106 protein-coding genes, 3 tRNA genes and 5 pseudogenes (2 of these 114 cut by a window edge) are annotated in these 114725 nt (G+C 68.0%); 66 read left to right on the top strand and 48 right to left on the bottom strand.

Annotated elements, in window-relative coordinates:
* On the bottom strand, window positions 1–123 hold the start of the coding sequence (locus tag QFZ67_RS19530; protein WP_307662369.1) for a cupin domain-containing protein. 195 nt of this gene lie to the left of the window's left edge; only the first 123 of its 318 coding nucleotides appear in the window; its start codon is at window positions 121–123; its stop codon lies off the left edge, out of view.
* A 51-nt stretch (window positions 124–174) separates the two neighbouring features.
* On the opposite strand from QFZ67_RS19530, the gene QFZ67_RS19525 reads away from it, so the two are divergent.
* From QFZ67_RS19525 to QFZ67_RS19510, 4 genes are all read left to right on the top strand, one after another.
* Window positions 175–552: a phage holin family protein gene (locus tag QFZ67_RS19525; RefSeq protein ID WP_307662368.1), complete on the top strand. Its 378-nt coding sequence runs from the start codon at window positions 175–177 to the stop codon at window positions 550–552.
* A gap of 116 nt (window positions 553–668) precedes the next feature.
* On the top strand, window positions 669–1814 hold the full coding sequence (locus QFZ67_RS19520; protein WP_307662367.1) for a cystathionine gamma-lyase: 1146 nt from the start codon (window positions 669–671) through the stop codon (window positions 1812–1814).
* 312 nt (window positions 1815–2126) lie between these two features.
* Window positions 2127–3017, top strand: coding sequence for a LysR family transcriptional regulator (locus QFZ67_RS19515; protein WP_307662366.1), 891 nt, complete (start codon window positions 2127–2129; stop codon window positions 3015–3017).
* Window positions 3018–3069: 52 nt separating this feature from the next.
* Window positions 3070–3549 (top strand): NUDIX domain-containing protein, encoded by a 480-nt coding sequence (locus tag QFZ67_RS19510; protein ID WP_307662365.1) that lies wholly within the window; start codon window positions 3070–3072, stop codon window positions 3547–3549.
* 109 nt (window positions 3550–3658) lie between these two features.
* Here the strand turns inward: QFZ67_RS19510 and QFZ67_RS19505 are convergent, their stop codons facing one another.
* Together QFZ67_RS19505 and QFZ67_RS19500 are read right to left on the bottom strand one after the other, a co-directional pair.
* A complete protein-coding gene (locus QFZ67_RS19505) occupies window positions 3659–4936 on the bottom strand; it encodes a globin domain-containing protein (RefSeq protein ID WP_373430233.1) in 1278 nt (425 codons plus the stop codon).
* A 954-nt stretch (window positions 4937–5890) separates the two neighbouring features.
* Complete coding sequence (locus QFZ67_RS19500) at window positions 5891–6541, bottom strand: HAD family phosphatase (protein WP_307662363.1); 651 nt, start codon at window positions 6539–6541, stop codon at window positions 5891–5893.
* Window positions 6542–6617: 76 nt separating this feature from the next.
* Here QFZ67_RS19500 and QFZ67_RS19495 point away from each other — a divergent pair, with 76 nt between their 5' ends.
* The 6 genes and pseudogenes from QFZ67_RS19495 (at window position 6618) to QFZ67_RS19470 (ending at window position 10913) form a co-directional block, all read left to right on the top strand.
* Complete coding sequence (locus tag QFZ67_RS19495) at window positions 6618–7163, top strand: DUF2269 domain-containing protein (protein WP_307662362.1); 546 nt, start codon at window positions 6618–6620, stop codon at window positions 7161–7163.
* A gap of 5 nt (window positions 7164–7168) precedes the next feature.
* A complete protein-coding gene (locus tag QFZ67_RS19490; RefSeq protein WP_307662361.1) occupies window positions 7169–8023 on the top strand; it encodes a GNAT family N-acetyltransferase in 855 nt (284 codons plus the stop codon).
* Between the two features lie 123 nt (window positions 8024–8146).
* Window positions 8147–8605 carry a MarR family winged helix-turn-helix transcriptional regulator gene (locus QFZ67_RS19485; protein WP_307662360.1) on the top strand — a complete coding sequence of 153 codons (459 nt, stop codon included), beginning with the start codon at window positions 8147–8149 and terminating at the stop codon, window positions 8603–8605.
* A 10-nt stretch (window positions 8606–8615) separates the two neighbouring features.
* A complete protein-coding gene (locus QFZ67_RS19480) occupies window positions 8616–9068 on the top strand; it encodes a GNAT family N-acetyltransferase (RefSeq protein ID WP_307662359.1) in 453 nt (150 codons plus the stop codon).
* A gap of 15 nt (window positions 9069–9083) precedes the next feature.
* Window positions 9084–9257: pseudogene (locus QFZ67_RS39130) on the top strand (winged helix DNA-binding domain-containing protein); the annotation flags it as partial.
* A gap of 444 nt (window positions 9258–9701) precedes the next feature.
* The gene (locus QFZ67_RS19470) at window positions 9702–10913 is read left to right on the top strand and encodes an IS110 family transposase (protein ID WP_307659163.1); all 1212 of its coding nucleotides are present in this window, start codon (window positions 9702–9704) and stop codon (window positions 10911–10913) included.
* 88 nt (window positions 10914–11001) lie between these two features.
* Here QFZ67_RS19470 and QFZ67_RS19465 read toward each other — a convergent pair.
* A pseudogene (locus QFZ67_RS19465) lies at window positions 11002–12383 on the bottom strand (serine hydrolase domain-containing protein).
* A 115-nt stretch (window positions 12384–12498) separates the two neighbouring features.
* Between QFZ67_RS19465 and QFZ67_RS19460 the strand changes: the two are divergent.
* Both QFZ67_RS19460 and QFZ67_RS19455 read left to right on the top strand, forming a co-directional pair.
* Complete coding sequence (locus QFZ67_RS19460) at window positions 12499–13107, top strand: TetR/AcrR family transcriptional regulator (protein WP_307662358.1); 609 nt, start codon at window positions 12499–12501, stop codon at window positions 13105–13107.
* A 13-nt stretch (window positions 13108–13120) separates the two neighbouring features.
* Window positions 13121–13483, top strand: coding sequence for a VOC family protein (locus QFZ67_RS19455; RefSeq protein ID WP_307662357.1), 363 nt, complete (start codon window positions 13121–13123; stop codon window positions 13481–13483).
* A gap of 23 nt (window positions 13484–13506) precedes the next feature.
* Here the strand turns inward: QFZ67_RS19455 and dnaB are convergent, their stop codons facing one another.
* Window positions 13507–14973, bottom strand: coding sequence for a replicative DNA helicase (dnaB, locus tag QFZ67_RS19450; protein ID WP_307665894.1), 1467 nt, complete (start codon window positions 14971–14973; stop codon window positions 13507–13509).
* A 444-nt stretch (window positions 14974–15417) separates the two neighbouring features.
* Between dnaB and QFZ67_RS19445 the strand changes: the two genes are divergently transcribed.
* The gene (locus QFZ67_RS19445; protein ID WP_307662356.1) at window positions 15418–16755 is read left to right on the top strand and encodes an MATE family efflux transporter; all 1338 of its coding nucleotides are present in this window, start codon (window positions 15418–15420) and stop codon (window positions 16753–16755) included.
* A 130-nt stretch (window positions 16756–16885) separates the two neighbouring features.
* On the opposite strand, the gene rplI is transcribed toward QFZ67_RS19445, so the two are convergent.
* The 4 genes from rplI to rpsF all read right to left on the bottom strand — a co-directional run bounded on the left by rplI (window position 16886) and on the right by rpsF (window position 18598).
* Window positions 16886–17332, bottom strand: coding sequence for a 50S ribosomal protein L9 (gene rplI / locus QFZ67_RS19440; protein WP_307662355.1), 447 nt, complete (start codon window positions 17330–17332; stop codon window positions 16886–16888).
* Between the two features lie 18 nt (window positions 17333–17350).
* Window positions 17351–17587 carry a 30S ribosomal protein S18 gene (gene rpsR / locus QFZ67_RS19435; protein ID WP_003956534.1) on the bottom strand — a complete coding sequence of 79 codons (237 nt, stop codon included), beginning with the start codon at window positions 17585–17587 and terminating at the stop codon, window positions 17351–17353.
* 43 nt (window positions 17588–17630) lie between these two features.
* Window positions 17631–18233, bottom strand: a complete 603-nt coding sequence (locus QFZ67_RS19430; protein WP_307662354.1) for a single-stranded DNA-binding protein — start codon at window positions 18231–18233, stop codon at window positions 17631–17633.
* Window positions 18234–18307: 74 nt separating this feature from the next.
* Window positions 18308–18598, bottom strand: coding sequence for a 30S ribosomal protein S6 (gene rpsF, locus QFZ67_RS19425; RefSeq protein ID WP_004950685.1), 291 nt, complete (start codon window positions 18596–18598; stop codon window positions 18308–18310).
* Between the two features lie 260 nt (window positions 18599–18858).
* On the opposite strand from rpsF, the gene QFZ67_RS19420 reads away from it, so the two are divergent.
* The 3 genes from QFZ67_RS19420 to QFZ67_RS19410 all read left to right on the top strand — a co-directional run bounded on the left by QFZ67_RS19420 (window position 18859) and on the right by QFZ67_RS19410 (window position 21529).
* On the top strand, window positions 18859–19173 hold the full coding sequence (locus tag QFZ67_RS19420) for a hypothetical protein (protein WP_307662353.1): 315 nt from the start codon (window positions 18859–18861) through the stop codon (window positions 19171–19173).
* A 120-nt stretch (window positions 19174–19293) separates the two neighbouring features.
* Window positions 19294–20412 (top strand): peptidoglycan bridge formation glycyltransferase FemA/FemB family protein, encoded by a 1119-nt coding sequence (locus QFZ67_RS19415; protein WP_307662352.1) that lies wholly within the window; start codon window positions 19294–19296, stop codon window positions 20410–20412.
* An 85-nt stretch (window positions 20413–20497) separates the two neighbouring features.
* A complete protein-coding gene (locus QFZ67_RS19410) occupies window positions 20498–21529 on the top strand; it encodes an alanine racemase (protein ID WP_307662351.1) in 1032 nt (343 codons plus the stop codon).
* A 119-nt stretch (window positions 21530–21648) separates the two neighbouring features.
* On the opposite strand, the gene QFZ67_RS19405 is transcribed toward QFZ67_RS19410, so the two are convergent.
* Entirely contained in the window at window positions 21649–23178 is a 1530-nt protein-coding gene (locus QFZ67_RS19405; RefSeq protein WP_307662350.1) for a glycosyltransferase family 87 protein, read from the bottom strand.
* Window positions 23179–23301: 123 nt separating this feature from the next.
* Complete coding sequence (locus QFZ67_RS19400; protein WP_307662349.1) at window positions 23302–26007, bottom strand: transglycosylase domain-containing protein; 2706 nt, start codon at window positions 26005–26007, stop codon at window positions 23302–23304.
* Window positions 26008–26366: 359 nt separating this feature from the next.
* Between QFZ67_RS19400 and QFZ67_RS19395 the strand changes: the two genes are divergently transcribed.
* The 4 genes from QFZ67_RS19395 (at window position 26367) to QFZ67_RS19380 (ending at window position 30139) form a co-directional block, all read left to right on the top strand.
* Window positions 26367–27083 (top strand): PadR family transcriptional regulator, encoded by a 717-nt coding sequence (locus QFZ67_RS19395; RefSeq protein WP_307662348.1) that lies wholly within the window; start codon window positions 26367–26369, stop codon window positions 27081–27083.
* A 59-nt stretch (window positions 27084–27142) separates the two neighbouring features.
* A complete protein-coding gene (locus QFZ67_RS19390) occupies window positions 27143–28225 on the top strand; it encodes an inositol-3-phosphate synthase (RefSeq protein WP_307662347.1) in 1083 nt (360 codons plus the stop codon).
* Window positions 28226–28301: 76 nt separating this feature from the next.
* A complete protein-coding gene (locus tag QFZ67_RS19385) occupies window positions 28302–29570 on the top strand; it encodes an MFS transporter (RefSeq protein ID WP_307662346.1) in 1269 nt (422 codons plus the stop codon).
* A gap of 50 nt (window positions 29571–29620) precedes the next feature.
* Window positions 29621–30139 carry a hypothetical protein gene (locus QFZ67_RS19380; RefSeq protein ID WP_307662345.1) on the top strand — a complete coding sequence of 173 codons (519 nt, stop codon included), beginning with the start codon at window positions 29621–29623 and terminating at the stop codon, window positions 30137–30139.
* 97 nt (window positions 30140–30236) lie between these two features.
* Here the strand turns inward: QFZ67_RS19380 and QFZ67_RS19375 are convergent, their stop codons facing one another.
* Window positions 30237–31679 (bottom strand): CCA tRNA nucleotidyltransferase, encoded by a 1443-nt coding sequence (locus tag QFZ67_RS19375; RefSeq protein ID WP_307662344.1) that lies wholly within the window; start codon window positions 31677–31679, stop codon window positions 30237–30239.
* A 167-nt stretch (window positions 31680–31846) separates the two neighbouring features.
* Here QFZ67_RS19375 and QFZ67_RS19370 point away from each other — a divergent pair, with 167 nt between their 5' ends.
* The 7 genes from QFZ67_RS19370 (at window position 31847) to trxA (ending at window position 41413) form a co-directional block, all read left to right on the top strand.
* Window positions 31847–34237 carry a DUF6049 family protein gene (locus QFZ67_RS19370; RefSeq protein ID WP_307665893.1) on the top strand — a complete coding sequence of 797 codons (2391 nt, stop codon included), beginning with the start codon at window positions 31847–31849 and terminating at the stop codon, window positions 34235–34237.
* A 45-nt stretch (window positions 34238–34282) separates the two neighbouring features.
* Window positions 34283–36466 (top strand): murein biosynthesis integral membrane protein MurJ, encoded by a 2184-nt coding sequence (gene murJ, locus QFZ67_RS19365; protein WP_307662343.1) that lies wholly within the window; start codon window positions 34283–34285, stop codon window positions 36464–36466.
* A 119-nt stretch (window positions 36467–36585) separates the two neighbouring features.
* Window positions 36586–38283 (top strand): protein kinase family protein, encoded by a 1698-nt coding sequence (locus QFZ67_RS19360; protein WP_307662342.1) that lies wholly within the window; start codon window positions 36586–36588, stop codon window positions 38281–38283.
* Window positions 38284–38308: 25 nt separating this feature from the next.
* Window positions 38309–39013 carry an RNA polymerase sigma factor SigM gene (gene sigM, locus QFZ67_RS19355; RefSeq protein ID WP_307662341.1) on the top strand — a complete coding sequence of 235 codons (705 nt, stop codon included), beginning with the start codon at window positions 38309–38311 and terminating at the stop codon, window positions 39011–39013.
* Window positions 39010–39915, top strand: coding sequence for a hypothetical protein (locus QFZ67_RS19350; protein ID WP_307662340.1), 906 nt, complete (start codon window positions 39010–39012; stop codon window positions 39913–39915). Before sigM ends, QFZ67_RS19350 begins: the two co-directional genes overlap by 4 nt.
* 125 nt (window positions 39916–40040) lie before the next feature.
* The gene (gene trxB, locus QFZ67_RS19345) at window positions 40041–41033 is read left to right on the top strand and encodes a thioredoxin-disulfide reductase (RefSeq protein WP_307662339.1); all 993 of its coding nucleotides are present in this window, start codon (window positions 40041–40043) and stop codon (window positions 41031–41033) included.
* 47 nt (window positions 41034–41080) lie between these two features.
* Window positions 41081–41413, top strand: a complete 333-nt coding sequence (trxA, locus tag QFZ67_RS19340) for a thioredoxin (protein WP_307662338.1) — start codon at window positions 41081–41083, stop codon at window positions 41411–41413.
* 82 nt (window positions 41414–41495) lie between these two features.
* Here trxA and QFZ67_RS19335 read toward each other — a convergent pair whose 3' ends face one another.
* The 9 genes from QFZ67_RS19335 to rpmH all read right to left on the bottom strand — a co-directional run bounded on the left by QFZ67_RS19335 (window position 41496) and on the right by rpmH (window position 48418).
* Window positions 41496–42113 (bottom strand): GNAT family N-acetyltransferase, encoded by a 618-nt coding sequence (locus QFZ67_RS19335; RefSeq protein ID WP_142214726.1) that lies wholly within the window; start codon window positions 42111–42113, stop codon window positions 41496–41498.
* 306 nt (window positions 42114–42419) lie between these two features.
* Window positions 42420–43517: a ParB/RepB/Spo0J family partition protein gene (locus tag QFZ67_RS19330; protein ID WP_307662337.1), complete on the bottom strand. Its 1098-nt coding sequence runs from the start codon at window positions 43515–43517 to the stop codon at window positions 42420–42422.
* Window positions 43514–44590, bottom strand: a complete 1077-nt coding sequence (locus QFZ67_RS19325; RefSeq protein WP_307665892.1) for a ParA family protein — start codon at window positions 44588–44590, stop codon at window positions 43514–43516. The genes QFZ67_RS19330 and QFZ67_RS19325 overlap by 4 nt, the downstream gene beginning before the upstream one ends.
* Window positions 44591–44856: 266 nt before the next feature.
* Window positions 44857–45573 (bottom strand): 16S rRNA (guanine(527)-N(7))-methyltransferase RsmG, encoded by a 717-nt coding sequence (gene rsmG / locus QFZ67_RS19320; RefSeq protein ID WP_307662336.1) that lies wholly within the window; start codon window positions 45571–45573, stop codon window positions 44857–44859.
* Window positions 45574–45702: 129 nt separating this feature from the next.
* The gene (locus QFZ67_RS19315; protein WP_307662335.1) at window positions 45703–46215 is read right to left on the bottom strand and encodes a R3H domain-containing nucleic acid-binding protein; all 513 of its coding nucleotides are present in this window, start codon (window positions 46213–46215) and stop codon (window positions 45703–45705) included.
* Between the two features lie 14 nt (window positions 46216–46229).
* A complete protein-coding gene (gene yidC / locus QFZ67_RS19310) occupies window positions 46230–47531 on the bottom strand; it encodes a membrane protein insertase YidC (RefSeq protein WP_307662334.1) in 1302 nt (433 codons plus the stop codon).
* A gap of 3 nt (window positions 47532–47534) precedes the next feature.
* Entirely contained in the window at window positions 47535–47894 is a 360-nt protein-coding gene (yidD, locus tag QFZ67_RS19305; RefSeq protein ID WP_307662333.1) for a membrane protein insertion efficiency factor YidD, read from the bottom strand.
* Window positions 47891–48262 carry a ribonuclease P protein component gene (rnpA, locus tag QFZ67_RS19300; protein ID WP_307662332.1) on the bottom strand — a complete coding sequence of 124 codons (372 nt, stop codon included), beginning with the start codon at window positions 48260–48262 and terminating at the stop codon, window positions 47891–47893. The genes yidD and rnpA overlap by 4 nt, the downstream gene beginning before the upstream one ends.
* Before the next feature lie 18 nt (window positions 48263–48280).
* Window positions 48281–48418 (bottom strand): 50S ribosomal protein L34, encoded by a 138-nt coding sequence (rpmH, locus tag QFZ67_RS19295; protein WP_006381191.1) that lies wholly within the window; start codon window positions 48416–48418, stop codon window positions 48281–48283.
* Between the two features lie 360 nt (window positions 48419–48778).
* Here rpmH and dnaA point away from each other — a divergent pair, with 360 nt between their 5' ends.
* The 9 genes from dnaA to QFZ67_RS19250 all read left to right on the top strand — a co-directional run bounded on the left by dnaA (window position 48779) and on the right by QFZ67_RS19250 (window position 61158).
* Window positions 48779–50533 (top strand): chromosomal replication initiator protein DnaA, encoded by a 1755-nt coding sequence (gene dnaA / locus QFZ67_RS19290; RefSeq protein ID WP_307662331.1) that lies wholly within the window; start codon window positions 48779–48781, stop codon window positions 50531–50533.
* 862 nt (window positions 50534–51395) lie between these two features.
* Window positions 51396–52526: a DNA polymerase III subunit beta gene (dnaN, locus tag QFZ67_RS19285; RefSeq protein WP_307662330.1), complete on the top strand. Its 1131-nt coding sequence runs from the start codon at window positions 51396–51398 to the stop codon at window positions 52524–52526.
* A gap of 134 nt (window positions 52527–52660) precedes the next feature.
* Window positions 52661–53539, top strand: a complete 879-nt coding sequence (gene gnd / locus QFZ67_RS19280) for a phosphogluconate dehydrogenase (NAD(+)-dependent, decarboxylating) (protein ID WP_307662329.1) — start codon at window positions 52661–52663, stop codon at window positions 53537–53539.
* A 30-nt stretch (window positions 53540–53569) separates the two neighbouring features.
* The gene (gene recF / locus QFZ67_RS19275; RefSeq protein WP_307662328.1) at window positions 53570–54742 is read left to right on the top strand and encodes a DNA replication/repair protein RecF; all 1173 of its coding nucleotides are present in this window, start codon (window positions 53570–53572) and stop codon (window positions 54740–54742) included.
* The gene (locus QFZ67_RS19270; protein WP_307662327.1) at window positions 54739–55305 is read left to right on the top strand and encodes a DUF721 domain-containing protein; all 567 of its coding nucleotides are present in this window, start codon (window positions 54739–54741) and stop codon (window positions 55303–55305) included. The genes recF and QFZ67_RS19270 overlap by 4 nt, the downstream gene beginning before the upstream one ends.
* A gap of 371 nt (window positions 55306–55676) precedes the next feature.
* The gene (gyrB, locus tag QFZ67_RS19265) at window positions 55677–57743 is read left to right on the top strand and encodes a DNA topoisomerase (ATP-hydrolyzing) subunit B (protein ID WP_307662326.1); all 2067 of its coding nucleotides are present in this window, start codon (window positions 55677–55679) and stop codon (window positions 57741–57743) included.
* Window positions 57744–57785: 42 nt separating this feature from the next.
* Window positions 57786–60377 carry a DNA gyrase subunit A gene (gyrA, locus tag QFZ67_RS19260; RefSeq protein ID WP_307662325.1) on the top strand — a complete coding sequence of 864 codons (2592 nt, stop codon included), beginning with the start codon at window positions 57786–57788 and terminating at the stop codon, window positions 60375–60377.
* A gap of 87 nt (window positions 60378–60464) precedes the next feature.
* Window positions 60465–61022 (top strand): DUF3566 domain-containing protein, encoded by a 558-nt coding sequence (locus tag QFZ67_RS19255; protein WP_307662324.1) that lies wholly within the window; start codon window positions 60465–60467, stop codon window positions 61020–61022.
* A gap of 59 nt (window positions 61023–61081) precedes the next feature.
* Window positions 61082–61158 (top strand) — tRNA-Ile (locus tag QFZ67_RS19250).
* 343 nt (window positions 61159–61501) lie between these two features.
* Here the strand turns inward: QFZ67_RS19250 and QFZ67_RS19245 are convergent.
* The 3 genes and pseudogenes from QFZ67_RS19245 to QFZ67_RS19235 form a co-directional block, all read right to left on the bottom strand.
* Window positions 61502–62371 (bottom strand): hypothetical protein, encoded by an 870-nt coding sequence (locus tag QFZ67_RS19245; protein ID WP_307662323.1) that lies wholly within the window; start codon window positions 62369–62371, stop codon window positions 61502–61504.
* A complete protein-coding gene (locus QFZ67_RS19240) occupies window positions 62371–62553 on the bottom strand; it encodes a helix-turn-helix domain-containing protein (RefSeq protein WP_307665891.1) in 183 nt (60 codons plus the stop codon). The genes QFZ67_RS19245 and QFZ67_RS19240 overlap by 1 nt, the downstream gene beginning before the upstream one ends.
* Before the next feature lie 24 nt (window positions 62554–62577).
* Window positions 62578–62763: pseudogene (locus QFZ67_RS19235) on the bottom strand (replication initiation protein); the annotation flags it as partial.
* A 406-nt stretch (window positions 62764–63169) separates the two neighbouring features.
* Between QFZ67_RS19235 and QFZ67_RS19230 the strand changes: the two are divergent.
* The 4 genes from QFZ67_RS19230 (at window position 63170) to QFZ67_RS19215 (ending at window position 68424) form a co-directional block, all read left to right on the top strand.
* Complete coding sequence (locus tag QFZ67_RS19230; protein ID WP_307662322.1) at window positions 63170–64102, top strand: hypothetical protein; 933 nt, start codon at window positions 63170–63172, stop codon at window positions 64100–64102.
* A gap of 627 nt (window positions 64103–64729) precedes the next feature.
* Entirely contained in the window at window positions 64730–64864 is a 135-nt protein-coding gene (locus QFZ67_RS19225) for a DLW-39 family protein (RefSeq protein WP_003958712.1), read from the top strand.
* Window positions 64865–65050: 186 nt separating this feature from the next.
* Window positions 65051–67054 carry a VWA domain-containing protein gene (locus tag QFZ67_RS19220; protein WP_307662321.1) on the top strand — a complete coding sequence of 668 codons (2004 nt, stop codon included), beginning with the start codon at window positions 65051–65053 and terminating at the stop codon, window positions 67052–67054.
* Window positions 67051–68424, top strand: coding sequence for a hypothetical protein (locus QFZ67_RS19215; RefSeq protein WP_307662320.1), 1374 nt, complete (start codon window positions 67051–67053; stop codon window positions 68422–68424). The genes QFZ67_RS19220 and QFZ67_RS19215 overlap by 4 nt, the downstream gene beginning before the upstream one ends.
* Window positions 68425–68439: 15 nt before the next feature.
* On the opposite strand, the gene QFZ67_RS19210 is transcribed toward QFZ67_RS19215, so the two are convergent.
* Both QFZ67_RS19210 and QFZ67_RS19205 read right to left on the bottom strand, forming a co-directional pair.
* Complete coding sequence (locus QFZ67_RS19210) at window positions 68440–69810, bottom strand: serine/threonine-protein kinase (RefSeq protein WP_307662319.1); 1371 nt, start codon at window positions 69808–69810, stop codon at window positions 68440–68442.
* A gap of 46 nt (window positions 69811–69856) precedes the next feature.
* Window positions 69857–70405: a DNA-binding protein gene (locus QFZ67_RS19205; protein ID WP_307662318.1), complete on the bottom strand. Its 549-nt coding sequence runs from the start codon at window positions 70403–70405 to the stop codon at window positions 69857–69859.
* 178 nt (window positions 70406–70583) lie between these two features.
* On the opposite strand from QFZ67_RS19205, the gene QFZ67_RS19200 reads away from it, so the two are divergent.
* Window positions 70584–70656: transfer RNA gene (locus QFZ67_RS19200), tRNA-Ala, on the top strand.
* A gap of 362 nt (window positions 70657–71018) precedes the next feature.
* Window positions 71019–71390 carry a DUF6344 domain-containing protein gene (locus QFZ67_RS19195; RefSeq protein ID WP_307662317.1) on the top strand — a complete coding sequence of 124 codons (372 nt, stop codon included), beginning with the start codon at window positions 71019–71021 and terminating at the stop codon, window positions 71388–71390.
* A 55-nt stretch (window positions 71391–71445) separates the two neighbouring features.
* Here the strand turns inward: QFZ67_RS19195 and QFZ67_RS19190 are convergent, their stop codons facing one another.
* Complete coding sequence (locus QFZ67_RS19190; protein ID WP_307662316.1) at window positions 71446–72126, bottom strand: DUF5324 family protein; 681 nt, start codon at window positions 72124–72126, stop codon at window positions 71446–71448.
* Window positions 72127–72398: 272 nt separating this feature from the next.
* On the opposite strand from QFZ67_RS19190, the gene QFZ67_RS19185 reads away from it, so the two are divergent.
* The gene (locus tag QFZ67_RS19185; RefSeq protein ID WP_307662315.1) at window positions 72399–72932 is read left to right on the top strand and encodes a peptidylprolyl isomerase; all 534 of its coding nucleotides are present in this window, start codon (window positions 72399–72401) and stop codon (window positions 72930–72932) included.
* 145 nt (window positions 72933–73077) lie between these two features.
* Entirely contained in the window at window positions 73078–73977 is a 900-nt protein-coding gene (locus tag QFZ67_RS19180; protein ID WP_307662314.1) for a rhomboid family intramembrane serine protease, read from the top strand.
* A 256-nt stretch (window positions 73978–74233) separates the two neighbouring features.
* On the opposite strand, the gene crgA is transcribed toward QFZ67_RS19180, so the two are convergent.
* A complete protein-coding gene (gene crgA / locus QFZ67_RS19175; RefSeq protein WP_142214706.1) occupies window positions 74234–74491 on the bottom strand; it encodes a cell division protein CrgA in 258 nt (85 codons plus the stop codon).
* 142 nt (window positions 74492–74633) lie between these two features.
* Here crgA and QFZ67_RS19170 point away from each other — a divergent pair, with 142 nt between their 5' ends.
* The 7 genes from QFZ67_RS19170 to QFZ67_RS19140 all read left to right on the top strand — a co-directional run bounded on the left by QFZ67_RS19170 (window position 74634) and on the right by QFZ67_RS19140 (window position 80233).
* On the top strand, window positions 74634–75449 hold the full coding sequence (locus QFZ67_RS19170; RefSeq protein WP_373430067.1) for a DUF881 domain-containing protein: 816 nt from the start codon (window positions 74634–74636) through the stop codon (window positions 75447–75449).
* Window positions 75450–75464: 15 nt separating this feature from the next.
* Window positions 75465–76151, top strand: a complete 687-nt coding sequence (locus QFZ67_RS19165; RefSeq protein WP_307662313.1) for a class E sortase — start codon at window positions 75465–75467, stop codon at window positions 76149–76151.
* A 56-nt stretch (window positions 76152–76207) separates the two neighbouring features.
* Entirely contained in the window at window positions 76208–76381 is a 174-nt protein-coding gene (locus QFZ67_RS19160; RefSeq protein ID WP_307662312.1) for a hypothetical protein, read from the top strand.
* Window positions 76378–77016, top strand: a complete 639-nt coding sequence (locus QFZ67_RS19155) for an aminodeoxychorismate/anthranilate synthase component II (RefSeq protein ID WP_307662311.1) — start codon at window positions 76378–76380, stop codon at window positions 77014–77016. The genes QFZ67_RS19160 and QFZ67_RS19155 overlap by 4 nt, the downstream gene beginning before the upstream one ends.
* The gene (locus QFZ67_RS19150) at window positions 77013–78209 is read left to right on the top strand and encodes a class E sortase (protein ID WP_307662310.1); all 1197 of its coding nucleotides are present in this window, start codon (window positions 77013–77015) and stop codon (window positions 78207–78209) included. The genes QFZ67_RS19155 and QFZ67_RS19150 overlap by 4 nt, the downstream gene beginning before the upstream one ends.
* Window positions 78210–78251: 42 nt before the next feature.
* Window positions 78252–78929: a class E sortase gene (locus tag QFZ67_RS19145; protein ID WP_307662309.1), complete on the top strand. Its 678-nt coding sequence runs from the start codon at window positions 78252–78254 to the stop codon at window positions 78927–78929.
* Between the two features lie 164 nt (window positions 78930–79093).
* The gene (locus tag QFZ67_RS19140; protein ID WP_307665834.1) at window positions 79094–80233 is read left to right on the top strand and encodes an IS30 family transposase; all 1140 of its coding nucleotides are present in this window, start codon (window positions 79094–79096) and stop codon (window positions 80231–80233) included.
* An 85-nt stretch (window positions 80234–80318) separates the two neighbouring features.
* Here the strand turns inward: QFZ67_RS19140 and pknB are convergent, their stop codons facing one another.
* The 6 genes from pknB to QFZ67_RS19110 all read right to left on the bottom strand — a co-directional run bounded on the left by pknB (window position 80319) and on the right by QFZ67_RS19110 (window position 88389).
* The gene (gene pknB, locus QFZ67_RS19135; protein WP_307662308.1) at window positions 80319–82316 is read right to left on the bottom strand and encodes a Stk1 family PASTA domain-containing Ser/Thr kinase; all 1998 of its coding nucleotides are present in this window, start codon (window positions 82314–82316) and stop codon (window positions 80319–80321) included.
* 168 nt (window positions 82317–82484) lie between these two features.
* On the bottom strand, window positions 82485–83948 hold the full coding sequence (locus QFZ67_RS19130; protein WP_307662307.1) for a penicillin-binding protein 2: 1464 nt from the start codon (window positions 83946–83948) through the stop codon (window positions 82485–82487).
* Window positions 83945–85354: an FtsW/RodA/SpoVE family cell cycle protein gene (locus QFZ67_RS19125; protein ID WP_307662306.1), complete on the bottom strand. Its 1410-nt coding sequence runs from the start codon at window positions 85352–85354 to the stop codon at window positions 83945–83947. The genes QFZ67_RS19130 and QFZ67_RS19125 overlap by 4 nt, the downstream gene beginning before the upstream one ends.
* 25 nt (window positions 85355–85379) lie before the next feature.
* A complete protein-coding gene (locus QFZ67_RS19120) occupies window positions 85380–86876 on the bottom strand; it encodes a PP2C family serine/threonine-protein phosphatase (protein WP_307662305.1) in 1497 nt (498 codons plus the stop codon).
* Window positions 86877–87005: 129 nt separating this feature from the next.
* Complete coding sequence (locus QFZ67_RS19115; RefSeq protein ID WP_307662304.1) at window positions 87006–87521, bottom strand: FHA domain-containing protein; 516 nt, start codon at window positions 87519–87521, stop codon at window positions 87006–87008.
* A gap of 10 nt (window positions 87522–87531) precedes the next feature.
* Window positions 87532–88389, bottom strand: coding sequence for a DUF3662 and FHA domain-containing protein (locus QFZ67_RS19110; RefSeq protein WP_307662303.1), 858 nt, complete (start codon window positions 88387–88389; stop codon window positions 87532–87534).
* Between the two features lie 318 nt (window positions 88390–88707).
* On the opposite strand from QFZ67_RS19110, the gene QFZ67_RS19105 reads away from it, so the two are divergent.
* The 3 genes from QFZ67_RS19105 (at window position 88708) to QFZ67_RS19095 (ending at window position 91442) form a co-directional block, all read left to right on the top strand.
* Window positions 88708–88791, top strand: a tRNA-Leu gene (locus tag QFZ67_RS19105).
* 179 nt (window positions 88792–88970) lie between these two features.
* Window positions 88971–90659, top strand: a complete 1689-nt coding sequence (locus QFZ67_RS19100; protein WP_307662302.1) for a sensor histidine kinase — start codon at window positions 88971–88973, stop codon at window positions 90657–90659.
* Window positions 90660–90734: 75 nt separating this feature from the next.
* A complete protein-coding gene (locus QFZ67_RS19095) occupies window positions 90735–91442 on the top strand; it encodes a response regulator (RefSeq protein ID WP_373430232.1) in 708 nt (235 codons plus the stop codon).
* Between the two features lie 204 nt (window positions 91443–91646).
* On the opposite strand, the gene QFZ67_RS19090 is transcribed toward QFZ67_RS19095, so the two are convergent.
* Window positions 91647–92258, bottom strand: coding sequence for an FMN-dependent NADH-azoreductase (locus QFZ67_RS19090; protein WP_307662301.1), 612 nt, complete (start codon window positions 92256–92258; stop codon window positions 91647–91649).
* Window positions 92259–92366: 108 nt separating this feature from the next.
* Between QFZ67_RS19090 and QFZ67_RS19085 the strand changes: the two genes are divergently transcribed.
* The 4 genes from QFZ67_RS19085 to QFZ67_RS19070 all read left to right on the top strand — a co-directional run bounded on the left by QFZ67_RS19085 (window position 92367) and on the right by QFZ67_RS19070 (window position 95665).
* Window positions 92367–92720 carry a helix-turn-helix domain-containing protein gene (locus tag QFZ67_RS19085; protein WP_307662300.1) on the top strand — a complete coding sequence of 118 codons (354 nt, stop codon included), beginning with the start codon at window positions 92367–92369 and terminating at the stop codon, window positions 92718–92720.
* Window positions 92721–92892: 172 nt separating this feature from the next.
* Entirely contained in the window at window positions 92893–94362 is a 1470-nt protein-coding gene (locus tag QFZ67_RS19080) for a DUF2252 domain-containing protein (protein ID WP_307662299.1), read from the top strand.
* A 33-nt stretch (window positions 94363–94395) separates the two neighbouring features.
* The gene (locus QFZ67_RS19075; protein WP_307662298.1) at window positions 94396–95229 is read left to right on the top strand and encodes a hypothetical protein; all 834 of its coding nucleotides are present in this window, start codon (window positions 94396–94398) and stop codon (window positions 95227–95229) included.
* Between the two features lie 91 nt (window positions 95230–95320).
* Complete coding sequence (locus QFZ67_RS19070) at window positions 95321–95665, top strand: rhodanese-like domain-containing protein (protein WP_307662297.1); 345 nt, start codon at window positions 95321–95323, stop codon at window positions 95663–95665.
* 51 nt (window positions 95666–95716) lie between these two features.
* Here the strand turns inward: QFZ67_RS19070 and QFZ67_RS19065 are convergent, their stop codons facing one another.
* From QFZ67_RS19065 to paaA, 6 genes are all read right to left on the bottom strand, one after another.
* The gene (locus tag QFZ67_RS19065) at window positions 95717–96880 is read right to left on the bottom strand and encodes an acyl-CoA dehydrogenase family protein (protein ID WP_307662296.1); all 1164 of its coding nucleotides are present in this window, start codon (window positions 96878–96880) and stop codon (window positions 95717–95719) included.
* Window positions 96881–96995: 115 nt separating this feature from the next.
* A complete protein-coding gene (locus tag QFZ67_RS19060; protein ID WP_307662295.1) occupies window positions 96996–98051 on the bottom strand; it encodes a 2Fe-2S iron-sulfur cluster-binding protein in 1056 nt (351 codons plus the stop codon).
* Window positions 98052–98555, bottom strand: a complete 504-nt coding sequence (paaD, locus tag QFZ67_RS19055) for a 1,2-phenylacetyl-CoA epoxidase subunit PaaD (protein WP_307662294.1) — start codon at window positions 98553–98555, stop codon at window positions 98052–98054.
* Window positions 98549–99265: a 1,2-phenylacetyl-CoA epoxidase subunit PaaC gene (gene paaC / locus QFZ67_RS19050; RefSeq protein ID WP_307662293.1), complete on the bottom strand. Its 717-nt coding sequence runs from the start codon at window positions 99263–99265 to the stop codon at window positions 98549–98551. Before paaC ends, paaD begins: the two co-directional genes overlap by 7 nt.
* Window positions 99262–99552: a 1,2-phenylacetyl-CoA epoxidase subunit PaaB gene (gene paaB, locus QFZ67_RS19045; RefSeq protein ID WP_254372136.1), complete on the bottom strand. Its 291-nt coding sequence runs from the start codon at window positions 99550–99552 to the stop codon at window positions 99262–99264. The genes paaC and paaB overlap by 4 nt, the downstream gene beginning before the upstream one ends.
* Window positions 99549–100514 (bottom strand): 1,2-phenylacetyl-CoA epoxidase subunit PaaA, encoded by a 966-nt coding sequence (gene paaA, locus QFZ67_RS19040; RefSeq protein ID WP_307662292.1) that lies wholly within the window; start codon window positions 100512–100514, stop codon window positions 99549–99551. The genes paaB and paaA overlap by 4 nt, the downstream gene beginning before the upstream one ends.
* A 113-nt stretch (window positions 100515–100627) precedes the next feature.
* Here paaA and QFZ67_RS19035 point away from each other — a divergent pair, with 113 nt between their 5' ends.
* The 4 genes and pseudogenes from QFZ67_RS19035 to QFZ67_RS19020 all read left to right on the top strand — a co-directional run bounded on the left by QFZ67_RS19035 (window position 100628) and on the right by QFZ67_RS19020 (window position 104689).
* Entirely contained in the window at window positions 100628–101533 is a 906-nt protein-coding gene (locus tag QFZ67_RS19035) for a DUF5819 family protein (RefSeq protein WP_307662291.1), read from the top strand.
* Window positions 101530–102792: an HTTM domain-containing protein gene (locus tag QFZ67_RS19030; protein WP_307662290.1), complete on the top strand. Its 1263-nt coding sequence runs from the start codon at window positions 101530–101532 to the stop codon at window positions 102790–102792. The genes QFZ67_RS19035 and QFZ67_RS19030 overlap by 4 nt, the downstream gene beginning before the upstream one ends.
* Window positions 102789–103031: pseudogene (locus QFZ67_RS19025) on the top strand (rRNA methyltransferase); the annotation flags it as partial. The gene QFZ67_RS19030 and the pseudogene QFZ67_RS19025, both read left to right, overlap by 4 nt.
* A 1148-nt stretch (window positions 103032–104179) precedes the next feature.
* Entirely contained in the window at window positions 104180–104689 is a 510-nt protein-coding gene (locus tag QFZ67_RS19020) for a hypothetical protein (protein WP_307662289.1), read from the top strand.
* Window positions 104690–104779: 90 nt separating this feature from the next.
* Here the strand turns inward: QFZ67_RS19020 and QFZ67_RS19015 are convergent, their stop codons facing one another.
* The 6 genes from QFZ67_RS19015 to QFZ67_RS18990 all read right to left on the bottom strand — a co-directional run bounded on the left by QFZ67_RS19015 (window position 104780) and on the right by QFZ67_RS18990 (window position 109310).
* On the bottom strand, window positions 104780–105058 hold the full coding sequence (locus QFZ67_RS19015; protein WP_307662288.1) for a hypothetical protein: 279 nt from the start codon (window positions 105056–105058) through the stop codon (window positions 104780–104782).
* Window positions 105059–105723: 665 nt separating this feature from the next.
* A complete protein-coding gene (locus QFZ67_RS19010; RefSeq protein ID WP_307662287.1) occupies window positions 105724–106335 on the bottom strand; it encodes a GAF domain-containing protein in 612 nt (203 codons plus the stop codon).
* Window positions 106328–106921, bottom strand: a complete 594-nt coding sequence (locus QFZ67_RS19005; protein ID WP_307662286.1) for an ATP/GTP-binding protein — start codon at window positions 106919–106921, stop codon at window positions 106328–106330. The genes QFZ67_RS19010 and QFZ67_RS19005 overlap by 8 nt, the downstream gene beginning before the upstream one ends.
* Entirely contained in the window at window positions 106899–107291 is a 393-nt protein-coding gene (locus tag QFZ67_RS19000; RefSeq protein ID WP_307662285.1) for a DUF742 domain-containing protein, read from the bottom strand. Before QFZ67_RS19000 ends, QFZ67_RS19005 begins: the two co-directional genes overlap by 23 nt.
* A 3-nt stretch (window positions 107292–107294) precedes the next feature.
* A complete protein-coding gene (locus QFZ67_RS18995; protein WP_307662284.1) occupies window positions 107295–107690 on the bottom strand; it encodes a roadblock/LC7 domain-containing protein in 396 nt (131 codons plus the stop codon).
* Between the two features lie 33 nt (window positions 107691–107723).
* On the bottom strand, window positions 107724–109310 hold the full coding sequence (locus QFZ67_RS18990; protein WP_307662283.1) for a sensor histidine kinase KdpD: 1587 nt from the start codon (window positions 109308–109310) through the stop codon (window positions 107724–107726).
* A gap of 401 nt (window positions 109311–109711) precedes the next feature.
* Here QFZ67_RS18990 and QFZ67_RS18985 point away from each other — a divergent pair, with 401 nt between their 5' ends.
* The 3 genes and pseudogenes from QFZ67_RS18985 to QFZ67_RS18970 all read left to right on the top strand — a co-directional run.
* The gene (locus QFZ67_RS18985) at window positions 109712–110191 is read left to right on the top strand and encodes a hypothetical protein (protein ID WP_307662282.1); all 480 of its coding nucleotides are present in this window, start codon (window positions 109712–109714) and stop codon (window positions 110189–110191) included.
* Window positions 110192–110646: 455 nt separating this feature from the next.
* Window positions 110647–111423 carry an RNA methyltransferase gene (locus QFZ67_RS18975; protein WP_307662280.1) on the top strand — a complete coding sequence of 259 codons (777 nt, stop codon included), beginning with the start codon at window positions 110647–110649 and terminating at the stop codon, window positions 111421–111423.
* Window positions 111424–111455: 32 nt separating this feature from the next.
* Window positions 111456–111868, top strand: a pseudogene (locus QFZ67_RS18970) (TrmH family RNA methyltransferase); the annotation flags it as partial.
* Between the two features lie 87 nt (window positions 111869–111955).
* On the opposite strand, the gene paaN reads toward QFZ67_RS18970, so the two are convergent.
* The gene (gene paaN, locus QFZ67_RS18965; protein WP_307662279.1) at window positions 111956–113632 is read right to left on the bottom strand and encodes a phenylacetic acid degradation protein PaaN; all 1677 of its coding nucleotides are present in this window, start codon (window positions 113630–113632) and stop codon (window positions 111956–111958) included.
* Window positions 113633–113754: 122 nt separating this feature from the next.
* Here paaN and QFZ67_RS18960 point away from each other — a divergent pair, with 122 nt between their 5' ends.
* Window positions 113755–114725, top strand: partial view of a 3-hydroxyacyl-CoA dehydrogenase gene (locus QFZ67_RS18960; RefSeq protein WP_307662278.1) — the 5' portion only. Its footprint extends 541 nt past the window's final position; the window shows 971 of its 1512 coding nt (coding positions 1–971); its start codon is at window positions 113755–113757; its stop codon lies off the right edge, out of view.

Here is a 114725-nt window from a genome sequence, read left to right as displayed (position 1 = left end):
CAGCTCGCCGGCGTCCAGTGCGTACAGCCCGACCGACATATTCCGTTCGCGAAGGAACTGCAGATACGCGCCGTCATTGGCGGCGCGCTCCGCCTCCAGCTCGTCCAGTCGGAATGCCTTCATCGTCCGTCCGCCCCTGCCCTTGGTCCGATCACGTCTGCCACGATCAGACACATGAAGAATTTCGTAGTCAAGACGATCGCCAACGCCGCAGCCCTGGCCGTGGCCATCTGGGTGCTGCAGGACATAACGCTGACCGGAGACAGCACCGGCAAGAAGGCGCTGACCCTGATCCTGGTGGCGCTGCTCTTCGGGCTGGTCAACTTCCTCGTCAAGCCCGTCGTGAAGCTGCTCACGCTACCGCTGTTCATCCTCACCCTGGGGCTGATCACGCTGGTCATCAACGCCCTCATGCTGCTGCTGACCTCCTGGCTGGCCGACGCGGTCGATCTGAACTTCCATGTCGAGGGCTTCTGGACCGCCGTGCTCGGCGGCCTGATCATCTCGGTCGTTTCCTGGGCAATGAATGTCGCCCTGCCCGACAAGGACTGAACACCGTGTGAGGTCTGGGTATCGCGTCTGCGGCTTCGGGAGTGCCTGAAGATGGTGGAGGCGGCGAGCGAGGGTCTGCTCGACGCGGTACGGACGGCAGTCGAGGAGCGTGCGGTATGAGCGAAGGAAACGGTGTCCCGGCACAGGCAGGGGAAGGAACCAGGGCGGTACGCGCGGGGCTGCCCGTGCCGGTGAAGTACGAACCGGCCCTGCCGGGACCGGTCTTCGCTGCCCACTTCCATCTGCCGGGCGAGCCCACCGGGCCGTACACCTACGGGCGTGACGAGAATCCGACCTGGACCCATCTGGAACGGGCGATCGGCGAACTGGAGGCGCCGGGGGAACCCGTCGAGACCGTGACCTTCGCCTCGGGGATGGCGGCGAGCTCAGCCGTGCTCTTCTCCCAGCTGAAGGCCGGGGACACGGTGGTTCTGCCGAATGACGGCTATCAGGCGCTACCGCTCGTACGCGAACGGCTCGAGGCGTACGGCGTCGAGGTCAGGACCGCCCCGACCGGCGACGACGCACAGCTTTCCGTCCTGGACGGGGCGCAACTGCTGTGGATCGAGACTCCCTCCAATCCTGGGCTCGATGTGTGCGACGTGCGGCGGCTGACGGAGGCGGCGCACGCGGCCGGCGCGCTGGTCGCGGTCGACAACACCCTCGCGACGCCGCTCGGGCAGCGCCCGCTGCACCTGGGGGCGGACTTCTCGGTGGCCAGCGACACCAAAGGCATGACGGGGCACGGCGACATCCTGCTCGGCCATGTGACCTGCCGTGATCCTCAGTTGGCGGCCGGCGTACGGCGATGGCGCAAGGTCGTCGGGGCGATTCCGGGGCCGATGGAGGCATGGCTCGCGCACCGTTCGCTGGCCACACTGCAACTGCGGATCGAGCGGCAGTGCGCCAATGCGCTGGCGCTCGCTGGGGCGCTGGGCGGTCGCGACGAAGTGACGGGGCTGCGCTACCCCGGGCTGCCGAGCGACCCCTCGTACAAGATCGCCTCGCAGCAGATGCGGCGCTTCGGCTGCGTGGTCTCGTTCGTGCTGCCCGATCGCGGGCACGCGGAGCGCTTCCTGGAGGGCCTGCGGCTGGTGGACGACGCGACGAGCTTCGGCGGGGTGCGCTCCACGGCGGAACGGCGCGGTCGCTGGGGCGGCGACGCGGTGCCGGAGGGTTTCATCCGCTTCTCGGCGGGCGCGGAAGACGCGGAGGACCTGGTGGCGGATGTGCTGCGGGCGCTGGACGAGGCGGCGGGGTAGCGCCGTTCCGGGGGGGCGCGGGTTGGGCGCTTTTCGGCCGTCGGGAGGTGCGAGCCGGGGCGCGGAGCGAGGCTGCGCGGTGGACGGGGGCGTACGCCGGGGTACGTCGGAGGCTGAGCCCGGTTACGTACAACGGGCGGCCCGAGCCTCCCCCCTCATGGCTCGGACCGCCCTCGGTTCCCCACACGAAGAACCGCGTGACCAAGGCTAGTTGACTCTGCGTCAGTGTCCAATCACAGTAGCGACAGCGACCTATCGACATATTTATAGTTGTCCGAGTCCGCGGGCATCGTCGGTCGAGAGGGGCATGGCATGGATCTGGCCCTGCTGCGCACATTCGTCACGGTGCACCGGGCCGGCTCCTTCACCCGCGCCGCCGCGCTCCTCGGTCTCTCCCAGCCCGCGGTGACCGGCCAGATCCGCACGCTGGAGCGCCAGTTGGGGCGCCCGCTGTTCCTGCGCCAGGCCCGCGGCGTGACCCCCACGACCATCGGCGACGAGCTCGCGCACCGGGCAGCGCCGCATCTGGACGCCCTGGTGGAGATCACCGAGAGCGGCCTCGACGAGGAGTCGGGCGTACGGACCCTGCATCTCGCCGGTCCCCCGGAGTTCACCTCGCTGCGCGCCCTGCCCGCCCTCACCCCGCTGATCTCGCAGGGGCTCGCGCTGCGGGCCTCGTTCGGGACCGCCGAGGAGACGCTGGAGGGGCTGGCCGCCGGGCATCACGATCTGGCCATCACCACGGCCCGGCCGCGCGGTTCACTGCTCACGGCGACCCCGCTCTGTGACGAGGAGCACGTGCTGGTCGCCTCGCCGCGCTGGGCGGCCCGGCTGGGGCCCGGAGTGCTGCGCGTGGGCCATGTGGTGCTCGAGCAGCTGCCCGTGGTGGAGGTCCACGAGTCCCTGCCACTGGTCTCGCGCTACTGGTCCGCCGTCTTCGACTCCCGGCCGGCCGCCGCGGGCGCCGTCATCGCCCCCGACCTGCGGGCCGTCCTGGAGACCGCGGCTTCGGGCGCGGGGCTCGCCGTACTGCCGCGCTATCTGTGCGAGGAGGCTCTTCAGAACGGGCGGGTGGTGGCGCTCCTCGATCCTCCGGTGCCCCCGCTGCGTACCTACTTTCTCGTCGTACGCACCGGCACACTCGCCCTCCCATACATCGCGCGGGCGCACGAGTGGCTGCTGCGCGCTGCCGTCGAGTGGTGACCGCCCGGCGGGCAGGAGTTTCAGAACCTGCGTTGCGGGCCATTTTCTAGCCATGACCGAACGGCCAGTGGTCAAGCGCACCGCACGCGCCATCCTGCTCGACGGCGACGACCTCGTCCTCATCAAGCGAACCAAACCCGGCGTGGATCCCTACTGGGTCACGCCCGGCGGCGGGGTCGAGCCCGAGGACTCCACCGTCGTCGACGCGCTCCACCGGGAGGTGGACGAGGAGCTCGGCGCCAAGATCACTGATGTGGTGCCCTGCTTCGTCGACACCGTCGAACACATCGCGGACGGCGGTGTGACGGGGGTGAAGGTGCAGCACTTCTTCGTCTGCCGGCTGGAGTCCATGGACCCCGCACGACGGCATGGCCCGGAGATCGACGAGCCCTGCGGGGAGTACGAGATCGTACGGGTGCCGTTCAGCCGGGTCGGGATCGCGGCCGTCCATCTCGTACCGCTGTCGCTGCGGCACTACCTGGACGGCAATATCGAGGGCGTTCGGGCGATGCACGCCCCCGACCTGGGATGACTGCCGACCTGGGATGACCGCCGATCTGGGATGACTGCCGACCTGGGCTGACCTCCGACGAGCCGGGCCGACCCCGGACGTGGGCCGACTCGTCTTTCGCTCTCGCGTCCTAGTCGCCTGCCGCGACGAGTTCTTCGAGCGAGTCGTGGCGGATCCGGTCGAACGGGATGCCGAGGCCCCGCAGCGCATTGACACCGCTGCGGATCATGCCGGGCGGGCCGGAGAGATAAGCGTCGTACTCGTACCACGGCCCGAACTCGCGCACGGCGTCCGGGAACTGCGCCCGGTCGTCCACCACCGGGCGGACCGACAGCCAGGGGTGGGTCTGCTGGAGCCGCAGCATGGTGTCGATGTCGTACAGGTCGTAATCGGTGCGCGCCCCGTAGAAAACCTCCACCGGGCGCCGCTCACCGTGCTCGGCGACATCCTCGACCAGTGCCTTGATGGGGGCGATGCCGGTCCCGCCGCCCAGACAGAGCAGGCCGTTGTCGGTGGTGTGGTCGACGGTCATCGAGCCGGCCGGCGGTCCGAGGCGCAGCACATCGCCGGGGCGGGCGTGGTGGACCAGGGCGTTGGAGACCCAGCCGGCCGGGACCGCCTTGACATGGAAGGAGAGCAGACCGTCGGTACGGGGTGCCCCGGCGAAGGAGTAGTGCCGCCAGATCCGCGGCCACCAGGGCGTCTCCAGGCTCGTGTACTGCCCGGCCAGGAAGGCGTACGGCTGGTCCGGGCGGACGGTGATGATCGCTATGTCCGGGGTCCGGAGGTCGTGCGAGACCACCTCGCCATGCCACCAGGCGGGCGCCTCCCGCTCGTTCTCGGCCGCCGCGTCGATCATGATCTGGGAGATCGTGGTGTACGTCCGCACCCAGGCGGCCTCGGTCTCCTCGTCCCAAGTCGTCGTGGCGTACCTGCTCAGCGCGCCGAGCAGGGCCTCGCCGACGGCGGGGTAGTGCGCCGGCTGGGTGCCGTATTTGCGGTGGCCACGACCCAGGTTCTGCAGATAGTCCGTCAGCACGGCCGCGTTGTCCATGTGGTCGGCGGCGGTGAGCAGCGCCTTGAGGAGCCGGTCGCGCTGGGAGTCCATGGCAGCGGGGAAGAGGCCCCGCAGCTCGGGGTGGCGGACGAAGAGCAAGGCATAGAAGTACGAGGTGACCTTGTCCGCGACCGGCCCGATCTCCGCCATGGTGCGCCGGATGAGGATGGCGTCGGGGGACGCGTCGTCCGCGGGGGCGGCGGGCTGCGGATGGTGGGCCTGGTGGTCTGCGGGAGGACCGTGGTGGGCCGGGGCTTCGCGCGCCCCTGGGGCTTCGCGGGGTCCGGCGGCGGGTTCGGGAGGCCTTACGGCTTCGTGCGGATTTGCGGCTTCGTGTGGCTGGCCCGCCAGATGGAGTCGTCCTGCGGGCTCGCGGTGCCCAGCCGCCTCACGGGGCCAAGGCGCTTCGCGGAGGTGCGCGCCTTCGCTGGGGTGCGCGATTTCGCTGGGGTGAGCGATTTCGCTGGGGTGAGCGGCTTGGCTGGGGTGCACGGCCTCGCGGGGGTACGGGGCTTCGCTGAGCTGAGCGGATTCGCGAGGGCTCGGTACCCGAGGAGCGGCCTCGTAGCTCTCGCGGCCGCCGGGCTCCTCACGGCGACCGGCGCTCTCGTAGGTCGTGTGCCCTTCATAGGGTCCCTGAGGCCGGCGGCGCTGATCCTGGACCCGCTCGGCCGGGTGATGCTCGGCGGGCGCGTGCTCGGCCGGCAGGTCGTTGGCTGGGGCCTCGTACAGCGGGGTCTCGTCGGTTGGAGCCGCGGGCTCCCTCGCATCCCCGACCGGCGGCGGGGCGGGCCGAGACGCACCGGAGCCCACAGGGCGTATGGAGGCGACTGACCGCCTCGGGGCAGCTATTCGTTCCTGATCTGCGTCACCTGTGGAAGCCCCCTCACCGGGGGCGGGCCGACCCTGGCCCGGCGGCTTACGAGGGGTGAACCATCCGCCCCCGTTGTTGTCCCCGGAAGTGCCGTTGTCGGCCGACGTGGTGGTCGGAGCGTCCATTGTGTGCCTCGCCTCGAACATCTTTCGGTCGGTCCACGCACTTCCGCTGGCTCGGAACGTGCCTCAATTCCCCGCTCTGCCTCAGGACTACTGCCAGCCCACACTAACCATGACCGCAAGCTGAATCGGGACGACTGAGCCCGGAATGTGACATTGCCCGCAGCGCCCGTCGTCGCAGCATGCCAGGCAGCACCACCGGAGGTGACAAAGAGTAGAAAGTCCGGGCATCCGAACCGACATTCCCGTTAAGCTCCAGTGCCCCCATGTCCATGTCCGGAGTTCCCGGACCGCCCCCGGGCTCCTGAACTACCTGCGGAATCGCACCAGTTCATAGGCCTCGCGCAGATCGCCCCCCGTATAAGTGTGTGTGGCCAGACCTGACAGATGGTGATCGGCATTCATCGCCACCGTTGTGGGCACTACCGTGAAGATCTCCGCGTCGGACATGGAATCACCGTATGCAACACAAGCGTCCAGACCAACCCCCAACTCTGCACAGAGCTCGTCCGCGATCTTCACTTTCGCGGCCGCGCTGAGAATGCCCGACGGGTCCATGGGCCGGGTGAAGGGCAACTCGGGAAAGCGTGAGCCGTGCGCCGCATGAGCTCCCCAGCCCAGCAGCTGCTCGACGAAGAAGGACGGCGAGAGGGAAATTACCGCGCAGTAGTCCCCGCCTTCGCGGATCTCCCGCCATACCTCTTGGATGCCGTCGAGCCAGGGAGCTTCCTCGAACGCCGCCGCAACATGTGCGTCGGTGAGATCGCTCCAGAGAGCGTGCACCTGCACCGCATACTCCGGCGGGCCTATTCGGCGGGCGATCATGTCCCGCTCCAGCTCGCCGATCTCTTCCAGCAGCCCCAGCTGCCGCGATATCTCCACCGGCGCCGCCGATCCACGGATCAGCGTGCCGTCGAGATCGAAGATATGCAGCCTGCGCGTTCTCTCCCTGTACGCCATGTACGCCGAGGTTAGTACCCGCAGTTACTCCCGTCGTCAGACGCGGTGCGGCGCCCCGCCCGGCACGGTGTTTCACGTGAAACCACTCAAGCGGCCTGCTCGCCGGGCCCTCCTCGTCGTCCATATCGCCGCGTCCGCCGGCTGGCTCGGGCTCACGCTCGGCCTGCTCGCGCTTGCCCTCACCGCAGCCGGCACGGAATCCGCCCCCATGATCGAGGCTGCCTGCCGCTCGATGAAGGTCTTCACGGACTGGCTGGTGATTCCCATCGGGCTGCTCACTCTGCTCAGCGGTCTCGTTCTGTCAATCGGCACCAAGTGGGGCCTTGCCAGGCACCGCTGGGTCTATACGAAGTTCTGGCTGAGTCTCATCACCCTCACTGCATCGATCTTCGCGCTGCGTCCGGGTGTCAATGACGCAGTTGACACCGTCGCAGCGGGCACCCCGCTGGCGGACCCCCTCGATTTGGTGATGGGCCCGGTCGTCTCCTTCTCCGCGTACCTCTTCATGACGGTCATCTCCGTCCTCAAGCCATGGGGTCTCACGCGGCGCGGTCGGCGGTTGCGCCTCTTGGCCACTTCTCGGAAAGCACTGGACGAACGATCACTGCGTCCGACAGCCTGACCCGTATGTCGACACCGCTCTCCGAGCTCCCCATCCGCCGTCTGACCACGGACGACCTCATGTCCTGCGCCGATCTCTCCGCCGACCGCGGGTGGCCGCGCGAGGAGCACAAATGGGGCCTGCTTCTCGCGGCGGGGACGGGGTACGGCATCGATGACCCTGGGGGCAAGGGGCTGGTGACCGCCTGCGTAGTGACGTCGTACGAACGGGGGCTCGCCGCGATCGGGATGATGCTCGTCGCCGAGCGGTACGCGCGCCAGGGCGTCGGCCGCCGACTGATGAAGCACGCGCTGGCGGAGGCCGGGGACACTCCGGTCACATTGCATGCCACCCCGTACGGGCAGCCGCTCTACGAGGAGCTGGGCTTCGTCAACGTCGGCCGGGCCGAGATGGTCCGCGGCCATCTCCAGGTCCCACCCGCCGAGGCGGGGGTGAGCACCCGCCCGACGACCGCCGATGATCTCCCCGCCGTGCTGCGCTTGGACACCGCGGTCTTCGGCCTGGACCGCACCCACATGATCACGCGGCTGCCGGCCTTCGCCGACCAGTTCCGGGTGGCGGAGGAGGACGGAGTGCTGACGGGTTTCGCGGCGGCCTGGCCGAACATGGAGACCCATGTCATCGGCCCGCTGATCGCCAGGGACACTCGGACGGCGAAGGCTCTGATCACCTCGCTGGCAGCAGGTACCGACAGGCCGCTCCGTACGGACATCGACGTACGCCACGAGGAGCTGCTGGCCTGGGTGAAGGCACACGGCCTGGAGACGATCGCCTTCAATGCGGTGATGACCTATGGGATCCCGGACCTCCCGGGCGACTGGACCCGCCGCTTCGCCCCGCTGTCGGTCGCGGCGGGCTAGTCGCCTTTGAACGGGAGCGTTTGACTGGGAGCGTTTGACTGCCAGTCGATAATTGCAAGCGCGGGCTATTGCAGTAGTCGTCTATCCTGGAGAGAAGCCGCTCCGGCAGGAGGAGGAAGACAGATGACCGCGACCGACCCCGCACTCACCGCGCTCTCCCAGAGCTGGTGCGCCCTCTCCCTGCTACACGGGAAGATCGAGGCGCACATCGAGCGCGCACTCGAGGCCAAGCACGGCCTGAGCATGCGCGAGTACTCGCTCCTCGACGTCCTCAGCCGCCAGCACGACGGGCCGGGCGGCCATCTGCAGATGAAGCAGGTGGCCGATGCCGTCGTGTTGAGCCAGAGCGCCACCACCCGCCTCGTCACGCGTCTCGAGGACCGCGGCCTGCTGACCCGCTATCTCTGCGACACCGACCGCCGCGGCATCTACACCGACGTGACCGAGTCCGGCCTCGCCCTGCTCGCCGAGGCCCGGCCGACCAATGACATGGCGCTGCGCGAAGCCCTCGACGAGGCTGCCAAGAACCCCGAGTTGGCTCCCCTGGTCAGGACGGTCGAGGAACTGCGGGTCCCCGCGTAATCTGCCGATCATGAGCGATCTGGAAATACGGCCCGCGGATATCGACGACATTCCGGCGATCGTGGCGATGCTCGCCGACGACCCGTTGGGCGCCAGGCGTGAATCGCCCGACGACCTCACCCCGTACACCGCCGCCTTCGAGCGGCTGTCCCGGGACCCGAACCAGATCCAGGCCGTCGCCGTACGCGAGGACCGCGTCGTCGGGACTCTCCAGCTCACAATCATCCCCGGGCTGTCGCGGCGCGGCTCGAGCCGCTCGATCATCGAAGGTGTACGAATCCACGCCGAGGAGCGCGGCAGCGGTCTGGGCACCCGGCTCATCGAATGGGCCGTCGACGAATCCCGCCGCCAGGACTGCCAGTTGGTGCAGTTGACCTCGGACGCCTCCCGCACCGACGCCCGCCGCTTCTACGAGCGGCTCGGCTTCGAGCCATCCCATGTGGGTTTCAAACTCCAGCTCTGACCAAGGGAGTTCACCGTGCACCGGATCAGTGACGAGCAGCGCCGCACCCGGCTCGGCCGCCGCCATCTGCTGGCCCCGTCGGTACGGGCGGACTCACCGGTGGCGGCCGCCGATGCGGTTGTCGCCCTGCACGCCACCGACGCCGCGACCGTCTTCCTCGCCGCCTGCGCACGCCTCACCGCCCCGAGGCCCAGCGCTCGGACGGCGAGATCGCCTGGCGGCTGCTGGCCGATGCCGGCGGCGAAGCCACCGGCGCCATCGAAGCTGAGGCCTCACGGCTGAGGAGCTGGGTGGGCGAGGCCCGGATCACTCCCCGCTTCCGTACACCGCTGGAGCGGGAGTTGACGGCCTGAGGGCGCCGCAGCACCCCCCCCGTTATGTTTTCCGCGGTCCTGCAAGAGGGCCGCTGGCCTCCGGGCCCGGCATGACTGTGTCCCCCTGTCGAACGGATGACCTGGGGGGTGGTGTCACCGGGCCCGGGAGGTGCCGTCGGAGACGCTGATCAGAGGTCCGGCCACCGCCCGGTCCGGCGCAATGCCGGACAGCTCGCGGGCGGCAGGTCTGCATAACGTGGATGCGCGCGTACGACACCGATGCCGAGGCCGGCACGTTCAACTCCCCTGAAAGGGCGCAATGTTCAATACCGAAGACGTGGGCGTGTTCCTCGGCCTGGACGTCGGCAAGAGTGCTCATCACGGCCACGGGCTCACCCCGGCCGGGAAGAAGGTCTTCGACAAGCCACTGCCCAACAGCGAGCCGAAACTGCGGGCCGTCTTCGACAAGCTGGCCGCAAAGTTCGCCACCGTGCTGGTGATCGTGGACCAGCCCGCCTCCATCGGTGCTCTGCCGCTGGCCGTGGCCCGGGACACAGGCTGCAAGGTCGCCTACCTGCCCGGCCTGGCGATGCGAAGGATCGCCGACCTCTACCCAGGAGAGGCGAAGACCGACGCGAAGGACGCCGCGGTGATCGCGGACGCCGCCCGCACCATGCCCCACACCCTGCGCTCCCTGGAGCTCACAGACGAGATCACCGCCGAGCTGACCGTCCTCACCGGCTTCGACCAGGACCTTGCGGCCGAGGCCACCCGCACCTCCAACCGGATACGCGGCCTGCTCACCCAGTTCCACCCCTCGCTGGAACGCGTCGTCGGCCCGCGTCTGGACCACCAGGCCGTCACCTGGCTCCTGGAACGCTACGGATCTCCGGCCGCGCTGCGAAAGGCCGGACGCCGCAGGCTCGTTGAGCTGATCCGGCCCAAGGCCCCACGCATGGCCGCCCGGCTGATCGACGACGTCTTTACCGCGCTGGACGAGCAGACCGTCGTGGTCCCGGGGACCGGCACCCTCGACATCGTCGTGCCCTCCCTGGCCCGCTCGCTCGCGGCCGTCCAGGAACAGCGCCGGGCCCTGGAAGCCCAGATCAACACCCTGCTGCAGGCCCACCCTCTTTCCCCGGTCCTGACGTCGATGCCCGGCGTCGGCGTCAGGACCGCCGCCGTCCTGCTGACCACCGTCGGCGACGGCACCAGCTTCCCCACCGCCGCCCACCTCGCCTCCTACGCCGGGCTCGCCCCCACCACGAAGTCCTCGGGAACCTCGATCCACGGCGAACACGCACCCAGAGGCGGAAACCGGCAGCTCAAACGCGCCATGTTCCTCTCCGCCTTCGCCTGCATGAACGCCGATGCGGCCTCCCGCACCTACTACGACAAACAACGCGCCCGAGGAAAAACCCATACCCAGGCCCTCCTCCGCCTCGCCCGCCAACGCATCAGCGTCCTGTTCGCCATGCTCCGCGACGGCACGTTCTACGAGCCCCGCACCCCCGAAACCGCCCCCGCCTGAACCCTTCGACCTTGACGAAGGACATAGAGGCCCCCCCCGTGCCCGGCGCCGGTGGCGCGCCCGTTTCACGTGAAACATCACCTGCGTTTCACGTCTGGAGTCCTCGCCAGCCTTCCTTGTCCACACCTCCCGGAACCGGTGCCCCGGCTCGTACGGCTCACGGGTGAAGACGAATGACCCCAGGTCGAGATGGCTCACCGAGCCGTCCTCCCGACGTACCACGCGCAGTGTCTCCCCGGCGTAGTAGCCGTCGAGACCAGTCCAGGTCCCGTCCGCCTCCGCGACGAAACGCGACCCACGGCCGTTGCCGCGGAGCGGCTGCAGCTCCACGCCGCGGTCTGCGTCAAGGCGCAAACCGAAGGAGGACGCCCCCCAGTACCAGGGCCCCGTGAGCTCCAGGAGCTCCTGATCGACCTCCGGCAGCGGCCTCCAGGGCTCGGGGATGCGCGGCTCAGACTCCGCCACGATCCGCACGAGATCGGCAGCGACGACCCCCATGAGCGGCCCTGAGGTGGCATTGGCGAGCGCGACGGCTGCCACTCCATCGTCCACGCTCACCCAGAGACCCGCGAGGAAGCCGGGCAGCGAGCCCGTGTGCCCCGCGAGGGTGCGGCCGTCCTTCCGTACGATCTGCACCCCCAGGCCGTAGGCGCTGTCCCACTCCCCGACCTCTGGCGGCACGGACGGCGTGCGCATCTCCCGCACGGACGCAGCGCTCAGCACGCGCTCGTCGCCCTCGGCAAGGAACGTGGCGAAGCGGCAGAGGTCGGCCACCGTCGACCAGAGCTGTCCGGCCGGGGCCATCAGGCCGAGGTCCTCGGAGGGTTCGGGCAGCATCACATCGGCCCAGGGATGCACCGCCCAGCCACCGGCATGCGGAGCTCGGGGCTGCGTGCTCGTACGGTGCAGGGCGAGCGGTTCAAGGATCTCGCGGCGCAGGACGTCCTCCCAGGACGCCCCGCGTACCGCCTCGATCAGCGAACCGAGCAGCGTATAGCCGGGGTTGGAGTAGTGGTGACGGCGGCCGACGGGATGCATCCGCGACTGGTTACCGAGGACATCGGCGAGTTCGGGGCGGAGCGAGCCCGGCGACCGCTCCCACCAGGGCGCCGGAGCTTCAGCGCTCAGTCCGGCGCTGTGGCCAAGGAGCTGTGCGATGGTCACATCCCCCACGCCCGTGCCAGGCAGGTGCTTCTCCAGGGGATCGTTCAAATCGAGCAGACCCTCGTCGCGGAGTCTCAGCACCAGGACGGCCGTGAAGGTCTTTGTGATCGAGCCGATGCGGTACTGGGTGTCGGCGTCCGGCCCATGCCCGTCGACCGAGCTGCGGGAGCCCGTCCAGAGCAGCTGTCCCTCGCGCTCCACTCCGGCGACGAACGAGGGTGCGCGCCCTTCGGACTGGGCGACCGCAATGCGATGCAGTATGGCGCGCTGCGTGGCGGGGAGAAGCTCTTCAAAAGGTGAGGTCATGAGGCAGGTCTATCGGTGCCATCCCGTCTCGGTCGAGTTCATTACGCGGCGGGCGGAAGGAGAGCCGCACCGGAAACGATTGACGGAGTGAGCACTCACTCCGAATCATCGATGCATGACGCCACCCAAGGCCAAGAGACGCCGGGCCCCCGCCATGAGCCCCGAAGAGCGCCGAGAGATGATCGTCCGCGCCACGATCCCCCTGGTCATCGAGCGCGGCAGCGCCGTCACCACACGTCAGATCGCCCAGGCTGCGGGCATCGGCGAGGGCACGATCTTCCGGGTCTTAGCCGACAAGGACGAACTCCTCGACGCCTGTGTCCTCGAGACGATGAGCCCCGGCAACTCCCTCGCCGAAATCGGCTCCATCGACCTCGACCAGCCACTCGCCGACCGCCTCAGGGAGGCGGCCGAAGCGATGCGCGCCCACATGGACCGGATCGGCGCCGTCATGGGCGCCCTCCAGACCACCGGAGGCCGCATCCGCACCGAACGTCCCGCCCCCAGCGGCCAGGTGCCGGACCGTCAGGCCGGTATCAACCCTGCCTGCGACGCCCTCGCCGAGCTCTTCGAGCCCGAGTGCGACACCCTCCGGCTCCCGCCCGAGCGGCTGGCCGTGCTCTTCTTCGGCCTGCTGTTCACCAGCAGCCACCACGACTCGCCCCAGGACATCGCGGAAATCGTCGAGGTCTTCCTGCACGGCGCGCTGACCACCTCCGCCTGAAGGACTCCGCCCCATGCCGATCAGCCTCAACCACACCATTGTCAGCGCCGCGGACAGCGAGCGGGCCGCACGCTTCTTCGCCACCGTGATGGGCCTCGAATACACCGGCCCCGACCGGCACTTCGCTCCCGTGCGGGTCAACGAATCCCTCACCCTGGACTTCCTGACTGTGCCCAGCCCGCCGGCAGCCATCTCGCCTTCGACGTCGACCCGGCCACTTTCGACGCGGTACTCGCCCGCCCCGGGCCGCCGCCATCCCGTACGGAAACGACCCGGCCACCCCCGACAACGGCCGGACCGACCACCCGCTGTGCCCCCGCGGTCTCTATTCGCCGACGACTCCGAGAACCTCTACGAGCTGATGTCCCCCGCGTAGGGGTCTCGATTCGAACCGCCTGATCAGGTCTGCGCCATGTCCACAAAGCGGGAGTAGTGGCCCTGGAAGGCGACCGTGATCGTCGCCGTCGGGCCGTTTCGGTGCTTGGCCACGATCAGGTCCGCCTCGCCCGCGCGCGGCGACTCCTTTTCGTACGCATCCTCGCGGTGCAGCAGGATGACCATGTCCGCGTCCTGCTCGATGGAGCCGGATTCACGCAGGTCGGAGACCATCGGCTTCTTGTCCGTACGTTGCTCGGGACCACGGTTCAGCTGGGAGAGCGCGATCACCGGGAGCTCCAGCTCCTTGGCCAGCAGCTTGAGGTTTCGGGACATGTCCGAGACCTCCTGCTGGCGGCTCTCGGCACGCTTCGAACCGCCGGACTGCATCAGCTGCAGATAGTCGATGACGACCAGCTTCAGGTCGTTGCGCTGCTTCAGCCGTCGGCACTTCGCCCGGATCTCCATCATCGACAGGTTCGGGGAGTCGTCGATATAGAGCGGGGCCTGCGAGACATCCGGCATCCGGCGGGCCAGCCGGGTCCAGTCCTCGTCCGTCATCGTCCCCGAGCGCATATGGTGCAGCGCCACCCGCGCCTCGGCGGACAGCAGGCGCATCGCGATCTCGTTGCGGCCCATTTCGAGGGAGAAGATCACGCTCGGCAGGTTGTTCTTGATCGAGCAGGCCCGGGCGAAGTCCAGTGCCAGTGTGGACTTACCCATCGCGGGTCGGGCGGCGATGACGATCATCTGTCCCGGGTGCAGGCCGTTGGTGAGCGAGTCGAAGTCCGTGAACCCGGTCGGCACACCGGTCATCTCGCCACTGCGGGACCCGATCGCCTCGATCTCGTCGAGCGCGCCCTCCATGATGTCGCCCAGCGGCAGATAGTCCTCACTCGTGCGCTGCTCGGTGACGGCATAGATCTCGGCCTGGGCTGAGTTGACGATCTCGTCGACGTCGCCGTCGGCGGCGTATCCCATCTGCGTGATCTTGGTGCCGGCCTCCACGAGGCGGCGCAGCACGGCGCGCTCATGGACGATTTCCGCGTAGTACGAGGCGTTGGCCGCGGTGGGGACCGACTGGACCAGGGTGTGGAGGTACGGCGCCCCGCCGACCCGGGTGATCTCGCCCCGCTTGACCAGCTCGGCGGCGACGGTGATGGGGTCGGCCGGCTCGCCCTTGGCGTAGAGGTCGAGGATCGCCGTATAGACGGTCTCGTGGGCGGGCCGGTAGAAGTCATGGCCCTTGATGATCTCCACGACGTCGGCGATGGCGTCCTTGGAGAGGAGCATGCCGCCGAGGACGGATTGCTCGGCGTCCAGGTCCTGCGGAGGTACGCGCTCGAAGCCGGGGGAGCCACCGTCCCAGCCGCCATTGTCCCTGCCGCGCTCGTGCTGGTCCTCGCGGCCACCACGGCCGTCGTTACGGCGCTGGCGGGAGACGGGCAGACGGTCACCGGGGCCGCCCTCGGCCGCCCAGGGGTCGTCCAAGGGCTCGGAAATGCTCACCCGGGCCACCTCCTCCCGTCCGCTCCGCGGACCTAGCCGTGCCACCCTTTTTCTACGGCACAGCACTGACAAAACGAACGGCCAGACTCCGCTTCCCGCGCGTCGGGCGACGGTCCACGGTAGGCCCGTCGGCACCGTCAGCCAATCTGGTTATCCACAGGCCATGTGGACGACCGATCAGATGCTGTGGAGAACCCCGCAGAACCTGTGCACGGACCGGGGGACAGCACTGTGGACAAGTTCATAGCCACCCCACTCCATGGGGTCTGACCTGGACTTTTTCCGTCCACCGGCTGTGGGGGAGAAAAACTTTCCCAACTGGACCAAGATCAGAACAAAGGGCGCACAGCAGAACGTGCACCTGGTTGCTCGGTAAGGACTGCAAAGCAATTGCATCTCTTACCTGTGGAAGATTAGATTGCTGCCATGACACAGGCACCCGCGGCGCCGAAGGCCGCCCGACGCCGCCACGATCGAGAGATCGTCGCGCTCGCCGTCCCCGCCTTCGGCGCCCTCGTCGCCGAGCCGCTCTTCGTGATGGTCGACAGCGCCATCGTCGGCCATCTCGGCACCCCGCAACTTGCCGGACTGGCAGTCGCGGCGGCCCTGCTGACGACCGCCGTGAGCATCTTCGTCTTCCTCGCCTACGCCACCACTGCCGCCGTCGCTCGACGCGTCGGCGCGGGCGATCTCGCGGCCGCCATCCGCCAGGGGATGGACGGCATCTGGCTCGCGTTGCTCCTCGGCGTCGCCGTCATCGCCGTCACCCTGCCCACGGCACCCTGGCTTGTCGAGGCATTCGGGGCGTCCGACACCGCCGCTCCCTACGCCACCACCTATCTACGGATCTCCAGCCTCGGCATACCGGCGATGCTGGTCGTGCTAGCCGCGACCGGCGTACTCCGTGGCCTCCAGGACACCCGGACCCCGCTGTACGTCGCCATCGGCGGCTTCGCCGCCAACGCCGGGCTCAACGCGGGGCTCGTCTACGGCGCCGGCCTCGGCATCGCCGGCTCCGCCTGGGGCACCGTCATCGCCCAGGTCGCCATGGCCGCCGCCTATCTGGCCGTGGTCGTACGCGGAGCACGGCGGCACGGCGCTTCTCTGCGCCCCGACGCCGCGGGCATACGAGCCAGCGCCCAGGCAGGCGTCCCCCTCCTGGTCCGTACGCTCTCGCTGCGTGCCGTCCTGATGATCGCCACCGCCGTCGCGGCCCGCCTCGGCGACACCGATATCGCTGCCCACCAGATCGTCCTCTCCCTGTGGAGCCTGATGGCCTTCGCGCTCGACGCGATCGCCATCGCCGGGCAGGCGATCATCGGCCGCTATCTCGGTGCCGATGACGCCGAGGGAGCCCGCCAGGCCTGCCGCCGCATGGTGCAGTGGGGCATTGCCTCCGGCGTGGTGCTCGGCATCCTGATCGTGGCCTCGCGGCAGCTATTCATCCCGCTGTTTACCAGCGACTCGGCGGTGCACGACACGCTGCTCCCAGCCCTGCTTGTGGTCGCCGTCTCCCAACCGATCGCGGGTGTGGTCTTCGTACTCGACGGCGTACTGATGGGAGCCGGTGACGGCACCTACCTCGCCGGAGCGATGCTCGTGACGCTGGCGGTCTTCGCACCCGTCGCTCTGCTCGTCCCCACCTTCGGCGGCGGACTGACAGCTCTGTGGTGGGCCATGACGCTGATGATGACGGTCCGCATGCTGACGCTCTGGCTGCGTATGCGCTCCGGCCGCTGGCTCGTCACCGGCGCCACGCGCTGACCCTACGCTCGACGTTTCACCATCGATGTTTCACGTGAAACAGGGCAGAGGCGGGCGGCAAAGCGAAAGGGCCGCACCCATCGGGTGCGGCCCTTCGTACTGCTCAGAGCTGCTCAATCGAGAGCCATGCTCAGGCGGCGACGACCTCGACGCCGAGCTTCGCGGCAACCTCGGGGTGCAGACGCACAGACACCTGGTGCGAGCCCAGGGTCTTGATCGGCGAACCGAGCTCAACGCGACGCTTGTCGACCTCCGGACCACCGGCAGCCTTGATCGCCGAGGCGATGTCGGCCGGGGTGACGGAGCCGAAGAGGCGGCCGGCGTCGCCGGAGCGAACAGCCAGACGCACCTTTACGGCCTCGAGCTTGGCCTTGACCTCGTTGGCCTGCTCGATGGTCGCGATCTCGTGGATCTTGCGGGCGCGGCGGATCTGCGCCACGTCCTTCTCGCCACCCTTGGTCCAGCGGATCGCGAAACCACGCGGGACCAGGTAGTTGCGAGCGTAACCGTCCTTGACGTCGACGACGTCGCCGGCGGCACCGAGGCCAGTGACCTCGTGGGTGAGGATGATCTTCATGATTCGGTCACCCTTCCCTTATCGCGCGGTGGACGTGTAGGGCAGCAGCGCCATCTCACGGCTGTTCTTCACGGCCGTGGCGACGTCACGCTGGTGCTGCGTGCAGTTGCCGGTAACGCGGCGGGCACGGATCTTGCCGCGGTCGGAAATGAACTTCCGCAGCATGTTCGTGTCCTTGTAGTCCACGTATACGGTCTTGTCCTTGCAGAATGCGCAGACCTTCTTCTTCGGCTTGCGCACAGGCGGCTTCGCCATGGTGTATCTCCTGTGTGATCAAGAAGTGGGGTACGAGCTGCCCTTAGAAGGGAGGCTCGTCCGAGTAGCCGCCGCCGGAACCGCCGGAACCGCCGGAGCTTCCGCCCCAGCTGCCCCCACCGCCCTGCTGCTGGCCGCCGCCGGCCGGCGCGCTGGTGGCCCAGGGATCGTCGGCGGGTGCACCGCCGCCGCCCTGCTGCTGACCACCGCCACTGGGGCCGCCGCCCCAGTTGCCGCCGCCCTGCTGCTGACCGCCGCCATAGCCACCCTGGCCACCGCGACCGGTGGTCTTGGTGACCTTGGCCGTGGCGTTCTTGAGGCTGGGGCCGACTTCCTCGACGTCCAGCTCGTAGACCGTGCGCTTGACGCCCTCGCGGTCCTCGTAGGACCGCTGCTTCAGCCGACCCTGCACGACGACGCGCATGCCGCGTGTGAGCGACTCAGCGACGTTCTCCGCCGCCTGACGCCAGACCGAGCAGGTGAGGAAGAGGCTTTCGCCGTCCTTCCACTCATTGGTCTGACGATCGAAGGTGCGGGGAGTGGACGCGACGCGGAACTTCGCGACCGCCGCACCGGACGGGGTGAAGCGCAGCTCGGGGTCGTCGACGAGATTGCCGACGACCGTGATGACGGTCTCGCCTGCCATGGGTGAACCTCTCGGCGGGGATTGCTTCTGGCTGCTTGCTGCTACTCGAACCCGATGACTTCTGAGCTAGGCGCTCAGTGGGTCTCGGGACGGAGGACCTTGGTCCGGAGGACCGACTCGTTCAGGTTCATCTGGCGGTCGAGCTCCTTGACGACCGCAGGCTCGGCCTGCAGGTCGATGACCGAGTAGATGCCCTCGGGCTTCTTCTTGATCTCGTAAGCGAGACGACGACGGCCCCAGGTGTCGACCTTCTCAACCTTTCCGTTGCCCTCACGGACGACGGAGAGGAAGTTCTCGATCAGCGGGGAGACAGCGCGCTCCTCGAGATCGGGGTCGAGGATGACCATCACCTCGTAGTGACGCATGTGGAACCCACCTCCTTTGGACTCAGCGGCCACGGTCGTTCCGTGGCAGGAGGGTCGTGATGCGTACGCAACGGTATCGGCCGCCACTGACAATCCGGGGGGATTGCTTTCTGGCCTGGACAGACACCGGTGCAGACCGTACAGAGTACCCGCAGACAGGCTTCCGGTTGAAATCCGGTGGCCGGGGGACGCAATCTGTACACATCGGGTGTGCGCGGCGCTACAGTGCGCCGCCTTCCGGCAACGCCAGGAGGTGCCCCATGGCACAGGCAATGCGACGTCGTTCCTCCGTCTCCCTCTTCGCCACAGACGGCAAGCCCCACCCCCTCCAGGACACCCTGCTCGCGGTGACTCTGGTGCTCGGCGCTATCGCCTTCGTCTCGGCGATGTTCCACAGCCTCCATCTGCTCAGCTCCTGGACCGGGCTGGTGGGGATCCTCACAGGCGCCTACGGCCAGTTCATCTCGGTGACGACCCGCGAACGCTTCGCGTTGATCATCGGTCTCGGCGCCTCTGCGTTCGGCTTCTTCCTCGGCATGGCCCACGGCGGACTCTTCGGCGGGGTCCTGGGCTAGGCGGAGTCCTGGGCCAGGTTCCCAGCAGCCATTCGGGGCGCTCCCCCAGCGCAGTAGGCTTCGGCGCGAGAGCCGGAGCCCCTGTACCCATGGGGACACACCTGCCGAGGAGCGCCCCGCATGAGCTTGACCCTGAGGACCATCAGCCGAGAGCAGCATCTGGCGTACATCCAGACCCTGCCCGCGGCAAGTCACTGTCAGGTCCCGGCGTGGGCTGATGTGAAGACGGAATGGCGCTCGGAGAACCTGGGCTGGTTCGACAAGAGCGGTGAACTGGTGGGCGCGGGCCTGGTGTTGTACCGCCAGCTGCCGAAGATCAAGCGCTATCTCGCCTACCTGCCCGAGGGTCCGGTGATCAATTGGTATGCGCCGAACCTGGACGACTGGCTGCAGCCGATGCTCGCCCACCTCAAGCAGCAGGGCGCCTTCTCCGTGAAGATGGGCCCGCCGGTCGTCATCCGCCGCTGGGACGCGCCCGCGATCAAGGCCGGAATCCAGGACCCGGATGTGAAGCGGCTGCGCGACATCGAGGCGACACATATCGAGCCTCGTGCGTTCGAAGTGGCGGACCGGCTGCGGAAGATGGGCTGGCAGCAGGGCGAGGACGGCGGCGCCGGCTTCGGTGACGTACAGCCGCGGTACGTCTATCAGGTGCCGCTGGCGAACCGTTCGCTCGACGATGTCCTCAAGGGCTTCAACCAGCTGTGGCGGCGCAATATCAAGAAAGCTGAGAAGGCCGGTGTCGAGGTCGTCCAGGGCGGCTACGAGGATCTGGCCGAGTGGCAGCGGCTGTACGAGATCACCGCTGTACGCGATCACTTCCGGCCGCGCCCGCTCTCGTACTTCCAGCGCATGTGGACGGTGCTGAACAGCGAGGATCCGAACCGGATGCGGCTGTACTTCGCGCGGCACAACGGTGTGAACCTGTCCGCGGCGACGATGCTGGTCGTCGGGGGGCATGTCTGGTACTCGTACGGCGCCTCCGACAACATCGGCCGCGAGGTCCGGCCCTCTAACGCGATGCAGTGGCGGATGCTCCGCGACGCCTACGCGATGGGCGCGACCGTCTATGACCTGCGCGGCATCAGCGACTCCCTCGACGAGACCGACCACCTCTTCGGCCTGATCCAGTTCAAGGTGGGCACCGGCGGCGAGGCCGTCGAGTACGTCGGCGAGTGGGACTTCGCGCTCAACAAGCTGCTGCACAAGGCGCTCGACATCTACATGTCGCGCCGCTGACGGTGCCGCGGCCGACGCCGTAACCTCGTAAATCTCGTACATACCTCTGATACACCGCAGCCACCAGAAAGGTTCCGGGCCGGCCATGGCGCTCTCCCTCTACGTCGACACCGCGCGCTGGCGGGCGCACCAGAAGTCCGTGATCGACCAGTTCCCCGGTCTCGTACCGGTCTGCAAGGGCAACGGCTACGGCTTCGGTCATGAGCGCCTCGCCGACGAGGCCTCCCGCTTCGGCTCCGACATGCTGGCGGTCGGCACGACGTACGAAGCGGCCCGGATCAAGGACTGGTTCAGCGGTGATCTCCTGGTCCTGACCCCCTTCCGGCGCGGTGAGGAACCAGTTCCGCTGCCGGACCGGGTCATTCGCTCGGTCTCGTCGGTCGACGGTGTGCACGCGCTGGTCGGCGCGCGGGTGGTCATCGAGTGCATGAGCTCCATGAAGCGTCACGGCGTCGCCGAGCAGGACCTGGGCCAGCTGCACGCCGCCATCGAGGACGTACGCCTGGAGGGCTTCGCCCTGCACCTGCCCCTCGACCGTACGGACGGCTCCGACGCGGTCGAGGAAGTCATCGGGTGGATGGACAGGCTGCGTGCGGCCCGGCTGCCGCTGCACTCGATGTTCGTCAGCCATCTGCGCGCCGAGGAACTGGCCCGCCTCCAGCAGCAGTTCCCGCAGACCCGATTCCGCGCCCGCATCGGTACGCGGCTGTGGCTCGGCGACCACGACGCGACCGAGTACCGCGGCGCCGTCCTGGACGTCACCCGTGTCGCCAAGGGCGACCGCTTCGGCTACCGACAGCAGAAGGCCGCATCCGACGGCTGGCTGGTCGTCGTCGCCGGCGGCACGTCCCACGGCGTCGGCCTGGAGGCCCCGAAGGCCCTGCACGGCGTGATGCCGCGCGCCAAGGGTGTCGCCCGCGCGGGTCTGGCGACCGTCAACCGCAACCTGTCGCCGTTCGTCTGGGAGGGCAAGCAGCGCTGGTTCGCCGAGCCGCCGCACATGCAGGTGTCGATCCTGTTCGTGCCGGCGGAATCGAAGGAGCCGAAGGTCGGCGACGAGCTGGTGGCGCATCTGCGCCACACCACGACGCAGTTCGACCGCCTCGTCGACCGCTGAGGCGCCCGGAGGGCCTGCCGAGCCGCCCGGAGCACCCGCTGAGGCGCACTGAGAGGCATGCTGAGGCGCACTGAGAGGCCCGCTGGGGCTCCGCCGAGCGGGACCCCGAGCACCGACCGCTAAGCCGACGGCCGCGCCCCACCGGACCCATGGGACTGCGCCCCCCACTCCACCCGCGGCCCCTCCACCGCGTGTGCCGCATGCCGCGGCGGATGCGCCGCCTGCCCCACCACGAAGACGTCCTTGGCCCCGTCCAGCACCCCGCCTGACGGATCGTCCGAGCCGTCCTTCCGTACGCCGTCCCGTTCCGGCATCAGAATGTCCCGTACGACCACGGCGCACAGATACAGCGTCCCCAGCAGATGCAGGGCGATCGCCACCTGATAGCCCTCGGGCGGCAGCCCCTGGTGCTTGGGGCTGGTGGTGTACGCGAGGTACATCCAGATACCCAGGAAGTAAATGACCTCGCAGGCCTGCCAGATCAGGAAGTCCCGCCAGCGCGGCCTGGCCAGCGCGGCGAGCGGAATCAGCCACAGTACGTACTGCGGCGAGTAGACCTTGTTGGTGATGATGAACGCCGCGACGACGAGGAAGACGAGCTGAGCGAAACGGGGCCGCCGGGGCGCACTCAGCGACAGCGCCGCGATGCCCGCGCACGCCAGGATCATCAGCAGCGTCGCGTAGGTGTTCACGGAGTCGACTTCCAGCGGCTCACCCGTGCGCTGCGTGATGATCAGCCAGAACGAGCCGAAGTCGACCTGCCGCTCCTGGCTGAAGGTGTAGAACTTCTTCCACCCCTCCGGCGCCATCAGCATCACGGGCAGGTTCACCACCAGCCAGGCACCGGCCGCGCCGAGCGCCGCGGTGGCGAACTCTCGCCATTTGCCTGCCCTCCAGCACAGCAGGAGCAACGGACCCAGCAGCAGTACGGGATAGAGCTTGGCGGCGGTCGCGAGCCCGATGAGGATGCCGAAGGCCAGCGCCCGGCCGCGTGACCACATGAGCATCGCGGCGGCTGTGAGCGCCACGGCCAGCAGGTCCCAGTTGATGGTGGCGGTGAGCGCGAAGGCGGGCGCCAGAGCCAACAGCAGGGCGTCCCAGGGGCGGCGACGGTGTGTGCGGGCCACACAGACGGCGATGACCGCGGTGCAGATCATCAGCATGCCCGCATTGACCATCCAGTACATCTGCTCCTGGTTCTGCATGGAGCCGCCGGCCAGATTGAGCCACGACGCGACCTGCATGAAGACACCCGTGAGGACCGGGTACTCGAGGTACTCCATGTCGCCGGGCAGCCGGTCGAAGTACGGGATGAGCCCTTCGGAGAAACCACGCCCCAGGTAGAGGTGCGGAATGTCGGAGTAGCAGGCGTGGGTGTACTGGGAGCTCGTGCCCCGGAACCAGGCCCAGTTGTAACAGGGCATCTTCTGCACCATGCCGAGCGCGAACATGCCGATCGCCACCAATGCGATGACACGTACGGGAGTGAGCCAGCCACTGCTGCCTCGCCAGGCCCAGCGGCCGGCCGGACCGCCGATCAGCTCGCTGCCGGACGCGGCGACGGGGTCACGCCGTGTGGGCCGTACGTCAGGCCGCTCCGGCCGGCCCGGTCGGTCCTGGTACACGCTCGTCTCTTCTGCGCTGGGCATGGTGCACATCCTGCCGTACGGGGTTTGGGATACGGCGAGGGCCGCCGCCCCCGGAGCGCACAGGTGTGTGCGTACCGGGTGCGGCGGCCCTCATGGCGTTGCCGGAGCTTGGACCGGCGGCCGCTAACTGCTCGGGCCTCCGATGAACCCTCCGTTGCCGTTACCGCCGCCGTTACCGTTGGTTCCCGGTGGCGTTGTCGTCGGACTGATCGACGGGGTGCCGGTCGGGTCGCCGCTTCCGCCATTGCCGCCATTGCCACCCGTGGTGCCGCAGGTCCAGTCCTCCCACGGTTTGCAGGACTGGCTCGGGTCGGGGCTGCCCGAAGGCGTGGTGGACGGCGTGCCCGACGGGGTCGAGGACGGGGTGCCGGAGGGCGTGTTGGACGGCGACGGGGGCGGACTCGAGGCGCCGCCGCCCCAGTAAGCCTCGGCGTCGAGGGGCTCGGGCTCCGGGAAGGTCAGCTTCGGCGCGCCCTTGAGCGCCTCCGACATGTACGTCTGCCAGATCTCGGACGGGAACGACGCACCGTGGATCTTGTCCTGGCCACCGGTGCCGTACATCTCGAGGAACTCGCGCTTCTTGCCGCTCTTCTCGTTGTCGTCGAGCCGGTACATGTCGATGGCGGTCGACAGCTGCGGCGTGTAGCCCACGAACCACGCCGACTTGTTGCCGTCGGTGGTACCCGTCTTGCCGGCGACCTCGCGGCCGGGGAGCCGGGCGTTCTTGCCGGTGCCCTCGGGATCGTCGACGACATCCCTCAGCACATCGGTCACATTGCTCGCGACGGCACTGGTGAAGGCCGGCTCGGGCTTGTCGTCGTGCTCGTAGACCGTCGTGCCCTGGTAGTCGACCTTGGTAACGGAGAACGGATCCATCTGCTCGCCGTTGGCCGCGAAGGTCGCGTAGGAGCCGGCCATGCGGATCGCGCTGGGGTCCGAGATACCGATCGAGAAGGAGGGGACGTCCGACTTCGACAGGGAGGAATCGAGCAGGCCTGCGTTGATGGCGGCTTCCCTGACCTTAGGAATGCCGACGTCCATGCCCAGCTGCACGAAGGGCGAGTTGGCGGAGTGGATCATGGCTTCACGCAGGTTGATGTTCTTGTACGACTCATCGCCGTCGTTGCGCTGAAGCCATTCCTTTCCTTCCTCGTTCTGCCAGACGGTGCCGTCGTAGTTCTTGATCTTGAGCTTGTTCTTGCCGTTGTACACGGTCTTGTCAGGGTCGACCTTGTGGCGGTACTCGTCTCCCTGGTCTTCGGGCTCACTCGGGTCGCGCACGCCGTCCCGCATCGCCGCGGCCAGTACGAACGGCTTGAAGGTCGATCCGACCTGGGCGCCGGTCTGGTCGGCGTTGTTGGTGAAGTGCTTGGTGGCGTCCTCGCCACCGTAGATGGCGACGATCTTGCCGGTCTTCGGTTCTACCGAGGCGCCGCCGAACTGGACGAAGGTGTCGGTCTTCGGGCGCTTGTCCGGCTTGATGTTGGCATCCCGAACCTTCTTGACCGCGGTCGCGAGCTTCTTGACCTTGTCCTCGTCGAAGGTCGTGTGGATCTCGTAGCCGCCACGCGCGAGGTCGTCGGCCTCGATGCCCTTGTCGTTGTTGTTGAGGAAGTTCGACTTGGCCAGGGCCACCAGATAACCCACCTGGCCGCCCAGCTGTGCGTTCTTCTTGGGCGGGTCGATCTTCGGGAGCTTGGTGAACTTGGCCCGTTCAGCGGCACTGAGGTGGTTGTCCTTGACCATCTCGTCGAGGATCCAGTTCATGCGCTCGGTAGCGCGAGCCTTGTTGGCCGCCGGTGTTGCTGCGGGGTCAATGTCCTCGGCGCCGGCGGGGTCGAAGTAGGTCGCACCCTTGAGGAGCGAGGCGAGGAACGCACACTCGCTGGGGTTCAGATCCTTGGCGTTCTTGTTGTAGTACGTACGGGCCGCGGCCTGGATGCCGTAGGCACCGCGTCCGTAGTACGAGGTGTTCAGGTAGCCGGCCATGATCTCCGGCTTGTCCATGTCGGTGCCGACCCTTATGGAGATGAACAGCTCCTTGAACTTACGGCTCAGGGTCTGGGACTGGTCGCCGAGCCGCGCGTTCTTCACGTACTGCTGGGTGATGGTGGAGCCACCCTGGGTCTGCCCGCCCTTGGCCATGTTGAACAGAGCCCGGCCGATGCCCATCGGGTCGATTCCCGAGTCGGTCTTGAACGTCTTGTTCTCCGCCGAGATCACCGCGTTCTGCATGGCTTCGGGGATCTGCTCGATGCCCACGATCTGCCGGTTGATCTCTCCACCGGTGGCGGCCATCTGGCGGCCGTCCGCCCAGTAGTAGACGTTGTTCTGCGCCTCAGCCGTCTTGTCCGGGTCGGGTACCTCCACCATGGCGTACGCAATGGTCGCGGCGGCCATCAGGCTGCCGACGAAGCCCAGGCAGAGTCCGGTGACAAGCTTCCAGGAGGGCACCCACCGGCGCCATCCGTACTTGTTGTGACGCGGGTAGTCGATCATCCGCTTCTTGGACGGCCGCCCGCCGTGACCACGGCCAGGACCGTCATGGCCCCCGCCGCCGCCTCCGCGGCGGCCGCCTCCCCGGCCTCCGTGGCCGGCACCCGCGCCTTCGTCCACGCGCCGGCGACCACCGCCGTTGCGCTGTGCGGCGCGGCGGGCCTCGGCCCGGCCGCCGTACGGACGCTCCTCGCCGGACGAAGCGGAAGGAGACCCTGCGGTGGTACCCCGGGACGGGGCTGCGCGGCGGCCAGACGGCTGCGGGGCGGCGCGCCTGGCCGCGGCACGTCCGCCACCCTGCGACTGCGGCGGTTTGCGACGGTGCTCGCTCATCGAACGACTACTCCTCGGGCAGGCGAGACGCCTGGAAGCGGCAGTTGAGTTCCGGTCCCCCCGAAATGGATACGGACCAGCCCCGCGAAGGGCTCATCCGCTGTGCATCCCCGGCGATGACGCTCTCAGGCGTCCCGTGGTTCCCGGTGGTCTGCATGGCGCACAGACTACGCACGGTCAAAACCCACCTAGTGCCAAAGTTCACCCCAAATCAGGCAACTTGCTCGCTATGAATTGACGATGTGACGCCGTTCACCATGGCCCCTCTTGTCGCAGCAGGAACGTCGTTCTATCGTGCTGATGTATCGAGTCGATACATCAGCACGACATAAGCGACCGGGACGGCGAGGGAGGCGACGATGAGCAGGCGCTCCGGCATCCTCGAATTCGCCGTGCTGGGTCTGCTCCGTGAGGCCCCGATGCACGGGTACGAGCTGCGGAAACGGCTCAATACCTCGCTGGGAATCTTCCGGGCCTTCAGTTACGGGACCCTCTACCCCTGTCTCAAGACGCTGGTCGCCAACGGCTGGTTGATCGAGGAGCCGGGTAGCGCTCCCGAGGATGCACTCGCCGCTTCACTCGCAGGGCGCCGCGCCAAGATCGTCTACCGATTGACGGCGGAAGGTAAGGAACACTTCGAGGAGCTGCTCTCCCACACCGGCCCGGACACCTGGGAAGACGAGCACTTCGCTGCTCGCTTCGCCTTCTTCGGGCAGACGGAGCGCGAGGTGCGGATGCGGGTGCTGGAGGGTCGCCGCAGCCGGCTGGAGGAGCGTCTGGAGAAGATGCGCGCCTCCCTGGCACGCACCCGCGAGCGCCTCGACGACTACACGCTTGAGCTGCAGCGACACGGCATGGAGTCCGTGGAGCGCGAAGTGCGCTGGCTGAACGAGCTCATTGAGAGCGAGCGAGCGGGACGGGATCAGCGACAGCCCGCCTCCGAGAGCTCGGCTCAGCAGGACAACACATCTGGAGAGACGGGCGGCCTGCCCCGGCACAGGGGTGCCGAGTCCTCCGGGGGAACACCCCCCGGGCACTCAACCCCGCCGGATCCGTCCGACGACACCGCCAAGTGATGCCTTGCGGTCCGCAGGGTTTCATCCGGAATACCGAGATCAAACAGGGAGCAACCGGAATGGGTTCGGTTCGCGTAGCCATCGTCGGCGTGGGCAACTGCGCCGCCTCGCTGGTGCAGGGCGTCGAGTACTACAAGGACGCCGACCCGGCCGGCAAGGTGCCGGGTCTGATGCACGTCCAGTTCGGCGACTACCACATCTCTGACGTCGAGTTCGTGGCCGCCTTCGACGTGGACGCCAAGAAGGTCGGCCTCGACCTTGCGGATGCCATCGGCGCCAGTGAGAACAACACCATCAAGATCTGCGACGTGCCGAACTCCGGTGTGACCGTCCAGCGCGGCCACACCCTCGACGGCCTGGGCAAGTACTACCGCCAGACCATCGAGGAGTCCGCCGAGGCCCCGGTCGACATCGTCCAGACCCTCAAGGACAAGCAGGTCGACGTCCTGATCTGCTACCTGCCCGTCGGGTCCGAGGACGCTGCGAAGTACTACGCGCAGTGCGCCATCGACGCCAAGGTCGCCTTCGTCAACGCTCTCCCGGTCTTCATCGCCGGCACCAAGGAGTGGGCGGACAAGTTCACCGAGGCGGGTGTCCCGATCGTCGGTGACGACATCAAGTCGCAGGTCGGCGCCACCATCACGCACCGTGTGATGGCGAAGCTCTTCGAAGACCGCGGTGTCCGCCTCGAGCGCACCATGCAGCTGAACGTCGGCGGCAACATGGACTTCAAGAACATGCTCGAGCGTGACCGTCTGGAGTCCAAGAAGATCTCCAAGACGCAGTCCGTCACCTCGCAGATCCGCGACCGTGACCTGGGCGCCGACAATGTCCACATCGGCCCGTCGGACTACGTGGCCTGGCTGGACGACCGCAAGTGGGCGTACGTGCGCCTCGAGGGCCGCGCCTTCGGCGATGTCCCGCTGAGCCTTGAGTACAAGCTCGAGGTGTGGGACTCCCCGAACTCCGCGGGTGTCATCATCGACGCCCTGCGCGCCGCGAAGATCGCCAAGGACCGCGGCATCGGCGGCCCGATCCTCTCCGCGTCCTCGTACTTCATGAAGTCCCCGCCGGTGCAGTACTTCGACGACGAAGCCCTCGAGAACGTCGAGAAGTTCATCAAGGGCGAGGTCGAGCGCTAAGCGTTCGCCTGCTCGTCCGAGGAGGGTCCCCTGGTAATCCGCCCGGGGACCCTCCTCGTATGTGACGCTTGATCGCATGCCTGTCGTACGTGATCTGCGCGTACTCCTGCGCCTGACGAACTTCCGCCGACTTCTGGCGGTCCGGCTCCTCTCCCAGTCCGCCGACGGCGTCTATCAGGTCGCGCTCGCCACGTACGTCGTTTTCTCCCCGGAGAAACAGACCTCGCCGACCGCGATCGCCTCGGCCATGGCGGTGCTGCTGCTGCCGTACTCCTTGATCGGCCCCTTCGCCGGCGTCCTGCTGGACCGCTGGCAGCGCAGGCAGGTCTTCCTGTACGGGAATCTGCTGCGGGCGCTCCTCGCGAGCGGGACGGCGGTGCTGATTCTCGCCTCCGTACCCGACTGGCTCTTCTATGCCTCGGCTCTGTCCGTCACAGCCGTCAACCGCTTTGTACTGGCCGGGCTCTCCGCCTCACTGCCCCGGGTGGTCGACTCCGACCGGCTCGTCATGGCCAACTCCCTGTCTCCGACGGCCGGCACACTCGCCGCGACCGCGGGCGGCGGACTCGCCTTCGCGGTACGGCTGGTGTCCGCGGACTCCGACGCCGCTGTGGTCCTGCTGGGCGCCGCGCTCTATCTCTGCTCGGCTCTGGCCTCGCTCCGGATGCCACGTGAACTGCTCGGTCCCGAGCAGGAGTTGGTGCAGCCGCGACTGGCCGCCGCCCTGGCCTCCACCGCGCGCGGACTGGTGGGCGGACTGCGGCACCTGACCGAGCGCCGGGCGGCGGCCCGTGTGATGGCCGCGATGACGCTGATGCGCTTCTGCTACGGGGCGCTGACGGTCATGGTGCTGATGCTCTGCCGGTACGCCTGGTCCGAGAAGGAGTCGGACGGCCTGGCCCTGCTGGGTCTGGCCATCGCCATCTCGGGCGCGGGGTTCTTCGCGGCGGCAGTGGTGACCCCGTGGGCGGTCGGCCGACTCGGCCAGTTCGGATGGATGGTGGCGTGCGCGGCGGCGGCAGCCGTTCTTGAACCGGCTCTGGGGCTGCCGTTCGAGCCCGAGCCGATATTGGTCGCCGCGTTCATCCTGGGGCTCATCACCCAGGGCGCGAAGATCGCCACGGACACGGTGGTGCAGACATCGGTGGACGACGCCTACCGGGGCAGGATCTTCTCCCTCTACGACGTGCTGTTCAACGTCGCCTTCGTGGGCGCGGCGGCCATCGCCGCGCTGATGCTGCCGCCTGACGGCCGGTCGGTCCACCTGGTGGTCGTAGTCGCGGTCATCTACGCGGCCGTCGCGGCAACTATGGCCCGTTGGAGCCGTGTTGGCGCGGTGATATAGCGTGCCCGCGTCAAACAATGGATCGCACATGTTTACGGGGGACTTCCCGCATGACCTATCCGCCGCAGCAGGGCCAAGGCGCGTACGGACACCCTGACCCGTACGCGCAGCAGCCTCAGCAGCCGTACCCCCCGCAGCCCGGCTACGGATATCCGCAGCAGCCCCAGCCGGGGTATGGACACCCGCAGCAGCAGCAGTGGGGCGCCCCGCCGCCCCCGGCGCCCTCCCGTCGCGGCGGCCTCGACACCAAGACCATCCTGAAGATCATCGTTGCTGTCATAGCCGTAATCGCCTTCGGCATCTTCTATCTGCTGAGCCAGGACGACGCCGACAAGGCGGAGGCCGGCGACTGCATGAAGAACAGCGGATCAACGGTCACTCCCGACCTGGAGGTCGTGGATTGCGGCGACACAAAGGCCGCGTACAAGGTCGTCGAGGTGCACCCCGACACGACGGACAGGAACCTCTGCAGGGGCAAGTCCGACCTTGGCTACTTCGAGCAGACGAGTGGCGGGCGGCGCAGCTCGGGCAAGCAGTTCGTGCTCTGCCTGAATGAGATCAAGAAGTAGTCGCATACGCGGAGGGGCGATGTTTCACGTGAAACATCGCCCCTCCGCTCATCGATCCGGCTCCATGTTTCACGTGAAACATGGAGCCGTTTCACGCTCAGCCCTGCGTCGCCCACCACTCCTTGAGGGCCGCGACCGCCGCATCATGCTCCATCGGACCGTTCTCCAGGCGCAGCTCCAGCAGGAACGCGTACGCCTTGCCGATCACCGGGCCGGGGCCCACACCCAAGATCTCCTGGATCTGATTGCCATCCAGGTCGGGCCGGATCGCGTCCAGCTCCTCCTGCTCCTTCAACTGCGCGATGCGCTCCTCAAGCCCGTCATAGGCCCGGGAGAGGGCGGTGGCTTTGCGCTTGTTCCGCGTGGTGCAGTCCGAGCGGGTCAGCTTGTGCAGCCGCTCCAGCTGCGGCCCGGCATCGCGTACGTACCTCCGCACTGCCGAGTCCGTCCACTCCCCGGTCCCGTAGCCGTGGAAGCGCAGATGCAGCTCCACCAGCCGCGAGACGTCCTTGATCATGTCATTGGAGTACTTGAGCGCGGCCATCCGCTTCTTGGTCATCTTCGCGCCCACCACCTCGTGGTGATGGAAGGAGACCCGGCCGTCGTTCTCGAAGCGCCGTGTCCGTGGCTTTCCGATGTCATGGAGAAGCGCAGCCAGCCGCAGCACCAGATCCGGGCCGTCCTCCTCCAGATCCATCGCCTGTTCCAGGACGGTCAGGGAGTGCTCGTACACATCCTTGTGGCGGTGGTGCTCGTCACTCTCCAGACGCAGCGCGGGCAGCTCGGGCAGCACATGGTCGGCCAGGCCGGAGTCGACGAGCAGCGCCAGCCCCTTGCGGGGGTGGGCGGAGAGGATCAGCTTGTTCAGCTCATCGCGTACCCGCTCGGCGGAGACGATGTCGATCCGGTCAGCCATCTCCTTCATCGCGGCGACGACCTCGGCTGCCACCTTGAAGTCGAGCTGCGCAGCGAAACGGGCGGCCCGCATCATGCGCAGCGGGTCGTCGGAGAAGGACTCCTCGGGCGTACCCGGGGTCCGCAGGACTCGCGCGGCGAGGTCCTCGAGACCGCCGTGCGGATCGATGAACTCCTTCTCCGGCAGCGCCACGGCCATCGCGTTCACGGTGAAGTCACGCCGGGCGAGGTCTTCCTCAATCGAGTCGCCGTAGGACACCTCAGGCTTGCGCGAGGTCCTGTCGTACGCCTCCGAGCGGTACGTCGTGACCTCGATCTGGTAGCCCTGCTTCTGACAGCCGACCGTGCCGAAGGCGATCCCGACCTCCCAGACCGAGTCCGCCCACGGACGGACGATCTTCAGCACGTCGTCGGGGCGGGCATCCGTCGTGAAGTCCAGGTCATTGCCGAGCCGGCCGAGTAGCGCATCCCGGACCGAGCCGCCGACCAGGGCAAGACTGAACCCGGCCTCCTGAAAGCGGCGGGCAAGGTCGTCGGCGACAGGGGACACCCGCAGCAGTTCGCTCACCGCGCGGCGTTGCACCTGGCTCAGTGCAGTGGGGTTGTCTTCATTGGCGTTCGGCACAACAGAAAAGGGTACGTGCCCCGCCGACCGCAGCGCCCCTGTTTATGACGCCGATCCGATCATGTGGGGCACTCCGCGGCACTTCGACACAGCGCACCTCGTTACCATGCGTGGACGCAACCAGCGACACCCACCAACGGCAACAGACGACGAGGACGGACGAGCGCGTGGCCGAGGCGGCAGACTTCCAGGGGATGAATCCTTCTCCTGCCCGCCGGTGGCTCCGGCGCACAGCCTCCGTGATCCTGGGCGTCCCGCTTGTGGCCGGACTGCTGTGCGGCCCGGCCACGCCAGCCGCGCACGCGGCCGAGAACGCCTCGGGCTCCCCCACAGTCGATGTGTCTCTCGACACTCTGACGCCGACCGCCCCCGGCAAGAGCGACACGCTCACGATCTCCGGCACGGTGATCAACAAGGGCAAGCAGACCGTCACCGACGCCGAGATCGATCTACGGGTGGGACAGAAGCTGTCCAGCAGGGCCTCCATCGACCGCGTCGCCCAGCAGACCAGCTATACGCCGGGCACCGATGGCTCGCCGATCGGCGACAAGTACACAGTCAAGATCCCCAAGCTCGTCTCCGACATCAGCCGCGAGTTCACGCTCTCCATCCCGGTCAATGAGCTCGAACTCGACGACGACGGCGTCTACCAGCTCGGTGTGTCCTTGTCGGGTCAGACCCCGGACGAGCCGTTCGACCAGGTCCTGGGCATCGAGCGGACCCTCCTCCCGTGGCAGCCCGAGGCTGTTGAGAAGAAGACCCAGTTCACCTATCTCTGGCCGCTGATCTCCTCGACCCACCTCACCTCGGAGACGGGATCGGACGAGCAGCAGACTCCGGTCTTCGAGGACGAGACGCTGGCCACTGAGCTCGCCCCGGGCGGACGGCTGGACCAGCTCGTCTCCCTCGGCACCGATCTGCCCGTCACCTGGGTCGTCGACCCGGATCTACTGGCCAGCGTCGATGCGATGACCAGGAACTACCAGGTCAAGAGTGGGGCCACCACTGTCCCGGGCAAGAACCAGGCCGTTGCCAAGCGGTGGCTGAGCGCCGTCGAGGCCGCGGTCCACGGCCGCAAGGTGGTCGCGCTGCCGTTCGCCGACCCTGATCTGGCGTCCCTGGCGCACCGCGGCAAGAACATCTCCGGATCCCTCAGCCATCTGCAGTCGGCAACCAAGGTCGCGGAAACGACCGTGGAGACGATCCTCCATGTGAAGCCGTCCATCGACTTCGCGTGGCCCGTCGACGGCGCCATCGACTCCTCGATCGTCGATGTCGCCACCTCGGCCGGCGCCCACAAAGTGATCTCCCGCAGCGACAGCCTGCGGGACGATCTGTCGTACACACCCAGCGCGGCGCGCCCCATCGGCGGCGGGACAACGGCAGTGGTCGCCGACGCCCGGCTCTCCACCGCCTTCCAGGGCGACATGATCAAGACCGGGAATTCCACCCTCGCGGTTCAGGAGTTCCTCGCCCAGACACTTGCGCTGACCCTCCAGGCCCCCAGCAACCAGCGGAGCATCGTCGTCGCCCCGCAACGGATCCCGAGCGCGTCCCAGGCGCAGTCCATGGCACGCGCGCTGCAAGCCCTCGAGGCCCAGCGCTGGACGCAGCCGCTCGACCTGGTCGCTGCCGCGGGCGCCAAGCCCGACGCCAACGCCGCGACCAAGGTGCCCGGCAGCTCCCGCTATCCCGAGCAGCTACGCAGGCAGGAGTTGCGGCCTCAGGCGTTCCGCGACATCAGGAACACACAGAACACCCTCGACAACTTCAAGGTCATCCTCACCGCGCAGGACCGGGTGGAGACCCCGTTCGGCAGGGCGATCGACAGGGAGATGTCCACTTCCTGGCGTGGCAACCCGGTGGGGGCCCAGCTGTACCGCGCCGGTGTGCGGGCCTACCTGCAGAGCCTCACCGAAGAGGTGCAGCTGATTGAGAAGTCGGCGATCACCTTGTCGGGGCGCAGTGCGACGATCCCGGTCACCGTGCAGAACAGGCTGGTCCAGGGGATCGACCACCTGGTGCTGCGGCTGACGTCGGACAACGCCACCCGCCTCAACCTCGACCAGGACAAGGCCACAGCCCAGCAGCCGATCAAGGTCGAGGGCGGCCACAGCCAGTCGGTGAAGTTCACCGCGGCGGCCAACGCAAACGGCCCGGTGCAGATGACGGCCCAGCTCTTCACCGAGGACGGAAAGCCGTACGGCGATCCAATGAGGTTCACGGTGAAGGTCTCCGAGATCACTCCCACCGTGATGCTCGTCATCGCCGGCGGTGTGCTGCTGCTCGTCCTGGCAGGCGTCAGGATGTACACCCAGCGCAAGCGCGCGGCTGCGCGAGACGCGGCCACGGAGGATGCGGAAGGCTCAAAGGGCTCAGGGTCAGAGGGCTCGGAGTCAGAGGGCTCCGAGGCAGAAGGCTCCGAGGGCTCAGAGGGCTCAGAGGGCTCAGAGGGTGACATCAGCAGCCCCGATCCCGGGCAGGCGAGTGACCCGGCACCGGACACCGGACCGGGAAGCGGCGACCCGTCGGGCACGGGTGAGAAAGTGGACCGTTGAGCGATGTCGTGGCCCGTGGGCCGGGGACGATGAGGTGGGGTTGCAATGAACGCGCCGTACGACGGTGACAGTGGTCAGGGCGCGGGCGGAGCTGTGCCTTCTCCGGGCCCGACCCCGGATCCCCCGCTGCAGGGCCAGGGGCCTCCGCCGCCACAACCGGACCCCGACCCATACACCCAGGATCCGTACATCCAGGACGCCTACGACCGTGATCCTTACCGGGCGCAGGATCTGTCGACCCAGGACCCTGTGACCGAGGCGCTGTACGACCGCGCATCCCACCCACCGCCGCCCCCCGGCACGTACCAGGAGCCTCAGCCGCTGTATCAGCAGCCCCCGACACAGCAGCACGCACCGGACCCCCGCGTCTGGGCGCAGACCCCGCCGCCCGAGCCGGCCGGCCCCTCCCGTCATCTGCCGTACGGGGACGACGCCAGGACCACCCAGTTCACGGGCGTGGACGACCTGGTCACCCGGGCCGGCGAGGAGGAGCCGGAGCCCGACGCGTTCGCACACCTCTTCCGGGACCAGCAGGCCTCCGGCCGCCCCACCCCGCCCTCGGAACCCATCCCGGCGGCACCGGCCCCCAGGAAGTCCGGCGGCCGGGCCTCCAGCCTGCTGAAGTCCAGCGCGGTAATGGCGGCCGGCACGTTGGTGTCCCGCCTCACCGGTTTTGTACGCAGCCTGGTGATCACCGCTGCTCTCGGCGCCGCCCTGCTCGGTGACACCTACACCGTCGCGTACACCCTGCCGACGATGATCTACATCCTCACCGTCGGAGGCGGCCTCAACTCTGTGTTCGTACCGCAGCTGGTGCGGGCGATGAAGAACGACGATGACGGCGGCGAGGCATACGCCAACCGGCTACTGACGCTCGTCATGGTGGCGCTCGGCGCCATCGTCGCCATCGCGGTGTTCGCGGCTCCGCTGCTGATCCAGCTCATGTCGGACACCATCGCCTCCAATGCGGCGGCAGACAGTGTCGCCGTCACCTTCGCCCGCTACTGCTTGCCCACGATCTTCTTCATGGGCGTGCACGTGGTCATGGGACAGATCCTCAACGCCCGTGGGAAGTTCGGCGCGATGATGTGGACCCCGGTCCTCAACAACATCGTCATGATCACCACGTTCGGCCTGTTCATCTGGGTGTACGGCACCTCCGCCGAGTCGCAGATGGGCGTACAGACGATTCCGCCGGAAGGCGTGCGGCTGCTGGGCATCGGCACTCTGCTGGGCCTGGTGGTCCAGGCCCTGGCGATGATCCCGTACCTGCGTGAGACCGGTTTCAGGTTCCGGCCGCGGTTCGACTGGAAGGGCCACGGTCTCGGCAAGACCGTCAAGCTGGCCAAGTGGACCGTGCTGTTCGTCCTCGCCAACCAGGCGGGCGTGCTGGTCGTCACCCAGCTCGCCACCGCCGCCGGTGAGGCGTCCGGCAGGGACGGCGCGGGTTTCATCGCGTACACCAACGCCCAGCTGATCTGGGGCATGCCGCAGGCCATCATCACCGTCTCGGTCATGGCCGCCCTGCTGCCGCGGATCTCCCGCGCCGCCCACGACGACGACCCGGGCGCGGTGCGCGACGACATCTCTCAAGGGCTGCGCAACTCCGCAGTCGCGATCGTTCCGGTGGCCTTCGCGTTCCTGGCTCTCGGCGTCCCCATGTCCAGCCTGCTGTTCGCCTCCAGCGGCCAGGAAGCCGCCCGCGGCATGGGCTTCATCCTGATGGCGTTCGGCCTCGGCCTCATCCCGTACTCCGTCCAGTACGTCGTGCTGCGTGGCTTCTACGCGTACGAGGACACCAGGACGCCCTTCTACAACACGGTCATCGTCGCCGCGGTCAACGCCGCCGCCTCCGCCGCCTGCTATGTCGTGCTGCCCGCCCGCTGGGCAGTAGTCGGCATGGCGGCCTCCTACGGTCTCGCCTACGCCGTCGGCGTCGGCATCGCCTGGCGCCGGCTCAAGAACCGCCTCGGCGGGGATCTGGACGGCGCACACGTCATGCGCACGTATGCACGTCTCTGCTTGGCCTCCGTCCCCGCGGCGGCGGCCGCCGGCGCGGTCGCCTTCGTCATCGTCAAGGGGCTCGGGGGCGGCGCCCTCGGCTCGCTCGCCGCGCTGGCCGGGGGCGGGATCGTGCTGCTGGGCGTCTTCTTCGTCGCCGCGAAGCGGATGCGCATCGAGGAGCTCAACGCCATGGTCGGCATGGTGCGCGGCCGCCTCGGCCGCTAGCGGGCGCGCAGTCCCGCACAACCATCGTCGGCCGCCGTGTGTCGTGCATAGCGGCCGACTGTGGGCACAATTGGCATGGCTGTTGAATATGCGCAACGGATGGGGAGGCAGGAGCGACGGTGGCGGAACGTAGCACGGCTGCCGTCGACGTGGCCGACAACAGCGGAGACGATCCGCTGACCGCCCAGGCGGGCAAGGCCACGACCGACGGGGCGGCGGAATCCCAGGACACGGCGGAGAAGACCGCACCGGACACGGGCAGCGAACGGCAGGGAGCCGAACCCGCCATCGCCACGCCCGAACTGCACAGTGGTCACAAACTCGCCAGACGCTACCGACTCGAGGAGTGCGTCACCCGTCTGGACGGTTTCAGCAGTTGGCGCGCAGTCGACGAGAAATTGCGCCGTGCTGTCGGCGTCCATCTACTCCCTGCCGACCATCCGCGGGCCCGCTCCGTACTCGCGGCGGCCCGCTCCTCGGCGCTTCTCGGCGACCCTCGCTTCGTACAGGTCCTCGACGCCGTCGAGGAGAACGACCTCGTCTACGTCGTCCACGAGTGGCTTCCCGACGCGACGGAGCTCACCGCGCTGCTGGCCATGGGCCCCATGGAGCCGCACGACGCGTACCAGCTCGTCGACCAGCTCTCCCAGGCGATGGCCGCGGCGCACCGTGAGGGGCTGGCCCATCTCAGGCTGACGCCCGGCGCGGTGCTGCGGACCTCGACCGGGCAATACCGGATCCGCGGTCTCGCCGTGAATGCCGCCCTGCGCGGGATCACTGCTGATGGTCCGCAGCGCGCCGACACCGAGGCGATCGGCGCCCTGCTGTACGCCGCGCTGACTCAGCGCTGGCCATACGAGAGCGACGCCTACGGCCTCTCCGGGCTGCCCAAGGGCGTCGGGCTCATCGCCCCCGACCAGGTGCGGGCCGGTGTCCACCGCGGGCTCTCGGAGCTCGCCATGCGAGCTCTGGTCAACGACGGCGCCACGGCGTCCCGCCAGGAGCCGCCGTGCACCACGCCCGACGAACTCGCAAAGGCCGTCGCTGCGATGCCTCGCATCCGCCCGCCGGAGCCTGCGTTCACCTCACCGCCCGAGTACCAGCGCACCACGTACCAGCAGGGCACGTATGGCCGTCCTGCCGCCCGACCGAACGCCACGGCCCCCCAGCCGGTTCCCAGCCCGCCCGCGCCTCTCCAGAGCCGTACCGGCAAGGTCCTCAAGTGGACGGTGGCGGCTCTGCTCATCGCCGCGCTGGGACTCGGCAGCTGGCAGGTCGCCGACAAGCTGATCGACCGCGACAAGGACCCGGTCGATCCGGGCACCTCGCAGACGAACAACGGCGAGAAGAACAACGGGGTCCAGACCGGCAAGCCGGTCGCCATCACTGGCGCCCATGACTTCGACCCCCTCGGGGACGGCTCCGAGAAGCCTGCCGGGATAAAGAACAGCTACGACGGCGATCCGGCCACCTACTGGAACACCGATGGCTACCTCAGCGCGGACTTCGGCCGGTTGAAGGCGGGCGTAGGCATCGTTCTGGACCTCGGCAAGGTCCAGCAGGTCGGCACCGTGAACGTGTCCTTCCTCGGTGGCGAGACATCTGTGGAACTGCGGACCGCGCCCGAGGATGCCTCGTCCGAGCCGACGACCCTCGACGGCTTCACCAAGGTCTCCGACGGATCCGGTTCGAATGTGTCCCTCAAGCCCGGCAAGCCCGTGCGGGCACGGTACGTTCTGGTCTGGCTGACCGAACTGCCGCAGACCGACGAGGGCAACTTCCGGGGCAAGGTCTCCGAGATCAAGATCACCAGCTGACGGCATCAGGGGAGGGGGCTCACCGTTGGACGACGCGACACTCGGCGACACAAGCGACCAGGACCTTCTGGCCCGCCACGTCGCGGGGGACCCGGATGCCTTCGGTGAGCTTGTACGGCGCCACCGCGACAGGCTCTGGGCCGTCGCCCTGCGCACCCTGGGGGACCGAGAGGAGGCCGCGGACGCGGTTCAGGACGCCCTGGTGTCGGCCTTCAGGGCCGCCCACACCTTCCGCGGCCAGTCCGCCGTGACCACCTGGCTCCACCGCATCACCGTCAATGCGTGTCTCGACCGGGCCCGCAAGGCGGCCTCGCGTAAGACCTCCCCCGTCGACGACACCGAGCGCCTGGAGCAGCTCCTCGAGCCTCATGAATCCGCCGAGGCCCCGGCGGAGCGTCAGGATCTGCACCGCGAACTCCTGGCCGCGCTGGCAAAACTTCCCCTCGACCAGCGGGCAGCGCTGGTTCTGGTGGACATGCAGGGCTACCCGGTGGCGGAGGCGGCCAGCGTCCTCGATGTGCCGATCGGGACCGTCAAGAGCCGCTGTGCGCGCGGTCGGGCACGACTGTTGCCGATGCTCACTCATCTGCGCGGTGATGCCGGGGATAGCACCGAGCTCAGCATGGGAAGGAACCGGACGCCCGGGGCATCCGTCCCACCGGCGTCGGGACAAAGGTACGCAGGGCCAAATGATCCTGCAGCTGTGAAGGGCGGAGGTGGGCGCGCGTGACATCCACGGCCGACACGACTCAGCACCCGGACGTCTCGGAAATCTCCGACCTCACCGAGGGGCTGCTCACTCCGTCCCGCACAGCCGATGTGCGACAGCATCTGGACGGCTGTTCGCTGTGCGCCGAGGTACATGCGTCTCTCGAAGAAATCCGCGGACTCCTCGGCACGCTCCCCGGTGCCCACCGAATGCCCGCTGACGTCGTCGGCCGCATCGATGCCGCGCTGGCCGCCGAGGCTCTGCTGGACTCCACCGCGCCCGTACAGACCGCGGATGTTTCACGTGAAACAGAGCCCGCTGCAGTGCCCGCTGCACAGCTGGCGGAGACCGCTCCTGCCGACCGGCCGACAGGGCACGCGCGCGCTGCCACCGGTCCCGGCCGCGGCCGCCAGACCCGGCGGCGGCGCAAGGCTGTCCTGGGTGCCGTCCTCGGGGCGGCGGCAATCAGTATGAGCGTCCTGCTCCTCCAGTCGTTCCAGTCCGCGAGCAACAGCTCCGCCCAGAAGGATGCGAGCGTCAGCTCCGCGGCCGGCGACTCCCACGAATTCTCTGCGTCAGGCCTCGAGGATCGCGTACAGGCGCTGATCGCCACGAGCCCAACCCAAGCGGAGCCACGAATGGAGAAGGGGCCGTCCATCGACAGCCACTCCAACTCCAATTCGCCCAAGCGCACACCGGACGTCGCGGTACCGCCCTGTATCCAGAAGGGCACCGGCCGGCCCGATGCTCCGATCGCCGCGGAGCGGGGCCAGTACGAGGGCGGCAATGCCTACCTCGTGGTGCTGCCGCATTCCACGGACAGCGAGCAGGTCCAGGCGTATGTGATCGATGCGGCCTGCATCAACACCGCGCCCGCGCCCACCGGCAAGCTGCTGCTGACGAACTCCTACCCTCGCTACTGACACACGGCGCTGCGCCGCTCGGACATCCCGGGAATGCAAGCCCCGTAGGATCCGTTGGGTGGGGTGAGAGTCATTGACCGGCCCCCGTAGGCAGCAGACAGTCCACAGAGACGAGGAAGAAACCTGTGAGCGACGTCCGTAACGTGATCATCATCGGCTCCGGGCCGGCCGGCTACACGGCGGCGCTCTACACGGCGCGCGCTTCGTTGCAGCCGCTGGTGTTCGAGGGTGCAGTCACCGCCGGCGGTGCGCTGATGAACACGACCGAGGTGGAGAACTTCCCCGGCTTCCGCGACGGCATCATGGGTCCGGATCTGATGGACAACATGCGCGCCCAGGCCGAGCGCTTCGGCGCCGAACTCGTTCCGGACGACGTCGTCTCCGTCGACCTCACCGGCGAGATCAAGACCGTCACTGACACCGCGGGCATCGTCCACCGGGCCAAGGCCGTCATCGTCACCACCGGCTCCCAGCATCGCAAGCTCGGCCTGCCTAACGAGGACACGCTCTCCGGACGCGGCGTCTCCTGGTGCGCCACCTGCGACGGGTTCTTCTTCAAGGACCAGGACATCGCCGTGATCGGCGGTGGCGACACCGCGATGGAGGAAGCGACCTTCCTCTCCCGCTTCGCCAAGTCCGTCACCATCGTCCACCGCCGCGACACCCTGCGTGCCTCCAAGGCCATGCAGGACCGCGCCTTCGCCGACCCGAAGATCTCCTTCGCCTGGCACAGCGAGGTCGCCCAGATCCATGGCGAGCAGAAGCTCACCGGTCTGACTCTGCGCAACACCAAGTCCTGCGAGACCTCTGAGCTTCCGGTCACCGGGCTGTTTATCGCCGTCGGCCATGACCCGCGGACCGAGCTCTTCAAGGGCCAGCTCGATCTGGACGACGAGGGCTACCTGAAGGTCGATGCCCCGTCGACGCGCACCAACCTGACGGGTGTCTTCGCAGCGGGTGACGTCGTCGACCACACCTACCGTCAAGCCATCACCGCCGCCGGCACCGGCTGCTCCGCCGCCCTCGATGCCGAGCGCTACCTCGCCGCGCTCGCCGACAGCGAGAAGGCCGCCAAGCCGGAGAAGATCGCCGAGCCGGAGAAGACCCCCGCGGTCTGACCCCTAACCATCCTCCTCCCACCCCGCAAAGAATTAAGGAGGCCGCCGTGGCCGGCGCCCTGAAGAACGTGACAGATGACACCTTCGAAGAAGATGTCCTCAAGAGCGACAAGCCCGTGCTGGTGGACTTCTGGGCCGCCTGGTGCGGTCCCTGCCGCCAGATCGCGCCGTCCCTCGAGGCCATCGCGGCGGAGCACGGCGACAAGATCGAGATCGTCAAGCTCAACATCGACGAGAACCCGGCCACCGCGGCCAAGTACGGCGTCATGTCCATCCCGACGCTGAACGTCTACCACAACGGCGAGGTCGCCAAGACGATCGTCGGTGCCAAGCCGAAGGCCGCAATCGTCCGCGACCTTGAGGGGTTCATCGGCGAGTAGTCCGAGCAGTCGGCTCGGTTGTTTCACGTGAAACACGAATGGGCTCATCCCTCAGGGGGTGAGCCCATTTTCGCGTTCGGAGTCACAGGGGCCGCAGCACCGGCTCCTTCTGCACAGCCCCCAGCAGCCGGTCCAGAGCCAGCTCCACGTCTTCCTTCCAGGAGAGGGTGGTCCGTAGCTCCAGCCTCAGTCGGGGATACGTCGGGTGCGGACGGACCGTCTTGAAGCCCACGGCAAGCAAATGATCGGCGGGCAGCACGCAGGCCGGCTCTTTCCAGCGGGCATCGCCGAATGCCTCGATCGCGCGGAAGCCTCGCCGCAGCAGATCCTTGGCCACTGTCTGCACGATGACCCGGCCGAGCCCCTGTCCCTGATAGCCCGGACTGATCCAGGCAGTCATCAGCTGGACGGCGTCCGGTGAGACAGGGCTCGTGGGGAAGGCCGTGGAGCGCGGCACATAGGCCGGAGGCGCGTACAGAACGAAGCCGACCGGCACCTCGTCGACATAGACAACCCGGCCGCAAGAGCCCCACTCCAGGAGCACGGCGGAGATCCAGGCCTCTTTCTCCAGCTCGGGCGTGCCCGCCTTTACCGCGGCTTCGCCGCTGACCGGATCAAGCTCCCAGAAGACGCACGCACGACAACGCTTGGGAAGGTCCGAAAGGTTGTCCAACGTGAGCGGTACAAGCCGACGCCCCATGAAGGCTGTTCCTCGCTTCCCTCACCTGCCGCGCTACGGGCGGCTGCCAGCGCGCTCCGCTCCTGGAGCAGGCTGCTGATGAAACCTCCGACTGCCCCAAGGCCCAAGCCTGCTGTCACCAGTTGGCTGCGGCTCACCGTTCGCATTGCCCTCGCCGTCCCTCTGAGGTGGATCAAGGTGGATGCGCTATACCAGAACGCATCGTATCCACCCAGGCCTGGCACGGATACTGTCCTACGGCAAAGGGCGGATCGTGTCCGGTCAGCCAACCGGAGACGACCCGCCCTTTGCGACACTGCGCGGGCCTCAGCCCTCGTCGTCCTCCTCGGGCTCCTCGGCGAGTCCCTGCTCCAGGACCCGTCCCTCGCCGGGAGCGAGGGTGCCGAGGATGCGCTCCAGATCGTCTATCGAAGCGAATTCGACGACGATCTTTCCCTTCTTCTGGCCGAGGTCGACCTTCACCCGGGTCTCGAAGCGATCCGAGAGCCGAGAGGCGAGGTCCGTGAGCGCCGGCGACAGCCGCGCTCCGGCCCGCGGACTCTTCGGCTTGGAGGTGCTCTTGGGGCTCGAGTTGATCAGGGTCACGATCTCTTCGACCGCCCGCACCGAAAGCCCCTCGGCCACGATCCGGTGGGCGAGCCGGTCCTGCTCCTCGGAGTCCTCCACCGAGAGCAGCGCCCGGGCATGACCGGCCGAGAGCACACCTGCGGCGACCCTGCGCTGGACGGGAGGCGACAGGCGCAGCAGGCGAAGCGTGTTGGACACCTGCGGACGCGAGCGTCCGATCCGGTCGGCCAGCTGGTCGTGCGTGCAGTTGAAGTCCTTGAGCAGCTGGTCGTAGGCGGCAGCCTCTTCCAGCGGGTTCAGCTGTGCGCGGTGCAGGTTCTCAAGCAGCGCGTCCAGCAGGAGCTTCTCGTCGTCCGTGTGCCGGACGATCGCCGGAATGCGCTCCAGACCGGCCTCGCGGCAGGCCCTCCAGCGACGCTCGCCCATGATGAGCTCGTAGCGCTCGGGCCCCAACTGCCGTACGACGACAGGCTGGAGAAGCCCTACTTCCTTGATGGACGTGACCAGCTCCGCGAGGGCGTCCTCGTCGAAGACCTCACGCGGCTGGCGCGGGTTGGGCGTGATGGCGTCGAGCGGCAGCTCGGCGAAGTGCGCGCCGGCCGGCTCAGCGGGCTGCGCTGCCTCCTCCGGCTCCGGCGCCGGTGTGATCGCCTCGGGAGCAGTGGCGGCCGCCGGTAGCGTCGTGACCTTGGCTGCTGCCACACCCCGTTCCGCGGTCAGCACCGGAGCCGCTCCCGGAGAGCTCGAAGCCCCGGAAGGGGGCACCTGCTTCTCCTGGGGAGCGGCAGGGATCAGCGCACCGAGCCCACGCCCCAATCCTCTACGTCGCTCGCTCACTGGATCCCCTCCGACATGTTCTGCTGGCTGTTCTGACTGCCCACATGGGCTTGCTGCGGGTCGTAGTGAATCCCGACCCCACGCAGCGCGATCTCACGAGCCGCCTCAAGATACGACAGGGAGCCGCTGGAACCCGGATCGTAGGTCAGCACCGTCTGTCCGTAACTAGGGGCCTCGGAAATACGCACCGAGCGCGGGATGCTCGTCCGCAGCACCTCGTCACCGAAGTGGCTGCGCACCTCATCAGCCACCTGCGAGGCAAGACGAGTTCTGCCGTCGTACATGGTGAGCAGAATCGTCGAGACGTGCAGCGTCGGGTTGAGATGCCCGCGCACCAGGTCCACGTTCCTGAGCAGCTGTCCCAAGCCTTCCAGCGCGTAGTACTCGCACTGGATGGGGATCAGCACCTCCGCACCGGCGACCAGCGCATTGACGGTCAGCAGACCGAGCGACGGCGGGCAGTCGATGAGGATGTAGTCCAGCGGCTGCTCGTAAGCCTGGATGGCTCGCTGCAGTCGGCTCTCCCGCGCCACCAGCGACACCAGCTCGATCTCCGCACCGGCGAGATCGATGGTGGCGGGGGCGCAGAAGAGGCCTTCGACGTCCGGGACTGGCTGGACCACATCGGAGAGCGGCCTGCTCTCCACCAGGACGTCATAGATCGAGGGGACTTCAGCGTGGTGATCGATCCCCAGCGCCGTGGAGGCGTTTCCCTGTGGATCCAGGTCGACCACCAGAACGCGCGCGCCGTGCAGCGCGAGCGAGGCGGCGAGGTTGACCGTGGTGGTGGTCTTCCCCACGCCGCCCTTCTGGTTGGCGACAACCATGACGCGCGTCTGCTCAGGTCGGGGCAGACCTTCACCGGCACGCCCCAGCGCCTCCACGGCCAGCTGGGCAGCTCGGCCAATGGGGGTGTCGTCCATCGGGGGCGGTGTTTCACGTGAAACATCGTCCCCCGGCGACTCGGTACGGGGACCGGGGACCGGATCGGTCATCGGTCCCGCGATGTTGGCGTCGGACCGCAAGGATTCACTCTCCTCGACATCAGGCTCGCAATAAGCAGAGCCTGCCATGCTTTCGGGGTCGTGAACCAGCGAGGCCCGTGGTTCTGTGGATGAATCCACCTCTGTGGACAATTCCGTAGCCCTCGCGAAGGGCTTGCGGTCCCGCATCGGGGCGGCAGCACGGCCGCGGCTGATGATTCCCTGCAGCAGTGAGCGACGTTTCACGTGAAACACGATGCACGCGACGCAGGACTGCGGGCGCACGACACTCCGAAATGCGTACGTATGGCAGCTTGTATGGAGCATCGCTGATAGACAGTACGAACTGCTATGGATCAGCGACGCCGACGGGTACGGCTGGTCCGGGCGGCCTTGGCCCGCTTCGCTGCGAAGCGCACTCCGCCAGGGCTCTCCCCGACCTCTACACGCACCACAGTGGACAGCGGATCAACGAGCCCCTCACCGACATGCAGCACCGAGGTCGCCACGACGCCGAGCTTACTCAGTGCCGCCCGGGCTCCCTGGATCTCCTCCTCGGCGGTGTCGCCCTTGAGCGCGAGCATCTCTCCGTAGGGACGCAGCAGCGGCACCCCCCAGCCCGCCAGCCGGTCCAGCGGCGCCACGGCACGCGCCGTCACCACATGCACCGGAGGGAGCTTGCCCAGGACCTCCTCGGCACGGCCCCGGACCACGGTCACATGGTCCAGGCCCAGCAGCTCGACGACTTCCTGAAGGAAGTTCGTGCGCCGCAGCAGAGGTTCAAGGAGCGTGATCTTCAGATCCGGGCGCACCAGCGCCAGCGGAATACCCGGTAGGCCGGCCCCCGAACCCACGTCGCAGACCGTCACACCCTCCGGAACGACCTCGGAGAGCACCGCACAGTTCAGAAGATGCCGTTCCCACAGCCGCGGCACCTCACGGGGACCGATCAGGCCACGCTTGACTCCGACGTCCGCGAGCAGCTCCGCATACCGCACGGCCTCCGGAAAGAACTCTCCGAATACCGTCCGCGCCACTTCGGGCGCCTGGGGAAGCTCTGCTGGCTCCGTCACGGGAACCGTCCTTCCGTACCGCACTGTCGCACTGTCGCACTGTGGACTGTGGTGGCTGGCTGACTGACTATCAGGCTGACAAAGATCGGCCCCGCCTGCGAACAGACGGGGCCGACAGAACGATGGAGGTCAGGCGGGGAGTACGACGACGAAGCGCTGCGGCTCCTCGCCCTCGGACTCGCTGCGCAGACCCGCCGCGGCGACCGCGTCATGCACGACCTTGCGCTCGAACGGCGTCATCGGGTCCAGCTTCACCGGCTGACCGGTGCCCTTCACCTCGTCGGCGGCCTTGGCGCCGAGCTCGGCGAGCTCCGTGCGCTTCCTGGCCCGGAAGCCCGCGATGTCCAGCATCAGCCGACTGCGGTCCCCCGTCTCCCGGTGCACGGCGAGCCGCGTCAGCTCCTGGAGCGCCTCCAGGACCTCGCCGTCACGGCCCACGAGCTTCTGCAGATCCCGGCTGCCCGAGTCACTGATGATCGAGACCGCGGCCCGGTCGGCCTCGACGTCCATGTCGATGTCACCGTCGAGATCGGCGATGTCGAGCAGACCCTCGAGGTAGTCGGCCGCGATCTCCCCTTCCTGCTCGAGGCGGGTCAGGGTGTCGCCACCCTCGGCGGCGGCGGAGATGGTGCCTTCCGTCACGGATGGACTCCTTCTTACTTCTTGGACGACGGGTGCTTGGGCCGCTGCTGGCCCTTGCGCTGTCCGGACTTGGGCTGCTGGCGTGCGGAACCTGAGGCAGGCTTCCCCGCCGGCTTCGGCTTGGTGTCTCCCCCGGAGCCTCCGGCCTGGGAGGCACTCCCGGAGCGCGCATCCTTCTCGAGCGAGAGCCTCGACTCGGAGTCGGCGGAATCGGAGCTCTTGGCTGCGCCCTGCTGCGCAGCGGCGGACTGACGCTTCGACTTGGTCTGACGCTTGGGCTGCTGCCGCCTCTGCGCGGGGCCGCCGTCGGCCTCGGCGACTGCCGTGTCACTCTTGGCCACCGTGCCGTCCGGCTGGGCAGCGAAGCCCGCCTTGGCCAGGCCTGTGATGAACCGACGCTCGTTCTCGTTGCGGTCCGCGCCCTTGGCCACGATCGCCTGGATGACATTGCGCTTGCGACGCGACCGAACTTCACTGTGGGCGGTGACGCTCTTCAGCAGGCGCTGCAGGTAGTGGTCCTGGGCCTTGCTGCCCGGCGTCGGGTTCTGGTTGATCACGTACATCTGCTGGCCCATGGTCCACACGTTGGTGGTCAGCCAGTAGACGAGGACACCGACGGGGAAGTTGATGCCCATCACGGCGAAGATGACCGGGAAGATGTACATCAACATCTTCTGCTGCTGCATGTACGGCGTCTTGACCGTCAGGTCGACGTTCTTCTGCATCAGCTGGCGCTGGGTGTAGAACTGCGACGCCGACATCAGGACGATCATGATCGCGGTGACGATGCGTACATCGGTCAGCGAGGCGTTGAGTGCGGCGACCTTCTCCGTGCTGTCCGTGAACTTCGACGCCAGAGGGGCACCGAAGATGTGCGCCTGCCGGGCGCTGTCCAGCAGCGATTCATTGATAACACCGACGGTCTTGCCCGAGGCGATGCTGGAGAGCACGTGGTACAGGGCGAAGAAGAACGGCGACTGCGCGAGGATCGGAAGGCACGAGGAGAGCGGGTTGGTGCCCGTCTCCTTGTACAGCTTCATCATCTCTTCGGACTGACGCTGCTTGTCGCTCTTGTAGCGCTCCTGGATCGCCTTCATCTTCGGCTGGAGCGCCTGCATGTTCCGGGTCGACTTGATCTGCTTCACAAAGAGCGGGATCAGACAGATCCGGATGAGGATCACCAACGACACGATGGACAGTCCCCAGGCCCAGCCCGTGTCGGGGCCGAAGATCGCCCCGTAGAGCGTGTGGAACTGGACGATGACCCACGAAACAGGTGTGGTGATAAAGCTGAAGAGACTGGCAATCGTGTCCACTAATCAGGCTCCTTGAGCATTGGGCGAGGTCTCTGCGGCCGCACTCGGGGGTTCGGGGGTCGACTCCCGGGGAGGCACATCGGCGGCGGAGTGCCCGCCCTTGCTGCCACGCAAGGCGTCGCGCAGCATTTCATGCCATCGCGGACGCTTGCGCGGCGGCACATGATCCACGCCACCCGGCGACCATGGATTGCATCGCAGGATGCGCCAGGCGGTCAGTGCTGTGCCCTTGACCGCGCCGTGCCGGTCGATGGCCGTATATCCGTAGTGGGAACACGACGGGTAGTACCTGCAGACAGGCCCCAGCAGCGGGCTGATCGTCCACTGGTACAGCTTGATCAGAGCCAGCAGCGGGTACTTCATCGCGCGCCCCCTCCCAGCAGCCGCTGAAGAGCGGCATCCAGGTCTCGGGCCAGCTGTGCATAATCGGCGTCGCCCGCGCCGGGCAGCGCCCGTACGACCACCAGGCTACCGGGGGGCAGCTCGGCGAGCCGGTCGCGTATCAGGTGGCGCAGTCTCCGCTTGACCTTGTTGCGTACCACCGCCCCGCCCACGGCCTTGCTTACAACGAAACCCGCACACGTCGGGGGAGCGCTCTCCCCAGGCGCGTGCGGGTCCGTTGCACCGCTGCGTAGGTGGACGACGAGGAGCGGGCGGCCGGCCCGGCGTCCTCGGCGTACCGCGGTCGCGAAGTCCTCGCGCCGCCTCAGCCGATTCTCGGTAGGCAGCACGTCATGACCTGTACGCGATCAGGCGGACAGGCTTGCGCGACCCTTGCCACGGCGGTTCGCGAGAATCGCGCGGCCGGCACGGGTGCGCATCCGCAGGCGGAAGCCGTGGGTCTTGGCGCGACGACGGTTGTTCGGCTGGAAGGTGCGCTTGCTCACTCGGGGGCTCCAGAAATGATTCGTTGGTGGCGGGACATCGCCTGGCTGTCACCGTGCGCCCACGAGTAGCTCGCGTTTACGCCCGAGTGCACCGCTTCACGATCACAGACCGTGATCTTTGCCCATCGGAGGCAGGCGGCAGCAGCCATCGACAACTCGACCTGGTTACGGTACGCGCGGCTACGCCATCCGGTCAAACCAGGGTCACGGCATGGTCCACTGTGCACAGGCTGTGGACAACAACTTGAACCGCGCGGGTCGCCCTGACTACCGTGGCTGAACTCCAATTCCTTTCCTGCCTGTCTTCCCATCCCGTCCCGAGAACCACACATTCGTGGGACCTGCGAGAGAGCGTGCCTTGTGGCTGACGTACCTGCCGATCTTGCCGCAGTGTGGCCACGAGTGCTGGAACAGCTCCTCGCGGAGGGCCAGCAGGGCATCGAGCCCAAGGACAAGCAGTGGATCGAGCGCTGCCAGCCACTCGCACTGGTGGCCGACACCGCGCTCCTCGCCGTACCCAATGAATGGGGCAAGCGCGTCCTCGAGGGCCGCCTCGCCCCGTTGATCAGCGAGACCCTCAGCCGTGAGTGCGGTCGGCCGATCCGGATCGCCATCACCGTGGACGACTCTGTGGGCGAGCCTCCGGCTCAGCAGTCACCCCCCACGCAGCAGCAGGCTCCTCGCTATCAGGGCGGCCCGCAGCACGACGAGCGGCAGAACGACCCGTATGACGACTACGGACACCGGCCCGACGACGACCGGCTGCCGAACGTCCGTCCTGCCTACCCCGAGTACCAGCAGCATCAGCAGCAGCGCCCTGAACCCGGCGCCTGGCCGCGTACACAGGAGGACCTCTCCTGGCAGCAGCCGAGGCTCGGTGGCTTCCAGGACCGCGACCCGTACGCCACCGCCCGGCTGCGCCAGCCCCAGCACGACTACCGGCAGCCGCAGCCGCCCGAGCGCCAGCAGTACGAGCAGCCGCGCCCGGAGCGCCACGGCCAGGCACCCCATCGCAGCGCTCCCGGGGGCGCACCCGGACCGCTGGGCGCTCAGCCCTCGCCGGCGCCCGGTCCCGGTGAGCCGCATGCCCGCCTGAACCCGAAGTACCTCTTCGACACCTTCGTCATCGGCGCTTCCAACCGGTTCGCGCACGCCGCGGCGGTCGCGGTCGCGGAGGCGCCGGCCAAGGCGTACAACCCCCTGTTCATCTATGGGGAGTCGGGGCTCGGAAAGACCCACCTGCTGCACGCCATCGGGCACTACGCGCGCAGCCTCTACCCCGGCACCCGGGTGCGGTATGTGAGCTCGGAGGAGTTCACCAACGAGTTCATCAACTCGATCCGCGACGGCAAGGGCGACACGTTCCGCAAGCGCTACCGCGATGTGGACATCCTGCTGGTCGACGACATCCAGTTCCTGGCGAGCAAGGAGTCGACGCAGGAGGAGTTCTTCCACACCTTCAATACGCTCCACAACGCCAACAAGCAGATCGTGCTGTCCTCGGACCGGCCGCCCAAGCAGCTGGTGACGCTGGAAGACCGGCTGCGGAACCGCTTCGAGTGGGGTCTGACCACCGACGTACAGCCGCCGGAGCTGGAGACGCGGATCGCGATCCTCCGTAAGAAGGCGGTGCAGGAGCAGCTCAACGCCCCGCCAGAGGTGCTGGAGTTCATCGCCTCCCGGATCTCACGCAACATCCGCGAGCTGGAGGGCGCGCTGATCCGGGTGACCGCGTTCGCTTCGCTCAACCGGCAGCCGGTGGATCTCGGGCTCACCGAGATCGTGCTCAAGGATCTGATCCCGGGTGGGGAGGACGCGGCTCCCGAGATCACCGCGAGCGCGATCATGGCGGCGACCGCCGACTACTTCGGTCTGACGGTGGAGGATCTCTGCGGATCGTCACGCAGCCGAGTGCTGGTGACCGCCCGCCAGATCGCGATGTATCTGTGCCGTGAGCTCACCGATCTGTCCCTGCCGAAGATCGGCGCGCAATTCGGCGGCCGTGACCATACGACCGTGATGCACGCGGACCGCAAGATCCGCGCGCTGATGGCCGAGCGGCGCTCCATCTACAACCAGGTCACCGAGCTCACCAACCGCATCAAGAACGGCTGACGCAGCCACCCAAGAGGCCTTCGAGGGCGCCCCGGGACGAGGTCCCGGGGCGCCCTTCGTCGTTCCAGAGGCCTCGCCGTGCCCCTCCAGAACCTCTCCCGCACCCCTCCTCCAGATGTCCGGTGTTCGAATAGTCGGCTCCCAGGAGGTGTTCTCCACAGATCTGGGGACGACCTTCCGTCCACAGCCTGGGGACTGGAAAGTTGTCCAGATTGCGTCCACAGGGGCGGTTGCTGAGACTTCATCACACCAGGTCAGGCGCTTGTGGATTTGTGGCCAACCGTGCTCCACAGACTGTGGACACAGAAGCCCTCCACAGGGCTCGATCAAGGTTGTCCACCGGCAGCCCACAGGCAGCGCCGCGTTGCCCACAGCTTTCCCACACCCCTGTCCACTGTTCGGCAACGAAACACCCGGGATCACTGTGTCGAGTGAAAGGCGTCACACCAATGAGGTCGGTTGGCCTGTGGGGAACGTGGGTAAAACTGGGGACAGCACTGGGGAGAAGTCCCCTCGGGCTGTGCATCGGATGTGCAGAACTTTCGGGCGTCCACAGAACCACTGGGTTGTCCACCGGCTCCGCCCACAGGCCCGGTGGACAAAAAAACGGGTCTGACCTGCATGGATGGCGTTATCCACCGTTTCCACAGGCCCTACTACTACTCCCACTTAGAGTTACCGGGAAATTCGCTTCGAAGAAGGCCCTGTGCACAACTCGAGCCCGGAGCGCCCCACACCTCTTGCCACGACTTGACCCCGACCCGCACCGACTGTCGGTGCCGTACGTCAGACTGGTCCCCGGCGACACAGCCGACGACGAAGGCCAGCAAGGGCGAGCCAGCAACAGCAGGAGGCGGTTCCGGTGAAGATCCGGGTGGAGCGCGATGTACTCGCGGAGGCGGTGGCCTGGGTGGCCCGGAGCCTCCCGGCCCGTCCGCCGGCGCCCGTACTCGCGGGCCTTCTTCTGAAGGCGGAGGACGGCGCCCTCAGCTTCTCGAGCTTCGACTACGAGGTCTCGGCCCGCGTCTCCGTGGAGGCGGAGGTGGACGAGGACGGCACCGTCCTGGTCTCCGGCCGACTGCTCGCAGACATCTGCCGCGCCCTCCCCAACCGCCCGGTGGAGATTTCCACAGACGGTGTACGGGCGACCGTCGTCTGTGGCTCCTCGCGATTCACACTCCACACCCTGCCTGTGGAGGAGTACCCGGCGCTGCCGCAGATGCCGACCGCGACCGGCACCGTGCCCGGTGAGGTCTTCGCCTCCGCCGCCGCGCAGGTTGCCATCGCCGCCGGCCGCGACGACACGCTCCCGGTGCTCACCGGCGTACGTATCGAGATCGAGGGCGACACCGTCACGCTGGCCTCCACCGACCGCTACCGCTTCGCTGTCCGCGAGTTCCTGTGGAAGCCGGAGAACCCGGACGCGTCCGCTGTCGCGCTGGTGCCCGCCAAGACGCTGCTCGACACCGCCAAGGCGCTGACCAGCGGTGACACGGTCACCCTCGCGCTCTCGGGCTCGGGTGCGGGCGAGGGGCTCATCGGTTTCGAGGGCGCGGGGCGGCGGACCACGACCCGGCTGCTCGAGGGCGATCTGCCGAAGTACCGGACGCTGTTCCCCACCGAGTTCAACTCGGTCGCCGTGATCGAGACCGCACCCTTCGTCGAGGCCGTCAAGCGAGTGGCCCTGGTCGCCGAGCGGAACACCCCGGTGCGGCTCAGCTTCGAGCAGGGCGTGCTGATCCTGGAGGCCGGTTCCAGCGACGATGCACAGGCTGTGGAGCGCGTCGACGCGAACCTCGATGGCGACGACATCTCGATCGCCTTCAACCCGACCTTCCTGCTCGACGGCCTGAGCGCCATCGACTCGCCGGTTGCCCAGCTCTCGTTCACCACCTCCACCAAGCCGGCGCTGCTGAGCGGCAAGCCGGCTGTGGATGCCGAGGCGGACGAGGCGTACAAGTACCTGATCATGCCTGTGCGGCTGTCCGGCTGAGTCCGGTTGGTCCGCCCGAGGGCTGATCCCGACGGGCCTGCTCACGCCCGAGCAGGCCCGTCGGGCGTCGGTACCGGCCGGGCGTAGGCTCGGATCCGGGTACGAATCGGCATACAACGCTTAAGGAATTTGTGATGGAGCTCGGTCTCGTCGGCCTCGGCAAGATGGGCGGCAACATGCGCGAGCGCATCCGCCGCGCAGGCCACACCGTCATCGGCTACGACCGTAACCACGACGTCGCCGATGTCCACAGCCTCGAAGAGCTTGTGGGCAAGCTGAAGGGCCCGCGGGTCGTCTGGGTGATGGTCCCGGCCGGATCCGCGACCCAGTCCACCATCGACGAGCTGGCCGCCCTGCTGTCCCCCGGCGACATCGTGGTGGACGGCGGCAACTCCCGCTGGACGGACGACGAGCGGCACGCCGTAGAGCTGGGCATCAAGGGCATCGGCTTCGTCGACTGCGGTGTGTCCGGCGGCGTCTGGGGCCTGGAGAACGGCTACGCGCTGATGTACGGCGGCCATGCCGAGCACGTCGCGAAGGTGCAGCCGGTCTTCGACGCGCTGAAGCCCGAGGGCGAGTTCGGCTCGGTGCACGCGGGCAAGGTCGGCGCGGGCCACTTCGCGAAGATGGTCCACAACGGCATCGAGTACGCCATGATGCAGGCCTACGCCGAGGGCTGGGAGCTGCTGGAGAAGGTCAACTCGGTCACCGACGTACGCGAGGTCTTCCGCTCCTGGCAGGAGGGCACGGTCATCCGTTCCTGGCTGCTCGACCTGGCGGTCAACGCGCTGGACCAGGACGAGCACCTGGACCAGCTGCGCGGTTATGCAGAGGACTCCGGCGAGGGCCGGTGGACTGTGGAAGCCGCGATCGACAACGCGGTGCCGCTGCCCGCGATCACCGCGTCGCTGTTCGCGCGGTTCGCGTCTCGTCAGGACGACTCCCCGCAGATGAAGATGGTCGCGGCGCTGCGCAACCAGTTCGGCGGCCACGCGGTCGAGAACAAGAAGTAGCCCTGAGCCGGGGGAGGTCGGCGTACACCCATGCACGTCACGCATTTGTCGCTGGCCGACTTCCGCTCGTACGCCCGGGTCGAGGTCCCGCTCGACCCGGGCGTCTCCGTGTTCGTGGGGGCGAACGGGCAGGGCAAGACCAATCTCGTCGAGGCGGTCGGCTATCTGGCGACGCTGTCCAGTCACCGGGTCTCCTCTGACGCGCCGCTGGTGCGGATGGGGGCGGACCGTGCGGTGATCCGGGCCGCCGTCACGCAGGGCGAGCGCTCCCAGCTGGTCGAGCTGGAGCTCAATCCGGGCAAGGCGAACCGGGCCCGTATCAACAGGTCTTCGCAGGTCAGACCGCGTGATGTGCTGGGGATAGTGCGGTCGGTGCTGTTCGCGCCGGAGGATCTGGCGCTGGTGAAGGGCGATCCCGGCGAGCGGCGGCGGTTCCTCGACGAGCTGGTCACGGCGCGGTCGCCGCGGATGGCGGGGGTGCGGTCCGACTACGAGCGCGTGCTCAAACAGCGCAACACCCTGCTGAAGTCGGCGGCGATGGCGCGGCGGCACGGCGGGCGCGTGGGGGCAACTCCAGGGACGAAGTCCGGCGGGGCGGATCTGTCGACGCTGGATGTGTGGGACCAGCATCTGGCGCGGGCCGGCGCGGAGTTGCTGGCGCAGCGGATCGAACTGATCGCGGCGCTGGAGCCGCTGGCGGAGAAGGCGTACGAGCAGGTGGCGCCGGGGGGCGGGCCAGTGGCGCTGGAGTACCGTTCCTCCGCCGGTGGCAGTGCGGGTGCGGGTGCGGCCGGGGTGCAGGGGCGCGACGCGCTGTACGAGCAGCTGATCGGCGCGCTGACGGAGGTGCGCAAGCAGGAGATCGAGCGGGGCGTGACGCTGGTCGGGCCGCACCGGGACGACCTGTTGCTCAAGCTGGGGCAGCTGCCGGCGAAGGGGTACGCCAGCCATGGCGAGTCCTGGTCGTACGCGCTGGCGCTGCGGCTGGCCTCCTACGACCTTCTCCGCGCGGAGGGCAATGAGCCCGTGCTGGTGCTCGACGATGTCTTCGCGGAGCTGGACGCGCGGCGTCGGGAGCGGCTGGCGGAACTGGTGGCTCCGGGTGAGCAGGTGCTGGTGACCGCGGCGGTCGAGGACGATGTGCCGGGGGTGCTGGCGGGGACGCGGTACGCGGTGGCGGACGGGGCGGTGGAACGCGTATGAGCGAGGACCCCGGCGAGGACCCCGGCGGCGAGCCCGTTCAGACGCCGAAGGTGCCCGAGTCGTCGGGCGTCGACCTGGCGCGGGTCGCGCTGCGCGCGGCGAAGGAGCAGGCGAAGGCGCGGGGTGCGGCGGCGCAGCAGAAGAAGCAGGCCAGGCGGGGCGGGGGGCTGCGGTCGGGGGCGCGTGCGGACGGCCGCGATCCGCTCCCGCTGGGTGCCGCGATCAACCGGCTGATCACCGAGCGGGGCTGGGAGACGCCGGCCGCGGTGGGCGGGGTGATGGGGCGCTGGCCGCAGATCGTGGGCGAGGACCTGGCGAACCACTGTGTGCCGTTGAAGTACGACGAAGATCCTGACGAGCGCGTGCTGACGGTGCAGTGCGACTCGACGGCGTGGGCGACGCAGCTGCGGCTGCTGGCGCCGAGGCTGGTGGCGCGGCTGAACGAGGACTTGGGTCACGGGACGGTACGGCTGATCAAGGTGCTGGGGCCCGGGGGGCCGCAGAAGGGGTACGGGCCGCTGAGAGCGCCGGGGAGTGTGGGGCCGGGCGACACGTACGGCTGAGGGGGGTGTCTCTCCCCACCCCCCTTCCCGAAACCGGGGCTGCGCCCCGGACCTCCAGGATTTTCGGCGGCGCCACCCGTAACGAGCGAAACCCCACAAGTTGTGTGAGGTGTCTCTCACCACAGCCAGAACATAGTCAGACCGTAGCGAGTGGTTGACAGGCCGAAGCGCTCAACGCCCGTGTGAGCCTCCTGGAGCCCCTTCCTGGATATGGGGAGTCGGACCATCACGGTTCAGGGCGGCACATGCGGACGCAGCTACCGGCAAACCCCCATTCGTGTCGGCGGTACCGGTAGACTGGTGGACAATCCCGCCCACTCGCGGAACATGTCGAACGACGCAGCCGCTCCCGCCTGCCCGGAGAACGGCTTGTGCTGTGCCAGAAAGGGCGCTTCGTGGCCGATTCCGGCAACCCCAACGAGAACATTCCGTCCACTCCTGCCGGTGGAAACGGCGAGGTATCCGCCTCGTACGACGCCAGCGCGATCACAGTCCTCGAGGGTCTGGACGCGGTCCGCAAGCGCCCCGGCATGTACATCGGCTCGACCGGTGAGCGTGGACTTCACCACCTTGTGCAAGAGGTCGTCGACAACTCCGTCGACGAGGCCCTCGCCGGGCACGCGGACACCATCGACGTCATGATCCTTGCCGACGGTGGCGTACGCGTGGTCGACAACGGCCGCGGTATCCCGGTGGACATTGTCCCGTCCGAGGGCAAGCCGGCCGTCGAGGTGGTGCTGACCGTTCTGCACGCAGGCGGCAAGTTCGGCGGCGGCGGCTACGCCGTCTCCGGCGGTCTGCACGGCGTCGGCGTATCGGTCGTCAACGCCCTGTCGTCCAAGCTCTCCGTCGAGGTCAAGCGCGACGGCTACCGCTGGACGCAGGACTACAAGCTCGGTGTCCCGACCGCGCCCCTCGCGAAGAACGAGCCCACGGACGAGACCGGCACCACGGTGACGTTCTGGGCCGACGGCGACATCTTCGAGACGACCGAGTACTCCTTCGAGACGCTCTCCCGCCGTTTCCAGGAGATGGCCTTCCTCAATAAGGGCCTGACCCTGACGCTGACGGACGAGCGCGAGTCGGCGAAGGCCACCGTAGGTGCCGACGCCCCCGAGGAGCCGGACGAGGAGCCGCCCGCACGCGCGGTGACGTACTACTACGAAGGCGGCATCGTCGACTTCGTCAAGTACCTCAACTCCCGCAAGGGCGAGCTCATCCACCCGACCGTCATCGACATCGAGGCCGAGGACAAGGAGCGGATGCTCTCGGTCGAGATCGCGATGCAGTGGAACTCTCAGTACACCGAGGGTGTGTACTCCTTCGCGAACACGATCCACACCCACGAGGGCGGTACCCACGAAGAGGGCTTCCGGTCCGCTCTGACGGGCCTGGTCAACCGGTACGCGCGCGACAAGAAGCTGCTGCGCGAGAAGGACGACAACCTCTCCGGCGAGGACATCCGCGAGGGTCTGACCGCGATCATCTCGGTCAAGCTGGGCGAGCCGCAGTTCGAGGGCCAGACCAAGACCAAGCTGGGCAACACGGAGGCGAAGACCTTCGTGCAGAAGGTCGTGCACGAGCACCTCACCGACTGGTTCGACCGCAATCCCAATGAGGCCGCGGACATCATCCGCAAGTCCATCCAGGCGCAGACGGCGCGCGTCGCGGCCCGCAAGGCCCGCGACCTGACCCGTCGCAAGGGCCTGCTGGAGTCGGCTTCGCTGCCGGGCAAGCTGAGTGACTGCCAGTCCAACGACCCGACGAAGTGCGAGATCTTCATCGTCGAGGGTGACTCCGCCGGCGGCTCGGCGAAGTCCGGCCGTAACCCGATGTACCAGGCGATCCTGCCCATCCGAGGCAAGATCCTGAACGTCGAGAAGGCGCGGATCGACAAGATCCTGCAGAACACCGAGGTCCAGGCGCTGATCTCGGCCTTCGGTACCGGAGTCCACGAGGACTTCGACATCGAGAAGCTCCGCTATCACAAGATCATCCTGATGGCGGACGCCGACGTCGACGGCCAGCACATCAACACGCTGCTGCTGACCTTCCTGTTCCGCTTCATGCGGCCGCTGGTCGAGGCCGGGCACGTCTACCTCTCGCGCCCGCCGCTCTACAAGATCAAGTGGGGTCGGGACGACTTCGAGTACGCGTACTCGGACCGTGAGCGCGACGCGCTCGTCGAGCTCGGCAAGCAGAACGGCAAGCGGATCAAGGAAGACTCGATCCAGCGCTTCAAGGGTCTCGGCGAGATGAACGCCGAGGAGCTGCGCATCACCACGATGGACGTGGACCACCGCGTGCTCGGCCAGGTCACGCTCGACGACGCGGCGCAGGCCGACGACCTGTTCTCGGTGCTGATGGGCGAGGACGTCGAGGCGCGGCGCTCGTTCATTCAGCGCAATGCCAAGGACGTCCGCTTCCTCGACATCTGAGTCGGTCTGTCGCTGACCGCTTCGAAAGGATTTTGACCAGCAATGGCCGACGAGAACACTCCCGCCACGACTGAAGAAGAAGACCCGACGCTGCGGATCGAGCCCGTCGGGCTCGAGACCGAGATGCAGCGCTCGTATCTCGACTACGCGATGTCCGTCATCGTCTCCCGTGCGCTGCCTGACGTACGGGACGGTCTCAAGCCCGTCCACCGGCGCGTGCTGTACGCGATGTACGACGGCGGCTACCGGCCCGAGAAGGGCTTCTACAAGTGCGCCCGCGTCGTCGGTGACGTCATGGGTACGTACCACCCGCACGGCGACTCCTCGATCTACGACGCGCTCGTGCGTCTCGCCCAGCCGTGGTCGATGCGCATGCCTCTGGTGGACTCCAACGGCAACTTCGGTTCTCCGGGCAACGACCCGGCCGCCGCCATGCGGTACACCGAGTGCAAGCTGATGCCGCAGTCGATGGAGATGCTCCGGGACATCGACGAGGAGACCGTCGACTTCCAGGACAACTACGACGGCCGTAACCAGGAGCCGACGGTCCTGCCGGCGCGCTTCCCGAACCTCCTGGTCAACGGCTCGGCCGGCATCGCGGTCGGTATGGCGACCAACATCCCGCCGCACAATCTGCGCGAGGTCGCGGCCGGCGCGCAGTGGGCGCTGGAGCACCCCGAGGCCACCCACGAGGAGCTGCTCGACGCACTCATCGAGCGGATCAAGGGCCCGGACTTCCCGTCCGGTGCGCTGGTCGTGGGCCGCAAGGGCATCGAGGAGGCGTACCGCACCGGTCGCGGCTCCATCACGATGCGCGCGGTCGTCGAGGTCGAGGAGATCCAGGGTCGGCAGTGCCTGGTCGTCACGGAGCTTCCCTACCAGACCAACCCGGACAATCTCGCGCAGAAGATCGCCGACCTGGTGAAGGACGGCAAGATCGGCGGCATCGCGGACGTCCGTGACGAGACCTCGTCCCGTACGGGACAGCGCCTGGTCATCGTGCTCAAGCGTGACGCGGTCGCGAAGGTCGTGCTGAACAACCTCTACAAGCACACCGACCTGCAGACGAACTTCGGCGCGAACATGCTGGCGCTGGTCGACGGCGTGCCGCGCACGCTGTCGCTGGACGCCTTCATCCGCCACTGGGTGCACCACCAGATCGAGGTCATCGTCCGGCGTACGAAGTTCCGCCTGCGCAAGGCGGAGGAGCGGGCGCACATCCTGCGCGGTCTGCTCAAGGCGCTGGACGCGATCGACGAGGTCATCGCGCTGATCCGGCGCAGTGACACGGTCGAGGTCGCGCGCGAGGGCCTGATGGGCCTGCTCACGATCGACGAGATCCAGGCCAACGCCATCCTCGAGATGCAGCTGCGCCGACTGGCCGCCCTGGAGCGCCAGAAGATCGTCGCAGAGCACGACGAACTGCAGGCGAAGATCAACGAGTACAACGCGATCCTGGCCTCGCCCGAGAAGCAGCGTCGGATCGTCAGCGAGGAACTGGCCGTCATCGTCGAGAAGTTCGGCGACGACCGGCGCTCCAAGCTGGTGCCCTTCGACGGCGACATGTCCATTGAGGACCTGATCGCCGAGGAGGACATCGTCGTCACGATCACGCGTGGCGGCTATGTGAAGCGCACGAAGACGGACGACTACCGCTCGCAGAAGCGCGGCGGTAAGGGCGTACGCGGCACGAAGCTGAAGGAAGACGACATCGTCGACCACTTCTTCGTCTCCACGACGCACCACTGGCTGCTGTTCTTCACCAACAAGGGCCGTGTCTACCGCGCCAAGGCGTACGAACTCCCCGACGCCGGCCGGGAGGCGCGCGGTCAGCATGTCGCCAACCTGCTGGCCTTCCAGCCGGACGAGCAGATCGCCGAGATCCTGGCGATCCGCGACTACAACGCCGCGCCCTACCTGGTGCTCGCCACCAAGGGCGGTCTGGTGAAGAAGACGTCTCTGAAGGATTACGACTCGCCCCGCTCGGGTGGCGTCATCGCGATCAATCTCCGTGAGACGGAGGACGGCAGCGACGACGAGCTGATCGGCGCCGAGCTGGTGTCGGCCGAGGACGATCTGCTTCTCATCAGCAAGAAGGCGCAGTCGATCCGGTTCACCGCGACCGACGACGCGCTGCGTCCGATGGGGCGTGCGACGTCGGGTGTGAAGGGCATGAGTTTCCGTGAGGGCGACGAACTGCTCTCGATGAATGTCGTCCGGCCCGGTACGTTCGTGTTCACTGCCACCGATGGTGGGTACGCGAAGCGGACCGCCGTCGACGAGTACCGCGTCCAGGGTCGCGGCGGCCTCGGCATCAAGGCCGCCAAGATTGTGGAGGACCGCGGTTCGCTCGTGGGTGCGCTGGTGGTCGAGGAGACGGATGAGATCCTGGCCATCACCCTGGGGGGCGGTGTGATTCGTACGCGAGTCAACGAAGTCAGGGAGACGGGCCGTGACACCATGGGCGTCCAACTGATCAACCTGGGCAAGCGCGATGCCGTGGTCGGTATCGCGCGTAACGCCGAGGCGGGTCGCGAGGCCGAAGAGGTCGACGGGACCGAAGAGGCCGACGGTGAGGCGGTCGAGGCGGTGGTCGAGGGCACGGAGCCTTCGGCCGGGGAGCACGAGGAGTAAAGCGTGAGTGGAGCCACGGGCGCCGGATCGGCCGATTCCGGAGCGAACGGTGCCCGTGGCCCTGCCGCGGACTCCCAGGGGGTTACGGTGACGGACACCCGGGGGCACACACCCCCGTACGAGAGGTTTGGCGGCGAGCAGCCGGCGCCGCAGCAGGCCGGGCAGCAGCCGTACCACCCGCCGCAGGCGTATCCCTCGCCCCAGGGCGGTGGCGGCGTGCCGCAGACGGGCGGCGCTGTGCGCCGGCCGCGGACCGGGGCGAGTACGACGCCGCGTACCCGCAAGGCGAGGCTGCGGGTGGCCAAGGCCGATCCCTGGTCGGTGATGAAGGTCAGCTTCCTGCTCTCCATCGCGCTGGGCATCTGCACGGTGATCGCGGCCGCGGTGCTGTGGATGGTCATGGACGCGATGGGCGTTTTCTCCACGGTCGGCGGGACGATCAGCGAGGCCACCGGCTCCAACGAGAGCAATGGCTTCGACCTTCAGTCGTTCCTTTCGCTGCCGCGGGTGCTCATCTTCACCTCGGTCATCGCGGTGATCGATGTGGTGCTGGCCACAGCGCTGGCGACGCTCGGGGCGTTCATCTACAACCTGTCCGCGGGTTTCGTCGGTGGCGTGGAGCTGACCCTGGCGGAGGACGAGTAACCAATTTTGGTACTGCCCCGGACGTGCGCTAATCTTCAGAGGTCAGCGCGCAGCGCGGCGGGGCTATAGCTCAGTTGGTTAGAGCGCATCCCTGATAAGGATGAGGCCACAGGTTCAAATCCTGTTAGCCCCACCAGCAAGAAGACCCCTAGGCGATCAAGCCTGGGGGTCTTTTGCATCAGTAGCTGACATGAGCCGATGAGCGGATCTTCCAATAGGTCGGCGAGCAGAGCCGCAGCCTCGCGCCGGTCCTTATCCACAACGTGTGTATAGATGTCCATTGTCATGCTGATCTGGTTGTGCCGGAGGATCGCCTGGGCGACCTTGGGGTGCACCTTCAGAAAGGCCCAGCAGCGTCCCGCAGGTGTGCCGAGCAAGCCGCACCGTGATCCGACGACCACCAGACCGCTTGATGAGCGCAGTGAAGGTGCGGGAGAAGCCACCCGGCTCGATCATGCCGCCGTGCTCGGCCGAGAAGATCAGATCGTGGCCCGCCTCCTGCTTCCAGCTCGCACCGCCGATCTTCCGCTCCAGCTCCTGCAGATACCGGCGCTCTCAAGCACGGTGGCGCAGAACTTCGGCAGCGGGAGCACGGCCTGGGAGGACTCGGTATTGAGATGCTTGAGCACCAGGCCACCATGTACCCGCTGCACCTGTTTGACCGGCGTGAACTGCTCGTTCTCGAAGTCGATGTCCTGCCGGCCCAGGCCCAGGACCTCACTCCGCCGCAGACCGAGGACGAGCACCAGGACGCAGGCCGCGTAGAGCCGATGGGACCGGGCCGTACGCAGAAAGGTAATCGCCTCCCGCGCCGTCCACGGCTTGGTCTCTCCCTTGCTCACCTTCGGCATGTCCACCGGCTCAGCGACATTGCGCGTCAGCAGCTCTTCCCGACGAGCCCGGTTGAGCGCGTTCCGCAGCACCCGCAGCACCTCGAAGCGGGTAGCCGCCGGCACCTCCTCGTGCTCCTCCAGCGCCGTCATGAATGTCCGGACCTGGGCGGGCGTCAGCCGGACCAACGCCTTCTTGCCCAGGTGCGGAACGAGGTAAAGGCGCGCCTTGGACTCGTACTTGACGTACATGTTGTACTCCCGGTTCGGCTTCACGATGTGCTCAAGCCAGTAGGCCAGCCACTGCCCGACCGTCCAGGTCCGGGAAGGCACCGGGACGCCGTTGCGCTCCTGGTCCTGGAGCTTGCCCAGCTTCTCGGCAGCTTCGTCGTACGTCGAGCCATAGACGAACTTCCGCACCCGATGTCCATCGGTGTTGGTGACATAGGCAGCACCCTGATAGCGGCCGTCCTTGCGCTTCGTGATGGTGCCCCCGCCGTTGGGGCGACGCTTGGCCATCAGGCCGCCTCCTCAAGTCGGGACACGAGGTACGCGTGCAGGGCGTCCACAGGGACACGGCGACTACGGCCAATGGTCAGCGAAGGCAAGCGCCTGGTGCGGATCAGGTCATAGACCGTGGAGCGGCCAACCTTGAGCTTGGTCATGACCTCGGGCACGGTCAGCACTTCGTCAGTCACCACGGGCCCCACATCATTGAGTTGGAGTTCTGACAGAGACTCGCGGGCCGTTTCTCGGTTGACTCGGATGTCTTCGGCGATGGACGCGGCGAGAGCGGATTCGCCGGGGGTGTGGCCGTGGCCTGCGCAGCGCCAATCGGCGAGGACAAGGGTGGTTTCCGGCTCGGGCAGGCCGAGTGCCTGGCGTTGCTCGGTGGCGCGGTAGTCGGCACGGACCCACACTCCCCGATCCGGGACCCACGTCGAGCAAGACCAGGGGGCCACTCGGACACATTGCGGGCAGGGGACAAACCTGCCCGAGTAGCCGGACAGCCTACGGCCCCCTGATCATGCACGACCCCAAACCAGGCAGGACACCGGCCAAAGCCGTTCCACCGACCTCAGGCCGACAGGAGCTCCTCACGCCAGGGTCCCGGGCTATGGTGATCCGCGATTCCGTACAGCGTCGGGGATACCCGCGGTCGATGCACGACATCCGGACGGATGGGGCCTTCGACGGCCCTGTGCCGCTTGGGCGTGTCATGTGCTGGCTGGGCCGGAGGTGACGTTTCTTGATCGGTGTGCGCTGTCTTCATTGGGACCGGTACGGCCGGTCCAAGGAATGAAGGAAGGAGCGCATGTGCGCTTCACACATGCTGCGTTGACCGTCGGGCTCGCGGTTGCGACCAGCCTGTCGCTGGCGGGGACCGCCAGCGCGGGGGGAACGGTGGAGGCGGGCCGTATCACCGCCACGGACTACTCTGCGGGGTCGCCCGCCACGGTCGCGCTGGACCCGGCGACGGGCTCCGTTACCACCACGTTCGCCCAGGCCGCAGAGGACGGGGTCCTCTCGCCCAAGGGCTCCCGGGTCGCATACATCCAACGCCGGGACACGTGCATACCGCAGGACGAGGGCTGCATGTACGCCCGCGACCTGGTGATCGCCGACGCCGACGGCAGCGACCGGCGCGTCCTGGCCGAGGGCGTCCAGCCCGAAGACGCCACCGCGCCGTATGTCGGACACCCTGACTGGTCCCCGAGCGGTAAGCGGATCGTCTACGACAGCCCACGCGGCCTGGAGTGGATCGCCGCGGACGGCTCCGGCGCTGAGGTCCTCACTTCCGGCAGCCGCGGGACGTTCTCCCCGGACGGCCGGAGCATCGCCTTCCTGAAGGCCACCTCGTACGAGACGCCTAACGGCTGGGAGTACGGCTCCGACGTCTACATCCTGAACCTGGCCACCCGCGAGGTCCGTGCCGTCACAACCGACCACCAGGCATTGTCGACGCCCGCCGATTGGTCCCCCGACGGGCAGCGCGTCGTCCACTCCGCGGGGCACGGTATGCGCATCACCGACGTGGCGACCGGCGCCGTCACCGAGCCGCAGTGGTCGATGCCCCTCTCCAGCATCCAGAACCCGGTCTTCTCCCCTGACAGCAGCCGGATCGCCTTCACCGCCGTCGACGACTCCGCCGGCACAAGCCGGGCCTATGTCGTCGACGCCGCCGACGGCGGGAACCTTCGCGCGCTCACCGACCGTCCCGTGACCCTCACGGACTGGCTGGCCAACTAGGGCAGCAGGACCCGACCCCGGCAGGCTTCGGCGGCCGTCCGTCCGGGAGGGCGTACGGCCGCCATCTCCGGCGCGCAAAAGCGTCCACCCCTGCCGGAGAGCAAGCGCACCATGACGGGGCCGCTTCGGGTCGGCCAAGACGACCACGGCCAAGAAGACAACCGCAGCCGCCACGGAGACCACGGCACGCAAGAAGACCACCGGCAGGAAGCCGAAGAGCGCCTCTTACGTCCGGGCACGAGGTCGCCACCCTGGCAATGGCGGCCATGTCAAGCGTCGTCTTCCCGTCGACATCAGTAGCTGACACCAACAGCAGCAAACAAAGGCGGTCCGCAGCGGACACGAGCGGAGGACCTGCCGGGAAACTCTCGCCAGCGACTACGGTGGACAGTGGCTCCCGATCGACCTGATAAGGATGAGGCCACAGGTTCAAATCCTGTTAGGCCCACAGTTGTGATTCGGCCCGGACGGAGCTTCTCCGTCCGGGCCGATCGCTTTGTCCGGGGCCCGAGTTGGGGCGTTCGCCGGTCCCTCGCACGTCATACGTAGGTCACCGATCGGTATCGGTCGGTGTGTATAGTCGGGCGCCAGAAGTCCTCATACGTCAAGGAAAGACGAGGTCGCGCGGTGAAGAAGCTTCTCCTGGTCGCACTGGCCGCCATCGGCGGGCTCCTCGTGTACCGCCAGATCCAGGCGGATCGCGCCGAGCAGGATCTGTGGACGGAGGCGACCGACTCCGTGCCCGCAGGTTCGGGTGTGTGAGACGCAGCAGTCTTGGTACGAAGCCCCGGTCGCTGAAGCGGCCGGGGCTTCCTGCTGCCCGCAGCCTGCCCGCTGCACACAACCTCCCCCGCTGTGGCGTGACCGTGACAATCTTGCTCTTGAATTCACCGAAGCAAATCATTAGGTTGCAAGAGCAAACTTCGGGGACTCGGGAGGGAACCACGGGTGAAGGCACGACTGGGCCGCCGTACGGCGGTGGCAACGATCGGCGCGGCGCTGCTCGCCCTGGCGGCGGGCCCGCTGCCGGTGGCGAGTGCGGCCGCGCAGGTCGGGCAAGCGGGGCGGAACGGGCAGGCAGGAGAAGCGAGTCGGGCGGGGGAGGCGAGTCGGGCGGGGCAAGCGCGGCAGGCTGAAGCGCCGGACGGCAAGAGCGGCCTGGTGATGGTGCTCGACTCCTCCGGTTCCATGGCCGACGACGACGGCAGCGGGCAGACCCGGATGGCCTCCGCCCGCGCGGCCGTCGGGACCGTCGTCGACGCCCTCCCCGACGGCTTTCCCACCGGTCTGCGGGTCTACGGCGCCGATCAGCCCAAGGGCTGCACAGACACCCGGCTGGTCCGGCCCGTCGAGCCGCTCGACCGTGCGGGCATGAAGCAGGCCGTGGGGGCGCTGCGGCCCAAGGGCGACACCCCCATCGGGCTCTCGCTGCAGAAGGCCGCCGAGGACCTCCCGAAACCCGCGGACGGCGCGATCGGGACCCGTACGATCCTGCTGATCTCCGACGGTGACGACAACTGCGGCTCTCCGCCGCCCTGTGAGGTTGCCGAGAAGCTCTCCAAAGACGGCGTCGGGCTGCGCATCGACACGGTCGGATTCCAGGTGCGGGGCGCGGCGCGGCAGCAGCTGGAGTGCATCGCGAAGGCGGGCAACGGGCGCTACTACGACGCACCCGACGCCAAGGCGCTCGCCCGCCAGCTTCAGCGCTCGGCCCAGCTGTCGGCCGACGGATACCGCTTCAGCGGCAAGCGGGTCGAGGGCGCGCTGCGCCGGGACGCGGCGCCCTCTCTCGTACCGGGGCAGTATCTGGACACGATCGGACCCGGCGAGCAGCGCTACTACGCGGTGGACCTGGATGCCGAATCCACTGTGGAGTTTTCCGCGACGGCGGTGCCGCAGCCCGGGGCGGCGGTCGACACCTTCGACGTCCTGCGCACCAGGATTGCGTACGGCACTGACAGTGCCTGCGCCACCAGCACCGAGCACTTCTTCCAGAAGGAGGGAGCGACCCCTCTGACCTGGGCCGTTGCCCGGATTCCAAGCGAGAAGGGCACAAGTAGCTGCGACAAGGCGGGCCGGTACTGGCTGGTCGTCGAGCGGGAGAGCAAGAAGGACTCGGCCGCCGGGCGCTGGCCGCTGGAGCTGACGTACGGCGTCGAACAGCCGCTGCCCAAGGATGTGACGCCGGCTCAGTCGCAGCCTGAGTACGGGAAGGGCGACAAGGACGCCCTGCTGCCGACCGGGGACCCGCGCGACGTGACGGGCGGCACCGGCTTCAACGACGCCAAGGAGATCGGGCAGGGCGTGTGGCGGGACAAGGTGCTGCCGTCGCAGACGCTCTGGTACAAGGTCCCGGTCGGCTGGGGGCAGCAGCTCCGGTACGACGTGGAGTTCGCCAACGAGCCCACTGTGGACGGCGCTTCGTCGGTGTGGTCCTACGGAGCGACGGAGGTCTTCACACCAGGGCGGGCGCCGGTCGGCGGCGGCACCGCGGAGTTCAGCCCGCAGACCATCTACAACGGCCGGCCCATGGCGCTGGAGATGGGCACCGTGCCGGTCGCCTGGACCAACCGCCACGAGTCTCACCCCAATGTCGTCCCGGTGCACACCAAGGGCGGTTTCTACATCGCCGTCACGCTCGGCGCGAAGGCCGCCGAGATCGCCGAGAACCCGCAGATCGGTGTGGTGCTCCGGGTGGCGGTGATGGGCGACGAGCTGGCCGGGCCGCAGCACAACGCGCCGGCTCTCGCGAACAAGGCGGACAAGAAGGGTGATTCGGCTGCCCGCGCAGACAGCGATGCGACCGGCGGGGCAGGATGGACCGGCACCGTGATCGCCGCAGCAGCAGGCGGGGCGGTCATCCTGATCGCGGGTCTGGTGCTCGTACTGGTACGGCGCAAGCCGGCGACGGGCACCGCCACGGACACGACCACACCAAGGAGAAGCGCGTGAAGAGGCAGCGCGGCAGGGGCCGGGTGGCGCTGGCCGGCATGGCGGCGATGTGCGCGGTGGCGGCGCTGCCCGGGCAGGCGTGGGCGGTCGGCGAGCCCAATCCGTACGCCTTCGACAGCGAGGCCAAGGCAGTGCGGGGCTCGGCGGTCAACAGCGACGGGCCGCCTCTGACGGCCGGATCGACCTACAAGGACACGATCAGGCCCGGCGAGAAGCGCTACTACCGTGTCGACCTGGACGCCAGGGCCAATGCGTACGTCTCGGCGGTGGCCGTCCCCAAGCTGGCCACCAAGGTCGGGTACGCGGACAAGCTGTCGGTGAGCATCGAGGACCGCTCCGGGACCAAGTGCGGTGACGACGACGCCCAGTTCGGCTCCGCCACGTACGTCAGGCCGGTCGCCGCGTACGCGGACCGGACGATCGACAAGGACAGCAGCAGCTGCCAGGAGGCGGGCGCGTACTACGTGCTTTTGGAGCGGACCAGTGAGGGCACGTCGACGCCCGAGCCATGGGATGTGGAGATCCGTTTCGCCTCGGAGCCGGGGCTGAAGTCAGCCGGCCCGACGGCACCGCCCGAGGACTGGCCCTCCGCATCGCCAGCCGTGCCCGGCGGCGGCCCGGAAGAGCGGCACGGCGGCACGAGCTTCACCGACGCCACCGGCCTCACGCAGGGCGAGTGGCAGGACGAGATCACGCCCGGCCAGACGCTCTTCTACCGGGTGCCGGTCGACTGGGGGCAGCAGATCTTCGCCAGTGCCGACCTCGGCACCAGCGCGGCGGACGACAGCGCGCAGGGCGTCGGCAACGCCCTCGTGCTGGCTCTGCACAACCCGGCCCGCGGGATGGTGCAGGACGCGTCGAGCGTGTACTACGACGGCAAGCAGAAGTCGCTGGCGATGGATCCGCTGCCGCCCGTGGCGTACGAGAACCGCTACGACTCCGGCTCGACCAGCGCCATGCGGTTCGCCGGCTGGTACTACCTCTCGGTCACGCTCAACCCGGAAGTCGGCGAGGAGTACGGCCAGCAGCCGATCCCGCTGATCCTGCGGGTGAACGTCGAGGGCGAGGCGCAGAGCGCTCCTGCGTACGCGGGGCCCGCGGGGGACTTCGAGGTCACCAAGGACGACCAGGAGGCCGCGGACAGCGGGAAGAGCGCGCCGGAGGCGGCGAAGAGCGACACGATGCAGCTGGTCGCCGCCGCGGGGATCGGTGCCGGGATCGTGCTGGTGCTCGGGCTCGGGGTGTGGACGCTGCTGGCACGGCGGCGGACGGCGACCGCGGGCGCGGGGCTGGGGGCGGCGGCGCCGGGTCCTGTCGGGCAGGGGCAGGCGCCCGGGCCGGGGCAGTACGGGCCGCCGCCCTCCTGGTAGTTCAGGACTGGCGGCTCAGGACTGGGTCAGCGCCCAGATGCCGACCGCGAAACAGAGCAGAGCAACGAGCAGCACCGGGACCGCAACCTTCGGGGGCGGTCCCGGTCGCTTTGTGGCCGCCGTCGGAATCGGTGCGTTCGGGAGCGGAACCTGCGGGCTCTGAGCGGTGTAAGCACGAGTAAGAGCTTGTTCGTACTGCACCGGAGCGGTCTGCGACTGCGCGGGCTGCTCGGGCACTGGGGTGTAAAGGGGGGAGGCGCTGTGCGCCGGTACGGGTGTGGGGGTGGGGATCGGCGTGGGGGTCGGCGTTGGCTCCGCGGCCGCAGGCATGGGGGGAGGAGTGGACGGCTGTGCCGCGTACGGCAGTTGTGTGCTGTGCTGCTGCACGGGCGGCTGCTGCGGTGGCGGGGCCAGATGGAAACTGCCGGTCTCCGACGGTGGGAGCGGCTGCTGCACGGGAGCCTGCGCTCCCTGCTGACCCGCCTGCTGACCTGGCTGGGGGTCGGTTACGGGACCGGAGGGGCCGAATCCCGCGGGGAGTGGCCCGATCTGGTCGAAGACCTCGACCGGCTCGTCGTCGGCGCCGGGCTCCGGCAGCATCTCGACGGCCGCTGTAAGCGCCTTGCGCGCGCCCGTGGCGGTACGGAACCGGGCCTGCGGGTCGGGCTGCAGCAGACCGGCCAGCACCTGCCACAGAGGTTCCGGCATGCCCTGGGGGGCGCCGGGAGTGCCGTGGCTGGCGAAGTGCTCGACCAGAGCCCGGGAGTCGGGCTTCTGGCCCTGGAGCAGATAGAGCGCGACCAGGCCGACCGCGAAGAGATCGGCCGTGAAGTCCGGTTCCGCGCCCATCATCTGCTCGGGCGCGAAATAACCGGGCGTGCCCACCACATAGTTGGTCTCGGTCAGCCGCGGCTCACCCTTGCGCATCGAGATCCCGAAGTCGGACAGCCGCAGATACGGCCGTCCGGTACCGGTGGCCTCCAGCAGGATGTTCGCCGGCTTGATGTCGCGGTGCACGACCCCCTCCGCGTGCACCGCGGCCAGACCGGACAGCAGCTGATCGAGCAGGGTGCACACGAAACGGGGCGGCAGCGGGCCGTAGTCGCCGATCACATGCGCCAGCGACCCGCCGCTCACCAGATCCATGGTGAACAGCACCTTGTCGTCGTCCGCGGCCCAACTGGCCGGGGCGAGGACATGGGGATGATCGATCCGCAGAGCCTGCTCGCGGACGAAGCGCAACAGTGTGTGCGCATCGCTCTGCTGCAGCACCTTGGCCGCCACATAGCGTCGGCGCCGGTGGTCCCAGGCGCGCCAGACCGCACCGACACCGCCGCGCCCGATCGGGTCGATCAGTTCATACCGACCAGCGAATACCTCACCCATTGCGCTGCGCCCGCTCCCCGTCCCCTTGTGAGGCGTCCTGCCTCGATCAGCTTTGGTGCGACTCGTAGTGGGCGACCGCGTCCGCCGTGCGCCCGGCGCCGTACACCCGGAGGAACTCTGCCAGTTCGGGGTGGCTCGGGGCGAGGGAGTCCGCCGCATCGATGATGTCGCCCGCCGCCGAGACGGAGCGCAACAGCGACTGGATCTCGCGTACGACGCGGCGCACTGTCGGCGCGCCAGAGCTGCTCGTGCTGTGGCTGGTGCCAGTCAGCACGGAGCCGCCCTGCGACTTCTTGATCTCTTCCATCCGGTCGGTGGCCTCGACCGCGCTGACGCTGCCGTCGGCGACCTGACTCGACAACTCCTGCAGCGCCTGCACCCGTTGGACCACCGCAGGATTGCCGATCTTGGCCCGCTGGCCACTCATCAGCTGGGAGAGCATCGGCGCCGACAGCCCGAGCACCGCCGCGAGGCGAGCCTGGTTCAGACCCAGATCATCGATGAGCCGACGGAAGAGCGCCCCCAGCGGCTCTCCGTACCAGCTGCGCTGCAGTTCTCTGGCTCTTGCGGTCGTTTCCTGCTGTGCGGCGTCCATCGCGTCTCCCCATCGCTTCCCCAAGCGGCTTCGCTGCTGCGAACCTCGCCGAGCATCTTACGGAGCGTGGTCGCCGACCGGGAGCCCTAATCCTTTTGCAGGATCACGGGGGTCACCCGGTACTCTGGTCTGCGGCGGTGGCCGAGGCATGTGTCTGCTCGGTCCTATCCACCTTTCCGGGGCCTTAGCTCAGTTGGTAGAGCGCTGTCTTTGCATGGCAGATGTCAGGGGTTCGACTCCCCTAGGCTCCACGCTTCAAGACCCCCTTTGACCTGTGGAAACACGGTTGGAGGGGGTCTTTTTCATACGAAGGGCACGGCGCACCCTTCGCCGCGCGCCTGGCCGCCCGTACGTCCGAGCCGGGCCTCCGGACCGCCCGAGGACTTTCTGGAGCCCGCAGTCGAAGTCGTCCTCGCGGATCTCCTGCGGGTCCTCGCAGCGCTGTGCGCCATCCCCGCTCGTCATTGCCGCCGCGGGCGACGGCCGCCACTGGACCGTACGGGTGGTGTTCATCCGAAGAACTGCACGGCGGCGGCGTAGATCCCCCACTTCCCAAGATGCGTACACATCATGAGGAAGGTATGTAGATCGCTCAACCCGAAAGCGAGGGGTCATGGCCGCCTTCAAGGTCAGGAATCTGTGGACCGCGTTCATCACCGCGCTCTTTGCGCTGCTTGGGTCGGTGGGGCTGACCACCGCCGCCAACGCCGCTCAGCAGCCGGCCGTGCGGACGCCGGGCCGGCTGGACCTGCCGAAGCAGGCGCGTCCGCAGGCTGTCCGGGCGACAGTGGCCCCCACTACACGATGGAGCCCCATCGCGCGCGGCTGGGCACTGCCGCCCACCATCAAGCAGCGCATCCGCGCCGAAGCCCATGGCTCCTCACCCGCCACCAGGCACCGGCCCGTGGTCGACGCCTACGGCGCCTACAGCGCGCTGAGCACCGTCTCCGCCCCCGGCGCGGATCTGGCGCTCGCAGCCGCATGAGGCGCCGGGAGCTCACACTCCTCCCGACGCCACCGGCCACAAGGGCGGTATGCGATCAGCGACGGTCGTCGCGGTCTCGAGCCTCCGCCTCGGCCTGCTTCGCCTGCACCTCAGGATCGAGATCTTCCGGTCCAGTGCCGTCGACGGACGTCAGCGGTGCGCGGTCGGAGACCTCCGTGGCAGCGGGCGGTTCCACCAGCCAATCGGGGTTGGCCTGCTTGTCCCACCACTTCCAGGCGGCGAAAGCTCCGCCGGCCAGCACGCCGATGATCGCGAGACCCTTGGCGAGACGTCCGGCCCTGGACCGCCGTTCGCGCTTCCTCACCAGCTTCTGAATGTCCTTCGCCGTCACCTGTCCGCGCAGAGCGGCCAGTGCGGCAGTGGAGCGGGCCGCAGCCTCTTCCCCTACTGGCTGAGCGACGGCCACCGCGTGCTCGACACGCGGCACGGTGTAATCCGCCGCCTGGCGAGCGGCCTTACGGGCCTTCACCGCAGCTCGGTGTGCGGCTTTGTCGACCTTGGGCGGCACATGCGGCGCTACTCGCGCGTCGTACTGATAACGGGCCTGATTCGCGGCCTTCGAGACTTTGGGCGCGAGCCGTACGCGAGCCTCGTGTGCATAATGCGCCGTTTGGTGCTTGGCCGTGCCGGCGTAGGGCGCCACCACTTCCGCGGCGTGCAGCACGCTCTCCTTCGCCGTACCGGTCGCGGCGCGCACGCTGTCCATGCGGGTCACGGGATCCTCCTCCTCGGTGGCGTTCTGGGGTGCTGGGGTTCATCCCCGGTTGGGCACAGTTTCGCCTTTCCACCCGTTTGAAAATCATGCCTGCTGACAGCCGCCTCGGCATGCGGGGCGGGCATTCGGGTCATGTAAGGAGCTTTGCGGACGACGATGCCACGGTTCGCCCTTCAGCGCGCCGGTCGCGCGACGACTCGGCGCCTTTTCTCCCTGGGCGGCTCTTCCGTGCGAGGATCGGGAAACCAGAGAAGACTTACGGAAGGCAGATCGTGGCCGAGCAGCTTTACGCCACCCTGAAGACCAACCAAGGCGACATCGAGATCCGGCTTCTGCCGAACCACGCGCCCAAGACGGTCAAGAACTTTGTCGAGCTCGCCAAGGGCGAGCGTGAATGGACCCACCCGGCGACCGGCAAGAAGTCCACAGACAAGCTGTACGACGGTACGGTCTTCCACCGCGTGATCAGCGGCTTCATGATTCAGGGCGGCGACCCGCTGGGCAACGGCACCGGCGGCCCGGGGTACGAGTTCGGGGACGAGTTCCACCCGGACCTGGCGTTCGACAAGCCGTACCTGCTGGCCATGGCCAACGCGGGCCCGGGCACCAACGGCTCGCAGTTCTTCATCACCGTGTCGCCCACCGCCTGGCTGACCCGCAAGCACACCATCTTCGGTGAGGTCACGAGCGAGGCCGGGAAGAAGGTCGTGGACGCCATCGTGGGCACCCAGACCAACCCGCGCACCGACCGCCCGGTCAACGACGTCGTGATCGAGTCGGTCGTCGTCGAGACCCGCGAGGGCTGATTCCCGGATCTCCGGTGTGATCCGGTGTGATCCGGTGTGATCCCACGTCGTGATCCACGCGTGATCCCCAGGGAACCTTTTCGCCCCGCCCGACCGTATGGATGGGCGGGGCGGTGTGATGAGCCGGAGAGATTGTGGGGACCTCATGGACCAGGCGCCAGGCAGTCCGCAGGAGCCGCAGGGCACGCACGGCCTGCCGAGCTGCTACCGGCATCCGGGCCGCGAGACCGGCATAAGCTGCACCCGCTGCGAGCGGCCGATCTGCCCTGACTGCATGGTCAGCGCCTCGGTCGGCTTCCAGTGCCCGGAGTGTGTCCGTACCGGCTCCGGTACGGGACATTCCCCCACCGCCAACCAGCCGCGGACGCTCGCGGGCGGCACCGTCGAGGCCGACCCCTTCCTGGTCACCAAGATCCTCATCGCAGTCAACATCGCGGTGTACGGCGTGGTGCTCGCGCTCGGCGACCGGTTCGTCGCCGAGATGGAGCTGATCGGACTCGCCCGCAGTCCACAGCTCGGCGGCGAAATCGTCGGAGTGGCGGACGACGAGTGGTACCGGCTGATCACCGCGGCGTTCCTGCACCAACAGGTGCCGCACATCCTGTTCAACCTGCTGACCCTGTGGTTCCTGGGCAGGCTCGTCGAACCGGCTCTCGGCCGCACCCGCTATCTCGCCGTCTATCTGCTCTCGGGCCTCGGCGGCAGCGCCCTCGCCTATCTGCTGGCCGCCCCCAACCAGCCCTCGCTGGGCGCCTCGGGCGCGATCTACGGCCTGATGGGCGCGTTCGCCGTGCTCGTACGGCGTACGAACCTCGACATGCGGCCGGTCATCGCCCTGCTCGCGCTGAGCCTGCTCTTCACCTTCACGTGGCCGGACATCTCATGGCAGGGGCACATCGGCGGCCTGGTGGCCGGCGGTCTGGTCACCCTCGGCCTCGTCTACGCGCCGCGCGAGCATCGCACTCTGGTGCAGGTCGGGACCTGTGCACTTGTCTTCCTGGTGACCGTCGTGGTCGTGCTGGCGAGAACCGCCTCGCTCACCTGAGCGAGACCTTTTCCCAAAGTTGTCCACAGCGTGTGGCGGATCTTGTGCATGGTGTATGGAACAAGCATGCCCCTTGTCGCTGAGCTGGGTTTTCCCAGTAAGGACAAGGGGCAGGTCGCTTCACCAAGATGGCCGATGCAGTCACACCGGCGTCAACGCTCCGAGGGTTATCCACAGATCGTCTGACCTTTTCCCCACTGTGGACAACGCTGTGGATAACCTCAGGGCAGGGCTTGACGGCGGGACTGCGGGAAAGCTACTTCCACTGGGTGGAGACGCCGAAGCCGGCGGCGATGAAGCCGAAGCCGGCGACGATGTTCCAGTTGCCGAAGCTCTTGATCGGCAGGTCGCCCTCGGTCACATAGAAGAGGACAATCCAGGCAAGACCGATCAGGAATAGCGCGAGCATCACCGGTGCCACCCAGCTACGGCTGGTCAGCTTGATGCTCGTCGCCTGCTTCGATGCCGGCGGCGGCGTGAAGTCGGCCTTCTTGCGGATACGTGACTTCGGCACGAGGGACTCTCCTGTCGATGCGCTGCGTGACCGCGCAGGGAACTGTGGCTGGCGCCGGGGGCTGGAGCGAGGGGGACCACTGCCATCCCCCGGGCGTCCGTTAGCGTAGTGCTTCCGCGGCGCCTGAGGAGATAAGGGTACGTTGAGCAATTCTGCCGACTCCCCCCAAGGGCCGGTCAACCGCTTCGAAGGACAGGAAGGTGGGCGAAGCTCGATGAAGGGTGGTGGCCGACTGGCGGGCGGGACTGTCCGGCTGTTGACGGCTGCCGTATTCGCCCTCGCCGGGCTGATCTTCGTGACCAGCTTCAACACCGCCAAGGGCACCAACATCCGTACGGACGCCTCGCTGCTGAAGCTCTCCGACCTCATCCAGCAGCGCAGCGCGAAGAACGGCGACCTCAACGAGTCCACCACGGCGCTGCGCGGGGACATCGACGCCCTCGCCCAGCGCGACGACGGCTCCACCAAGGCCGAGGACGAGAAGCTCGGCGCCCTGGAGAGGGCCGCGGGCACCAAGAAGCTGAGCGGCCCCGCCCTCACGGTCACCCTCAACGATGCCCCGCCGAACGCTCCGGCCGCCCCCGGCTACCCCGAGCCGCAGGCCAACGACCTGGTCATCCACCAGCAGGACCTGCAGGCCGTCGTCAATGCCCTGTGGAAGGGCGGCGCCAAGGGAATCCAGGTCATGGACCAGCGGCTGATCTCCACCAGCGCCGTGCGGTGCGTGGGCAATACGCTGATCCTGCAGGGCCGTGTCTACTCCCCGCCGTACAAGATCACCGCTGTCGGTGACCAGGGCGCGCTCAAGAACGCGATCGCCGCCTCTCCGGCGATCCAGAACTACCAGCTGTATGTGAAGGCGTACGGCCTCGGCTGGAAAGTCGACGAGCGTGAGGCGGTGACTCTCCCTGCCTACTCGGGCACAGTGGATCTCCACTACGCGAAGCCCGTTGGGTAGTGCTTGGGGGAGTGGGTGTTGGTGCGGCTGGTCGTCAGGACCTTCAGCGAACTCTGCATCACCGTCGGCACCTTGATCGTGCTCTTTGTGGTGTATGTGCTGTTCTGGACCGGTATCAAGGCCGACAGTGCCACGGACGGCCAGATCGACCGGCTCCAGGACGAGTGGGCACAGGGCCCGGTCGCGGCCCCCGCGCCCGGACAGACGGTGTCGCCGGCTCCGAAGACATACGAGGACGGCAAGCCCTTCGCCGTCATGTACATCCCCCGCTTCGGCGGGAGTTGGGACTGGCCGGTCCTCGAAGGCACCAGGACCGGCACCCTCAAGAAGGGCCTCGGGCATTACGCCTCCACCGCCGCGCTCGGCGAGAGCGGCAATTTCTCGGTCGCCGGCCACCGGCGCACGTACGGCGATCCCTTCAAGGACTTCCCGAAGCTGCGCCCCGGGGACGCGGTGGTGCTGACGGACGGGACGACCTGGTTCACGTACCGCATCGAGAAGGAGCCCTACCGGACCGTGCCGAGCGACGTCGGCGTCATCGACCCCGTCCCGCGTAGGTCCGGCTTCGACGGGACGGGGCGCTATCTGACGCTGACCACCTGCGACCCGGAGTGGGGCAGCAGTCACCGGCTGATCGCATGGGCGCATCTGGACGCCACCCAGCCTGTGACCGACGGCAAACCGGAAGCTTTGCGCAGCTGACCCATGTGCCCCTGCCGCCCTTTAGTCTGGTGCGGTACCGAACGGAAAGGGACAGCATGTACGGCTGGATCTGGCGGCATCTGCCGGGCAACGCATGGGTGCGGGCTTTCATCTCGCTCGTGCTGGCCCTCGCGGTCGTCTACGTGCTGTTCCAGTACGTCTTTCCGTGGGCGGAGCCGCTGCTTCCGTTCAACGACGTGACGGTCGACGGAGCGGGGGCGGCCCGATGAGCGCGCGCATCCTCGTCGTCGACAACTACGACAGCTTTGTCTTCAACCTCGTCCAGTACCTGTACCAGCTCGGCGCCGAGTGCGAGGTCCTGCGGAACGACGAGGTGGCCCCCAGGCACGCCCAGGACGGCTTCGACGGGGTGCTGCTCTCCCCCGGGCCCGGCACGCCCGAGCAGGCCGGTGTGTGCATCGAGATGGTGCGGCACTGCGCGGACACCGGCGTTCCGGTCTTCGGCGTCTGCCTGGGCATGCAGTCCATGGCGGTGGCGTACGGCGGTGTGGTGGGCCGCGCGCCCGAGCTGCTGCACGGCAAGACCTCGTTGGTCACGCATGAGGGCAAGGGCGTCTTCGCCGGGCTGCCTTCGCCTTTCACCGCGACCCGCTACCACTCGCTGGCCGCGGAGCCGGCGGAGCTGCCGGACGAACTGGAGGTCACGGCACGGACCGCCGACGGCATCATCATGGGGCTGCGCCACCGTGAACTGGCCGTCGAGGGCGTGCAGTTCCACCCCGAGTCGGTGCTGACCGAGCACGGGCATCTGATGCTCGCCAACTGGCTGGAGCAGTGCGGTGACACCGGGGCGGTCGGGCGTTCCGTGGGGCTCGCACCGGTGGTGGGCAAGGCCGTGGCGTGAGTGGTGGTCCGCGCCCTGAGGACGGGTACGAGTACGACCCGCTGACGGACCCTTTGCCGCCGGAGGAGAGCGGCTCGCCGTGGTTCCGGGAGACGAGCGTTCCGGAGGAGGAGCAGCCCCCGCCACCCCCGCAGGAGTGGTCTGACTACCGCCAGTACTCCGTAGACGACCCTGCGGACTATCAGCGGGACTGGTACGCCCAGCCGGAAGCGGTACAGGTACCGGAACCGGGGCCAGTACCCGTAGCGCGGCCTGAGCCGGAGCCTGTGCCGATGCCGCAGCAGATAGCTGAGCCAGTGCCGGTGTCCGACCCGATTCCGGTACCGGACGACGAGACCGTTGCTCTGCGTACGGCGGACACCCGTCGCGCGCTGGAGACCCCCGCGGGTCCCGGCCGGGCGGAGCGCCGCCGGGCGGCCAAGGCGCGGGGCCGTAAGCGCCCTGAGCCCGCCCCCTCGACTAGGTCCGAGTCCGGCAGGCCCCTTTCGCGGGTCGAGGCCCGCCGTGCCGCGCGTGCGGCGAAGGACAGCCCCGCCGTCATCGCCAGCCGCGCCATAGGCGAACTGTTCATCAGCTTCGGCGTGCTGATGCTTCTGTTCGTCACGTACCAGCTCTGGTGGACGAACATCCGCGCCGGCCAGCAGGCCAACCAGGCGACGAGCAAGATCCAGGACGACTGGGCGAACGGCCGCAAGCCCGGTGTGTTCGAGCCCGGGCAGGGCTTCGCCATAATGCACATCCCCAAGCTGGATGTCGTCGTCCCGATCGCCGAGGGCATCAGCAAGCCCAAGGTCCTCGACCGTGGCATGGTCGGGCACTATGCCGAGGGGAAGCTGAAGACCGCGATGCCGTCGGACAAATCGGGTAATTTCGCGGTCGCGGGCCATCGCAACACTCACGGCGAACCGTTCCGGTACATCAACCGTCTCGAGCCGGGGGACCCGATCGTTGTTGAGACGCAGGACGCGTACTACACGTACAAGATGGCGAACATCCTCCCCCAGACCTCGCCGTCGAACATCGGCGTGATCGGCCCGGTGCCGCCGGGTTCCGGGTTCACGGAGCCGGGCCGGTACATCACGCTGACGACGTGTACGCCGGAATTCACGAGTACGTACCGAATGATCGTGTGGGGCAAAATGGTCGAGGAACGGCCGCGCAGCAAGGGAAAGCCGGACGCGCTTGTCGGCTGAGACGCCGAAGCGCTGTGAGACTTCAAGACGGGAAAAGGTGCAGTGGCACGTGCTCGTGGCCGGATCGCCGGCGTCATCAGTGTCTTCGGCGAACTGCTGATCACTGCGGGCGTGGTGCTGGGGCTCTTTGTCGTCTACTCACTGTGGTGGACGAATGTTCTCGCCGACCGTGAGGCCTCCAAACAGGGCGACCAGATCCGCGACGGCTGGGCGAACCGCGGCCCTGGCGCCCTCGACATCAAGGACGGCATCGGCTTCCTCCACGTACCCGCCATGAACAACGACGAGGTGCTGGTGAAGAAGGGCACCGACGCCGAGGCCCTGAACGACGGCATCGCCGGCTACTACACCGACCCGATCAAGTCGGCGCTCCCCTGGGACGACAAGGGGAACTTCACGCTCGCCGCGCACCGCGATGGCCACGGCGCGAAGTTTCACAACATCCACAAGCTGAAGGACGGCGACCCGATCGTCTTCGAGACGCGGGACACCTGGTACGTCTACAAGGTCTACAAGAGGCTCCCGGAGACCTCGAAGTACAACGTGGATGTGCTGCAGCCGGTCCCGAAGGAGTCGGGGAAGTCGAAGCCGGGCCGCTACATCACCCTGACGACCTGCACGCCTGTGTACACCTCGGACTACCGCTACATCGTGTGGGGCGAGCTGACGCGCACGGAGAAGGTCGACCATGGCCGTACGCTGCCGGAAGAGCTGCGCTAGCCCGTACGAACGGACGCAAGAAGCCCCGGCACCCTTGGCTTGGGTTCTAGCGGTCGTCGCAACGCCTCAGCTCAGGGGATGCGATGGACTTCGAGATCCGTGGGGATCGCAAGCCGCAGGGGCCCAGGAAGCTCCGTGGTGAGCGGGCGGAATACTTCCGGCTCATGCAACAGGGCTACAGCAACAAAGAAGCATCCCGGCTTGTCGGCGTGCATGAGCGGACCGGTCGCGAGTGGCGTCATGGCCGGACGGATCCGCAGAGGCTTCGGGCGCCCGCTCACATCGAGCGGGCGCCCGTTGCCGCACCGTCCCGGTACTTGAGCGAGACCGAGCGCATCCACATCGCCGACCGCTTGCGGGAGAAGGCCACCGTCCGGGCGATCGCCGCCGAACTGGGCCGCAGCCCGTCCACCGTCAGCCGGGAGATCCACCGCAACCGCAGTCCCGGCCGAGGCAGCCAGTGGCACTACCGCCCACACGCCGCCCAGGCCCGCGCGGATGCCCGCCGGCCCCGCCCCAAGCCCGGCAAGATCGGTCGGAACACCGCACTGCGGGACTTCATCCAGGACGGCCTGGACCTGAAGTGGAGCCCGGAACAGATCTGCGAGAGTCTGCGCCGGACCTTCCCCGACCAGCCGGAGATGCACGTGGTGCACGAGACGATCTACCAGGCCCTGTACGTTCAGGGCCGCGGAGAACTGCGCCGCGAGCTGGCCCGGGCCCTTCGCTCGGGCCGCGCCCGCCGCCGCCCGCAGCGCCAGGCGGCCTGTCGTCAGCCGCGCTTCACGCATCCGATGGTCATGATCAGCGAACGCCCGGCAGAGGCGGAGGACCGGGCGGTGCCCGGCCACTGGGAAGGGGACCTGATCATCGGGATGGACAACCGCTCAGCGATCGGCACCCTCGTCGAACGGGCGACCCGCTACGTGATGCTGGTGCACCTGCCTGACGGCCGCAGCGCAGCGCACATGCGCGACGCGCTGGTGGAGACCGTGAAGACCCTGCCGTCGCATCTGACACGCTCGCTGACCTGGGACCAGGGATCGGAGATGGCCGCCCACCATGCCTTCAGCGTCGCCACCGACATCCCGGTCTACTTCTGCGACCCCGCCAGTCCCTGGCAGCGCGGCTCGAACGAGAACACAAACGGCCTGCTGCGGCAGTACTTCCCCAAGGGAACCGACCTGTCCGTCCACACCCGCGAGCAACTGGCCGCTGTCGCCGCCGAACTCAACGGCCGCCCACGCAAAACGCTCGGCTGGGAAACCCCAGCCGAGCGCCTGCATAAACTGCTCGCCGCCTGACACAACCGATCACGTGTTGCGACGATCCCTAGAAACCGCCTGGTGGGTGCCGGGGCTTCTCGCTGTACGGAGCCTTGCCGGTCGGCTAGTCGCCGGCGCCGCCGATGAACTCGCCGCCGCCGTTCCCGCCGCCGCCGTTCCCGCCGTTCCCGCCGTTGCCACCGACCGTCGTGAGCGTGATCGTTGTGGTCGCCGGGTCCACCGGAGTGCCGGGCTGCGGGTCGGAGTTGCTCACGAAGGCGTTGTCGTCCGTGGAGCTGCCGGGCGCGAACTGGATGTTCGTGAAGCCGCTCTGCGCCAGGATCTGCTTGGCCTCGGAGACCCTCTTGGTCCTGATCTCGGGAACGGGCACCAGTGTCTGCTGCGGGCCCTTGGAGACCTTCAGCGTGACCTGCGTGCCCTTGGGCGCCTTCGAGTCGCCCGACGGGGACTGCTCGATGACCTGGCCCGCAGGCTGGTTGGAGTCCACATCGACCCGCGCGACAGTGAACCCGAGGCCTTCGAGCTGGGCCTTGGCGGCGTCGAACTGCGCGCCCACGACCCGGGGCACGTTGATCTTGGACTGCTTGGCCACTGTCAGAGTGACCGTGGAGCCCTTCTCCGCCTGGGTGCCGCCATCGGGGTTCTGTTTGAGCACGGTGCCCGGTTCCTCGTCGGACTCGGTTTCCTTGACCTCGACCTTGAATTCCTTGCCCTGCAGCTGGTCCTTGGCGCTCGCCAGGGACTTCTCCGTGACGTCGGGCACCTCGACCTTGGGCGCGCCCTCCGACACGACCACCTGGATCGTCTCGCCCTGCTGCATCTTGCCCTCGGCCGGCGTCTGGCTGCAGATGCTGCCCTTGGGCTGGTCACAGCGTTGTGTATCGGACTGCGCGACCTTGACGCCCGCGTTGGTCGCGAGGCTCTGGGCTTGCTCGAACGGCTTGCCCACGAGCTGCGGCACCGGCACATCGCTGTTGCCGCCGCCATTGCCGCTGAAGACCGACTTGCCGATCAGCACCGCGCCGACCAGCACCAGGATGCCCGCGAGCACCAGCAGGATCGTCGAGGTGTTCGACTTCTTCTGGCGGCGGCGGTCCGGTCGGTCGTCGTAGCCGTTGTAGCCCCCGTCGTCCGGGTTCATCGGCGGGAGCATCGACGTCTGGCCGGCCGGGTCGGCCTGGCGCAGCGCCGTGGTCGGCTGGTCGTCCGGGGCGTACCCGCCGTAGCCGACCGCGCCCATCGCCGCCGTCGCCGCGACCGGCTGGCCGTCGAGGCAGGCCTCGATGTCCGCGCGCATCTCGTCGGCCGACTGGTAGCGGTAGTCGGGGTCCTTGACCAGGGCCCGCAGGACGATGGCGTCCATCTCGGGCGTGATCTCGGGGTCGAAGTTGCTCGGCGGCTGCGGCTCCTCGCGTACATGCTGGTACGCCACCGCCACCGGGGAGTCGCCCACGAAGGGCGGACGCACGGTGAGGAGCTCGTAGAGCAGGCAGCCCGTGGAGTACAGGTCGGAGCGCGCGTCGACCTGCTCGCCCTTGGCCTGCTCCGGGGAGAGGTACTGGGCGGTGCCGATGACGGCCGCGGTCTGCGTCATCGTCATGCCGGAGTCGCCCATCGCACGGGCGATGCCGAAGTCCATCACCTTGACCTGGCCGGTGCGCGTCAGCATGACGTTCGCCGGCTTGATGTCGCGGTGGACGATGCCGTTGCGGTGCGAGTACTCGAGCGCCTGGAGGATGCCGATGGTCATCTCCAGCGTGCGCTCGGGCAGCAGCTTGCGCCCGGAGTGCAGCAGCTCTCTGAGCGTTGACCCGTCGACGTACTCCATGACGATGTACGGGATCGAGACCCCGTCGACGTAGTCCTCGCCCGTGTCGTACACCGCGACGATCGCCGGGTGGTTGAGCGAGGCGGCAGACTGGGCCTCACGGCGGAACCGGGCCTGGAAGGACGGATCGCGGGCGAGGTCGGCCCGCAGCGTCTTCACGGCGACGGTGCGGCCGAGCCGGGTGTCGTGGGCGAGGTAGACCTCTGCCATGCCACCACGGCCGAGCACCGAGCCCAGTTCGTACCGGCCGCCGAGGCGACGCGGCTCTTCCATAACTGTTCCAGCCCTCTCCGTCAGTCCCGACCGCACCCGTGTGTGGTCCGGCGGTGTGCTGTTCGCGCATACGCTACCGGGCACGCCGCATCTGATCCGCCCGTGACCGTCACCTGATACCCGACCGGTATCGCAATGTGCAGGTATGGACGCCAGACGTGATCCGCGTCACTTCTTGCTGTCCAGTACAGCCTTCATCACGGCCTTGGCGATGGGGGCGGCGAGACCGCCGCCGCTGATGTCGTCCCGCTTGGCCTCGCTGTCCTCGACCACGACGGCGACGGCGACCGGGGATCCGCCGTCGGAGGTCTTCGCGTACGAGATGAACCAGGCGTACGGGTTCTTGCTGTTGTTCTCGCCGTGCTGGGCGGTACCGGTCTTGCCGCCGACCTGGACGCCGTCGATCTTGGCGTTGCCGCCGGTGCCCTGCTCGACGACGTTCTCCATCATCTCCTGGAGGAGCTGCGCGTTCTTCGGGGAGAGCGGGCGGCTCATCTCCTGCGGCTCGTTGTTCTTGATGACCTCCAGGTTGGGCGCTTCCAGCCGGTCGATCATGTACGGCTTCATCAGCTTGCCGTCGTTGGCGATCGCCGCGGTGACCATGGCCATCTGGAGGGGTGTGGTGGCGGTGTTGAACTGGCCGATGGACGACAGGGCATTGCCGGGGCGGTCCATCGTCTTGTCGTAGACGGAGGCGGCGGCCCGCACCGGGGTGTCGATCTCGGGATTGTTGAAGCCGAACTTCTGGGCCGTCTCCACCATCTTGTCCCGGCCGACCTTGTCACCGAGTTTGGCGAAGACGGAGTTGCAGGAGACCTTGAGCGCCTCGTTCAGGCTGGCGTTCTTGCAGCCGTTGGCGTGGTTGACCATCGGCGTACGGGTGTTGGGCAGGATGTACGGCTCCGGGGTGTCCGTCGCCGCGTTGATGTCGTCGACGGCGCCGTGCTCCAGGGCCGCGGCCGCGGTGAGCACCTTGAAGGTGGAGCCGGGCGGGTAGACCTCGCGCAGCGCGCGGTTCAGCTTCGGCTTGTCCTTGTCCCGCTCCAGCGCCAGCCACGCCTTCTCGTCCTTGCCGGAGTAGCCGGCGAAGTTCGAGGGGTCGTACGAGGGGGTGGAGGCCAGGGCCAGGATCTTGCCGGTCTGCGGGTCGATCGCTGCGACCGCGCCCTTCTTGGAGCCGAGGCGCTCGAAGGCGGCCTTCTGCGCGGCGCCGTTGAGGGTGGTGACCACGTTGCCGCCCTTCCTCTTGTCGCCGGTGAACATCGCCATCGTGCGGTCGAAGAAGAGCTGATCGGAGTTGCCGGTGAGGATGCCGTCCTCGAGCTTCTCGATCTGGTTGGCGTCGAAGGCCTGCGATGCGTAACCCGTGACCGGCGCCCACATGGGGCCGTCGACGTAGGTGCGCTTGTACTTGAAGTCCGTGTCGTTCGTCTCCACGGAGCCGGTGATCGGCTTGCCGTCGACGATGATGTTCCCGCGCTCGTTGGCGTACCGCTCGATCAGGACACGGCGGTTCTTCGAGTGCGTGTTGAGTTCTTCGGCCTCGACGTACTGGAGCCAGTTCGTGCGCACCAGCAGGGCCAGCACGAGGAGCCCGCAGAAGATGGCGATCCGGCGCAGGGGCTTGTTCACGGTCGGACCACCTGGGTCATCTCGGCGTCGGGGGACGGGGCGGGCGCGGGCGCGGGACGGCGGGCGGTGTCGCTGATGCGGATCAGGATGCCCACCAGGGCCCAGTTGGCGATCACGGACGAGCCGCCGTACGCGACGAACGGCATGGTCATACCGGTCAGCGGGATGAGACCCATCACACCGCCGGCGACCACGAAGACCTGGATGGCGAGGGCGCCGGAGAGGCCGATCGCGAGGAGCTTGCCGAAGGGGTCGCGGGCGGCGAGGGCGGTGCGCACGCCGCGCTCCACGATCAGGCCGTAGATCAGCAGGAACGCCATCATTCCGGCGAGTCCGAGCTCTTCGCCGAAGGTGGAGAGGATGAAGTCGGAGTTGGCGGCGAAGCCGATGAGGTCGGAGTCGCCCTGGCCGAGGCCGGTGCCGAGTGTGCCGCCCGAGCCGAACGACATCAGGGCCTGGCCGATCTGCTCGCTCTGCGCCCAGGTCTTCTCGGCGAAGGGGTTGAGCCAGAACTCGACGCGCTGCTGGACGTGCGGCTCGAAGGTGGCCACGCCGACCGCGCCGACCGCGGACATCAGCAGACCGAAGACGATCCAGCTCGTGCGCTCGGTGGCGACGTACAGCATGATCACGAACAGGCCGAAGAACAGCAGCGAGGTACCCAGGTCGGTCTCGAAGACCAGGATCAGGATCGACATCACCCAGACCACGAGAATGGGTCCGAGGTCACGGCCGCGCGGCAGGTACAGGCCCATGAACCGGCGGCTGGCGAGCGCCAGGGCGTCCCGCTTCACCATCAGATAGCCCGAGAAGAAGATCGCGATGATGATCTTTGCGAACTCACCTGGCTGGATGGTGAAGGGGCCGAGGCTGATCCAGATCTTCGCGCCGTTCACCGCGGGGAAGAACACCGGCAGGATCAGCAGGACCAGCGATACCGCCATCGAGATGTAGGTGTAGCGCTGCAGGATCCGGTGGTCCTTGAGCAGGATCAGTACGCCGACGAAGAGGGCGATGCCGATCGCCGAGTACAGCAGCTGCTTGGGGGCGTCGGGGCTGAAGCCCCCGAAGAGCGTCGTCGCCCGCTGGATCAGCCGGGGCGACTGGTCGAGGCGCCAGATCATCACCAGGCCGAGGCCGTTGAGCAGGGTGGCCAGCGGCAGCAGCAGCGGGTCCGCGTATCTGGCGAACTTGCGCACCACGAGGTGGGCCACGCCGGCGAGCAGGCCGAGGCCGAGCCCGTATCCGAGCAGTCCGGCCGGCACTTCGCCGTTCAGGGCGAGGCCGACGTTGAGGTACGCGAACACCGGGATGACGACTGCGAAGGCGAGCAGCGCCAGCTCGGTGTTGCGGCGGCTCGGTGCTTCGATCGCGCCGATCGTGGTGGTGTTGGTGACAACGCTCATGGTGGAGAAGGCCCCCTACGGCCGATTACTGCTTTCCGCAGTTCGAGGCCAGCTTCTGCTCCTCCTCCGAGAGGGTGGGACCCGGAGAGGGAGTAGCTGCGGTCGGCTTGGTCTTGGCGTTCTGGGTGGTCGGCTTGCCGGTGGTGCCACCGGCCTCGCCCTCGCCGGGTGGCGGGGTGCTCGCGCGGTCGGCAGCCTCGCGGCGCTCTTCGTCCTTCTTGCAGGCGGTGGCCTGGACGGCGAGCTCGTCGATCTTCGCGCGGGCCTTGCCGAGGCTGTCGGCGGTGATCGTCGCCTCCACCTGCTTGCGCTGGTAGGGCGGGAGGTACTTGAGTTCGATCTCGGGATGGTCCTTCTCGACCTTCGAGAGCGAGACCCAGGCCAGGTCCTGGCTGATGCCCTGGTAGAGCGCGATGTGCTCATTCTGGGAGCCGACGTAGTACTGGGTCTGGGTCCAGCGGTAGCCGCCGTACAGACCGCCGCCGACAACCGCCAGGGCGAGCACGATGTAGAAGGATCTCTTCAGCCATTTGCGGCTGCCGCGCGGCTTGACGAAGTCCTCGTCGGAGTACGCCCCGAAGCTGCCCTCGGGCGGCATGCCGCCGTATCCCATGCCGTCGCCGCTGCCGGGCGGGCCGAAGCTGCCGTTCTGCTGCGGGGGCACGGGGCGGCCGAGGCCGGCCGCGCGTCCCGCCGGGGTCTGCATGGCGCCGCCGTCGTTCAGCTGGAGCTGGTTCTCGGCGACCGCGCCGACGACGACCGGGGTGTCGTTGAGCTGCCCGGCCAGGGTGTCGTTGGAGTCGGTGTCGAGGACGTCGGCGACGATGCAGGTGATGTTGTCGGGGCCGCCGCCGCGCAGCGCGAGCTGGATCAGGTCCTGGACCGTCTCCTGCGGGCCCTGGTAGCTGGCGAGGGTCTCCTCCATCGTCTGGTGGGAGACCACGCCGGACAGTCCGTCGGAGCAGATCAGATAGCGGTCGCCGGCGCGGACCTCGCGGATGGAGAGGTCGGGCTCGACATGGTCGCCGCTGCCCAGCGCGCGCATCAGCAGGGAGCGCTGCGGGTGGGTGGTGGCTTCTTCCTCGGTGATCCGGCCCTCGTCGACGAGGCGCTGCACCCAGGTGTGGTCCTGGGTGATCTGCGTCAGCACGCCGTCGCGGAGCAGATAGGCGCGCGAGTCGCCGACATGTACGAGGCCGAGGCGCTGGCCGGTCCAGAGCAGGGCGGTGAGCGTGGTGCCCATGCCTTCGAGCTGGGGGTCCTCCTCGACCATCAGCCGCAGCTGGTCGTTGGCCCGCTGCACGGCCGTACCGAGCGAGGTGAGGATGTCCGAGCCGGGCACGTCGTCGTCGAGCGTGACGAGCGTGGAGATGACCTCCGAGGAGGCGACCTCGCCGGCGGCCTGGCCGCCCATGCCGTCGGCGATGGCCAGAAGGCGGGGGCCGGCATAGCCGGAGTCCTCGTTGCCCTCCCGGATCATGCCCTTGTGCGATCCGGCGGCGAAGCGCAGAGACAGACTCATGCGCACCTCGCCCGTCGGCTCGGGGTACAGCCGGTCTCGAGCCACACTGCCCACCCTCCGGTCGGGAGCCCGTCCCGGTCCGCTGTAGGGACCGCTGCGGCTCGCTCGCTCCGCTCGCTCATTGTCGTACTACTTCCGCAGCTCGATGACGGTCTTGCCGATGCGGATCGGCGCGCCCAGCGGAATCGGTGTCGGGGTGGTGAGTCGGGTCCGGTCGAGATATGTGCCATTGGTGGACCCGAGATCCTCGACGATCCACTGGCCGTCACGGTCCGGGTAGATCCTGGCATGCCTGCTGGACGCGTAGTCGTCGTCCAGCACGATCGTGGAGTCGTGCGCCCGGCCCAGCGTGATGGTCTGGCCCTGCAGGGCGACCGTGGTGCCCGTGAGGGTGCCTTCGGACACAACAAGTTTGGTGGGCGCCCCACGGCGCTGGCGGCCGCCGCCCGCCTGCTGGCGCTGCTGCGGCGGCGCGGCGGTCTGGCGCGTCTGCTGGGGACGCGCGTCGGCGTTGCGACGTGAGCCGCGTTGCGTGACGCGCGTACCGAACAGGTCACTGCGGATGACCTGGACGGCCACGATCACGAACAGCCACAGAACGGCTAGGAAACCTAGCCGCATGACCGTCAGGGTCAGCTCTGACATTGCCCCCGCTTCACCCTTCGGCTTGCCGGTAAACGATGGTGGTGTTGCCCACGACGATCCGCGAGCCGTCGCGGAGCGTAGCGCGGGTTGTGTGCTGCCCGTCTACCACGATGCCGTTGGTAGACCCGAGATCCTGGATCGTCGAGGGCGTTCCGGTCCGGATCTCACAGTGCCGGCGCGATACGCCGGGGTCGTCGATCCGCACATCGGCGTCGGTGCTGCGACCCAGCACCAGCGTCGGGCGGGAGATCTGATGGCGGGTGCCGTTGATCTCGATCCAGCGTCGCACTTGAGTGCTCGGCATCGGGCCTGGGCCGGGTGCCGCGCGGCGGTCCGCGGCGGGCGCGGGACCGGGTCGGCCGGAGCCCGGAGGGGGCGCGGCCGGCATGGGGGGTGCACCGGCGGGCGGGTAGCCGTAGCCGCCGCGGGCGCCGCCCTGAGGGACTGCGGCCGGCCCGGGGCCGGCGGGGGCCCGCTCGGGCGACTGTGACGTACTCGACGCGAGGGTGCGGCTGCGCACCCGGTACAGACCGGTGTCGAGGTCCTCCGCCTTCTCCAGGTGGACCTTGATGGGCCCCATGAAGGCGTAGCGCTGCTGCTTGGCGTAGTCGCGGACCAGGCCGGAGAGCTCGTCGCCGAGCTGGCCGGAGTACGGGCTCAGGCGCTCGAAGTCGGGTGCGCTGAGCTCCACGATGAAGTCGTTGGGGACGACCGTCCGCTCGCGGTTCCAGATCGTCGCGTTGTTGTCGCACTCGCGCTGGAGCGCGCCCGCGATCTCGACGGGCTGGACCTCGGACTTGAACACCTTGGCGAAGGTGCCGTTGACCAGACCTTCGAGTCGCTGCTCGAACTTCTTCAGGACTCCCATGAGGCACCTCCTCCGTCGTTGCCGTCCTGGTACTGCTTACTGATCGTATCCACGCGTCGGGAAATCGGCTGGTTCCCCTTGTCTGCCCCGTCGATGAGTGTCACCTCTCACACGGATCGTAGAGGCGGCCTCCTGACAGTGTCCCGCACCCAGGGTGCACCCAAGAGGAGTGGGGGGAGACCGCTCTCCGTTCCCTCTTCCTTCGTCGGCTCTGCCGAAACAATCGAGTGTGAATGCACCCAGTGCCGCGTGCTAATCTTCTGGATGTCGCCAGGGGGTCACACCGAACGGGTGGGGCACAAGGCGGCAGCACCCAATGCGCGGGTGGCGGAATAGGCAGACGCGCTGGATTCAGGTTCCAGTGCCCGAAAGGGCGTGGGGGTTCAACTCCCCCCTCGCGCACAGATCAGAAGCCCCGTAGGTCATCGGCCTACGGGGCTTCTGCGTTGCCGTCATCCCGCCGGGGGTGTCCTCCGCGCGGGCTGTCGGAGTGTGGGATGTGCGACTGCGCGACGTTCGTCGCTCCGGGGCGAGACGAAAGTGGGCCGTGGGCGGCGGGGCGGGCTGCTTAGGGTGCGGGCGTGAACGCGTCATCGAAGATATGGGCCGGCTGGACGTGGCTGGCGGCACCCGAGCTTTGGTCGCGGAGGCGGACCGCCGGCGAGGTGGTGCTCGCGCTGGTGCTCGGTCTCATGGCCGCCGGAACCGAGGAACTGACGGGCAGCGCGGGGCTGCGGCTGCTCGGCGTCGGGGCGGCGGCCGCGCTGCTGTCGCTGCTGCGGCGCCGGATGCCCGCGCCGGTGATGGCGGTCACCGCGGCGCTCGCGCCGCTCATGAGCGGCTTCGCGCCGCTGCTGATGGTCGTGGGCTGGTCGGCGGGGCGCAGGATCGTGGGCGCCGGGCGGGCGCTGGTCGCGTTCACCGTCGCGTACGGCCTCTTTGTCGGCACCATGCTCGTCGACACCTGGTCCGAGCAGACGCCGATGACGATGGTGCTGCTCGCCACTCTGTACTTCCTTGCGACGGCGGTCGTACCGGGTCTGGCCAGCCGTTACTGGACGCAGCGCCGGACCCTGCTGCACACCCTGCAGCAGCGCAACGTCCAGCTGTTGCGGGAACGCGCGATGGTGGAGGGGCAGGCGCGGCTGCGTGAGCGCCAGCGGATCGCTCAGGACATGCACGACAGCCTCGGTCACCAGTTGGCGCTGATCTCCGTGCACACCGGCGCGCTGGAGGTGGATCCCGAGCTGACGCCGCGGCAGCGGGAGGCGGTCGGGGTGCTGCGGGACGCTTCGGTGACCGCGATGCATGAACTGCGTGAGGTCGTCGGGATTCTGCGGGACGGGGTCGAGGGGCCGGCGCCTGTTGACGAGTCGGGGCGGGTCGCGCGTGGAACGGCCGGTATCGAGGGGCTCGTGGAGGCCGCGCGGGCGGCGGGCAACGCGGTGGAGCTGCGGTGCAAGGGCGAGGTGCGGGCGCTCGCCGCGGCGGCCGACCATGCGGCGTACCGCATCGTGCAGGAGGCGCTGACCAACGCGTATAAGCACGCTCCCGGCGCTCCGATCGACGTGGAGCTGCGATACGAGCCGGACTCGGTCGTCGTCGAGATCGTCAGCGGGGCAGTTGGGGCGCCGGCACCCGGCGAGGTGGTCAGCGGCGGGCAGGGGCTGACCGGGCTGCGCGAGCGGGCGCGGCTGGTCGGCGGCATCGTGCATGCGGGGCCGGCGGACGGCGGGGGCTTCCGGGTGGCCGGAGTGCTGCCGTACGGGGTCGTGGAGGCCGCGCCGTTCGTCGCTGCGGAGGACGACTTCCGCCAGCAGTCGCCGAAGGCCGCGCTCGGAAACGGTGATCCGGTCATGGACTGGACTGTTTCGGAGCGGGAGTTGGCGATGGGTGGGAAGAGCGGTGGCGGGGGGTTCGCGCTGGGATGCGGGATTGCCCTGGCGGCGTTGCTGGTGCTGGTGGTGGCGGGTGTCTTCGGGATGTTCTTCCTGGTGGGGTCGGTGAGCGACGGGATGATCGACTCGGCCCAGTACGAGCAGGTGAAGATCGGGGCGTCCGAGGAAGAGGTGCGCGATCAGCTGCCGAGCGGGGACACGATCACGACGACGGGGCTGAGCGGCAAGGGCCCGAAGGAGCCTGCGGACTCCAAGTGCTTGGTGCTGATGTCCTCGGAGGTGGGGGACAGTATCGAGACCGAGCCGGTGTTCCGGTTCTGCTTCAAGGGCGGCAAGCTGATCGAGAAGAAGTCCTACGAGGTGAGCCGCTGAGGGCGGTAGGCGGCGGGTGCCGGTAGGCCGTAAAGGCAGATGTGTTGTGGGGGTGCCTGTGGTGTGGGGGTGCATGTGACGGGGTCGCCGACGGGTGCGTCGACGGGGTCGCCGACTGGGTCGGCGATCCGGGTCGTCGTCGCTGATGACGAGCCGCTCATCAGGGCAGGGATCCGGATGATCCTCACCTCGGACCGCGAGATCGAGGTCGTGGCGGAGGCTGCGAACGGACGCGAGGCCATCGACCTGGCGCGTTCCCACACCGCCGACGTGGTGCTCCTCGACATCCAGATGCCGGTGATGGACGGGCTCACGGCGCTGAGGGAACTCCGCCGGGCAGCACCGGCGACGCGGGTGATCGTGCTGACGACCTTCGGCGAGCGGGAGAACGTACTGCGGGCGCTGGAACACGGGGGCGCCGGGTTCCTGCTCAAGGACACTGCACCCGCGGAGCTGATCCGGGCGGTACGGGCCGCGGCTGCGGGCGAGGCGTATCTCTCTCCCGGAGCGACCCGGCATGTGGTGGACCAGCTCGCGTCCGGGCGGGCGGCTGCGCGCGGCGAGGAGGCGCGGGCTCGCGTTGCCGGGCTGAGCGCCCGCGAGCGGGAGGTGCTGGCGCTGCTCGGGGAGGGGCTGTCCAACGCGGACGCCGGGAGGCGACTGCATATGAGCGAGGCCACGGTGAAGACGTATGTGAGCCGCATCCTGGCGAAGCTGGAGTGCGAGAACCGGGTGCAGGCGGCACTGCTGGCGCGGGACGCCGGGTTGGACGGTGGATGGTGAGCGGGTGGGCCTGGGGGCCTGCCTCTGGTGCGTTCTGCGTGCGGGCGTCGTGCGTGTGGGCGTCGTGGGTGCCTGTGGGCGTCCTGACGGGCTGACGTTTCACGTGGAACATCCGCGTTGACTGTTTCACGTGAAACGCCCGCGGAGGCTGGACTCTCCGCGGGCGTTCGCGTGAGGTGCGTGCTGTGCGCGCGGCACCTGTGGTCAGGCGACGAGACGGGCAGCCAGGGCCTTGCCCTTCTGGGCAGCCTCGTCCAGCGCCTTCGTACGGGAGGCGTCGGCGAGCGGAATCAGCTCCGCCATCTCGGGCTTGGAGCGCGCCAGCGTCAACTCGGGGACGATGAAGTCGACTTCAGCGCCGAGCATGCCGGTCAGCACCTTCTCCAAGTAATTCTGGACGAACTCGTAGTCCTCGCGCGGGGTGCCCGGAGCGTACGAACCGCCGCGGCTGGCGACGACCGTGACCGGGGTGCCGGCCACCGGACCGTCGGGGCCGACGTTGTGGCCGACGATGATCACCTGGTCCAGCCATGCCTTGAGGGTGGACGGGATCGTGAAGTTGTACATAGGTGCGCCGATCAGAACGGCGTCCGCCGCTTCGAGTTCGGCAGCGAGCTCGGCGCGCAGCGCGTCCTCTATCCCCGCGGAAACGGCGGCGAAGTCCAGGTGGGGCAGGGGCGTGGCGGCGAGATCGCGGTAGACGACCGTGCCTTCGGGGTGCTGCTCCTGCCAGGCCCGGACAAAGGAGGCGGTGATGTCGCGGGAGGCCGAGCCTCGGGGAAAGACGGCGGAGTCGAGATGCAGCAGCGTGGCCATGAGGTTCTCCGTGAGGGGTGGCGTGTGATGAAATTCCGTACGCACCTATAGATATCATAGGTACTTATCTTTCGTAAGTTCATGGGGATGGAGCAGTAGTCTGGAGGCATGGCGGAACACAGCGAAGAGGCGTGCAAGAGGGTCGATGGGGGCATCACGCGCGTCTTCGAGCTGCTCGGCAAGCGCTGGACCGGGCTGATCGTCTCGGTGCTCATGCAGCGCGCTGTGCACTTCGCGGAGCTGCGGCGGGCCATCCCGGGCATCAGCGAGCGCATGCTCTCGGACAGGCTGACCGAGCTGGGGGCGGCGGGGTTGGTCGTGCGAGAGGTCGACGAGGGGCCCCCGCTGCGCGTCGCGTACCGGCTGACCGAGGCCGGGGCGGCGATGGAGCCCGCGCTCAAGGAACTGGCGCTGTGGGCCGACACGTATCTGGCGGCGAAGGGCGACTCGGCCCCCTGTTAGCGGGGCTCCCGGCTCGGGCGGAGGCTCAAGGCCGGGGTTGGGGCGCTTGATCCTTGCAGGCCGCGGAGTTGCGCAACGTTATCCACAGGGGGAGACGGTTGTCAGGCAGCGGCGGTACCGTCGTTGGCAGTTGATGTTGACGTCGGTACGACGACGGGGGAGGCAGCGCGTCATGAGCGAGGCTGAGACGGTGATGCCGGTGCAGCAGGTCGGGGCAGGGGCGACGGGCGGGGAGCGCATTCCGGTGGTGCCGGGCTTCGCACCGCGTCCGGGGCAGGGAGCGCCCGGCGCTGCGTACGCCGCCCGGTCGCCGAAGGAGGCGGGGAAGGCGCTGCGGGACCGGGTGCCGCGGGCCTCGCACGACTCGCTGGTGCTCGCGGTGGCGCGGCCCGACGCGGTCGAGGCCGTCGAGGAGTCCAGCCGCGACCGGGTGCCCGAGCTCACGCCGATACGAGTGGGCCGGATGGCCGCATCGCCGTTCGCGTTTCTGCGCGGCTCGGCGGGGTTGATGGCCCACGACCTGGTGGGCACTCCGGTCACCGGGGTGAGCGCGCAGATCTGCGGCGATGCGCATGCGGCGAACTTCGGGCTGTACGGCGATGTGCGCGGCCGCCTCGTCATAGACCTGAACGACTTCGACGAGACCGTCGTCGGCCCGTGGGAATGGGACGTCAAACGGCTCGCCGTCTCACTGGTGCTGGCCGGCCGGGTGGCGGGCGCGGACGAAACTGTCTGCCGGGCGGCCGCGTTCGACGCGGTGGGCGCGTACCGGCGCACCATGCGGCTGCTGGCCAGGCTGCCCGCGCTGGACGCGTGGAATGCCATCGCCGACGAGGAGCTCGTCTCCCACACGGACGCGCGCGATCTGCTCGGCACGCTCGAGAGGGTCTCGGAGAAGGCCCGTAACAACACGAGTGCACGCTTCGCCGCAAAGGCGACGGAGGAGTGTGGCGACGGCGGACGGCGCTTCGTGGACGCGCCTCCGGTGCTGCGGCGGGTGCCGGACGCGGAGGCGGCGGCCGTCGCCTCGGCGCTCGAGGGGTATCTGCGCACGCTGTCGGAGGACCGGCTGCCACTGCTCGCGCGGTACGCGATCCACGATGTGGCGTTCCGGGTGGTGGGGACAGGGAGCGTCGGCACGCGGTCCTATGTCGTGCTGCTGCTCGACCACCGGGGCGAGGCGCTGGTGCTTCAGGTGAAGGAGGCGCGGGCCTCGGCACTGCTGCCGTATCTGCCGGCCGCCGGGTTCCAGGTGGCGGAGGTGCACCACGAGGGGCACCGGGTAGTGCTCGGCCAGAAGCGGATGCAGGTGGTCAGTGACATTCTGCTCGGCTGGACGACGGTCGACGGACGGCCTTTCCAGGTACGGCAGTTCAGGAACCGCAAGGGAAGCGTGGACCCGGCGGCGCTCGCGCCCGACGAATTCGACGACTACGGGCGGATGACCGGCGCGCTGCTGGCTCGGGCGCATGCGCACAGCGCCGATCCGCGGCTGCTCGCCGGGTACTGCGGCAAGAACGAGGAGCTGGACGAGGCGGTGGCCGGCTTCGCCATGACGTACGCGGACCGCACGGAAGCGGACCACGCGGATCTGCTGGCGGCGATCAAGAGTGGGCGGATAGCCGCTGAGCTGGGGGTGTGACGGGATGCTTCGCCGCGCCCGTAGGCTGGGCGCGTGACCCAGGATGCATCCGGCGGGCCGACGACCCGGAACGACGAAGAGCAGGACGCGCAGCCACGGCCCGAGGCCCGGCTGGACAAGGCGGTGCGCGCGGCCGAGCAGGCGCTGATCGAGTTCGAGATCGCGTTGGAGACGTTCCGGGTGGAGGTGGAGAACTTCTCCCGGCTGCACCACCAGAAGCTCGGTCCGATGTACGCGCGACTGGACGAGCTGGACGCGCAGATCGCGGAGGCCCGGGCCGCTCGTAGCGGCGACCCGGAGGATCTGCGCAAGGCGCAGGAGGCGCGGGCGATGGTGATGCCGATGCCCGGTGTCGACGAGCTGTTCCACGACTGGATGGACTCCGAGGGCCTCTCCCCCGAGGCCGCCGCGATGCTCAACGACCAGCCCGTGCGGGCGCCGAAGCGGGTGCGTCCCAGCGAGGAGGCACGGAAGCTCTACCGCGAGCTGGCTCGCAAGGCGCACCCGGACCTGGCGCAGGACGAGGGAGAGCGGACACGGCGCGAAGAGTTCATCACGCGCGTGAACGCCGCCTACGGGCTCGGCGACGCGGCGCTGCTGCGGGAGCTGGCCGAGGAGTGGGCGGCCGGGCCTGTGCCCGCCGAACAGCCACTCAGCGAGAGCGAGGAGCTCTACGCCCGGCTCGAGTGGCTGTCGCAGCGCAAGGAGCTGCTGACCGCGGTCGCGCAGGAGCTGGAGGAGAGCGCGATCGGCGCGATGCTGAAGATGGCGCCCGAGGACCCGGACCGGCTGCTGGAGGAGATCGCCGAGCAGTTGCTCGTGCAGGTCGCCGAGCGTGAGAAGGAACTGTCCGGACTGGTGCAGTAGGTTTTCTGAGGTTTCTCAGGAGCCGAGAAATCCTGCCGCGTATGTTCGAGATGCACGATATGTGCGAGATGCACGAGAGAAGGCATGACCCATGAATTTCGCCCCACTGCCCTCGGTGGAGGCCGCGGCCGTACCGTCCGACGGCCTGGTACTGGACGTCCGGGAGGACGACGAGTGGGCGGCCGGGCATGTCGAGGGCGCGCTGCATGTCCCGATGAGCGACTTCGTGGCCCGCTTCGGTGAGGTGACCGAGGCCCTGGCCGACGGGGGCCGGGCGTATGTGATGTGCCGGGTCGGTGGGCGGTCCGCGCAGGTCACCCAGTATCTGGTGCAGCAGGGCATCGACGCGCTGAACATCGAAGGCGGCATGCTCGCCTGGGACGGCGCCGGCCGCCCGATGACCACCGACACTGGCAACCCGGCGTTCGTCCTCTGAGGCACGGTCTCGGGTCTCGGGGCTGCGAGGCTTGATGCGGCTCCTGAGCCGTTAGCCGAGGGGGTGAGCGGCCAGCAGGTCGCCCAGGGTCTCCTCATGGGCCGCGGCCGGGCCGAGTGAGAGCTCGAGCTGCTTGGCCCAGGCGTGGTAGCGGTGCAGCGGATAGTCGGTGTCGGCGCCGAAGCCGCCGTGGAGATGCTGCGCGGTCTGGACGACGCGGCGTACGCCCTCCGAGGCCCAGATCTTCGCCACCGCTACATCGCCGGACACCGGCAGCGGGCCGCCGACTCCCGCGCTCTCCCGCGCCGGGGTCAGCCGCCAAGCCGCCTGCCAAAGGGTCGCTTCCATCGCGCGCAGATCGATATAGCGGTCGGCGGCCTGGACGGCGACTGCCTGGAAGGTCGCGACCGGGAAGCCGAACTGCTCGCGTTTTCCGGTGTACTCGCTGGTCATCGCGAGCACGCTCTCGCCGAGCCCGAGAGCCAGTGCACAGGTCCCGGTGGCCAGGAGCTGGCGCAGCCACTCCCAGGCGCCGTCGGCGTCGATCAGTTCGCGGCTGTCGATCCGTACGGAGTCGAGGCTGACCTCGGCGAAGCGCTCGCCGCTGGTGGAGATCTGCTCGCCGAGTGTGATGCCTTCACGGTCCCGGGGGACCAGCGCGAACACGGCCCGGCCCTCACCGGTGTGGGTCGGCACGGCGATCCGGTCCGCGGACTGGGCCCAGGGCACGCCCGTCTGCACCCCGTCGAGCACCCAGCCGGCCCCGTCACCTTGTTCGGGGGCAGGGCGCGCGGCGACGGCGAGCTCCGCGGGGTCGTGGCCGGTGCGGCCGTTGGCCGCGACGGTGAGCACCAGTTCGCCGCGGCCGACGCGGGGCAGGATTTCGTCGCTCAACTCGGCGCTGCCGTAACGCTCCACGGCCATGGCGACGGCGCTCGTCTCCAGCAGCGGCACCCGGGCCAGCACCTTCGCGGACTCGCGCAGCACCAGGCAGAGCGCGATTGGATCGAGGCCGGCTCCGCCGTGCTGTGGCGACAGGACCAGACTCAGCAGATCGGAGTCCGCGAGCTTGGCCCACAGCGGCCGGTCGAACTCCTCGGCCACCGCGCCAGGGGTGAGCGCGGGGCTCGGCACTCCGTCGGGTGCGACGCCCGAGAAGACCGCCTTCGCAGCCTCGACCGCCGCCTGCTGCTCCTCGGTGAAGGTGAAGTCCACTGCCCTGTCCTCCCACGCACCGGTGCTGCCCTGAATCGATATCTGACGGACCGTCAAGGTAGAACAGGTTCTTGGAAAAGAACACAGCGTGGGAGGGAGCGACCCCAGGGTCTGCTCAGCGGTCGAAGTCCAACTCCACTTCCGGTGTGGCCGGATGGGACTGGCAGGCCAGCACATAGCCCGCCTCGGTCTCCTCCGCCTCCAGCGCGAAGTTGCGGTCCATGCGCACCTCGCCCGAGACCAGGAAGGCCCGGCAGGTACCGCAGACGCCGCCCTTGCACGCGTACGGCGCGTCCGAGCGGCTCCGCAGCACGGTCTCCAGCAGTGACTCGCCTTCCCGCACCGGCCACTTGCCGGAACGGCCGTCCAGGGTCGCGGTCAGTTCGGCGTGGGACGGCGCGGTCACCGGCACCGGCCCGGGCGCCGAGCCGTCGTCGACATGGAAGATCTCCTCGTGGATACGGCTCCGGTCCACCCCGAGCCCGCGCAGCGCGCGCTCGGCGCCCTGGACCAGGCCGAAGGGGCCACACAGGAACCAGCCGTCCACGTCGGTCACCGGAAGCAGGGCGGGCAGCAGCCCCGTCAGCCGCTCCTGGTCCAGCCGTCCGGACGGCAGTCCCGACTGCTGTTCCTCCCGGGAGAGCACGGTGACCAGCTGAAAACGGTCCGGGAAGCGGTCCTTGAGGTCGGCGACCTCGTCCAGGAACATCGTCGACGCCGCGGTGCGGTCGCTGCGTATCAGACAGAACCGGGCTTCCGGCTCGCGCGCCAATAGCGTCGCCGCCATCGACAGCACGGGGGTGATGCCGCTGCCGCCGACGACCGCCGCGAAGTACCCGGGGCGCGGGGCGAGGAGGAAGCGGCCCATCGGTGGCATCACCTCGACGGTGTCGCCGACGCCGAGCTCCTTGAGCGCGAACGTCGAGAACTCGCCGCCGTCGACCAGCCGGATGCCCACGCGCAGTATCGGATCACCGTTGGCCGGGGCGGCCGGGGCACAGATCGAGTACGTACGACGGATCTCCTCGCCTTCCACCAGCCGGCGCAGGGCCAGGTGCTGGCCGGGGGTGTGGCGGAAGGTCTCGCGCAGCTCGGGCGGCACCTCGAAGGTGACGGCCACCGAATCGTCCGTGAGCTGTTCGACCTCGCTGACCCGGAGCGGATGGAACATCTACAACTCCTTGAAGTGGTCGAAGGGTTCGCGGCAGCTGACGCAGCGGCGCAGTGCCTTGCAAGCGGTGGAGGAGAACCTGCTCAGCAGCTCGGTATCGGTGGAGCCGCAGTTCGGGCAGCGTACGGAGAGCGTGAGCGGCACCGGCCCCTCCGCCGTGTGCGGGCGGGGCGGGGCTATCCCGAACTCGGCGAGCTTGCGCCGCCCTTCCGCGCTGATGTCGTCCGTCGACCAGGCCGGGGAGAGGACCTTGACGACCGAGACGTCCGGTATTCCGTGGTCGTGCAGCACCTGCTCGATGTCCGAGGTCATGGCCTCGATCGCCGGGCAGCCGGTGTAGGTCGGGGTCAGCTCCACCTCGACCCTGCCGGGCGCGAGGATCTGCACCCCGCGAAGCACGCCGAGCTCCTCCAGCGTCAGCACCGGCAGCTCAGGGTCTGGCACGGAGCCGGCGAGCCTGCGCAGCTCCGCCTCCAGCCGCGTCTCAGTCACGTCGCTCACCATGACGCTCCCGGGTGGCTGCGGTGCAGATGCTGCATCTCCGCCAGCATCCGCCCGAAGGACTCGGTGTGCAGACCCTGCCGTCCCGCGCCAGCCGCCCAGCCGCCGGCCCGCGGCCCGTCGGGCACGGTCAGCGTCGCCCGCTCCAGCACGGCGGTGACGGCCTCCAGCCAACTGGCCTCCAGGGCCTGCCAGTCGACGTCCAGCCCTTCGACCGGCTGGAACATCTCGCCGGTGAACCGCCACAGCGCGTCGCACGCCCGCTGCATCCGCTCATGGCTCTCGGCCGTGCCGTCGCCGAGCCGCTCGGTCCAGTGCTCGGCGTGGTCCTGGTGGTACGCCACCTCCTTGACCGCCTTGGCCGCGAGCCCGGCGAACTCGCTGTTCCCCGCCGCCAGCTGCCCGTACAGCAGCCGCTGATAGAGGGAGAAGTAGAGCTGGCGGGCGATGGTGTGGGCGAAGTCGCCGTTCGGCTGCTCGACCAGCTGGAGATTGCGGAACGCCCGCTCCTCGCGCAGATACGCCAGCTCGTCCTCGTCCCCGACGATGGAGAGCAGCACCCGCGCCTGCCCCAGCAGGTCCAGCGCGATATTCGCGAGGGCGACCTCCTCCTCCAGGACGGGCGCATGGCCCGCCCACTCCCCCAGCCGGTGCGAGAGCACCAGCGCATCGTCGCCGAGGGCGAGCGCCGCGGCATTGGCCGTCGCGGTCACAGGTGCTTCACCCCTTCCGGGATCTCGTAGAAGGTCGGGTGACGGTAGGGCTTGTCGCCGGCCGGCTCGAAGAACGAGTCCTTCTCATCGGGCGAGGACGCGGTGATCGCGGTGGAGGGAACCACCCAGATCGACACGCCTTCGTTCCGCCGGGTGTACAGGTCGCGGGCGTTGCGCAGGGCCATCTCCGCGTCCGGGGCGTGCAGGCTTCCCGCGTGGGTGTGGGACAGCCCGCGGCGCGAGCGCACGAAGACCTCCCACAGCGGCCAGTCCGTCGAGCTGCTCATGCCGTCGCCTCCCCGGGCTTCGCGTGCTGTGCTTGGTGTTTCGTGGCGTACGCCACGGCCGCGTCCCGGACCCAGGCGCCCTCTTCGTGGGCCCGGCGGCGCTGCGTGATCCGCTGTTCGTTGCAGGGGCCGTTGCCCTTGAGGACGTCCTGGAACTCGGCCCAGTCGATCGCGCCGAAGTCGTGGTGGCCCCGCTGCTCGTTCCACCGCAGATCGGGGTCCGGGAGGGTGAGGCCGAGGGCTTCGGCCTGCGGGACGCAGATGTCCACGAAACGCTGGCGCAGCTCGTCGTTGGAGTGCCGCTTGATCTTCCAGGCCATGGACTGCGCGGAGTGTGCCGACTCGTCGTCCGGCGGGCCGAACATCATCAGCGACGGCCACCACCAGCGGTTCACCGCGTCCTGCGCCATCTCGTGCTGGGCGGGCGTCCCTCGGGAGAGGGTGAGCAGCAGCTCGTACCCCTGGCGCTGGTGGAAGGACTCCTCCTTGCAGATCCGGACCATCGCGCGGGCGTACGGACCGTAGGAGCAGCGGCAGAGCGGCACCTGGTTGGTGATTGCCGCGCCGTCCACCAGCCAGCCGATCGCGCCGACATCGGCCCAGGTCAGCGTCGGGTAGTTGAAGATCGATGAATACCTCTGGCGGCCGGCGTGGAGCTTGTCGAGCAGCTCCTCGCGGCTCGTGCCCAGGGTCTCGGCGGCGCTGTACAGATACAGCCCGTGGCCCGCCTCGTCCTGGACCTTGGCCATCAGGATCGCCTTGCGTCGCAGCGAGGGCGCCCGCGTGATCCAGTTCGCCTCCGGCTGCATGCCGATGATCTCGGAGTGGGCGTGCTGAGCCATTTGGCGGACGAGCGTGGCCCGGTAGGCATCGGGCATCCAGTCGCGCGGCTCGATGCGCTCGTCGGCGGCTACGGCGGCGTCGAAAACCGCCTCGTACGTATCCGCAGTCACTGCCGTCATCCGGGCCCCCTACCGACCGATCGTTCGGTTCATTGACTTCAATGGTGAGTCGACGGCCCGTAGGGTGTCAACCCTGTGGATAACCGAGGTGGACCGACGGGGATCGGGGCGGGATGGACTCCTACGAGGATGAGGGCGTCAACGGCGCCAGGGGCCTGAGCTCCGAGCCGCGCCCCGGCCGCGTCCCCAAGGCCCGTAGACAGCCCGAATCCCAACCTGAATCCCAACCTGAATTCGAACTCGCGGTCGAGTCCGGGGCTCAGCACCAGCACCAGCTGGAGCAGGAGCACTGGCACGGGTTTCCGCCGGTCGCGCCCCCCGACGCCTCGGAGCCCGCAGCCCCCGAGCCCGCCCCCGTCCGCGGCATGGCGGCCCTCTCCCTCCCCTACCAGGTCGCCGCCGCCGTCTCGCTCGCGATCATCGGAGCTCTCGCCTGCGTCCACCTGGCCATGGTGTTTCTGCACGTCGCCCCGTCCAACACCGTCACCAAGGAGTACGGCAAGGCGGTCGACGGCTGGGTCTACCCCGAGTTCGAGCAGAACTGGAAGCTCTTCGCCCCCAACCCGCTCCAGCAGAACGTCGCCGTGCAGGTGAAGGTCGAGTTCACGGCCACCGACGGCAGCCGCAACACCACCGACTGGATCGACCTCACCGCCGAGGACGGCGAGGCGATACGCGGCAATCTCCTCCCCAGCCATGTTCAGCAGAACGAGCTGCGCCGGGCGTGGGACTTCTACATCAACTCCCATGACAACGAGAACCACGCGAACGGCGTGCGCGGCCAGCTCTCCGAGAGATATGTCCGCAGGATTGTGATGATGCGCCTCGACGCGCACGACCTGGGAAGATCCGTCGAGCGCATCCAGCTCAGGTCCTCGACCCGCTCCGTAAAGGCCCCGGAGTGGAGCGACGAGAAGATCGACACCCGCCCCGCCTACCGGGTTCTGCCCTGGTGGACGGTCACCGCCGCGGATCTGCCCGAGGGCGTCAGTAACGGCCGGACGGAGGCGGGCACGTGAACGACACCGCCGACCGCGGGGTCGCGCGCGCTGTCCAGCGCATCACCTCCACGGCCCTCGGTCCGTACCAGAGCGCCATCGTCCGGATCGGCTTCGCCGCCTCCTGGCTGCTCTTCCTGCTGCGCGAGCTGCCCAATCGCCATGAGATGTACGGCCCCAACGGTCCGTGGCGCTGGGACATGGCACGGCAGCTCATAGCGGGCAATGACGCCTTCACCGCACTCATGTGGTCGGACACCACTCTCTGGTTCGAGGTCGTGTACGGCCTTGCCGTGCTGTCCAGCGTGCTGCTGATACTCGGCTGGCGTACCCGCACCATGTCTGTGCTTTTCATGATCGGCGTGCTCTCGCTGCAGAATCGCTCCATCTTCATGGGCGACGGCGGCGACAACGTCATCCATCTGATGGCGATCTATCTGGTCCTGACGCGCTGCGGGCAGGTCTGGTCCCTGGACGCACGGCGCGCGGCGCGACGGGTGCCTCGGGTGGCGACCGTACCGGACGCGCAGGAAGTACCGGGCGGGTCGGCGGTGCAGGGCGCGCAGGGAGCGCCGGACGGGGAGTCCCGCGACCGGGTCGGCCCCGTGCTCTGGGCGGTGCTGGGACTCGCCCTGGTCATCGCCACATTCCTGAACCAGACCGGCTGGCTCGTACTGCTGCTGCTCGGAGTGCTCTGGGTGGGGCTCGGGCTGTGGTGGATGGTGAGCCGGTACGCGCCGAACAGCGAGCTGCGCTCCCTGCTGGACGTTCTCGCCAACCTTGCTCACAACGCCGCTCTCGTCGTGATCATGGCCGAGGTCTGTCTGATCTACGCCACCGCGGGCTGGTACAAAATCCAGGGCTCCCGATGGCAGGACGGCACCGCGCTCTACTACCCGCTCAAGCTCGATTACTTCACGCCCTGGCCGGCCCTCTCCGACCTCCTCGCCTCCGGTGGCGTGATGGTGATGGTGCTGACGTACGGCACGGTCATCGTGCAGGTCGCCTTCCCGTTCACGCTCTTCAACCGGCGAGTCAAGAACGTCCTGCTGGTCGCCATGATGCTGGAGCACGCGGCCATCGCCGTACTGCTCGGGCTGCCCTTCTTCTCACTCGCGATGATCGCCGCCGACGCGGTCTTCCTGCCGACTGCCTTCCTGGTCTGGCTCGGCGGGCGGGCGGCGCGCGGGAGGGACCGGCTGTTCTCGCGCGTGGACGTCGCGGGGCGGCTGGAGCGGCGGCGGGGTAGCCCAGACCAGCCCCGTACGCTCGTCGGGTGAGCACCACCGAAGAACCGATTCAGTACGACGACGCCTACAGCCCCGAGGTCGGCGTCGGGCCGTATCCGCTGCCGTGGCCGCAGGACGGGCGGTACGACCCCCAGCTGCTGGCCGAGGGCGACCGGCGCAATGTGGCCGACCACTACAGGTACTGGACGCGCGAGGCGATCGTCGCCGACCTGGAGACACGGCGGCACGGATTTCATGTGGCCGTGGAGAACTGGGGGCTCGACTTCAATTGCGTATACGGAAGGGGTGTTGAGGTCTAGCGTCGTGGTCATGGAGACTTCGGAGCCCGAAGCGACCTACAACGCAAGCCAGTTGCCCACTCCATCTGCGCTATCAGCAGTAGCCCGCGCTGAGCAGGACGTGCCGCGCGCCGCCACCTATCGAACTCCAAATGCTCCACCTGGACGGCTGGAGTGAATTACTGCATGTTCTGCCAGAATTTGAATGAGACTGAAGCATCGCGCCCACGTATCATCGCTCACGCAAATGATGAATAGTTAGGTCGAACGCACATGTTGGTCAATCTGGCGGATGATGGGGGCAGGTTCACATCTCCAGGACGATCCTGGCATCCACAAAGAGACAGGTGCCGGGCGACGGCCTGCGTGCCAGATCCGTGCCAGATCGAGCGGTCAACCACGGTCACTGAGAGCCTGTACTGGCGCAGGTGACTGTCGGCAGACTCGGCACCGTCGCACGCAAGGTGACCAGCGAGGACGTGTCCGCGAGCGGTGCCAGGCCTACAAAGCAGACGTCCTCGTAGCCGAACCGTGTGAAGAACTGGTCACCCGATCCGCTGGCGTACCCGTGGGGACCCACATGCCTCCACGCCTCTATGGGCGCACTGCCTGCCAGCCCTGACTGCGCCCCCGAACAGCAAGCGGGCAGCCCCTCGCGGTCCTACACTCACGCGGGTAAGAGGCCCAGGGGGAAGAGCTGAGGATGGATGACAGTTGGATCAGGGGCAATCTTGAGCCGCTGGTCGGCAAGACCAGCCTGGTGGGTACGACCACTTGGGACCATCTTGCCGTCTACCGGCCTGAAGCGTTTACCCAGTCCCTGAGTGAACTAGGGCTGAGCACCGAATAGGTCGTCGAGATCCTCACGGTCCGCGATGAGGTGGCTCCCAAGTTAGTGATGCTCGACCAATACGAGCTAGCGCACCGGTACGTCGCGGGGGTCATGCCGCGTCTCCCTCCGAGTGAACTCCTACACCGAATTGGCCTTCGGCGTTTAATTCTGACAGGGCGCCTATCTGCTTGGTTCAGGGGGCGCACCGTGCGAGTTGACGCAAGGCGAGACGTTGAGGTACGTGTTCCGCTCTTCGTCCTGAGCGCCCCTGATGCGGCCGATTGCACGGCCAGCTTCGAGCGGAGCGATGCTGGAGGTCGAGCCTGGTATGGCAGGCGCAGCAACGTTGAGGACAACCACTTCTTGGAAGTTCATCGCTAACCGAGCGGAGCGAAAACTCGTCTTCATGTCCGTGGGCCTGGCTGTGGCCGACGTGACCATCTTCGAGGGGGATGTCGCTGTAAGCCAGACGCAGCACATCGACATCTCGAATCTGCGATGTCATACCGCGCCCGGACTGATGCTGCTGGCACCTGACGCCGAACTTCCTCGCGGAGAGCTTCTGAGTCGGTACCCGCTGGCGGAGGATGCGAGCGGCGCAGTCGCGGAGTACGAGTACAAGTACGAGCAGGGTGCGATCAGGGCGCTGGAGATCGGCGTAAGCGCGCTGGGCAGCAAGGTCAAGGTCCGTGCCGACGTCAGCATCGGCGAGACATTGACGTTGCGTCACCAACTACGTGGGGGCTTCGATTATGCGCTTCACGGCCTCGCTGGGGGAGACGGACTTCTGTGGTCCGAGCCGCGCACTGCCCCCTGATACACGCGACCATACGTCTCTGCGAGGGGGCGGCGTATCTGTGGGACACCGATGTTCTCCAACTATTCTCCAGTCGTCTGACCTGCGGAGCTAATTGAGACGGAAGCGGCCTCCGGAGCCGCGGGCACGAACCGGCATGATGTTCGCCATGACTTCCAAGAGCAATACAGCCCCGCGCGAGAGTTCCGAGGTCACGGTTGTTACCAACGGTGTCGCACAGGTCTTCAGCTGGGAGGGGGTGCGCATATCAAGGTCCGGAACCTCGGTGGCGAGGTCGTGATCGAGGCGAATGCCGCGGGCCTCAGGACGCTGGCCGGCCACCTGCTCGCGCTCGCGAAGGCTGGCGTTCCCGACGGGAGCCATCTGCATCTGGAGGACAGCAACGGTCTGGCGGACGGGTCCGTCGGCTTGGTTCTGGAACGGAGACAACGTAGGAAGCGCCGCTGCGGAGGGACCAGATGGAGCGGGGAACAGCGGTCAACAGCGGTCCGACGTCGTAGACGCAAGACTGGGTCCAAGGCCCTGTTCTGCCTGGTCAGGTCTGCGAAGTGCCACGAACCGCCGGTGATTCCCAAGCTCGGAGCGCGGGTTCGATTCCCGTCACCCGCTCCGACAGAAAGCCCCGGGCCAGCGGCCCGGGGCTTCTTTGTTGTCTGAACGGCGCTAAGCGCCTTGCACCAGATCCGAACCAGAAGGACGGTCGCGAGACCGCGCCGACAGCCGGGCCGATGACGTGCCAGATGGCGTTCTCCGGTCCGAGGCGTTGCCGGGGCACGCAGACCGGGCTCGTCGTATCCGCAGGATGTGCGACGCCCAGGGCACCGTCCGCGTCAGTACGGCAAGCACTCCACGAGTGCTGCACCCGGTGCGCACCAGATCGGGCGGCGGAACCGCGATCAACCATGGTTCACACGTCCCCCGTGCGCGCCTCCACCTGGTCTTCTCAGCGCTGCGGGTGGATCGGCCGGCACAGCCGCTGACAAGACGTACCCGCTCCTGCCGGCGGCCGAAGACCCTCTCTCAAACAGGCTTCCTCACGAGCCGTGCGCCCGCCGCTCGATGCGCTCCACCAGGTCGGCCGCCATCGTCTTGATGGTCTCCAGCCCCTGTTGACCCCAGGGATGCGGATCCTGGTCCACCACGCAGATCGTGCCCAGCACCATGCCCGTGTTGTCGATCAGCGGAGCGCCCAGGTAGGAGTGGATCCCGATGGCGTCGACCACGTGGTTCCCGGCAAAGCGTGGATAGTCGCGGACATCCTCCAGCACCAGAGCCTTGCGCCGCCTGACCACATGCGGGCAGAAACCAATGTCGAAGTCACGAGGCATCACCCGGCCGGGCACGGGATCGTCGAGAAGGGGGGACTCCAGGTTCACGGTTGTGTCGGCGGCCGCGCTGTACAAGCCCGCGAAGTACTGACGGCTCTCGTCGACAAGGAAGTTGACCCCCGCGTAACACCCCCCGGTGCGCTGCGCGAGTTCACGCGCGAAGTCATCGAACTCCGGAACGGGCTTGTCCTCGATCCCCAGTTCCCGAAGTCGGCGTGTCCGGGCTTCTGCCTCAGGGTCCTCCGGAGGGAGAAGCAGATGACGTACGGCGATCGCTATGTCACCTCCGAAGGGAGACTTGTACACCATCTCAGCCATGCGAACTCCTTGAAGTGATCAGATGCTGCACGAGGGAAAGTAGAACCCGAATACCCGAGCTGGACAGGCGAGCATCACACAGGACCACTGGGACCTCAGGCTTGAGGTCCAGCGCCGCCCGCACCTTTTCCGGCTCATAGCGGTGCGCCCCGTCGAACTCATTGACCGCGACGACGAAGTTGATGCCACGTGCTTCGAAGAAGTCGACAGCCGCGAAACTGTGGTCCAGCCGGCGGGTGTCGGCGAGCACTACCGCACCGAGCGCACCGGCGGACATTTCGTCCCACATGAACCAAAAACGCTCCTGACCAGGCGTGCCGAACAGGTAGAGCACGTGGTCGGGGCTGACGGTGATCCGGCCGAAGTCCATCGCGACCGTGGTGGTGGCCTTGTTCTCCACCCCCTCCAACCTGTCCGTTGCAGCACTGACCTCGGTCAGCAGTTCTTCCGTGCTCAGCGGCTCAATCTCGCTCACTGCTGCCACAAAGGTGGTCTTGCCCACGCCGAAACCCCCGGCGACCAAAACCTTGATCCCCATCGGAAGGGAGTCGGCGCCGGGTGCCTCAGAGCCGTTTGAGGAGCCCATCCCGCAACGCCTCCAATAGATCTAGATCGGGGGGAGAGTATGACCCCCGTGTTCCCATGTCGAAGCGCCGTGTGACGACCGCCCCACGCTCCACCAAGTCGGACAGCAGCACCTTGATCACCGTGGCCGGCATGCGCGTGTGCCCCGCGATCTCAGCCACCGTGACCGGCGTCCGACACAGGTCAAGCACATGTCCGTGATCCAATCCGAGGTTGGTCCGCAGCACGGTACCCGTGGCCACCACCATGGTCATCAAGTCGAATTGGCAGGTGGGTCTGGTGCGTCCGTCACTGACGGTGTACGGCCGAACCAGCCGCCCCAGGGCATCATCAAGCAACGGCCTATGCGGATCGTCCGGGTCATCCGGCATCTCTCACTGCCCCGCCGGCTGACGGGGAGCGGCCCCCAGGTGGCTGCGGACGCTCTTCACCATCATGGTCATCTCGTAGCCCAGCACTGGCACATCCGCCTCGCGCCCGGCCAGCACTGCCAACAGGGCGCCCTGCCCGGCCGCGGAGACAAAAAGCAGCGAGCTGCTGAGTTCGGTCACGATCTGCCGCACATCATCGCCGTCATCGAATCGCTTGCCGGCACTGCGCGCCAGAGAGTAGAGCCCGCTGGCGAGGGCCGCCAGATGATCCGCCGCGTCTTTGTCCATTCCATCCGAGGCCATCACCAGACCGTCCGAGGACAACAGCAGTGCGCTCCGCGTATGCGGTACGCGCTGCACAAGGCCGCTCAACAGCCAAGAGAGATCTTCGCTCACCACAATTGCCCACTTCTCCTCAATGACGTGAAACTGCTAGGGGGCCGGGTCCGGTCGGAGCTCCCCGCCGAGGGACGGGGAGGTGTCAGTTTCCTCGGAGTCCTCAGCCAGGCGGACGCCGCTCTGAAACGCGGCCATCAGGCCGGGATCGTGATCGTCTTCCTTGGACGCCACGGCAGCGTGGGGGGACTGCCGCAATTCCGGGGCGAGGTGTTCCTGACGGCGCCGCTGGGGCAGCACGGGGGGAGCATCTCCCTGCGTGGGAGCCGCGACGGGGGCGAGTAGTGGTTCGGCCACCGGTGCGGCTACCGGGCCCCGAGCGACAGGCGTGTCCGGCGCAAGTGCCTGCTCCGTCGAGTCGTCGGCGTGTCCATGAGGGGCTGCGGGAGTGAGGTCCGACTGTTGTTGCCGTGATTCCACCACGTCCGGGCCCCGGCCCAGCAGCTCGTGCGGCAGCACCACCACCGCCTGTGTACCGCCGTAGACGTTGCTCTTGAGTTGTACGACGATGCCGTGCCGCCGGGCCAGCACAGAGACCACATACAGGCCGATGCGACCGTCCTGGAGCAGCTCGCCCAAGGCGATCCCCTCAGGGGAGGCGAGCAGGGCATTCATCTGGTCCCGCTCAGTGGAGGTCATGCCCAGACCGCGGTCCTCGACCTCGATCGCCAGCCCGGCGGTGACGTGCTCGGCACGCAGCAGCACCTGGGTCTGGGGACGGGAGAACACCGTGGCGTTCTCCACCAGCTCCGCCAGCAGGTGGACCACGTCGACGACCGCGTGCCCGCTCACCGTCCCGTCCACCGGAGGCACCATCTTGACCCGCGAGTACTGCTCGATCTCGGCGGCCGCGGAACGCATCACATCGGCCATGCTGACCGGTCGGGTCCACTGGCGATAGGAGACGTCGCCGCCGAGCACGGCCAGATTCTCGGCGTATCGCCGGATACGGGTGGCCAGGTGGTCCACATGGAACAAGCCTTTGAGCAGGTCCGGGTTCTCGACCTCGTTCTCCAGGTCGTCCAGCAGCCCGATCTCGCGGTGCACGAGAGACTCCAGCCTTCGGGCCAGATTGGCGAAGACCTCGAAGTGCTCGCCGCCACGCTCCCGTGCCCCGAGCTCCACCACAGTCGCCTCGGCAACGCGCTGGGCGGATGCGATCTCTTGCCCCAGCCGATCCAGCGCATCACCTGTCCGCTTGGGCAACGGGCTGGACTGATGCCGCTGATTTTCTGTCAGCTGTTGCCCAGTCTCCATCTGCCGTCGCAACTTAGCCAGTTCGGCCTGGCCGCGTGCCGCGAACGAGCTCAACTCGATATGGCGGCGTGCCACGGCCCGCGCCTTCCCGGCGGCGACGAACGCTGCGCCCGAGAGGATCATGCAGACGAGCAGCAGCGTGCCATTGAGCAGACCCCAGAAGGCGCTCTTGTCGACGTGGCCCACGCCTGCGGTGAACAGGAGAGCAGCGGCTGCGGCTCCGGTGATCGTGACCAGCACGGCAGGCAACACCGCCAGAAGCACCATGTGGCGCTCAACTGCCTTGCCCCCGCCCATGATGTCAGGGACATGCCACGCCTGGGGGTCGGCGGACACTATCTCCTGGTGGGCATGAGCGGGCAACATCAAACGTTCCTGCATCACAGTCCCTGGTTGCATATCGGCCAGCAGGCTGAAAAGTGTACGGCGCACGTTACCTCTAACGGCACCTCACGTCACGGGTGGTGAGGTCGTGGGGATTGATTCGACAGTCCGCACGTCCCTGAACTGGCCCCAGTGCCGTGACGCACTCCTGGTTGAACAAGCCAGAACGTGCCGATCCGTGCCAGAACCGTGCCAGAACGAGCTGGCACTCACGGGCAGTGCCGACAACTCAAGGGCACTGACAGCCGCAAGCTGTGCGGAGCGTATGCGCAGACCAGCGGCCGCGGACGATCCGTGACGACCTTGTGATTCCCAAGCTCAGAGCGCACGTCCAAAGTACGCCTGCAGGGCGGCGGGCAACGGACGTTCTAGGCTCCCCTGCCATGGAGTGGATATCGCCAGTCAGTACGGCACTTGGCGCGGTGATCGGGGTCGGTTCGACGTTGATTGCCGATCGGGTCAGGTGGCGCAGGGAGCGCGCCGGCCAGAGTCTCGACGTGCGACGGCAGCTCTACGCGGACTACACCGCTGCACTCTCGCGTATGCGAACGGCGCTCCACGAGTGCGCGCAGGCAGACATACCTGCAATCGAGCGCCCTCAGAGGGTGCGCGAGCTGTTTCTGGCGCCCGGGGCGTACGAGATCCGCCACCAGTTGGCCATCATCGCCCCCCAAGATGTGGTTGAGGCCGCCCGCGCCGCGTTCGTGGTCTTGAGGCACACGAGAGACCTGCTTGTGGACGGCGCTGCGATCGAGAGCCCGGAGTACAGCGAGCTGGAGAACAGGTTTGATTCGGCAGTGGCCGAACTCCGCCGCGTCATGCGCCGAGATCTCGGCGTGCCCGAATCGACCACGAGACGATGACACCGCCGTGGCAATTCAAGATGCTGACGCCCACCGCCGCCCGCTGGCTGGACGATCAGGTGCCCGCCCTGGAGGAGCGACCGGGCACCCGGTGCGCAGCCGGTACAAGCTGCCCAAGGACCCCGACGTGTGGCCCCTGGCGGATGTTGCCGTACTGGCCCCTGCGACGTTCAACACGATCAATCAGTGGGCTCTGGGGATCACAGAGAAGTTCGTGGTCGGATTCGTGGCCGAAGGCACCGGCAAGGGCATCCCCGTGATCACGATGCTGCCGCATACGTGCAGCACACCCAGTTCAACCAGAGCATTGCGACCCTCCGCGCCATGGGCATCTCGCCGCGGCCGAGTCAGTCATCAGCCGACGCGATGCAGGCCAGACATAGGCCACTAGCAGCGGGCCCTATTGGCGTTATGCGATGCGGGAGAGCGGCTGTTCGGCACCGTAGCCTGAGGCGATGAGCGATGACGATGCCACGAGGGCTGTACGGCAGTGGAGTGAGGCCCCGCCTGATGCTGTGCTGCTCGACGGCTTCCATGCGCTGAAGCACGCGCTTCGTTTCGGGGCGGATGTACGAGTCGCAGTCACCGGCAACAAGGAGGCCGCCCTGGCGCTCGCTGCCTCGCTTGCCGACGACGTGACGGACCGCATCCGGGATCTTGTCGTAGAGGTACCAGCACAGACCCTGCGCGAACTGGTGCCGAGGGTTCACCCCACGCAGGTGGCCGCTCTGGCCACCAGGCGCAGCCGTCAGACGAACTTGGCGGGGTTGGGCTGGCTGCCACGGACGTCACCGATCGTCGTTCTGGACAACCCACGCAATCTCGGGAATGTCGGAGCCGTGGTTCGTCTTGCTGCCGGTTTTGGGGCCACAGGTGTGGTTACCACCGGCGACCTGGACCCGTGGCATCCCAACGTGGTGAGGGCGGGGGCGGGTCTCCATTTCGCCACCGCCGTGGAACGGCTCCCCTTCAGTGATCTTCCACCAGGCCCGCTGTACGTCCTTGACCCAGAAGGGGAGGACATCAGGTCTGTCGCCATCCCCGGTGACGCGCTGCTTGTATTCGGCTCTGAGCGGCATGGGGTCTCGCCCGAGCTCCGGGGCCAGGCAACCAAGCTGCTGGCCCTCCCGATGCGGCCCCAGGTGTCGAGCTACAACCTTGCGACCAGCGTGGCCATGGCTCTGTTCCACTGGGGCGGTCCGCTACAGGGACCGGACGCCCAGGATGGCTGAGAGCTCTCCAGACCCGTTGTGTAACAGAAACCTTCAACATCGGGTCGGTGGTGCGTACCGCCAATGCCTTCCTGGCGAAGGAGATCCACATCGTGGGCCGGCGGCGCTGGAACCGGCGCGGAGCCATGGTCACCGACCGGTACCAGCATGTGCGCCACCACCCGGACACGGCGTCGCTGACGGCGTGGGCGGCGGCGGAGGATCTGCCGATCATCGGCATCGCCTACCCGGGGCCGTGCCGCTGGAGCGGACCGAGCTGCCGCGGTGCTGCGTACTGCTCTTCGGGCAGGAGGGGCCCGGGCTGACGGAGGAGGCGCGCAAGCACGCGACGATGGTTTGCTCGATCGCGCAGTTCGGCTCGACGCGCTCCATCAACGCGGGCGCGGCGGCAGCGATCGCCATGCACGCGTGGGTGCAGCGGTACGCGGAAATCCCGCACCCGTAAGGGACAGCGCGGCTGTCGGACGGACCCCGCGTGTGTGCCGACAGCATGGTCCTCGCCGTCGGCACACACGCGCAGATCGCCGAAGCCTTACGACTGGCGGCGGACCTCCACCACCCGGAAGCGGTTCGAGACGAACGCCCCGTCGCACAGCGCGGCGTTCGCCGCCGGGTTGCCGCCCGAGCCGTGAAAGTCGGAGAACGCCGCCGTCTGGTTGACGTACACCCCGCCCGTCAGGTTCAGGGAGAGCTGCGCCGACTCGTCCAGACAGACGTCCTCGATCGCGCGCTCCGTCTCCGCCGACGTGGTGTACGCGCCGACCGTCATCGCGCCCTTGTCGCGGACCGTGCGCCGCAGCAGCTCCAGCGCGTCGGCCTTCGAGTCCACGGCGACGGCGAAGGACACCGGGCCGAAGCACTCCGACAGATACGCCGCCTCAGCGTCGGCCCCGTCCCAGAATTTCCGCGAGCCGTCGAGCTTTACGATCACTGGCGTACGGACGACCGCATCCGGGAATTCCGGGTTGGCGATCTTCCGAGAGGGCAGGGCCACTTCGCCCAGCCCGGCTGCGCCGTCCAGGCGTGCCTTCACATCCGGGTTGACCAGCGCGCCCAGCAGGGCGTTCGCCCGGGCGTCGTCGCCGAGCAGGCCGCCCACCGAGGCCGCAAGGTCGGTGACCACGTCGTCGTACGACTTGGGGCCGGCGTCCGTCGTGATGCCGTCCCTGGGAATGAGGAGGTTCTGCGGGGTGGTGCACATCTGGCCGCTGTACAGGGACAGCGAGAAGGCCAGGTTGGACAGCATCCCCTTGTAGTTGTCGGTGGAGTCGACGACGACGGTGTTGACGCCGGCCTTCTCGGTGTAGACCTGCGCCTGCCGGGCGTTGGCCTCCAGCCAGTCGCCGAAGCCGGTGGACCCCGTGTAGTCGATGATCTTGATCTCCGGGCGTACGGCGAGGGTCTTGGCAATGCCCTCGCCCGGTCGCTCGGCGGCCAGGCAGACCAGGTTCGGGTCGAAGCCCGCCTCGGTCAGCACCTCGCGGGCGACCCGCACCGTGAGCGCGAGCGGCAGCACCGCGCGGGGGTGCGGCTTGACCAGCACAGGGTTGCCGGTGGCCAAGGAGGCGAACAGCCCCGGGTAGCCGTTCCACGTGGGGAAGGTGTTGCAGCCGATCAGCAGGGAGATGCCGCGTCCCGCCGTGGTGAACGTCTTCCGCAGCTCCAGGGGGTCGCGCTTGCCCTGCGGCTTGGACCAGTCGGCGGCCGCGGGCGTGCGGGTCTGCTCCTCGTAGGCATACGCCACGGCCTCCAGGCCGCGGTCCTGGGCGTGCGGGCCGCCCGCCTGGAACGCCATCATGAAGGCCTGCCCGCTGGTGTGCATCACCGCGTGCGCGAATTCATGGGTGCGGGCGCTGATCCTCGAAAGGATCTCCAGGCAGACCAGGGCCCGGGTCTCCGGACCGGCCTCGCGCCAGGCGGCCATGCCCGCGCGCATCGCGGGCAGCAGGACGTCGATGTCGGGGTGGGGATACTCGATGCCCAACTCCGGGCCGTACGGCGAGACTTCGGCGCCCGTCCAGCCGTCCGTGCCCGGCTGGTCCAGCTCGAAGCGGGTGCCCCGGAGGGCCTCGAACGCCGCGAGCCCGTCGGCCGACGCGCTCTCGCCGTACGCCTTGGGGTGCTCGGGATGCGGGGACCAGTAGGCGCGTGTGCGGATGACCTCGAGGGCCTGGTCGAGCGTCGGCCGGTGGGTCTCGGTCAGCTGCATGAAGGACCAACTCCTCGTCGAGCTGGGCAGGGAAGGAATGACAGAGTTAGAGTAACCGAACGATCGGTCGGTACAAGGGGGCCTGTCAAGCCTGTGGATAACTCATCGGGGAGGATCGCGCCATGACCGCCATCGATCAGAGCCGTACCGTCGCCGTTGTCGGCACCGGCACCATGGGACAGGGCATCGCTCAGGTCGCCCTCGCCGCAGGCCATCCCGTGCGCCTCTACGACGCCGTTCCCGGGCGGGTCGGCGAAGCCGCGGACGCCATCGGCGTGCGCCTCGACCGGCTGGTCGAGAAGGGCCGGATGGACGCCGCCGAGCGCGACGCGGCACGGGCCCGTCTGCACCCGGCAGCGAACCTCGCAGAGCTGGCAGACGCCGCGCTCGTCGTCGAGGCGGTCCTCGAGCAACTGGCGGTCAAGCAGGAGCTGTTCACGGCGCTGGAGGAGATCGTCGCCGACGACTGCCTGCTCGCCACCAACACCTCCTCCCTCTCCGTCACCGCCGTCGCGGGCGCCCTGAGAAACCCCGGCCGTTTTGTCGGGCTGCACTTCTTCAACCCGGCGCCCCTCCTCCCGCTCGTCGAGGTCGTCAGCGGCCACGCCACCGACGAGGCGACCGCCACGCGCGCGTGCGCGACGGCGGCAGCCTGGGGCAAGACCCCGGTGCGCTGCGCCGACCTGCCCGGCTTCATCGTCAACCGCATAGCCCGGCCCTTCTACGCCGAGGCATTCGCGGTGTACGAGGAACACGGCACCGATCCCGCCACCATCGACGCGGTCCTCAGGGAATCCGGCGGCTTCAAAATGGGCCCCTTCGAGCTCACCGATCTGATCGGCCAGGACGTCAACGAGGCCGTCACCCGTTCCGTCTGGGAGTCCTTCTTCCACAGCCCCAAGTTCCTCCCTTCCCTCGCGCAGCGCCGTCTCGTCGAGTCGCGCCGCCTGGGCCGGAAGTCCGGCCACGGCTGGTTCTCGTACGCCGAAGGGGCGCCGAAGCCCGCGCCGCACACGGCGGAGCCGGCCAGGGCCCCCGAGTACGTCGTGGTCGAGGGTGATCTGGAGCCCGCCGGAGAGCTGATCGCGATGAT

The organism is Streptomyces sp. V1I1 (assembly GCF_030817355.1).
Lineage (GTDB): Bacteria > Actinomycetota > Actinomycetes > Streptomycetales > Streptomycetaceae > Streptomyces.
The sequence above is the reverse complement of the archived record's forward strand: the minus strand, read 5'-3'. Positions and strand labels throughout refer to the sequence as shown.

Coding starts and splice junctions, on each gene's coding strand:
- QFZ67_RS19525 (WP_307662368.1), top strand. CDS start 175: ATGAAGAATTTCGTAGTCAAGACGATCGCCAACGCCGCAGCCCTGGCC.
- QFZ67_RS19520 (WP_307662367.1), top strand. CDS start 669: ATGAGCGAAGGAAACGGTGTCCCGGCACAGGCAGGGGAAGGAACCAGG.
- QFZ67_RS19515 (WP_307662366.1), top strand. CDS start 2,127: ATGGATCTGGCCCTGCTGCGCACATTCGTCACGGTGCACCGGGCCGGC.
- QFZ67_RS19510 (WP_307662365.1), top strand. CDS start 3,070: ATGACCGAACGGCCAGTGGTCAAGCGCACCGCACGCGCCATCCTGCTC.
- QFZ67_RS19500 (WP_307662363.1), bottom strand. CDS start 6,541: ATGGCGTACAGGGAGAGAACGCGCAGGCTGCATATCTTCGATCTCGAC.
- QFZ67_RS19490 (WP_307662361.1), top strand. CDS start 7,169: ATGTCGACACCGCTCTCCGAGCTCCCCATCCGCCGTCTGACCACGGAC.
- QFZ67_RS19485 (WP_307662360.1), top strand. CDS start 8,147: ATGACCGCGACCGACCCCGCACTCACCGCGCTCTCCCAGAGCTGGTGC.
- QFZ67_RS19480 (WP_307662359.1), top strand. CDS start 8,616: ATGAGCGATCTGGAAATACGGCCCGCGGATATCGACGACATTCCGGCG.
- QFZ67_RS19470 (WP_307659163.1), top strand. CDS start 9,702: ATGTTCAATACCGAAGACGTGGGCGTGTTCCTCGGCCTGGACGTCGGC.
- QFZ67_RS19460 (WP_307662358.1), top strand. CDS start 12,499: ATGACGCCACCCAAGGCCAAGAGACGCCGGGCCCCCGCCATGAGCCCC.
- QFZ67_RS19455 (WP_307662357.1), top strand. CDS start 13,121: ATGCCGATCAGCCTCAACCACACCATTGTCAGCGCCGCGGACAGCGAG.
- QFZ67_RS19445 (WP_307662356.1), top strand. CDS start 15,418: ATGACACAGGCACCCGCGGCGCCGAAGGCCGCCCGACGCCGCCACGAT.
- rplI (WP_307662355.1), bottom strand. CDS start 17,332: ATGAAGATCATCCTCACCCACGAGGTCACTGGCCTCGGTGCCGCCGGC.
- rpsR (WP_003956534.1), bottom strand. CDS start 17,587: ATGGCGAAGCCGCCTGTGCGCAAGCCGAAGAAGAAGGTCTGCGCATTC.
- QFZ67_RS19430 (WP_307662354.1), bottom strand. CDS start 18,233: ATGGCAGGCGAGACCGTCATCACGGTCGTCGGCAATCTCGTCGACGAC.
- rpsF (WP_004950685.1), bottom strand. CDS start 18,598: ATGCGTCACTACGAGGTGATGGTCATCCTCGACCCCGATCTCGAGGAG.
- QFZ67_RS19420 (WP_307662353.1), top strand. CDS start 18,859: ATGGCACAGGCAATGCGACGTCGTTCCTCCGTCTCCCTCTTCGCCACA.
- QFZ67_RS19415 (WP_307662352.1), top strand. CDS start 19,294: ATGAGCTTGACCCTGAGGACCATCAGCCGAGAGCAGCATCTGGCGTAC.
- QFZ67_RS19410 (WP_307662351.1), top strand. CDS start 20,498: ATGGCGCTCTCCCTCTACGTCGACACCGCGCGCTGGCGGGCGCACCAG.
- QFZ67_RS19405 (WP_307662350.1), bottom strand. CDS start 23,178: ATGCCCAGCGCAGAAGAGACGAGCGTGTACCAGGACCGACCGGGCCGG.
- QFZ67_RS19400 (WP_307662349.1), bottom strand. CDS start 26,007: ATGAGCGAGCACCGTCGCAAACCGCCGCAGTCGCAGGGTGGCGGACGT.
- QFZ67_RS19395 (WP_307662348.1), top strand. CDS start 26,367: ATGAGCAGGCGCTCCGGCATCCTCGAATTCGCCGTGCTGGGTCTGCTC.
- QFZ67_RS19390 (WP_307662347.1), top strand. CDS start 27,143: ATGGGTTCGGTTCGCGTAGCCATCGTCGGCGTGGGCAACTGCGCCGCC.
- QFZ67_RS19385 (WP_307662346.1), top strand. CDS start 28,302: ATGCCTGTCGTACGTGATCTGCGCGTACTCCTGCGCCTGACGAACTTC.
- QFZ67_RS19380 (WP_307662345.1), top strand. CDS start 29,621: ATGACCTATCCGCCGCAGCAGGGCCAAGGCGCGTACGGACACCCTGAC.
- murJ (WP_307662343.1), top strand. CDS start 34,283: ATGAACGCGCCGTACGACGGTGACAGTGGTCAGGGCGCGGGCGGAGCT.
- QFZ67_RS19335 (WP_142214726.1), bottom strand. CDS start 42,113: ATGGGGCGTCGGCTTGTACCGCTCACGTTGGACAACCTTTCGGACCTT.
- QFZ67_RS19325 (WP_307665892.1), bottom strand. CDS start 44,590: ATGGCAGGCTCTGCTTATTGCGAGCCTGATGTCGAGGAGAGTGAATCC.
- yidD (WP_307662333.1), bottom strand. CDS start 47,894: ATGAAGTACCCGCTGCTGGCTCTGATCAAGCTGTACCAGTGGACGATC.
- gnd (WP_307662329.1), top strand. CDS start 52,661: ATGGAGCTCGGTCTCGTCGGCCTCGGCAAGATGGGCGGCAACATGCGC.
- recF (WP_307662328.1), top strand. CDS start 53,570: ATGCACGTCACGCATTTGTCGCTGGCCGACTTCCGCTCGTACGCCCGG.
- QFZ67_RS19270 (WP_307662327.1), top strand. CDS start 54,739: ATGAGCGAGGACCCCGGCGAGGACCCCGGCGGCGAGCCCGTTCAGACG.
- gyrA (WP_307662325.1), top strand. CDS start 57,786: ATGGCCGACGAGAACACTCCCGCCACGACTGAAGAAGAAGACCCGACG.
- QFZ67_RS19245 (WP_307662323.1), bottom strand. CDS start 62,371: ATGGCCAAGCGTCGCCCCAACGGCGGGGGCACCATCACGAAGCGCAAG.
- QFZ67_RS19210 (WP_307662319.1), bottom strand. CDS start 69,810: ATGGGTGAGGTATTCGCTGGTCGGTATGAACTGATCGACCCGATCGGG.
- QFZ67_RS19205 (WP_307662318.1), bottom strand. CDS start 70,405: ATGGACGCCGCACAGCAGGAAACGACCGCAAGAGCCAGAGAACTGCAG.
- QFZ67_RS19195 (WP_307662317.1), top strand. CDS start 71,019: ATGGCCGCCTTCAAGGTCAGGAATCTGTGGACCGCGTTCATCACCGCG.
- QFZ67_RS19180 (WP_307662314.1), top strand. CDS start 73,078: ATGGACCAGGCGCCAGGCAGTCCGCAGGAGCCGCAGGGCACGCACGGC.
- QFZ67_RS19160 (WP_307662312.1), top strand. CDS start 76,208: ATGTACGGCTGGATCTGGCGGCATCTGCCGGGCAACGCATGGGTGCGG.
- QFZ67_RS19155 (WP_307662311.1), top strand. CDS start 76,378: ATGAGCGCGCGCATCCTCGTCGTCGACAACTACGACAGCTTTGTCTTC.
- QFZ67_RS19140 (WP_307665834.1), top strand. CDS start 79,094: ATGCAACAGGGCTACAGCAACAAAGAAGCATCCCGGCTTGTCGGCGTG.
- pknB (WP_307662308.1), bottom strand. CDS start 82,316: ATGGAAGAGCCGCGTCGCCTCGGCGGCCGGTACGAACTGGGCTCGGTG.
- QFZ67_RS19125 (WP_307662306.1), bottom strand. CDS start 85,354: ATGAGCGTTGTCACCAACACCACCACGATCGGCGCGATCGAAGCACCG.
- QFZ67_RS19120 (WP_307662305.1), bottom strand. CDS start 86,876: ATGAGTCTGTCTCTGCGCTTCGCCGCCGGATCGCACAAGGGCATGATC.
- QFZ67_RS19115 (WP_307662304.1), bottom strand. CDS start 87,521: ATGTCAGAGCTGACCCTGACGGTCATGCGGCTAGGTTTCCTAGCCGTT.
- QFZ67_RS19110 (WP_307662303.1), bottom strand. CDS start 88,389: ATGGGAGTCCTGAAGAAGTTCGAGCAGCGACTCGAAGGTCTGGTCAAC.
- QFZ67_RS19090 (WP_307662301.1), bottom strand. CDS start 92,258: ATGGCCACGCTGCTGCATCTCGACTCCGCCGTCTTTCCCCGAGGCTCG.
- QFZ67_RS19085 (WP_307662300.1), top strand. CDS start 92,367: ATGGCGGAACACAGCGAAGAGGCGTGCAAGAGGGTCGATGGGGGCATC.
- QFZ67_RS19080 (WP_307662299.1), top strand. CDS start 92,893: ATGAGCGAGGCTGAGACGGTGATGCCGGTGCAGCAGGTCGGGGCAGGG.
- QFZ67_RS19070 (WP_307662297.1), top strand. CDS start 95,321: ATGAATTTCGCCCCACTGCCCTCGGTGGAGGCCGCGGCCGTACCGTCC.
- QFZ67_RS19060 (WP_307662295.1), bottom strand. CDS start 98,051: ATGTTCCATCCGCTCCGGGTCAGCGAGGTCGAACAGCTCACGGACGAT.
- paaD (WP_307662294.1), bottom strand. CDS start 98,555: ATGGTGAGCGACGTGACTGAGACGCGGCTGGAGGCGGAGCTGCGCAGG.
- paaB (WP_254372136.1), bottom strand. CDS start 99,552: ATGAGCAGCTCGACGGACTGGCCGCTGTGGGAGGTCTTCGTGCGCTCG.
- paaA (WP_307662292.1), bottom strand. CDS start 100,514: ATGACGGCAGTGACTGCGGATACGTACGAGGCGGTTTTCGACGCCGCC.
- QFZ67_RS19035 (WP_307662291.1), top strand. CDS start 100,628: ATGGACTCCTACGAGGATGAGGGCGTCAACGGCGCCAGGGGCCTGAGC.
- QFZ67_RS19020 (WP_307662289.1), top strand. CDS start 104,180: ATGCTGGAGGTCGAGCCTGGTATGGCAGGCGCAGCAACGTTGAGGACA.
- QFZ67_RS19015 (WP_307662288.1), bottom strand. CDS start 105,058: ATGCAGATGGCTCCCGTCGGGAACGCCAGCCTTCGCGAGCGCGAGCAG.
- QFZ67_RS19010 (WP_307662287.1), bottom strand. CDS start 106,335: ATGGCTGAGATGGTGTACAAGTCTCCCTTCGGAGGTGACATAGCGATC.
- QFZ67_RS19005 (WP_307662286.1), bottom strand. CDS start 106,921: ATGGGCTCCTCAAACGGCTCTGAGGCACCCGGCGCCGACTCCCTTCCG.
- QFZ67_RS19000 (WP_307662285.1), bottom strand. CDS start 107,291: ATGCCGGATGACCCGGACGATCCGCATAGGCCGTTGCTTGATGATGCC.
- QFZ67_RS18990 (WP_307662283.1), bottom strand. CDS start 109,310: ATGTTGCCCGCTCATGCCCACCAGGAGATAGTGTCCGCCGACCCCCAG.
- QFZ67_RS18985 (WP_307662282.1), top strand. CDS start 109,712: ATGGAGTGGATATCGCCAGTCAGTACGGCACTTGGCGCGGTGATCGGG.
- QFZ67_RS18975 (WP_307662280.1), top strand. CDS start 110,647: ATGAGCGATGACGATGCCACGAGGGCTGTACGGCAGTGGAGTGAGGCC.
- paaN (WP_307662279.1), bottom strand. CDS start 113,632: ATGCAGCTGACCGAGACCCACCGGCCGACGCTCGACCAGGCCCTCGAG.